101 protein-coding genes and 5 pseudogenes (2 of these 106 cut by a window edge) are annotated in these 115,343 nt (G+C 41.0%); 34 read left to right on the top strand and 72 right to left on the bottom strand.

Features of this window, described 5'->3' with window-relative positions; translation table 11 throughout:
* Nucleotides 1–336, bottom strand: the start of a protein-coding gene (locus WJM94_RS11575; protein ID WP_444494363.1) for a TonB-dependent hemoglobin/transferrin/lactoferrin family receptor. The gene continues 1,836 nt to the left of window position 1, outside the view; the window shows 336 of its 2,172 coding nt (coding positions 1–336); it begins with the start codon at nucleotides 334–336; its stop codon lies off the left edge, out of view.
* Between the two features lie 234 nt (nucleotides 337–570).
* Here WJM94_RS11575 and WJM94_RS11570 point away from each other — a divergent pair, with 234 nt between their 5' ends.
* Nucleotides 571–1,458: a LysR family transcriptional regulator gene (locus WJM94_RS11570; RefSeq protein ID WP_444494362.1), complete on the top strand. Its 888-nt coding sequence runs from the start codon at nucleotides 571–573 to the stop codon at nucleotides 1,456–1,458.
* A 93-nt stretch (nucleotides 1,459–1,551) separates the two neighbouring features.
* Here WJM94_RS11570 and WJM94_RS11565 read toward each other — a convergent pair whose 3' ends face one another.
* Entirely contained in the window at nucleotides 1,552–4,185 is a 2,634-nt protein-coding gene (locus WJM94_RS11565; protein WP_444494361.1) for a bifunctional acetate--CoA ligase family protein/GNAT family N-acetyltransferase, read from the bottom strand.
* Between the two features lie 244 nt (nucleotides 4,186–4,429).
* Here WJM94_RS11565 and WJM94_RS11560 point away from each other — a divergent pair, with 244 nt between their 5' ends.
* The 5 genes and pseudogenes from WJM94_RS11560 to WJM94_RS11540 form a co-directional block, all read left to right on the top strand.
* Nucleotides 4,430–4,999, top strand: a complete 570-nt coding sequence (locus WJM94_RS11560) for an SPOR domain-containing protein (protein WP_444494360.1) — start codon at nucleotides 4,430–4,432, stop codon at nucleotides 4,997–4,999.
* A 149-nt stretch (nucleotides 5,000–5,148) separates the two neighbouring features.
* Complete coding sequence (locus tag WJM94_RS11555; RefSeq protein WP_444494359.1) at nucleotides 5,149–6,138, top strand: D-alanine--D-alanine ligase; 990 nt, start codon at nucleotides 5,149–5,151, stop codon at nucleotides 6,136–6,138.
* Nucleotides 6,139–6,252: 114 nt separating this feature from the next.
* Nucleotides 6,253–6,633 carry a DUF3319 domain-containing protein gene (locus WJM94_RS11550; RefSeq protein WP_444494358.1) on the top strand — a complete coding sequence of 127 codons (381 nt, stop codon included), beginning with the start codon at nucleotides 6,253–6,255 and terminating at the stop codon, nucleotides 6,631–6,633.
* 4 nt (nucleotides 6,634–6,637) lie between these two features.
* Nucleotides 6,638–6,949 (top strand): stress response translation initiation inhibitor YciH, encoded by a 312-nt coding sequence (gene yciH / locus WJM94_RS11545; RefSeq protein WP_444494357.1) that lies wholly within the window; start codon nucleotides 6,638–6,640, stop codon nucleotides 6,947–6,949.
* A gap of 396 nt (nucleotides 6,950–7,345) precedes the next feature.
* Nucleotides 7,346–8,233, top strand: a pseudogene (locus WJM94_RS11540) (ISNCY family transposase); the annotation flags it as partial.
* A 451-nt stretch (nucleotides 8,234–8,684) separates the two neighbouring features.
* On the opposite strand, the gene WJM94_RS11535 reads toward WJM94_RS11540, so the two are convergent.
* On the bottom strand, nucleotides 8,685–8,981 hold the full coding sequence (locus tag WJM94_RS11535) for a hypothetical protein (protein ID WP_444494356.1): 297 nt from the start codon (nucleotides 8,979–8,981) through the stop codon (nucleotides 8,685–8,687).
* A gap of 526 nt (nucleotides 8,982–9,507) precedes the next feature.
* Between WJM94_RS11535 and WJM94_RS11530 the strand changes: the two genes are divergently transcribed.
* Nucleotides 9,508–9,729 (top strand): hypothetical protein, encoded by a 222-nt coding sequence (locus WJM94_RS11530; protein ID WP_444494355.1) that lies wholly within the window; start codon nucleotides 9,508–9,510, stop codon nucleotides 9,727–9,729.
* Nucleotides 9,730–9,808: 79 nt separating this feature from the next.
* Here WJM94_RS11530 and WJM94_RS11525 read toward each other — a convergent pair whose 3' ends face one another.
* From WJM94_RS11525 to WJM94_RS11480, 10 genes are all read right to left on the bottom strand, one after another.
* Nucleotides 9,809–10,201, bottom strand: coding sequence for a universal stress protein (locus tag WJM94_RS11525; RefSeq protein ID WP_444494354.1), 393 nt, complete (start codon nucleotides 10,199–10,201; stop codon nucleotides 9,809–9,811).
* 776 nt (nucleotides 10,202–10,977) lie between these two features.
* On the bottom strand, nucleotides 10,978–11,136 hold the full coding sequence (locus WJM94_RS11520; protein WP_444494353.1) for a YoaH family protein: 159 nt from the start codon (nucleotides 11,134–11,136) through the stop codon (nucleotides 10,978–10,980).
* A 42-nt stretch (nucleotides 11,137–11,178) separates the two neighbouring features.
* On the bottom strand, nucleotides 11,179–12,300 hold the full coding sequence (locus WJM94_RS11515) for a conjugal transfer protein TraF (protein WP_444494352.1): 1,122 nt from the start codon (nucleotides 12,298–12,300) through the stop codon (nucleotides 11,179–11,181).
* Nucleotides 12,301–12,359: 59 nt separating this feature from the next.
* On the bottom strand, nucleotides 12,360–13,241 hold the full coding sequence (locus WJM94_RS11510; RefSeq protein WP_444494351.1) for a DUF2861 family protein: 882 nt from the start codon (nucleotides 13,239–13,241) through the stop codon (nucleotides 12,360–12,362).
* Nucleotides 13,241–13,903, bottom strand: coding sequence for a response regulator transcription factor VxrB (vxrB, locus tag WJM94_RS11505; RefSeq protein ID WP_444494350.1), 663 nt, complete (start codon nucleotides 13,901–13,903; stop codon nucleotides 13,241–13,243). Before vxrB ends, WJM94_RS11510 begins: the two co-directional genes overlap by 1 nt.
* Nucleotides 13,878–15,332, bottom strand: coding sequence for a sensor histidine kinase VxrA (gene vxrA, locus WJM94_RS11500; protein WP_444494349.1), 1,455 nt, complete (start codon nucleotides 15,330–15,332; stop codon nucleotides 13,878–13,880). Before vxrA ends, vxrB begins: the two co-directional genes overlap by 26 nt.
* Nucleotides 15,333–15,488: 156 nt before the next feature.
* The gene (gene pntB / locus WJM94_RS11495; protein WP_444494348.1) at nucleotides 15,489–16,865 is read right to left on the bottom strand and encodes a Re/Si-specific NAD(P)(+) transhydrogenase subunit beta; all 1,377 of its coding nucleotides are present in this window, start codon (nucleotides 16,863–16,865) and stop codon (nucleotides 15,489–15,491) included.
* A 9-nt stretch (nucleotides 16,866–16,874) separates the two neighbouring features.
* Entirely contained in the window at nucleotides 16,875–18,431 is a 1,557-nt protein-coding gene (locus WJM94_RS11490; RefSeq protein ID WP_444494347.1) for a Re/Si-specific NAD(P)(+) transhydrogenase subunit alpha, read from the bottom strand.
* A gap of 433 nt (nucleotides 18,432–18,864) precedes the next feature.
* Nucleotides 18,865–19,146, bottom strand: coding sequence for an HlyU family transcriptional regulator (locus WJM94_RS11485; RefSeq protein ID WP_444494346.1), 282 nt, complete (start codon nucleotides 19,144–19,146; stop codon nucleotides 18,865–18,867).
* Nucleotides 19,147–19,196: 50 nt separating this feature from the next.
* Nucleotides 19,197–19,565 (bottom strand): late competence development ComFB family protein, encoded by a 369-nt coding sequence (locus tag WJM94_RS11480; RefSeq protein ID WP_444494345.1) that lies wholly within the window; start codon nucleotides 19,563–19,565, stop codon nucleotides 19,197–19,199.
* Between the two features lie 255 nt (nucleotides 19,566–19,820).
* On the opposite strand from WJM94_RS11480, the gene WJM94_RS11475 reads away from it, so the two are divergent.
* Nucleotides 19,821–21,062, top strand: coding sequence for a GGDEF domain-containing protein (locus tag WJM94_RS11475; RefSeq protein ID WP_444494344.1), 1,242 nt, complete (start codon nucleotides 19,821–19,823; stop codon nucleotides 21,060–21,062).
* 53 nt (nucleotides 21,063–21,115) lie between these two features.
* Here WJM94_RS11475 and WJM94_RS11470 read toward each other — a convergent pair whose 3' ends face one another.
* Complete coding sequence (locus tag WJM94_RS11470; protein ID WP_444494343.1) at nucleotides 21,116–22,075, bottom strand: diguanylate cyclase; 960 nt, start codon at nucleotides 22,073–22,075, stop codon at nucleotides 21,116–21,118.
* 184 nt (nucleotides 22,076–22,259) lie between these two features.
* On the opposite strand from WJM94_RS11470, the gene WJM94_RS11465 reads away from it, so the two are divergent.
* Entirely contained in the window at nucleotides 22,260–22,697 is a 438-nt protein-coding gene (locus WJM94_RS11465) for a DUF3069 domain-containing protein (protein WP_444494342.1), read from the top strand.
* A 74-nt stretch (nucleotides 22,698–22,771) separates the two neighbouring features.
* Here the strand turns inward: WJM94_RS11465 and modC are convergent, their stop codons facing one another.
* Genes modC through WJM94_RS11445 form a run of 4 tightly spaced genes read right to left on the bottom strand, consistent with a single transcriptional unit; the run spans nucleotide 22,772 to nucleotide 26,886 of the window.
* The gene (modC, locus tag WJM94_RS11460; RefSeq protein ID WP_444494341.1) at nucleotides 22,772–23,887 is read right to left on the bottom strand and encodes a molybdenum ABC transporter ATP-binding protein ModC; all 1,116 of its coding nucleotides are present in this window, start codon (nucleotides 23,885–23,887) and stop codon (nucleotides 22,772–22,774) included.
* Nucleotides 23,887–24,573 carry a molybdate ABC transporter permease subunit gene (gene modB, locus WJM94_RS11455; protein ID WP_444494340.1) on the bottom strand — a complete coding sequence of 229 codons (687 nt, stop codon included), beginning with the start codon at nucleotides 24,571–24,573 and terminating at the stop codon, nucleotides 23,887–23,889. Before modB ends, modC begins: the two co-directional genes overlap by 1 nt.
* Before the next feature lie 48 nt (nucleotides 24,574–24,621).
* The gene (modA, locus tag WJM94_RS11450) at nucleotides 24,622–25,374 is read right to left on the bottom strand and encodes a molybdate ABC transporter substrate-binding protein (RefSeq protein WP_444494339.1); all 753 of its coding nucleotides are present in this window, start codon (nucleotides 25,372–25,374) and stop codon (nucleotides 24,622–24,624) included.
* A gap of 60 nt (nucleotides 25,375–25,434) precedes the next feature.
* Nucleotides 25,435–26,886 carry a cobyric acid synthase gene (locus tag WJM94_RS11445; protein ID WP_444494338.1) on the bottom strand — a complete coding sequence of 484 codons (1,452 nt, stop codon included), beginning with the start codon at nucleotides 26,884–26,886 and terminating at the stop codon, nucleotides 25,435–25,437.
* A gap of 248 nt (nucleotides 26,887–27,134) precedes the next feature.
* Between WJM94_RS11445 and WJM94_RS11440 the strand changes: the two genes are divergently transcribed.
* Nucleotides 27,135–27,662 (top strand): hypothetical protein, encoded by a 528-nt coding sequence (locus tag WJM94_RS11440; protein ID WP_444494337.1) that lies wholly within the window; start codon nucleotides 27,135–27,137, stop codon nucleotides 27,660–27,662.
* Between the two features lie 68 nt (nucleotides 27,663–27,730).
* Here the strand turns inward: WJM94_RS11440 and WJM94_RS11435 are convergent, their stop codons facing one another.
* The 3 genes from WJM94_RS11435 to WJM94_RS11425 form a co-directional block, all read right to left on the bottom strand.
* Nucleotides 27,731–28,405 carry an ATP-dependent zinc protease family protein gene (locus WJM94_RS11435; protein ID WP_444494336.1) on the bottom strand — a complete coding sequence of 225 codons (675 nt, stop codon included), beginning with the start codon at nucleotides 28,403–28,405 and terminating at the stop codon, nucleotides 27,731–27,733.
* Nucleotides 28,406–28,417: 12 nt separating this feature from the next.
* The gene (locus WJM94_RS11430) at nucleotides 28,418–29,605 is read right to left on the bottom strand and encodes an amino acid aminotransferase (protein WP_444494335.1); all 1,188 of its coding nucleotides are present in this window, start codon (nucleotides 29,603–29,605) and stop codon (nucleotides 28,418–28,420) included.
* Between the two features lie 154 nt (nucleotides 29,606–29,759).
* On the bottom strand, nucleotides 29,760–30,617 hold the full coding sequence (locus tag WJM94_RS11425) for an AraC family transcriptional regulator (protein WP_444494334.1): 858 nt from the start codon (nucleotides 30,615–30,617) through the stop codon (nucleotides 29,760–29,762).
* A gap of 158 nt (nucleotides 30,618–30,775) precedes the next feature.
* On the opposite strand from WJM94_RS11425, the gene WJM94_RS11420 reads away from it, so the two are divergent.
* Nucleotides 30,776–32,161 carry an MATE family efflux transporter gene (locus WJM94_RS11420; protein WP_444494333.1) on the top strand — a complete coding sequence of 462 codons (1,386 nt, stop codon included), beginning with the start codon at nucleotides 30,776–30,778 and terminating at the stop codon, nucleotides 32,159–32,161.
* Between the two features lie 99 nt (nucleotides 32,162–32,260).
* On the opposite strand, the gene nrdG is transcribed toward WJM94_RS11420, so the two are convergent.
* Nucleotides 32,261–32,722, bottom strand: a complete 462-nt coding sequence (gene nrdG, locus WJM94_RS11415; protein WP_444494332.1) for an anaerobic ribonucleoside-triphosphate reductase-activating protein — start codon at nucleotides 32,720–32,722, stop codon at nucleotides 32,261–32,263.
* Between the two features lie 80 nt (nucleotides 32,723–32,802).
* Complete coding sequence (gene nrdD / locus WJM94_RS11410; protein WP_444494331.1) at nucleotides 32,803–34,923, bottom strand: anaerobic ribonucleoside-triphosphate reductase; 2,121 nt, start codon at nucleotides 34,921–34,923, stop codon at nucleotides 32,803–32,805.
* A gap of 309 nt (nucleotides 34,924–35,232) precedes the next feature.
* On the opposite strand from nrdD, the gene WJM94_RS11405 reads away from it, so the two are divergent.
* Nucleotides 35,233–36,105 carry an endonuclease/exonuclease/phosphatase family protein gene (locus tag WJM94_RS11405; protein WP_444494330.1) on the top strand — a complete coding sequence of 291 codons (873 nt, stop codon included), beginning with the start codon at nucleotides 35,233–35,235 and terminating at the stop codon, nucleotides 36,103–36,105.
* Between the two features lie 233 nt (nucleotides 36,106–36,338).
* Here WJM94_RS11405 and WJM94_RS11400 read toward each other — a convergent pair whose 3' ends face one another.
* From WJM94_RS11400 to WJM94_RS11380, 5 genes are all read right to left on the bottom strand, one after another.
* Entirely contained in the window at nucleotides 36,339–37,394 is a 1,056-nt protein-coding gene (locus WJM94_RS11400) for an efflux RND transporter periplasmic adaptor subunit (protein WP_444494329.1), read from the bottom strand.
* Entirely contained in the window at nucleotides 37,391–40,699 is a 3,309-nt protein-coding gene (locus WJM94_RS11395) for an efflux RND transporter permease subunit (RefSeq protein WP_444494328.1), read from the bottom strand. The genes WJM94_RS11400 and WJM94_RS11395 overlap by 4 nt, the downstream gene beginning before the upstream one ends.
* A gap of 30 nt (nucleotides 40,700–40,729) precedes the next feature.
* Complete coding sequence (locus tag WJM94_RS11390) at nucleotides 40,730–41,185, bottom strand: DUF6691 family protein (protein ID WP_444494327.1); 456 nt, start codon at nucleotides 41,183–41,185, stop codon at nucleotides 40,730–40,732.
* A 10-nt stretch (nucleotides 41,186–41,195) separates the two neighbouring features.
* Nucleotides 41,196–41,615, bottom strand: a complete 420-nt coding sequence (locus WJM94_RS11385; protein WP_444494326.1) for a YeeE/YedE family protein — start codon at nucleotides 41,613–41,615, stop codon at nucleotides 41,196–41,198.
* Nucleotides 41,616–41,705: 90 nt separating this feature from the next.
* Nucleotides 41,706–42,017 carry a metalloregulator ArsR/SmtB family transcription factor gene (locus WJM94_RS11380; RefSeq protein WP_444494325.1) on the bottom strand — a complete coding sequence of 104 codons (312 nt, stop codon included), beginning with the start codon at nucleotides 42,015–42,017 and terminating at the stop codon, nucleotides 41,706–41,708.
* Nucleotides 42,018–42,195: 178 nt separating this feature from the next.
* On the opposite strand from WJM94_RS11380, the gene WJM94_RS11375 reads away from it, so the two are divergent.
* The 6 genes and pseudogenes from WJM94_RS11375 to WJM94_RS11350 all read left to right on the top strand — a co-directional run bounded on the left by WJM94_RS11375 (nucleotide 42,196) and on the right by WJM94_RS11350 (nucleotide 47,511).
* Nucleotides 42,196–42,381, top strand: coding sequence for a YgaP family membrane protein (locus tag WJM94_RS11375; protein WP_444494324.1), 186 nt, complete (start codon nucleotides 42,196–42,198; stop codon nucleotides 42,379–42,381).
* 63 nt (nucleotides 42,382–42,444) lie between these two features.
* Nucleotides 42,445–42,573, top strand: coding sequence for a hypothetical protein (locus WJM94_RS11370; RefSeq protein ID WP_046875441.1), 129 nt, complete (start codon nucleotides 42,445–42,447; stop codon nucleotides 42,571–42,573).
* Nucleotides 42,574–42,695: 122 nt separating this feature from the next.
* On the top strand, nucleotides 42,696–44,399 hold the full coding sequence (locus WJM94_RS11365; protein WP_065298609.1) for an FAD-dependent oxidoreductase: 1,704 nt from the start codon (nucleotides 42,696–42,698) through the stop codon (nucleotides 44,397–44,399).
* A 171-nt stretch (nucleotides 44,400–44,570) separates the two neighbouring features.
* Nucleotides 44,571–45,881, top strand: a complete 1,311-nt coding sequence (locus WJM94_RS11360) for a type II toxin-antitoxin system HipA family toxin (RefSeq protein WP_444494323.1) — start codon at nucleotides 44,571–44,573, stop codon at nucleotides 45,879–45,881.
* 412 nt (nucleotides 45,882–46,293) lie between these two features.
* Nucleotides 46,294–46,794: pseudogene (locus tag WJM94_RS11355) on the top strand (IS110 family transposase); the annotation flags it as partial.
* 336 nt (nucleotides 46,795–47,130) lie between these two features.
* Nucleotides 47,131–47,511, top strand: a complete 381-nt coding sequence (locus WJM94_RS11350) for a DUF2799 domain-containing protein (protein WP_444494322.1) — start codon at nucleotides 47,131–47,133, stop codon at nucleotides 47,509–47,511.
* A gap of 115 nt (nucleotides 47,512–47,626) precedes the next feature.
* Here WJM94_RS11350 and WJM94_RS11345 read toward each other — a convergent pair whose 3' ends face one another.
* Entirely contained in the window at nucleotides 47,627–48,298 is a 672-nt protein-coding gene (locus tag WJM94_RS11345; RefSeq protein ID WP_444494321.1) for a hypothetical protein, read from the bottom strand.
* Nucleotides 48,299–48,333: 35 nt separating this feature from the next.
* Entirely contained in the window at nucleotides 48,334–48,939 is a 606-nt protein-coding gene (locus WJM94_RS11340; RefSeq protein WP_444494320.1) for an HD domain-containing protein, read from the bottom strand.
* A gap of 254 nt (nucleotides 48,940–49,193) precedes the next feature.
* Between WJM94_RS11340 and WJM94_RS11335 the strand changes: the two genes are divergently transcribed.
* A complete protein-coding gene (locus WJM94_RS11335; protein ID WP_444494319.1) occupies nucleotides 49,194–50,081 on the top strand; it encodes a bile acid:sodium symporter family protein in 888 nt (295 codons plus the stop codon).
* Nucleotides 50,082–50,153: 72 nt separating this feature from the next.
* On the opposite strand, the gene WJM94_RS11330 is transcribed toward WJM94_RS11335, so the two are convergent.
* The 18 genes and pseudogenes from WJM94_RS11330 to WJM94_RS11245 all read right to left on the bottom strand — a co-directional run bounded on the left by WJM94_RS11330 (nucleotide 50,154) and on the right by WJM94_RS11245 (nucleotide 67,165).
* Nucleotides 50,154–50,321, bottom strand: a complete 168-nt coding sequence (locus tag WJM94_RS11330) for a hypothetical protein (RefSeq protein ID WP_444494318.1) — start codon at nucleotides 50,319–50,321, stop codon at nucleotides 50,154–50,156.
* Between the two features lie 79 nt (nucleotides 50,322–50,400).
* Entirely contained in the window at nucleotides 50,401–50,703 is a 303-nt protein-coding gene (locus tag WJM94_RS11325; protein ID WP_444494317.1) for a hypothetical protein, read from the bottom strand.
* Nucleotides 50,704–51,081: 378 nt separating this feature from the next.
* A pseudogene (locus WJM94_RS11320) lies at nucleotides 51,082–51,678 on the bottom strand (tyrosine-type recombinase/integrase).
* A 220-nt stretch (nucleotides 51,679–51,898) separates the two neighbouring features.
* Complete coding sequence (locus WJM94_RS11315; RefSeq protein WP_444494316.1) at nucleotides 51,899–52,528, bottom strand: DUF3299 domain-containing protein; 630 nt, start codon at nucleotides 52,526–52,528, stop codon at nucleotides 51,899–51,901.
* Nucleotides 52,529–52,620: 92 nt separating this feature from the next.
* Nucleotides 52,621–53,007 (bottom strand): hypothetical protein, encoded by a 387-nt coding sequence (locus tag WJM94_RS11310; protein WP_444494315.1) that lies wholly within the window; start codon nucleotides 53,005–53,007, stop codon nucleotides 52,621–52,623.
* 25 nt (nucleotides 53,008–53,032) lie between these two features.
* Nucleotides 53,033–54,373 carry an amidohydrolase family protein gene (locus WJM94_RS11305; protein ID WP_444494314.1) on the bottom strand — a complete coding sequence of 447 codons (1,341 nt, stop codon included), beginning with the start codon at nucleotides 54,371–54,373 and terminating at the stop codon, nucleotides 53,033–53,035.
* Between the two features lie 48 nt (nucleotides 54,374–54,421).
* Complete coding sequence (locus tag WJM94_RS11300) at nucleotides 54,422–55,756, bottom strand: amidohydrolase family protein (RefSeq protein ID WP_444494313.1); 1,335 nt, start codon at nucleotides 55,754–55,756, stop codon at nucleotides 54,422–54,424.
* A gap of 205 nt (nucleotides 55,757–55,961) precedes the next feature.
* Nucleotides 55,962–56,525, bottom strand: a complete 564-nt coding sequence (locus WJM94_RS11295; RefSeq protein ID WP_444494312.1) for a YSC84-related protein — start codon at nucleotides 56,523–56,525, stop codon at nucleotides 55,962–55,964.
* A gap of 111 nt (nucleotides 56,526–56,636) precedes the next feature.
* A complete protein-coding gene (locus tag WJM94_RS11290) occupies nucleotides 56,637–57,095 on the bottom strand; it encodes an acyloxyacyl hydrolase (protein WP_444494311.1) in 459 nt (152 codons plus the stop codon).
* Between the two features lie 144 nt (nucleotides 57,096–57,239).
* A complete protein-coding gene (locus tag WJM94_RS11285) occupies nucleotides 57,240–59,654 on the bottom strand; it encodes a mechanosensitive ion channel domain-containing protein (protein WP_444494523.1) in 2,415 nt (804 codons plus the stop codon).
* A 180-nt stretch (nucleotides 59,655–59,834) separates the two neighbouring features.
* Nucleotides 59,835–60,689: a phospholipase A gene (locus tag WJM94_RS11280; RefSeq protein ID WP_444494310.1), complete on the bottom strand. Its 855-nt coding sequence runs from the start codon at nucleotides 60,687–60,689 to the stop codon at nucleotides 59,835–59,837.
* A gap of 67 nt (nucleotides 60,690–60,756) precedes the next feature.
* Nucleotides 60,757–61,629: a hypothetical protein gene (locus WJM94_RS11275; protein WP_444494309.1), complete on the bottom strand. Its 873-nt coding sequence runs from the start codon at nucleotides 61,627–61,629 to the stop codon at nucleotides 60,757–60,759.
* 55 nt (nucleotides 61,630–61,684) lie between these two features.
* Nucleotides 61,685–62,284 carry an ABC-type transport auxiliary lipoprotein family protein gene (locus tag WJM94_RS11270; RefSeq protein ID WP_444494308.1) on the bottom strand — a complete coding sequence of 200 codons (600 nt, stop codon included), beginning with the start codon at nucleotides 62,282–62,284 and terminating at the stop codon, nucleotides 61,685–61,687.
* A 5-nt stretch (nucleotides 62,285–62,289) separates the two neighbouring features.
* On the bottom strand, nucleotides 62,290–63,267 hold the full coding sequence (locus WJM94_RS11265; protein WP_444494307.1) for an MlaD family protein: 978 nt from the start codon (nucleotides 63,265–63,267) through the stop codon (nucleotides 62,290–62,292).
* The gene (locus WJM94_RS11260; RefSeq protein WP_444494306.1) at nucleotides 63,260–64,066 is read right to left on the bottom strand and encodes an ABC transporter ATP-binding protein; all 807 of its coding nucleotides are present in this window, start codon (nucleotides 64,064–64,066) and stop codon (nucleotides 63,260–63,262) included. Before WJM94_RS11260 ends, WJM94_RS11265 begins: the two co-directional genes overlap by 8 nt.
* A gap of 9 nt (nucleotides 64,067–64,075) precedes the next feature.
* Complete coding sequence (locus tag WJM94_RS11255) at nucleotides 64,076–65,149, bottom strand: ABC transporter permease (protein WP_444494305.1); 1,074 nt, start codon at nucleotides 65,147–65,149, stop codon at nucleotides 64,076–64,078.
* An 81-nt stretch (nucleotides 65,150–65,230) separates the two neighbouring features.
* Nucleotides 65,231–66,739: a CoA transferase gene (locus WJM94_RS11250; protein WP_444494304.1), complete on the bottom strand. Its 1,509-nt coding sequence runs from the start codon at nucleotides 66,737–66,739 to the stop codon at nucleotides 65,231–65,233.
* Nucleotides 66,740–66,766: 27 nt separating this feature from the next.
* Complete coding sequence (locus WJM94_RS11245) at nucleotides 66,767–67,165, bottom strand: hypothetical protein (protein ID WP_444494303.1); 399 nt, start codon at nucleotides 67,163–67,165, stop codon at nucleotides 66,767–66,769.
* A gap of 801 nt (nucleotides 67,166–67,966) precedes the next feature.
* On the opposite strand from WJM94_RS11245, the gene WJM94_RS11240 reads away from it, so the two are divergent.
* Nucleotides 67,967–69,349, top strand: a complete 1,383-nt coding sequence (locus WJM94_RS11240; protein ID WP_444494302.1) for a carbohydrate porin — start codon at nucleotides 67,967–67,969, stop codon at nucleotides 69,347–69,349.
* Between the two features lie 415 nt (nucleotides 69,350–69,764).
* Nucleotides 69,765–69,974: a hypothetical protein gene (locus WJM94_RS11235; RefSeq protein ID WP_444494301.1), complete on the top strand. Its 210-nt coding sequence runs from the start codon at nucleotides 69,765–69,767 to the stop codon at nucleotides 69,972–69,974.
* A gap of 287 nt (nucleotides 69,975–70,261) precedes the next feature.
* Here the strand turns inward: WJM94_RS11235 and WJM94_RS11230 are convergent, their stop codons facing one another.
* Nucleotides 70,262–70,879, bottom strand: coding sequence for a nucleotidyltransferase domain-containing protein (locus WJM94_RS11230; RefSeq protein ID WP_239958595.1), 618 nt, complete (start codon nucleotides 70,877–70,879; stop codon nucleotides 70,262–70,264).
* A gap of 241 nt (nucleotides 70,880–71,120) precedes the next feature.
* On the opposite strand from WJM94_RS11230, the gene WJM94_RS11225 reads away from it, so the two are divergent.
* The 3 genes from WJM94_RS11225 to WJM94_RS11215 all read left to right on the top strand — a co-directional run bounded on the left by WJM94_RS11225 (nucleotide 71,121) and on the right by WJM94_RS11215 (nucleotide 73,238).
* Nucleotides 71,121–71,603, top strand: a complete 483-nt coding sequence (locus tag WJM94_RS11225; RefSeq protein WP_444494300.1) for a tetratricopeptide repeat protein — start codon at nucleotides 71,121–71,123, stop codon at nucleotides 71,601–71,603.
* Nucleotides 71,604–71,621: 18 nt separating this feature from the next.
* Entirely contained in the window at nucleotides 71,622–72,590 is a 969-nt protein-coding gene (locus tag WJM94_RS11220) for a PhzF family phenazine biosynthesis protein (RefSeq protein WP_444494299.1), read from the top strand.
* A gap of 267 nt (nucleotides 72,591–72,857) precedes the next feature.
* A complete protein-coding gene (locus WJM94_RS11215; RefSeq protein WP_444494298.1) occupies nucleotides 72,858–73,238 on the top strand; it encodes a hypothetical protein in 381 nt (126 codons plus the stop codon).
* A 600-nt stretch (nucleotides 73,239–73,838) separates the two neighbouring features.
* Here the strand turns inward: WJM94_RS11215 and WJM94_RS11210 are convergent.
* From WJM94_RS11210 to WJM94_RS11190, 5 genes and pseudogenes are all read right to left on the bottom strand, one after another.
* Complete coding sequence (locus tag WJM94_RS11210; protein WP_444494297.1) at nucleotides 73,839–75,725, bottom strand: methyl-accepting chemotaxis protein; 1,887 nt, start codon at nucleotides 75,723–75,725, stop codon at nucleotides 73,839–73,841.
* Between the two features lie 484 nt (nucleotides 75,726–76,209).
* Nucleotides 76,210–76,909 (bottom strand): annotated as a pseudogene (locus WJM94_RS11205) (helix-turn-helix transcriptional regulator).
* Nucleotides 76,910–77,101: 192 nt separating this feature from the next.
* Nucleotides 77,102–77,314: a hypothetical protein gene (locus WJM94_RS11200; RefSeq protein ID WP_258519085.1), complete on the bottom strand. Its 213-nt coding sequence runs from the start codon at nucleotides 77,312–77,314 to the stop codon at nucleotides 77,102–77,104.
* Between the two features lie 508 nt (nucleotides 77,315–77,822).
* A complete protein-coding gene (locus WJM94_RS11195) occupies nucleotides 77,823–78,095 on the bottom strand; it encodes a hypothetical protein (RefSeq protein ID WP_444494296.1) in 273 nt (90 codons plus the stop codon).
* A gap of 19 nt (nucleotides 78,096–78,114) precedes the next feature.
* On the bottom strand, nucleotides 78,115–78,498 hold the full coding sequence (locus WJM94_RS11190; RefSeq protein WP_444494295.1) for a hypothetical protein: 384 nt from the start codon (nucleotides 78,496–78,498) through the stop codon (nucleotides 78,115–78,117).
* A gap of 185 nt (nucleotides 78,499–78,683) precedes the next feature.
* Between WJM94_RS11190 and WJM94_RS11185 the strand changes: the two genes are divergently transcribed.
* The 5 genes from WJM94_RS11185 to WJM94_RS11165 all read left to right on the top strand — a co-directional run bounded on the left by WJM94_RS11185 (nucleotide 78,684) and on the right by WJM94_RS11165 (nucleotide 85,564).
* Nucleotides 78,684–79,127 (top strand): hypothetical protein, encoded by a 444-nt coding sequence (locus tag WJM94_RS11185; RefSeq protein WP_010430784.1) that lies wholly within the window; start codon nucleotides 78,684–78,686, stop codon nucleotides 79,125–79,127.
* A 922-nt stretch (nucleotides 79,128–80,049) separates the two neighbouring features.
* Complete coding sequence (locus WJM94_RS11180) at nucleotides 80,050–82,467, top strand: DEAD/DEAH box helicase family protein (RefSeq protein ID WP_444494294.1); 2,418 nt, start codon at nucleotides 80,050–80,052, stop codon at nucleotides 82,465–82,467.
* A gap of 38 nt (nucleotides 82,468–82,505) precedes the next feature.
* The gene (locus WJM94_RS11175) at nucleotides 82,506–83,009 is read left to right on the top strand and encodes a hypothetical protein (protein ID WP_258519140.1); all 504 of its coding nucleotides are present in this window, start codon (nucleotides 82,506–82,508) and stop codon (nucleotides 83,007–83,009) included.
* Between the two features lie 159 nt (nucleotides 83,010–83,168).
* Nucleotides 83,169–83,588 (top strand): hypothetical protein, encoded by a 420-nt coding sequence (locus WJM94_RS11170; RefSeq protein ID WP_258519141.1) that lies wholly within the window; start codon nucleotides 83,169–83,171, stop codon nucleotides 83,586–83,588.
* A gap of 530 nt (nucleotides 83,589–84,118) precedes the next feature.
* The gene (locus tag WJM94_RS11165) at nucleotides 84,119–85,564 is read left to right on the top strand and encodes a putative bifunctional diguanylate cyclase/phosphodiesterase (RefSeq protein ID WP_444494522.1); all 1,446 of its coding nucleotides are present in this window, start codon (nucleotides 84,119–84,121) and stop codon (nucleotides 85,562–85,564) included.
* 238 nt (nucleotides 85,565–85,802) lie between these two features.
* On the opposite strand, the gene WJM94_RS11160 is transcribed toward WJM94_RS11165, so the two are convergent.
* The 5 genes from WJM94_RS11160 to WJM94_RS11140 all read right to left on the bottom strand — a co-directional run bounded on the left by WJM94_RS11160 (nucleotide 85,803) and on the right by WJM94_RS11140 (nucleotide 90,166).
* A complete protein-coding gene (locus WJM94_RS11160; protein ID WP_444494293.1) occupies nucleotides 85,803–86,801 on the bottom strand; it encodes a DUF2326 domain-containing protein in 999 nt (332 codons plus the stop codon).
* Nucleotides 86,770–87,525 (bottom strand): hypothetical protein, encoded by a 756-nt coding sequence (locus tag WJM94_RS11155; protein WP_444494292.1) that lies wholly within the window; start codon nucleotides 87,523–87,525, stop codon nucleotides 86,770–86,772. The genes WJM94_RS11160 and WJM94_RS11155 overlap by 32 nt, the downstream gene beginning before the upstream one ends.
* Entirely contained in the window at nucleotides 87,516–87,749 is a 234-nt protein-coding gene (locus WJM94_RS11150; RefSeq protein WP_268669533.1) for an ABC-three component system middle component 6, read from the bottom strand. The genes WJM94_RS11155 and WJM94_RS11150 overlap by 10 nt, the downstream gene beginning before the upstream one ends.
* On the bottom strand, nucleotides 87,742–88,734 hold the full coding sequence (locus WJM94_RS11145) for an ABC-three component system protein (protein ID WP_268669532.1): 993 nt from the start codon (nucleotides 88,732–88,734) through the stop codon (nucleotides 87,742–87,744). The genes WJM94_RS11150 and WJM94_RS11145 overlap by 8 nt, the downstream gene beginning before the upstream one ends.
* Before the next feature lie 664 nt (nucleotides 88,735–89,398).
* A complete protein-coding gene (locus WJM94_RS11140) occupies nucleotides 89,399–90,166 on the bottom strand; it encodes a DUF1883 domain-containing protein (RefSeq protein WP_268669531.1) in 768 nt (255 codons plus the stop codon).
* A gap of 493 nt (nucleotides 90,167–90,659) precedes the next feature.
* Here WJM94_RS11140 and WJM94_RS11135 point away from each other — a divergent pair, with 493 nt between their 5' ends.
* Complete coding sequence (locus tag WJM94_RS11135; RefSeq protein ID WP_444494291.1) at nucleotides 90,660–91,151, top strand: hypothetical protein; 492 nt, start codon at nucleotides 90,660–90,662, stop codon at nucleotides 91,149–91,151.
* Nucleotides 91,152–91,258: 107 nt separating this feature from the next.
* Here WJM94_RS11135 and WJM94_RS11130 read toward each other — a convergent pair whose 3' ends face one another.
* The 5 genes from WJM94_RS11130 to WJM94_RS11110 form a co-directional block, all read right to left on the bottom strand.
* Entirely contained in the window at nucleotides 91,259–92,215 is a 957-nt protein-coding gene (locus tag WJM94_RS11130; RefSeq protein ID WP_444494290.1) for a sensor domain-containing diguanylate cyclase, read from the bottom strand.
* A gap of 326 nt (nucleotides 92,216–92,541) precedes the next feature.
* The gene (locus WJM94_RS11125; protein ID WP_444494289.1) at nucleotides 92,542–93,420 is read right to left on the bottom strand and encodes a universal stress protein; all 879 of its coding nucleotides are present in this window, start codon (nucleotides 93,418–93,420) and stop codon (nucleotides 92,542–92,544) included.
* Nucleotides 93,421–93,946: 526 nt separating this feature from the next.
* The gene (locus WJM94_RS11120) at nucleotides 93,947–94,450 is read right to left on the bottom strand and encodes a DUF1281 family ferredoxin-like fold protein (protein WP_444494288.1); all 504 of its coding nucleotides are present in this window, start codon (nucleotides 94,448–94,450) and stop codon (nucleotides 93,947–93,949) included.
* A 15-nt stretch (nucleotides 94,451–94,465) separates the two neighbouring features.
* The gene (locus WJM94_RS11115) at nucleotides 94,466–95,110 is read right to left on the bottom strand and encodes a hypothetical protein (RefSeq protein ID WP_444494287.1); all 645 of its coding nucleotides are present in this window, start codon (nucleotides 95,108–95,110) and stop codon (nucleotides 94,466–94,468) included.
* An 832-nt stretch (nucleotides 95,111–95,942) separates the two neighbouring features.
* Entirely contained in the window at nucleotides 95,943–96,767 is an 825-nt protein-coding gene (locus WJM94_RS11110) for a hypothetical protein (protein ID WP_444494286.1), read from the bottom strand.
* A gap of 1,131 nt (nucleotides 96,768–97,898) precedes the next feature.
* Between WJM94_RS11110 and WJM94_RS11105 the strand changes: the two genes are divergently transcribed.
* Nucleotides 97,899–99,701: a DUF4209 domain-containing protein gene (locus tag WJM94_RS11105; protein ID WP_444494285.1), complete on the top strand. Its 1,803-nt coding sequence runs from the start codon at nucleotides 97,899–97,901 to the stop codon at nucleotides 99,699–99,701.
* A 345-nt stretch (nucleotides 99,702–100,046) separates the two neighbouring features.
* On the opposite strand, the gene WJM94_RS11100 is transcribed toward WJM94_RS11105, so the two are convergent.
* From WJM94_RS11100 to WJM94_RS11070, 7 genes are all read right to left on the bottom strand, one after another.
* Nucleotides 100,047–102,215: an SEC-C metal-binding domain-containing protein gene (locus WJM94_RS11100; protein WP_444494284.1), complete on the bottom strand. Its 2,169-nt coding sequence runs from the start codon at nucleotides 102,213–102,215 to the stop codon at nucleotides 100,047–100,049.
* 682 nt (nucleotides 102,216–102,897) lie between these two features.
* Complete coding sequence (locus WJM94_RS11095; protein WP_444494283.1) at nucleotides 102,898–103,269, bottom strand: HVO_A0114 family putative DNA-binding protein; 372 nt, start codon at nucleotides 103,267–103,269, stop codon at nucleotides 102,898–102,900.
* A gap of 122 nt (nucleotides 103,270–103,391) precedes the next feature.
* Nucleotides 103,392–103,586 carry a hypothetical protein gene (locus WJM94_RS11090; RefSeq protein ID WP_444494282.1) on the bottom strand — a complete coding sequence of 65 codons (195 nt, stop codon included), beginning with the start codon at nucleotides 103,584–103,586 and terminating at the stop codon, nucleotides 103,392–103,394.
* 175 nt (nucleotides 103,587–103,761) lie between these two features.
* A complete protein-coding gene (locus WJM94_RS11085) occupies nucleotides 103,762–104,520 on the bottom strand; it encodes a hypothetical protein (protein WP_444494281.1) in 759 nt (252 codons plus the stop codon).
* A gap of 293 nt (nucleotides 104,521–104,813) precedes the next feature.
* A complete protein-coding gene (locus WJM94_RS11080; protein WP_444494280.1) occupies nucleotides 104,814–106,217 on the bottom strand; it encodes a relaxase/mobilization nuclease domain-containing protein in 1,404 nt (467 codons plus the stop codon).
* Nucleotides 106,207–106,752: a chromosome partitioning protein ParA gene (locus WJM94_RS11075; RefSeq protein WP_444494279.1), complete on the bottom strand. Its 546-nt coding sequence runs from the start codon at nucleotides 106,750–106,752 to the stop codon at nucleotides 106,207–106,209. The genes WJM94_RS11080 and WJM94_RS11075 overlap by 11 nt, the downstream gene beginning before the upstream one ends.
* Nucleotides 106,753–107,622: 870 nt before the next feature.
* A complete protein-coding gene (locus WJM94_RS11070) occupies nucleotides 107,623–109,260 on the bottom strand; it encodes a recombinase family protein (RefSeq protein ID WP_444494278.1) in 1,638 nt (545 codons plus the stop codon).
* 48 nt (nucleotides 109,261–109,308) lie between these two features.
* Here WJM94_RS11070 and WJM94_RS11065 point away from each other — a divergent pair.
* Nucleotides 109,309–110,901: pseudogene (locus WJM94_RS11065) on the top strand (FAD-dependent oxidoreductase); the annotation flags it as partial.
* A 114-nt stretch (nucleotides 110,902–111,015) separates the two neighbouring features.
* Here WJM94_RS11065 and WJM94_RS11060 read toward each other — a convergent pair.
* Entirely contained in the window at nucleotides 111,016–113,340 is a 2,325-nt protein-coding gene (locus WJM94_RS11060; protein ID WP_444494277.1) for an FdhF/YdeP family oxidoreductase, read from the bottom strand.
* Nucleotides 113,341–113,971: 631 nt separating this feature from the next.
* Between WJM94_RS11060 and WJM94_RS11055 the strand changes: the two genes are divergently transcribed.
* Entirely contained in the window at nucleotides 113,972–114,856 is an 885-nt protein-coding gene (locus WJM94_RS11055; protein ID WP_444494276.1) for a LysR family transcriptional regulator, read from the top strand.
* A gap of 41 nt (nucleotides 114,857–114,897) precedes the next feature.
* A protein-coding gene (gene fdhD, locus WJM94_RS11050) for a formate dehydrogenase accessory sulfurtransferase FdhD (RefSeq protein ID WP_444494275.1) crosses the window boundary here: on the top strand, nucleotides 114,898–115,343 show its 5' portion. It continues 385 nt past the right edge of the window; 446 of the gene's 831 nt are visible here — the first part of the coding sequence; it begins with the start codon at nucleotides 114,898–114,900; its stop codon lies beyond the right edge, outside the window.

The following is a 115,343-nucleotide window of genomic DNA, read 5'->3' as shown; positions in this document are numbered from 1 at the left end:
TGGGTTAAAAGGAGTAGCTTGCTGAACGCCATCAACAACTATTTTTACACGATCGCCTTCCATACCGCGTATATTAAATCCTGAGATTCCAAAACGGTCAGAGGTTGTCGCTTCTACACCTGGGGTATACTGAACGGCATCGTAAAGGTTTTTGGAAAGAGAACGGTCGATGTCTTTTGAAGAAATAGACTCAACAGAAGATGAAACGTCAGTAATGTTTTGTTCGGTACGGGTGGCAGAAACAACAACTTCTTTGAATTGCGAAATATCTTGAGCCTGAGCGGAGTTAGTGAAGGCTAGTACAATTGATGCTGATAATAATGATTTTTTATACATTTACTTTCAATACCTTAAATCCATGATAGGTAATAACAACACTCGGATATTACTTTACCTTAATGATAATTACTATCATTACCATTAATATTTGTAATTTTTAATCTCACATCTAGTTGCAATTAAAGGATTGGTAGTCTTTATTAATCAATGTGTTATATTGTTTATCCTTGTTTTTTGATAAATCTATCCAAATACCATCAATGTGACTACAGTCACATAAAGGGAGTTAATGTGCATAGCCCGATCACTTTAGAGGCACTTCATATACTGGATGCTATCGACCGAAGAGGAAGTTTTGCTGCTGCAGCGAATGAATTAGACAGAGCACCTTCGTCACTCAGTTATCAAATTCAAAAGCTCGAACAAGATTTAGATATCATTATTTTTGACCGTTCTGGCCACAAAGCTCATTTTACTGAAGCAGGTAAACTTATCCTTGAACGAGGAAGAGATATCCTGAAAGCCAGCGAGAAGTTGGTAAACGATGCAACAGTACTAGCTAACGGATGGGAGCTAGATATTACTATTGCATTCGATGGGATTATTCCAGTTTCAAATTTTTTCCCTATGGTTGATGCTCTATCTGAGGTCAGCTCTACCAGAGTCAGACTACAGGAAGAGATATTAGCGGGCAGTTGGGAAGCATTGAACACCGGTCGTGCCGATCTTTTAATTTGCCCGTCTTTGGATACGCTTCCTCAAGAAGTTAAGTCAGAAAAAATCGGTAAAATGACCATGTATTGGGTAGCGGCTGCAAATCACTACGTGCATAAGCGTAGTGGGGAGTTTGATGATGCTGCGCGCGAAAAATACCGGATCATTGCGATTGCAGATACTGCACGAGAGCAGCCAGCACTATCTATCAATATAATTCAGAAACAACCAAGATTAACGGTTACCAATTTTACCGCTAAAGTTGATGCACTAACTGCAGGATTAGGGATTGGCACACTTCCAAGTCAAATCGCCCAACCTATGATTGACAGTGGCGTGTTAAAGAGAATAGAGGGTACAGAGCCTATACCTATGGAGATCATTCTAGCTTGGCGAAGAAACACCATGGGAGAGGCTAAATCCTGGTGTATTCAGTACTTAAAGAAAAATTGGGCATTAAAGTGACATTGTCACTTTAAGGGTGCGAATACCTATTTATTCGCACTCTTTTTAATCGTTGGTGCCTGCTTTTAAGGCTTCAGTCTTGCTTTGCTGCTTCTAGTTCAGATGTAAAACCATATCCGCAGTGCCATCCTCGAACTGCACATCAATTTTAAAACCAAGGCTCTGGGCAAGCATTAACATTCCGCGGTTAGTAGGCATCGTCATGCCTGAGATTTGTTTAGTTCCTTTTACTTTGCAATAGCTAATAATTTTTTGCATAAGTACTTTACCTAACCCTTTACCTTTAAGGTCTGAACGGATAAGGATCGCAAACTCGGCATCACTATTATCTGGTGTGATCAGTGCACGAGCCACACCTATAATTGATGGGCCGTTGCTATCAAAAGCAACCGCTACAAATGCCATTTCTCGGTCATAATCTATTTGTGTAAAGTTAGCCAGAGCTTCATGGTTGAACTCTCCGACTTCAGAGAAAAATCGTTTATAGAGATCTTCTCTTGACACACTATTTATGAATTGAGCATGAAGAGGTTCATCTTCGGGCAAGATAGGGCGAAGTAATACGGGCTGACCATCGCGTAAAGTTATGGTTTCGACAAACTCAGCAGGGAAAGGGCGAATAGCCAGACGTTTCTGTGCATCGCCTTCGTATTTCGTTAACGTAACATCAGCATCAATGATAGTTAGATCACTGCCAGACACTAGAACTGGATGGATATCCAGTCTTTGTATTTCAGGTAACTCAACGGCCATTTGCGAGATACGAACTAAGAATTTTGAAAGCTCGGTAATATCGAGGGCATCTTTATGCTTCTGTAAGCGAATTTTTCCTGATTTTAGTGCGAAGACAACCAAATAACGTGCGAGCGTCATATTTAAAGGAGGCAAGGCTGCTACGGCGTCTTGAGCAATGTTCCATTCAGAACCGCCTTGTCCGAGCAAAATTACCGGCCCAAACACTTTGTCAACCGCAATACTGATCCGTATCTCTTCTGCGCTACCAAGCTTTGCCATGCCTTGCACTAACAGGCCATGGATGTTTGCAGATGGATAACTGAGTTTCACTGAATCCAAAATAGAATTAGAGGCTACAGAGACTTCATTACTGTTTCGTAAGTTCAACGCAACCCCATGTACGTCCGACTTATGTGGGATGTCGGGAGAGCGAAGTTTTACCGCTACCGGGTAGCCGATATTCTCCGCCATATGTACCGCTTCTATAGGATCAGACGCAATCCAGGTTGGTAGCACATTAAAACCAAAGAACTTAAATAGTGGGCTAGTTTGATGTGTATCTAGTGATACTGTATATTTATCCAGTAGTCGTTCATTTACCCATTCAATCGCAGAGTTAACGCTACCCGAGTGTAATGGTTCTGCTGTTGTCGGCGTCTCCATTAATTGCTTTTGGTTTCTTCTGTATTCCACAAGGTGCATGTATGCAACTACAGAACTTTCAGGCGTCCGATAAGTAGGAATCCCTGCCTGTGTAAATGCCAAACGAGCTTCGCGAGACGTTTGTTCACCCGACCAGTTAGTAAGAATGTTGAAATGTTTGTGCCTTGGGTGTGATTTTATCGCCTCAATCACGGCGTGAGCCGTTTCTAAAGGATCGGAAACGGCAGACGGACTATGCATAATCAAAATTGCGTCTGCACAGTCGTTATTCATCAGCGCATTCACGGTGTCGACATAGCGTTTTTTTGTCGCGTCCCCGGCAAGGTCTATAGGGTTAGATTCCCGCCAATTTAAAGGCAGCGCTGATCTTAATTGTTCAACTGACGCTTCATCAAGCGTCGCTAAATTACCGCCGCGCTCAAATAGTGTATCCACCGCCATCACAGCTGGACCGCCACCATTAGTGATTATGGCCAAACGCTCACCACGCAATGGCACAGAATGGGTCAGGGTCTCTACTGCAGCGAAAAGCTCATGGGTGTTACTTACACGCAACATACCAGTACGGCGAATCGCGGTGTCATAAATTATGTCTAAAGGGTCTCCGTCTTGCTGATCAATCGTATTCATTGCCTTAGAACGGCCGGCTTTTAAGACGAGAATTCGACGATTTCGAGAAGCGGCTCGGGCTGCAGACAGGAAGCGGCGAGCATCCCGAATTGAATCGACATAGAGCAAAATGGCCTCTGTATGTCCATCCATACTTAAGTGATCTAACAGATCTGCGAAATCGATATCCTGACCACGTCCGATCGAAATAAATGAAGAAAAACCAATGTTTTTGTCGTTTGCCCAATCGAGCACTGTGGTACAAACCGCAGCTGACTGGGAAATAAAAGCTATCTTGCCAGGTTTGGCCGCGACTGGAGAGAATGTGCAGTTAAAGTTATGCCATGGGAGAATTATCCCCAAACTATTCGGTCCTAAAACCCGAATATTGAGAGACGATACATCAATAACTCGAGCATCGTCGGAGATAACGATTGCAAATTGCGTCCCGCGCTCATCTAACTCTTTTAACAATTGTTCGTTACGAGAAGCATTGGTACAAAGAATTGCAATATCAGGGGTATAGGGCAGGGAAGCAATGTCTGGATAAGCGATAACCCCCAATACACTTTTATATTTTGGCGTCACTGGCATAATCGCTCCACCAAAACCACTTTGAAGCAGATTACGCATGACCACATGCCCAGCGCGTAGTTCTCTTTGTGATGCGCCTACTACCGCAACTGAATCAGGTTTAAATAGCTTATGTAGTTTATTCATTCAGATTCCTTGCCTTTAACGCGATACTGGCCAGAGCTTTATTGTACGGATATCAATAATCATAAACGAATAACTCTTAGATAAAACACGCACACAATGAACATTGAAGAAAATCTGTACCAAGCTTGCGTAGTTTGTGTCACTCATCACATCAAATAGGGAGATTATTGTATTTGATGCTTGATAATCGAGTCTGCTATCGGCATGATTTATCTTAATATTTATTCAGAGCGTTTGTTAATTCATGAAAAAGACCGCAATCATCGGCTTAACCCTTATTCTTTCCGCTTGTGCATCTGAAACTTACATTACAGATGTGAGCTCAGAGAGTTATCAGGAGGAGTTCACTCCAGACGTAATATCAAAACCTATTATGACATCAGAGAATGCAGTAGTTGAGAAAGACGTCACACAAAAAGTGGTTAAAATGACGGCTAAACCTGAAGAGAAAAGAGTCGTAAAACTTTCTCCAAAAGAGCAGGTAAAACCAGTTAAGATCATTCCGCCAAGTAATGAACAATCGGGCATTCAACGTTTTGGATACACAATCCAGGTTGTAGCGGTCGGTAGTGAATCAAAAGTAACTCAGTTTGCAAATAAATTACCGCAGAACGAGCAACCAATCTGGAAGAATTACAAGATGGTTAATGGAACTAAGTGGTACTCGATCTTATACGGAGATTACGCAACAAGTGCGGAGGCTCAGCAGGCTATCTCAACACTTCCAACCCAGTTCCGCGAATTAAAGCCTTTTGTTAAAAGTATTGATGCGATTAAAAACTCAGCTTACCCAACACTTAGCAAGCTAAACTGATCAAACGAAATAGGGGGCGTTTTGCTCCCTTTTTTATTTGTTTAAATCGTACCCGAACGAAACACCTCACAGTAAAATAACTGTACGTTACTCCTCAAAGGGTTATCATAACGACTAGTATCTTTTGTAGGTCACGGAAAGATTGATTCATGATTAAAAATATTCTTCTATTATGCGGTGGTGGTTCTTCAGAGCATGAGATTTCATTGCTGTCTGCTAATTTTGTTGAACAACAATTAAACCTGATTGAGAACATCAACGTAACGCGCGTAGAAATCAAAAACGAAGGTTGGATGACCAACCAAGGCGAACTGGTTTATTTAGACCTTAATACCAAACGCTTATGTTCTGACAACTCTAATCAGGCAATCGACTTCATCGTACCATGCATTCATGGTTTTCCTGGAGAAACGGGAGATATTCAATCACTGTTTGAAATTGCAGGCATTCCTTATCTAGGTTGTGGGCCAGAAGCTAGCAGCAACAGCTTCAACAAAATCACATCAAAGCTTTGGTACGATGCGTTAGGTATCCCGAACACTCCATATTTATTCTTAACTAAAAATGATGAGCAAGCCCATATCAAAGCAAAGCAAGCTTTTGATAAGTGGGGCAAAGTATTCGTAAAAGCAGCTAGACAAGGTTCATCTGTAGGTTGTTACAGCGTCACTCAAAAGGAAGCCATTTCGGATGCGGTTAATGCAGCATTTGGATACTCAGAACAAGTTTTAGTAGAAAAGTCCGTTAGGCCTAGAGAGCTAGAAGTTGCTGCTTATGAAATGAATGGTCAATTGTATATCACCAAACCAGGCGAAGTGATCGCACCTGATGGTACGTTTTACTCATACGATGAAAAGTACAGCAGCACTAGCCATTCACTGACGGAAATAGAAGCAAAGAACCTGACGCAAGATCAAATCGACACGATTAAGCAAGAGTCAGAGACAGTGTTTAAACAGATGAACCTTCGTCATCTGTCTCGTATCGACTTTTTCCTGACTGAAGATGGTGAAATCTACTTAAACGAAGTTAATACGTTCCCAGGTATGACACCAATATCTATGTTCCCGAAGATGCTTCAAAACAATGGTCATAAATTCCACGAGTTTCTTGAAGACTGTATCAATAGTGCAATGTAATTAACGTCACTTAGAAACACACTATATTAAGACGTACCTTTACGGAGCATCTAGCAGAGCAACGCTCATTAAAAAAATGGTTTTAGCAACGAACTAAAAAGACGGGTCATTGGCATGGCAGTTACAACTTATCGAGGTTTTAACCTAAAATCTGGCTTGGATGGCAAACTTTGGAAAGTGAAAATCAAAAACCACGTTTTACAAGGCAATCTAACGGCAGTAAAAAAAAGTATTGATTGGTGGTGTGATACTGCGTCGATTATAGATCCGAAAGAGTTCGCATCTCTTAATCAAAAAAAACTAAGCTCTGCAGAAGCACAATCAGAAAGTTTTAACGGCTATACTTTGAAAAACGATACTGGCGAGCCAAATGCGTGGTACTGCATGTTCAATGGTAAATTGATTAAAGGCGGTAAAGTTGCCATTCAGCGTCATATCGAAGCTTTTTTAGTTGCGAAACAAAAAGCGTTGCAAGCCCAACAACAAAAGAAATGACAACATGACATTAGTATATTCTACAGAAACTGGCCGTATTAAACCGGAAGAAGAGAAAGTCACTCGTCCTAAAGGTGACGGCATCGTGCGTATTCAGCGCGAAACAAAAGGCCGTAAAGGCAAAGGCGTTTGTATCGTCACAGGTCTAGATCTCGATGATGCGCCACTTAAATTACTTGCCGCAGAACTCAAAAAAGTTTGTGGGTGTGGTGGATCTGTCAAGGATGGCAACATCGAAATTCAAGGTGACGCTCGTGATAAAATCAAAGCACATCTTGAAAAGAAAGGCATGACCGTAAAGCTCGCTGGCGGATAAACAGAAAAAAGCGTCAATTAAGACGCTTTTTTTCTATCTGCGTTTTTGTAAGTAGAAGACGACTCTCGTTTAGTATGGGCTGTTAGAAAGCTAATTGAAGATTGAGCAATCGTAGATTGATAGATCGATATTAGCTATTTTATGGTAAATAGCCGTTATGTTTAATAGAACCAAATGCCATACAGATTTATTCCTCGTAATTTTAAATCTGAGAGGGATAGGAGGCTTAACTGGATAAGATCTTACGTAGCGTCATAATGCATTTAACATAACACATATAATACGCACTAAAAATGTAAGAGCTATTTAGAATTGTCCGGTATGAGCTATTTTAAAATGTCCTCTTATACTTATGGAAATCCATTCGTTTGAGGACATCAACCGATGCTGATTGCTATGAGTGAACGTGATATTCAGCGATTTAAAGTGCTTAATGATCTACGTGACCATCGATTAAGCCAAATGGATGCCGCTGACATCCTACATCTTTCAACAAGACAAGTTCGTAGGCTCTTGTCTCTGTTAAATGAACAAGGTGCCTCTGCATTAGCACACTCAGCCAGAGGTCGTCCCAGTAACCGATGTTATTCAAGTCAATTTAAGGCGACAGTCCTAGAGATCATTCGAGATCACTACAGTGATTTTTCTCCTACATTTGCCTTAGAAAAATTGACTGAACATCATAATCTCGCCGTCTGTAAAGAAACTCTCCGTCAATGGATGATTGCTGATGGTCTTTGGGTGCCACATTCTCAGCGTAAGCCTCGTGTTTATCAGCCTCGTTATCGCCGTGACTGCTTTGGTGAGCTCATCCAAATTGATGGCTCTCATCATGACTGGTTTGAAGGACGCAGCGACAAGTGTTGCCTGCTGGTTTTCATCGATGATGCGACCGGTCGCCTGATGAACCTGCGTTTTAGCGAGACCGAATCCGCCTTCGACTATATGGTTGCAACACGAGAATACCTCAACGAACATGGTAAACCGGTGGCATTCTATAGTGATAAGCACTCGATATTTCGGGTCAACCAGGAAAAACACAAGCAAGTTGGTCAAACCCAATATGGACGTATATTACGCGAACTGGGTATAGAACTGATTTGCGCCAACAGCTCGCAGGCCAAAGGCCGTGTCGAGCGAGCCAATCAAACGTTACAGGATCGCTTAGTGAAAGAAATGCGTCTGCAAGGTATTGATAATATGGAGCAAGCGAATGCCTGGCTTCCCTACTTCATCGCTGATTTTAACCGACGCTTTGCCAAACTGGCACACTATCCAAAAGACAGTTACGAATCATCAACCCGGTATTAATCAACCCTGAGGCCTTCAAAGCCAGTATCAATAAACGTTGACTCTCCTACTCGTTCAATTTATCTAACCGGACATTTCTACTTTGCTGACAATAGGACATTTTAAAGTGGGAATAACAAAAAAGGGATAATCTGGGCTAGGATTTAACAATTGCTAACTATTTGATTAGTCGTTTCATAAGTGTCTGATAACTCGGCTGTAAATTTATATTCTGTGATTTTTTCCGTTCAAGTTACTTGTACTATCCGTGGCGCTTGTTTAGAACACTCTACGAAAAACACCGAAATGCCCGACCACCACAAAATGATGCGTTCGGTTTGGGCTAAAACAATAAGAAAAATAATTTCAGTCAGTTATCCAAAAACGACTTCAACACCCGTACCCTGAGGACCAGCACCTATACCTCGCTTCTACACTTACAATGCTATTGGTGGGCAGTAACGTGCTTAGTTTCGAATGTAGTCCAAGTATCGTTTTTCAAAAGCGTCACGAACGCAGTTTCATCATCGCTGTATTCTTTTACTACTGTAGAGTTAACCAAATCTTTTTCAGTCGGCTCATTGTAGAAATGGCAATGCCTCTGATTTTCGGGCACTCCCCATTTTGCGCAGTTTGTGCGGCAATAATGACAGCCATCTGAAGCAGTGCGCTCCGGATGGCTATAAGAAGTAAAACTGGTAATCGACAACATTACAGCTAGCACTAACATTGTATATTTCACTGAATATACTCCATCTAATTGATTATATTTTTGTAGTACTAAGTATTTACCAATATGGGACCGAGCACATAAAAATACACCAAAGTTGTGAGCCATGTTGACTATAAATCTAATCTTTAGCTTCTAATACGAGTACCGTTTCTTATATATCTTGTAGTCCTTGGTGATGGCAATTTGATACTTTAAATTCATCGCCATAAGCGCAAACATCACGATGGATTCAGAAATGAGGCGTTTTCCATCCAAGGCCCCTACTTGCTTGCTCGGTCTCCAACTGTCCGACAATCCTATAAAACCCAATGGTCGTGAGAAATACCAATTGTTCCGCGTCTCATAGTTAAACGACGCTATATTCGGCGGGGTTAAGCGTCTTCTTCATACAAAGAGAACAAATGTGTAACAGTTGGCGTCTATCCTTTATCTCAATAAGGTCGATAGTATTGCAATAATCCACCATTAAATTGATTTCATATCAAATAGACGCTATGGTCAGTAGATACCCCCAAACAATATAAGGATAAAAGCGATGAATAAACTGTTAGCTTCTGCATTACAAATTAAACAGCGGACAATGGTTACAGGCTTTTTCGCTCGAAATGGATTCAAGATTGCGATGACCGATTTTGATGACGTGACGTTTGAGCGAGGAGGTGTTCAAGTTAACGTACATTTCGATATGGACTCCAATGCTGAATCAGCGTCTATCTGGTCCAAAAACTCCAACAATCTACTGCGTTCTTCGCGCTAACTTCCCCCCAAAGCGATATATCAGAAGAGCACAACAAACTTAAAAGCCGGGCTTATCAAGCTCGGCTTTATAGACTTTGCTACTCATCATGAAGGTAGACAACCAATAAGTCAGCTTCTACAGCGTTAGCGACTTTCGGAACTGAAGAAAAAAACCGGCTAAGTAGATTATGATGATGGCCGCACACTACTAAATCTATATCGTCCTTTTTGACTATTCCTTGCAATTTTGTATGGAGATCCCCCAATACGACCGCAATATCAGCAACTGGATATTCACACTCGTCTGCAAGAACTTGTAGCTCTGCATGTAACTTATGCTCTTCTCTAGGCTCCAATATCACTCTGTCGACATCGACGTATACGAAGGAAAGCTTACTGTTTGATTCTCGTGCCTGGCCGATCGCTTTATCTATGACAGCTTTACTAGTTTGAGATAAATCGACAGCGACTAATATATGCTTGTAGCTCATTACTTTTTCTCCGGCTTGTAACCCATAGACGTCCCCTAAGTCTAGTTCAGCTATATCAACACGATATATACGAAACCCTAGAATTCGCAATTATCGTAATAGCGTCACACAAACCTATGTATATTTCACGGCCAGTCAATGTTACAGCGTAACCACAATTCTATTATTGATTAACTCAGATTTTATCGTCAGACAGTAGGTACATATGTAGACGCTTTGTCATACCTTGTTGCTATACCATCAAAATTTTAGAAACCACTTACTACAATTCAAAATCTATCGCTACAAAGTAAAGATCTTTTATTTAACTCATAAGAGCATGTGCAAGTGCTCACTGTTCTCAAATCTACCTATCTACAATGACTGGAATTTAAAATAGTTTAGTTACAACGTAGCATATGTAAATTTTCAGCATAATCCACTACATTAGATTAACACCAAAACCATGAATGTAATTAAGTTACATAAAGAGTCTCCAGCAACCCGACAATCAGTATTTAAATCCATAATAACCAATTGTTTATTAAGAAATTAATCCATTTAATTTAAAGATTTACCTTAATAGCGGTCATGGAAAAACATTAGGTTAACTGATGTTAGTAAAATTTTACCTTACGAATTGCAGGTTGTTACCACACTACTTTAAGTGCTGTATCTCTGAGGTGGAGTGACATCGTCACCTAATTTTAGATATGAAAGGTATGTGAAGGAGGGGCTGAACAATCGATTTGACGAGGCATAAAAAAACAGGGCCTATGCCCTGCTTCTTACTATCTTTAGTTTTGTTTCTGTTTTTCGGCGTACTTGGCTCGAATCTGTCCAGCAACAATTTTTATCGCTTCAGCAGTACTTGTCCCTTTAGACATTAACTCTTGAATCTGTTCTACGGCTTGCTGTTGTTCTTCGTGTGATAGAGGGGGTAAATCGTCAAACATAAAAAAGCTCCTCATTATGAGGAGCAGACTATAACGATTCGTTTAATAGGTCGCAAGGAAATTAATCGAAGCCCCCATGGCATTTTCATTTGTATAGCGAGCAGCAATATCTAGCTCTATCAAGTTTAGTGGAGACAGTCCTATACCAGCGGTTAAAGTCCCCTCGTCATTACTTCGCGCTAGATTTTTCATGTAGCCAGCTCGAAGAGCCAGTTGGCGCAAAATATCAAACTCCAGGCCAGCTCGGATCATTTGAGTATTGTCATCAAATGATGAAAAACGTTTTTCTTCATTCAGGTCGTAATCAATACTCACGGAAAAGTAATCCGCTACGATGCCAGCCCCAACGGTGTAAACTGGACGCATACTATATTGATAAGCTTGAATAGGATTTCCGTTGTACTGGATAGCCTTAGTTTCAACATCCCTTCCTATTAAGTTTTTAGCCGATATGCCTAAACGGTAAGGTCCGTAGAACCAAAGAGCACCTGCGTCCAAGTTAAACATAGTTTCCGCGGTTTCGTTTTCACGTAAATCAGTCGCATCAAAGTTATTAAAGCTCGTTGCGTAAGAGTAAGTGTAAATACGTTGAAGCTTAGGTGTGATACCGAATGATAGATGTTGGTTCAAGTAGTTTGTGTATTTAGCTAATGAAATACCAGCTTCTACAACGCCAATACTTACGCCTTGTACATAACTATCATTTAACGGATTGAACCCAGTCGTATCTATCTTTGGCTGGACAAAAGACTCTGTATAAAGCTTTCCGTACACCGTAGCAGATAGAAATTTGTTAGGGATACCTACAGCGACAACACCACCAAGATCAAAGTCTACTTTCTGATTTCTAATAGCATCCATCGCAATTTCGATTTCATTTACATCAGTAAGTTTACTGATTCGATCAATCTCATCAATTAAGTCATCTTGATCGTCGAAACTGAAACCGAAACTTGGAACAATCATACCTGCGTCATCATTTCGACGATAGATTGCCGCTAGTGCTGGGTTAAAGAACGGAGCGGTGAGGTAACTGGCTGATACAGTACCCACACCACCCATCGCATCACTACGAGCTTCGATTGTATAAGTAGCAGCAGATGAAACATTAGAAAATAGAGATGCGGCAATGGTGGTGGCTAAAAATTTGAACTGAATTTTCATATTACATTTGTGATTTCATTCTTCCTGAACTTATATCGGCACAAATGTAATTTCTTTAACTATTCTTCTTGCGAAAGGTCGTAAGTACGGCTGATAGTTTGCGACTGCTCAACTATAATGTCACCCTGCCAACGGCGACTATTAATGCTTACGGCTAGTACATATCTGTCATTAGGAACATCGGCAAGCTCTAGCGAGTCGGGATAGTTTGACTCATAAGTCTTTTTCCACATTTGCTCATACTGACCATCAATGTAGTCAAAAAGCCCTACTTCAAGTTGAGGTAATGGACAGTGCGGATTTCTTAATGCGCTCTTTTCAACTTTCCAGTTCTCTTTTGACGTCCAACGTACGTATTGGCTTGAATCACTATCGCCCAAAATAACCCACGTTCTGTATTCCTGTTTATCTTTAGCAACTACCGATAAATGATACAACCCCGATTCCAGCTTACCTGTGAGATTGTAACGCTTAAGAAAACCTCGCTCATTCGCTATTTCGGCGCCCTCTGGTATTTCTTCGATACCAAAAGAACTGTCAGCTGAAATAGAAGTATCCACCCAACGCTTAAAAGAGATCTCTTCTATATCTTTAGTAGCTCGGAGCTTGATAACAAGTCTAAAAGTATCTCTTCCCGGGCTTTGGATAGTTTGGCGAATAACGTTCACTCCACTTATCCATTCAGGTAAAGTCACGCCTGTTAGAGACTTGCCACAATCTTTCGTAAGTGATTGACCAAGTAATTCATTCAGGTGAGTGGTCAATTCTCTACTTGGTTCAGTCTGCCACAGTTCCACTAAGGTGTTGAACATTGATGAAAGATCATCTTCAAGAAGGTGTTGATGAGCCTGTGTTAAAGGTGTATTAGTTTGAAACCAATCCATTGCTTGGACTGGTTTCACTAATCCTAATGACAAAACTACTGACAGTAGTATTTTCATTATGCTTTCATTTTGTAGCCGACACCACGAAGTGTCTCTATTTCCAAGCCAGGAAGCTTCTGACGGAGTTGGAGCACATGAGTGTCAACAGTACGAGTTGTCGGGAAATGATTGTAACCCCAAACATGGTCAAGCAGTTCATCACGTGTAAATACTCGACCTAAGTTTGATGCTAAAAACAGCAACAAATCGAACTCTGTACGCGTTAATGTAATCAAGTCACCTTTAAAAACGACTTCACGGGTTGCACGATCAATCTCTAGATCTTTTGTGACAACTTTATCAGCGCCACCCTGTTCTCCTGCATCCGGTGAACGCAGTTGAGCACGAATTCGAGCAAAGAGTTCGGCTTCCGCAAAAGGTTTAGTTAGATAATCATTTGCACCTGAATCAAGTCCAGCCACTTTATCTTTTACAGTAACAAGTGCCGTCAACAAGATAACTGGCACGTCTTTGATCTTTTTCCATTCCGGGAGATATTGTACTGAGTCGCCATCAGGCAACTGGCGATCCAGTATGACTAAATCGGCTTTTTTCCATTGCGGTTCAACGTCGGCAATACGCTCCACATGTAAACACTCATATCCTGCTTGTTCCAGGCTTACTAACAGGCCGTCAGCCAAGTTTTTATCGTCCTCAACGAGAAGCAGTGTCTGTTTCACAAGGTATCTCCAATATAAAGGTTGTAGGTGGTCCAATAAGGGACATTTTTCCGCCCATGCGGCCTACCATAGATTCAACGATTGTCAGTCCAAGTCCTAATCCGCTCTTACTTACGAACGGTTTTTTCAAATTAGTCCAGTCTTTGGCGGTCAAACCACCGGCATCACGGACTTGGAAAACGATTTTTTCTTCACTGGTTTGAACATTAAGTTCAACTGGTGGAACACCATACTTAAGAGCATTACGAAGCAGGTTGTCAATGCAGGTCCCAAGCCAATACACATTAACTTTAGCAGCCACATCTTCGTTTATGTTTATAAGTACAGCATTATCAAACTCTTCTTCAATCTTATATTCTAACCATTCAGCAACGGATGGCACCCAATCGGTTGCAAGCATTTGGTTATCAGATTGCAAATAATCTTTACTAGCCTCCGCTAATTGACGCAAACGACGAGTATCTTCGCATAGTCTACGAAATTCATCATATACACTCTCTGGTAAGTGTTCGAATTCTCGACGAAAACCTTCAACCGTTAATGACAGAGACGCAATTGGTGTTCTTAACTCGTGAGTGAGTATTTGTAATACCAACATACGACTACGTAGCTCTTCACGTTTACTGTTCCATCGGTATACTGCCCAGCCAATCACAAGGAGAATATTCGCGATGACCAAGATGATCATACTGATGCGAAGAATTTGTGAATGATCTTCTACATCCCAGCAAATGTTACCTCGTTTAACAAAGCAGCTTTTGTTTTCTGCCGCTAAGGTATAAGACAGACCTGCACTAGCGACATTTTCTTGCCATATCTCTTTCTCAAATAAGAAATAACGGTCACCACGACGAAGCCAGAACTCATTGCCTTCAATGAACATGCTCGCACCAGAAATCAACGCATTTATGGCGTCGTCATTCATATTTTGCAAGCTTTCAAGTAATTCATCACCCTCTTCATTATCACGCTCTTTAATATGCATGTACTGAGCCAGCTTGGATTTTAACTCTGGATATTTATCTACATAGCGCGCGGCATAAGTACCACCACCCGGATGAATAAGCCCACTACGAGAGAACCAACGCGGCGTGAGATCTGTTCCTTTACAGATGGCACGAGTGAAGACGAGTGGCTCTGTAATCAAGGGGCTGAGTGGCAGTTTACCACGGCAAGTCTTCGCCAAACTATATAGCTGTTGTATGTCTTTCAGCGGATAGTCTGCCGTTTGCGGAAGAAGTGAATCAGGCGCAAGTAACTTTGTCGGATAATTTGATTGCAGAATACGAATATCATACGACTTCAGAGCTACCTCATAGTTAAATAGCTCAGTAAACGTATCTATTCTTTCTGGTAATGAATCGGCTGATGCTGTTGCCGAAAAAATCGGCAAGATCGATGCAAAACCGAGCAAAATCTTGTTAATCAAACTGTTACCGTTACTTATTACATTAGGCCAAACTATACAACAAACCAGATTCAATTGACATCTGCTAACTTCAGGATTTGCATTACTATAACATTGATGCGGAATAAAAAAGGGCCAGCAATTGCTGGCCCTCGATAGTTTTAAAACAATAAATTGTTACAATGCTTTAAAAATGTTCTCAACGCTTTCTTTAGCATCACCAAATAGCATTGATGTGTTTTCTTTAAAGAACAACGGGTTTTGAACGCCAGCGTAACCTGTATTCATTGAACGCTTGAATACAACAACGTTTTTAGCGTTCCAAACTTCCAGTACAGGCATGCCTGCGATTGGACTGTTTGGATCTTCAAGAGCTGCTGGGTTTACTGTGTCGTTCGCACCAATAACAAGTACTGTATCGGTCTCTGGGAAGTCATCATTGATTTCATCCATTTCAAGCACGATATCATATGGTACTTTTGCTTCTGCCAACAGTACGTTCATGTGACCTGGTAAACGTCCCGCCACCGGGTGAATACCAAAGCGTACTTCGATACCTTGTGAACGCAGTGCGTCAGTGATTTCATGCACAGGGTATTGAGCTTGTGCTACCGCCATGCCGTATCCCGGAGTGATAATCACTGATTTTGAGTTTTTCAGCATTTCAGCAACTTCTTCAGCATTAGTTTCACGGTGTTCACCCTGCTCTTCATCGCCTGAAATGATGATCTCTTGACCAAAGCCACCAGCGATAACACTGATGAAAGATCGGTTCATTGCTTTACACATGATGTAAGACAGTATCGCACCTGACGAACCAACCAAAGCACCTGTTACGATAAGTAGATCGTTTGCAAGCATAAAACCTGCTGCCGCTGCTGCCCAACCAGAGTATGAGTTCAGCATCGAAACCACTACTGGCATATCCGCACCACCGATTGATGCCACTAAATGGTAACCAAACGCGAATGCAATCAAGGTCATTACGATCAAGGCGAACATGCTGCCGTCAGCTTTAACGAAGTAAATCATTAGAAGCGCTGAAACAACAACCGCTGCCAGGTTCATTTTATGCTTATGTGGAAGGTTAAGCGGTGAAGAAGAAATCACACCACGTAACTTACCGAATGCGACAATAGAACCGGTGAACGTTACTGCACCGATAAACACACCCAGAAATACTTCAACAAGGTGGATTACGTGCTCAGCGTGAGTTGCAGCTTCAGGAGCATCCAAGTAACTGTTATAACCTACCAGAACAGCAGCCAAACCTACAAAGCTGTGAAGAATCGCTACCAACTCTGGCATTTCTGTCATTTCTACTTTCTTCGCGTAGAAAATACCGATTGCACCACCTATTGCCATCGCAATAATGATCCAAACGAATCCTTGCGAATCAGGGCTAAAGATCGTTGCGATCAAGGCAATCGCCATACCAGCGATACCGTAGTAGTTACCGTTACGTGCAGACTCTTGCTTAGAAAGTCCCGCCAAACTCATGATGAAAAATAATGCAGCAACAATGTAAGCTGCTTGTACTAATCCTGCAGACATTGTGACTCCTTATTTATCTTTACGGAACATTTCAAGCATACGCTTGGTGACGGTGAAACCACCGAAGATGTTGATACTCGCAATCAACACAGCAATAAACGACAGGAAGGAAACAACGCCATTACCTTGCCCAATCTGAAGTAACGCACCCACAACAATAATGCCTGAGATTGCGTTAGTAACCGACATCAGTGGAGTATGTAGAGCATGAGTCACGTTCCAAACAACGTAGTAACCCACCACACACGCCAACACGAATACCGTAAAATGCGATAAGAACGCAGCCGGAGCAACCGATGCAACCCATGCGAAGGCACCAACAGCTGCTACCAAACCAACCAATTTTTTCGTCGGTGAAGTTGGCTCTACGACTTTTGGTTCTCTCTTAGCTACAGGTTCTTGCTTAGCTTGAGGTTGAGCTGAAACCTGAATTGGTGGCGCAGGCCAAGTGATTTCACCTTCTTTAACGACAGTCACACCACGTAGTACAACGTCTTCGAAGTCGATATCAATGTTGCCGTCTTTCTCTTTACAAAGCAGTTTCAGAAGGTTTACAAGGTTTGTTGCGTAAAGCTGAGAAGATTGAGTTGGCAAGCGGCCTACCATGTCGGTGTAACCAACAATTTTAACGCCGTTGTCTGTCATGAAGACCTGATCTTTCACTGTGTATTCACAGTTACCGCCATTCGCCGCCGCCAAGTCAACAATCACGCTACCTGCTTTCATGCTGTCGACCATTTCTTTGGTGATAAGCTTCGGTGCAGGTTTTCCAGGGATCAATGCCGTTGTAATGATGATATCAACGTCTTTGGCTTGCTCAGCATACAGCTCAGCGGCTTTTTTGTTGAATTCATCAGACATTTCTTTCGCGTAGCCGTCGCCTGAACCTGAGTTTTCCTGGAAGTCGACTGTTAGGAACTCAGCGCCCATTGACTCAACTTGCTCTTTAACCTCAGGACGTACGTCGAATGCACGTACAATCGCACCAAGGCTACCTGCCGCACCGATAGCAGCCAGACCAGCTACACCAGCACCAGCAACCAGAACTTTTGCAGGTGGAACTTTACCTGCAGCAGTAATTTGACCAGTAAAGAAACGGCCAAATTCATGAGCAGCTTCAACGACCGCACGGTAACCCGCAATGTTTGCCATTGAAGAAAGCGCATCCAATGCTTGAGCTCGAGAGATACGAGGAACGGAATCCATCGCCAGAACGTTAATATTCTTGCTAGAAAGCTGTTCCATTAGTTCTGGATTTTGAGCTGGCCAGATAAAGCTAACAAGTGTCGCACCATCTTGCAGTAACGCAATCTCGTCGATGTCTTTTTCTTCATCTACGATTGGCGCATTCACTTTTAGGATGACATCAGATTTCCAGACTTCATCACTAGAAACGATTTTCGCACCTGACGCTTCATAAGCGGCATCATCGAAACTCGCTAGCCCCCCCGCCTGAGATTCGATAGCGACATCGAATCCCAACTTAATTAGCTGCTCAACCGAACTTGGCGATGCAGCCACTCGCGATTCACCCGCGAGTATCTCTCTAGGTACACCGATTTGCAAAACGCATACTCCTTGTATACATATCAATTAATGAGCCCAAAAAAGAGCTAAGCTCTACTCTATATCTTTTTTATTTCTATCTGTTTACTACACAAGATAATTGCAAATAAAACAACGATGTTTGGGTTCATCTATTTGCACTGTATTACCTTGACTTACAGGCCTGTTATATTCTGTTTGTATCTAACGCGACTCTTGACTTCAAGTGTTTTGTTATAGAAATACGAAATTTCATTACATATAGCACTAAGTAATCAAAAATTCTCTCTTTGACCATGACAAATGAGGGAAATACATATCGCAAATCAGAGGTCTAACCAGATAATTACTAATTCCTTAATTAACAGTTGTTTAAGCCTTAAAAAGAAAGAGCCATCAGCATATATACTAATGGCTCTCATTAAGATGATTCGTATCAAGTTACAGCGATTTGTTAATCGAAGATTCTGTCACCCATTTGATCGATAAACATTTGGGATTTTTTCAGCATCAATTCGTTGGCATCTGCTTGCGTACCTAGTAAGTCTGAACGAATAAAACGATGGGTTTTTATCTCCCCATCTAGTTTTTTTTCAATGCGACCAGCAATTCGAAATTGTCCACCTTCAGCAATACTTTCCTGATAAATCAAGAAACCTTTGTACTCCACTGGATCTACAGTTTTTACTTCGACAGTTTTTTCGCTGCCACCAAACAAACGTGAAAAGAATCCCACTGTGCCTCCTTGGACCAACTTTTATTCCTGAATAAAGAGTTGAATGTTCATTATCTGATATTTACGTTAAGAATCGGCTTTTCATACCAATCCAGTTCTTTGTCTCCATCATAACGGGTGTATGAGAAAATAACAGGCACTTCATCACTACGATTTCTTCGTCTGTCTTCCTGAATCATCGCCGCCGCATTTTCCACCGCGATTTCAGCGTTTCGTTTGTACTGTGTGATTTTATCTTCCGGAAGTGATAATAGGAGGTCGATATCGTGTCGAATATATAACGGTTTAAGCTGAATCAGTGACAAACAAGCGATGTCAGCTAACTGATCATTGTCAAATTGTTTGGCGTATTTGTTGTTACTAAGAACTTGACCGACCAAGGTTTCCATATAGTTATGTACTTCAGAACTGATCTTCATTGATGACGCCTCTTTTATGATTGTATACAATCATCGTAATCCACATTGGATAACAACCCATTGATAGCTCTGAGGTAATACTAGTCCAGATCAACAACAAAGAAGCAGCTTTAACACTTAACTAACCACATGAGTGTACTTATTGTTGAAAATTGTTAAGATACTGAAAGCATATAACCTACAATGTTAATATCAACATGGTGCGTATCGTGACCTATTTATGTAATCAACTATTTTTGCAGGCAATTTTTTAGAATGTCCTTATCCTTAATGTCATCGTCAGGGTTTAAATTCATATTCCCCATAGCGCTATTGGGTTTAGTAATCTCTGGCATGAATAGTATCATTCAGATGACCCAGTCAAACTGGGGAATTGCTGCAAATCTACCCTACGTATTGTTAGGGTGTGCGCTGCTGCTCTGCTACTCGTTCAAACAAGGACGAGAGTCAATGATATGTGTCGCTATGCTTCTAGCCTATTATATTATTCAACAGCGACTACAAGTCCCGCTTCAAAGTGGTACTGCACTTATTGAATTGACGATGTTGGCAACACTCCTGCCAATTTCGTTTCTTGCTGTATTCCTCTTCAGCAAAGATGGCGCCAACTCAAAAGCAATGTTTGTTTACATTTTTATGCTGATAATCTTTTTGCTTTGGTCTTACGTTACGCTCAAGTACCACATTAAGGGCAGGTTCGAAGACTGGACAAGTGGCATATTGTTTATCGTCCCTAGCATTTCAAAACTGCCTTTTATTCTTGTCCTATATAGTATTGGTATTGTCTGCTGCCTGGGTATCCTGGTGCTCAGGACTAACAAGACCATCCATGCTATGACCTATTCCGCTATGGCGCTCTCCTCTGCGACATTCATTTTCTTCGACGTACAATACATTTCAAGTACCATGTTTAGTCTGGCAGGGTTACTTATGATTGTTTACTCTGCTACTGCAAGCCATCAACTCGCTTTCACAGACAGCTTAACCCTTATTCCTAGCAGAAGAGCGCTCGACTTAGATCTTAAGCATATAGATGGGAAGTTCACCATCGCCATGTTAGATGTCGACCATTTCAAAAAGTTTAACGATACATATGGGCATGATACCGGAGACAATGTCCTCAAATTAGTCGCAACTCTTTTAAAGAAAACCCGCGGAGGAGCAAAAGTTTATCGCTTTGGGGGTGAAGAGTTCATGATCGTGTTTAAAGGCAGATACGCTGAAGAGTGCCTCAAGCAGTTAGAAGAAGTACATAAATCAATAGCAAATTATAATGTCATCTTACGTGATGTAGCCTCTCGTCCAGATGACAATAGACAAGGAGAGATGAAGCGTGGCGATGGCCAGGTAAAGAGAAAGTCGGTATCAGTAACGGTTAGTCTTGGTGTGGCAGACAGTCGAAATGGTCTGGAACCAGAAGAGGTTATCACACGGGCTGACGAAGCATTGTATAAAGCGAAAAATGCAGGGCGCAATTGTATAAAATTCAATAAATAACCAACCACAAACGTGACAGTGTAATATCTATAATTTTAATTTATATTATTGATTTAATTCATGTTAATTAAAGTATATCTATCTCGACCCGAAGATTTCGAAACATAAAGCGCACTATCCACGGTCGCATACAATTCTACAATACTCTCCTTTCCTGTTGGTTCGAAAACAAACACTCCTTGTGACACCGTCACCCTATCGGAAATGTTCGAGTATTCATGTGGATAGTCGAGTAAAGACATGGCATTTTGAATGCGTTCCGCTTCTTTGACTGCTTCCGAGCCGTCGGTGCTAGTAAGCAGGACAACAAACTCTTCCCCACCGTAACGACCGACATACTCACCAGATCGGCAAAAAGTCGCTTTAAGCTGATTTGCGATAGCCTGTAAACAACGGTCACCTTCAATGTGACCATAGTTATCATTAAACGGCTTAAAAAAATCAACATCTAACAGAATCATTGCCATTGGCAGATGACGACGCCCGTGCCATGCCACCATGGACTCGAGTTTTTGATCAATATATCTACGGTTATACAGCTTGGTTAACCCATCTTCATTTGCCTGTTGGGTTAATAGCAGATTCGCTTTTTCTAACTGCGCTGTTGCTTGCTTTAGTTCACGTCTCATATGGGCGATACGCTGCATTGCAATAAGCTTAGAATTTAGTACTAACTTATCGACTGGTTTGATCAAGTAGTCATCTCCACCCGCTTCTATTGCTCTCGCAATAATCTCAGGCTCTTCATGACTACTTAGAAAAATGATAGGAATCCAGTCTGGGAAGGTTTCTCTGATAGTTAACGAAATTTCAAAGCCGTTCATTTCAGGCATAGAGATATCAAGTAATACTAACTCTGGGTCAAAGCTTTCATAGATACTCAAAGCTTCCTCACCACTACCCGCCGTTTTTACGATATGTCCAAGCTGTTTTAGACGGATAGCAAGCTGCATTCTGTCTAGCTGAACATCGTCAACCAGAAGAATACGCATCGAGGTTCCGTTGGTTAGCATATCGTGTTCCAATTTTTAATCATCTCTTCATTAACCATATATCATATTCCTCAACATGGTGCATTGAACTAATAATTAAGTGCTATATTTTTGATTAATTGTCGCGTAATCAAATAACAGTAATGGTAGATATTTGAATCATTTGATATTACTATTCCCGCCTTTTTGTAACGAGAGACACACCATGTCAGAAGCAACTAACACCGAAAACAAAAAAATCGATCTAGAAACCATTTCTCCAGAACTGCGTAAAGTTATCGAATTTGACGAAGTTCCAGAGCAAATGTTCGAAATGGTTACCTCTATCCATGAAGTGTCTGAAGAAGCGGTTCGCTCGTCTTGGGACGAGATGCCTGCTAGCGCACAAAACATCCTGGATAACTTTGAACAATTCCATGCTCTAGTATCGGTAGGCCAGGCATTTGCTGGTATTAACGTAATGGAAGAATTCCCGACTCTTAAACTGCCAGAAAACATGACAGATGAAGATAAAGAAGAGTACCGTGCTCAACTGCTTGATAACGTGCTTCACAACTGTGTGAAAGACATGGTTAAGCAACTGAAAAAAGCGCGCCGTGACCCTCTTCTAAAGCGTGAATTCAAAGAAGTATTCGCGAAATAACGTTGAGCTTTATTAACGAAAAGGCCGCAATTTGCGGCCTTTTTAACGTTCAGTTTTAGAAATCGTAATGAATATCAATGCTCTGAGTGAGGAGCAAATGCTACATCTCGCTGAGTAACACTCACCCCTTTTACTTGTGCATATACCTTGTCACCTACTTTTAGATCGAGATCGTCCAATGCCCACGGCGTGATTTTTGCCCATAAGTGACAATTCTCATCTAACTGCAATGACACCGTGATGCTCTGCTTACTCTCGCCGACATTATATTCTTCTATAGAATGGACAATAGCCGGCAGTACATTTCGGATCGAAGTGGCTATCGGACGTTCTAACGCTATAGACACGTCATTCGCACGAACCTGAAGCCTGATAGGTGTATTTGGTTCTGCATCGATCTTTTGCACCCAAAGAGAAGCATTTGGCCCAAGCTTTACCGAAGTAAGCGCATATTGATGGTGATGATTTTCGATCTTGCCTTCAAATAGGCTACTGTGCTCTGAGAAAGACTGCCATGGTCTCATGACCTGTGACGCCCAGACCTCTTCGAGCTTTCCACAAGTCACCACTCGGCCTTGTTCGACGATCGCTAAATTCTGAGCAAGTCTGATGATCTCTTGCAGGCTATGCGTTACATACACGATAGGAATGTTAACCTTATCAGAGAGATCTTCAAGAAATGGCATCACTTCTCTCTTTCTGGGTATGTCTAATGATGCTAACGGTTCATCCATTAATAACAAATTCGGTTTAGACAAAAGTGCACGCGCTATAGCAACGCGCTGTTTCTCTCCACCAGAAAGTGAGGCAGGAAAACGTTTCAGTAACGGCTTAATGGAAAGAAGATCTGTGACAGCGTCAAAGTAACTGTCATCTTTCTCTTCTACTCCATACATCAAATTTCCCTGCACTGAGTAATGTGGAAATAAACGCGAGTCCTGAAAAACATAGCCAATTTTACGTTTATGCGTCGGGAGATTTATTCCCTGCTCACTATCAAATAGAACATGCTCACCTATTTGTACTTTTCCTTGTACTGGAGTGACCAATCCACTTATTACGTTGATTAACGTTGTCTTGCCTGCGCCTGAACGTCCGAATAACGCACTTATTCCGTTACAAGGTAACTCTAACTTGATATCAAAGTCAGTCTCGCCAAGTGATTGCTTAAATTGAACTTTAATACTCATCACTTAGCACCTAATCGACGCGAGGCTCTGCGATTCAGCCACTCAGACAGCATCAGAGTCGATAACGCCAGTGCAATTGAAATGATACAAAGGCGAGCCGCTTCCATCTCAGCACCAGGTGTTTCGATAAAGTTGTACATTGCGAGTGGTATTGTTTGTGTTTCTCCGGGTATATTCGCAACAAAGCTAATCGTTGCGCCAAATTCGCCCAAACTGCGTGCAAACGACAGCATTGTGCCTGTAATTATGCCGGGAATAGTGAGCGGCAACGTTATAGTGAGGAAGACTTTTAACGGTGAAGCACCAAGTGTCGCGGCAGCATGCTCAAGTTTCGGATCCACGGTTTCCAAACTCAATCGAACAGAGCGAACCATGAGTGGTAGCGCCACTACGATACAAGCGACAACCGCACCTTTCCAGTTAAAGCTAAATACCAACCCTAAATGCTCATATAACCAACTTCCCAAGAAGCCCTGACGTCCCAAACTCACCAACAGTAAATAGCCAATCACAACCGGAGGTAACACCAACGGTAAATGAATCAAACTATCCAGAATCGTCTTACCAAAGAACTCCTTGCGAGACAGTAACCAAGCAAGCAAAACTCCCAATGGTATAAGCCAAAGCACTGCATACGAGCCGACTTTCAGACTTAACATTAAGGCTTGGTATTCTAGTTCTGTCACTCTGTATCCTTACTACTGAAAACCGTATTGCTATTGAAAAACCTATTACTACTGAAAACCATAGTGCGTAAAGACGGCCTTAGCTTCATCCGATTTCAAGTAATCAAAGAATTGTTTAGATTCGAACGAATCATTTACCATTGCGGCAGGATAAACGATAGCGGTATGTGTATCGCTAGAAAATTCTCCGACGACTTTTACTTTATCTGTCAATTTTGCATCGGTTTTATAAACCACGCCTAACGGAGCTTCCCCACGTTCAACTAACGCCAACGCAAGACGCACATTTTTCGCAGGTGCCACTTTATCTTGAATGTCATTCCATACACCCAGTGTAGTGAGAGATTCTTGAGCGTACATCCCAACAGGTACAGAAGTCGGATTCCCCAGTGCGAGACGACCACCGTTCAAGGCCATCTCCCAGGCTTTTCCATTTGAGAAATCAAAAGTGACAGCACTCGAAGATGTCGGCGCTATCAGAGCCAAGCTATTACGCACCAGCTCAGTGACATTGTCACTTTTAACTATTCCTTCACCCACCAAATAGTCCATCCACTTAGTATTTGCTGAGATAAATATATCCGCAGGAGCGCCGTTCATGATTTGGCGAGCTATTGACGATGAGGCTCCGTAAACAGGAGTGACTTTCACATCGTATTTTTCTTTAAAATCTTGAGCGATATCATCAATTGCATTTGTCATAGAAGACGCTGCATATACTTTTAGGTCATTTGTTGCATTTACTGTAAATGAAATACTTAGCAGTACCGTAAGGCAAACATGTCTCTTCCATGCATTCATGGGGTTACTCCATTTCGAGGCGAGCTGAACATTAATTAAAATATGTGGTAGATAACGCAATTACCGAAACAGAAAGTCGAGATTCATATGTTGTTCTATCGTATCGGCGATGCGATTAATGCCACGTTCTTTAATCTCTTCGAAGTTCTGTTGTGTAACTTGTGAACCATTCACCCACTCAGTGATGAGGTTCAGGACATCCACTTCATCAAAGAACCCATGTAAATAAGTACCCATGATCTGACCACATTCACTCATCGCGCCATCATAACCACCATGGTTAAGTTGAAGTGGTTGTTCTCCTGACACTTCACTTCTGCCGACATGAATCTCATAGCCCTTCGCTTTGGCAAATTTGCCATTGATAGTCACTACTGCTTCTGTCTTGGTTAGTTGCTTACTACCGGTAAGAACGGTGTGTACATTGAGTAACCCAAGGCCTTCACTCGTGCCAGGTTTACTTTCAACGCCATCAGGGTCATCAATGGCTTTACCCAACATCTGATATCCCCCACAGATTCCTAACACCTTTCCGCCCAGTCGAATATGACGCAGAATGTCTTTATCCCAACCCTGGCTTCTCAGATAGTCTAAATCGTCACGTACAGACTTTGTTCCAGGAAGAATAATCAAATCCGCTTTATCGATTTTTTCGCCTTTTCCAACATATCGTAAATTGATATCAGGGTTCAGGCGCAATACGTCGAAGTCGGTATGATTGCTGATACGAGTTAACACTGGGACCACAACATTCAACTTTACTTCGGAACTTAGCTCCTGCTGATCCGTAATCGCATCTTCTGCCTCGAGATTAAATCCGTGCAAGTAAGGTAATACGCCCAACACAGGCTTACCTGTTTTTTCCTCTAACCAATCAAGCCCCGATTGCAACAAACGGATATCCCCGCGAAATCGGTTAATCACAAAACCTTTCACGCGCGCTTGTTCAGATTCAGACAGTAGCGCTAACGTGCCATACAGGTGCGCAAATACGCCGCCTCGGTCAATATCAGCAATAATAATCACCGGAACGTCCGCTGCTTCGGCGAAACCCATGTTGGCGATGTCACCCTCTCTTAGGTTAATTTCAGCTGGGCTGCCTGCTCCCTCAATCATTATCGAATCGAACTCTTGACGAAGTCGCGAGAAAGAATCAAGAACGGTATTCATTGCCACTTTTTTATAATCATGAAACCCTGCGGCATCCATGTCGGACAAGGCTTTTCCTTGTAGAATGATTTGCGCACCAGTATCACTGTTCGGTTTTATTAGGACAGGATTCATATGCACACTTGAGTCAATATTACAGGCTTGTGCCTGTACTTCTTGCGCCCGGCCAATCTCGCCCCCGTCTTTCGTAACGGCGCTATTCAGTGCCATGTTTTGAGGTTTAAATGGGGCAACTTTGATCCCTCTCCTCGCTAATACACGGCACAATCCTGCCACTAGTACACTTTTTCCGGCATCCGAGGTGGTGCCCTGAACCATTAAAGAGGGAATCGCTGATTTCATGAATATTAATATGAGATAGAAGTAGATGAGCAATCATAACGTTATCGTCATCGGTTTCTCAAGTAAATGAGTCAATATCAAAGTGAATAGCTACTATTCGGTAGTTTTTCTAATCACTACAGCAGGATATGAACGATTGAAGTGATATCCCACAACGCCAAATTCACTAATAATGACATTTTCATTATTTATGGTCTGTTTATTGCTACAGCCCTTTTTTATTTTTAAATATCTTGCTCGGAGTCACCATGCTAGGTAAAGCGCTAAAGGTCACTGCCTTTGGTTTGTGCGCAATGTTGCCACTTTCCTCATATGCCAATAATTTTAACTACAATTCAGTGGAAATCCGTATGGGTACCAGCCCAGGAACCTTCGGTGGCGAGTTCACAACATACTTTACTGACAACTCACACTTTATCGGTCGTGCAGATAGTGAATTCAGTGGTGACTGGGATGCAGCAGGTGGTATTGGCTTCAACGGTCCAGCGGGTCAATTTGCTGATATTTACGGTCAAATGCTAGTTCACAACGTTAAAGAAAATGGCAGCGGCGAGGAATGGCGCACAGAAGTAAATATCGGAACTCGTATTTGGTTTATGCAAAACGTTGAGCTCCATGCTCGCCTCGGTCAATTGATGGGCAGTGACGATTCTCATACCATTTATAACCTTGGTGCCCGATTCCATTCCACGCCACAACTGTCGCTTGGCGCTGATTTAAAAAACAATGGCATCTATGGGCAACAACTGGTGATGTCTGCGCGATTTGGATTTTAGGCTATCTGCATCACTTGAATACGAAAATGGCCTCCAATCAGGAGGCCATTTCTTTATTAGGATTAACGCTACTTTTTACTTGGCTTGTCTTGAACGTATTTCTTAGAAACATCCACAACGGCAATGTCTCTGAAAAAGCTACGACCTAGCAGCATAGGAAACGTCATATGCCCACGCTCGGCTAGAGTAAACTCCGTCTTCTCTTTGTAATCGCCAACTTGAATATAAGCCATTACAACAGCACGTTTATTTACGTCATCAGAAGAAGACTGTTTCACCTTAGCCCAACGCTCTACAGGTAATTTAAACTCGTTACTCGCCTTATCGCCGAGATCGATTTTGAACTGTACCCAATCTTTGCCATCACGTTCAAATGGAACAATATCAATGGCGCTGATTGACGAAGTTGTCGCTCCGGTATCTACACGTGCTTTAAACGTTTCATCGATACCCGGAACATAAACCCACTCTTCCGAACCAAGGATAAGCATGCCATCCGGCGTTTTTTGTACCTTTACCGGCTTCTGCGGTTTTGGCTCAGGTTTCTTTACTGGCTCTGGTTCCGGCTTAGGTTTCACTTCTGGCTCAGGCTTAATCTCAGGTGTTATTTCTGGTTCTACCTTGACAGGTTCTTCTACTTTTGGCATTTCTGGCTCAACAGGCTGTGTCGTCGTTTGAGTTGACGTACAAGCAATTAAACTACCACTCATCATAAGCGGTAGAATCAGTTTCCAGTTTTTCATCCACACTCCGAATTAAAGTTGAGAGACTTTCTTGATCGCGTCGGCTACGTAAGGAATATGAGTTTCAGTTAGACCCGCGATATTAATTCGGCCATCACCGACACCATAAATGCCATAGTCTTCACGCAGTTGCGCCATTTGGTTTTGAGTAAAGCCTAGCACAGTAAACATACCTTTGTGACTCTCAATGAAGTCAAATTGATCTGTATTATGGTTGTTTCTCAATTCGTTACATAAATTTTGACGAAGATTAACCAAACGCTGCTGCATTTCGCTCAGTTCCTGCTTCCAAATCACTGTCAGATTGGCATCCTGAAGAATTGTTTTTACCAGCGCAGCACCGTGATCTGGTGGCATTGTGTAAGTAGAACGCGCTAATGTTAACAATTTACCTTTAGCGTTAGTTACATCTTTAGTATTTTTACCGACTACAATTGCGGCCCCGGTACGTTCACGATACAAACCAAAATTCTTAGAGCATGACGTTGTAATCAGCATCTCTTCAACGTTGTCTGCCATATAGCGAAGACCTTTAGCATCCTCCTCCAGACCATCACCAAAACCTTGGTAGGCAATATCAACAAAAGGCGTGAAACCATTTTTCTGAGACAACTCAGTGATCGCTTGCCAAGCTGCATAGTCGATATCAGCCCCCGTAGGGTTATGGCAACAACCGTGGAGCAACACCACATCTGAAGGACCTGCTTTAGAAAGATCGTCCAGCATTTTAGCGGTATCTACTTGCTTCGTTTCTGGTGAAAAGTAGTGATAAAACTTAACCTTGAGGCCTGCAGCTTCCATCACAGGTTTATGGTTTACATAACTTGGATTAGAAATCCAAACTGTGGTGTCCGGTTGAGCGACTTTCATTAAGTCACCCAACATGCGCAATGCACCACTCGCTCCTGGTGTTTGAATTGCCGCAACGCGATCCATCGCAGACGTTCCCGTCAACAACAGATCAATCATGCTTTGGTTAAACTCTTCACAACCAGCAAGCCCAACGTAAGCTTTAGTCTTTTGATTTTCAACAACAATATCTTGCGCCATCTGAATCGCTTTCATGATTGGCGTTTCACCTGCGCTGTTTTTGTACACGCCAATACCAAGGTCAACCTTGTTTGGACGTTCATCGTTACGGTATGCAACGGATAAAGATAAAATAGGATCTAATACGGGAGTCGGTAGATTAGAAAACATGAAAGTCACAACCCTTTGAAATTCAAGTATGGGCTTCAAGTTAACATTTTCATGTAAATTGACGAAACGATTTTTCACTTATTTCGTCAATTAGAGGACAAAATTCTGTATGTAATGAATCCCTGTGCATCCTATTGGTTATAAAGAGTACAAATCACTGCTCTGTTTCTATTTCAAGACGCCCGTTTCGTCTGAACTCTCTAGGCGTCATTCCAGACCAGGATCGAAACCGCGTGCTAAAGTTAGCACTGGTTGGATAACCGACAATCTCACCAATTTGCTGAATCGGCCACTCGCTAGAACGTAGCAATCGTGCGGCATACTCCATTCTCATACGCGTTAAATGTGCCATCGGACTTCGTCCAAATTGCTGCTGAGTAACTCGATAGAAATGCGGTTCTGAACAAGGATATAGTGCCGCTAATTGCTCAACATTCCACTCTTTATGTAGTTGTCTTTGGACAAGATCAAATACACGGCGCAACTTCAATAGATTACGGCAAACAGATTCGGACTTCGGCATGTTTAGAATCAATTCGAGTTGAGCGACGCTGTGAGCGCCTACCTTACAACCATAGTCAATCGGTAAGTTAATACTACGTAAAAGCGTTTGAATACACGCATACATGACTTCTGGTGCAGATGTGAGTTGGTAACTAACTTCATCACCTACCATTGACCAGTTTGTATGTTGTGAAAGAAAAACCCACGCTATCTGCCATGTTTCGTCGTCCATGCCAAATCCGTTTTCAACACCTGCGGGGACGATGACCAAAGAGCCTGGTTCTAGTTCATAGCGGCATGCTTTGCTTTCTAGCCAACCTTTTCCACGCACGGTATAGAGCAGCATGTGTTTTTTTTGGTTTTTCCTGTACACCGAAAAGAAATCTCGGCATGTTGCGATACCGCATTGAACGATTCCCCGTTCTTCTAACGCCAAAACACGTGTGTGGTCGATCATTTCCTGATACGTTTTTTCGGAAATGGAGTAACACTCTTGTTTTTCTTCCATATTTCGATGTCTCACACTGTATTTATTGCGTCTTGGCAACATCAGATTTAACGGCTCAAACGAATTGAGAGTTTTGCAAAAGATTTGGATGCCTTTGAAAAATACAACGCGAAATCATGGGGATAAACTACTCGCATTATTCTTAATGGAGAAATGCGATGCTCTTAACAAGTGAGTACATCAACAAAGCATTTTGGAAGCGGCTTATTTCAATCGCCCTCCCTGTTTCGCTTCAATCCACGCTGTTTGCTTTACTCGGCGTTGTCGATATTTTTATGGTGAGTCAATTGGGTGAATCCGCAACTGCAGCCGTCGGTGTTGGTAACCGTATCTTTTTCTTCAACCTTGCAGTGATCCTAGGACTTAGTGGTGCGGTAACGGTGTTGTCTTCCCAGTACTATGGGTCTGGCAACATTGACGGAATACGCAGGACGCTGGCTCAGTCTTGGTTTTTTTCAATCATTGTAACTGTCCCGTTTATCATTATTTATCTGATTTTTGATCATGAAATCGTTTCGTTCATGTCCGAGAATCCTGAGTACGTTGCCTATGCCCGCGACTACCTAGTGGTTACCGGAATAAGCCTGATTGGTACGGCTATTGTTGTGCCTATAGAGTCGGTACTTCGTTCGGTTGGTGAAGCAAAACTGGCAACAAATGTCAGCATTTTTGCCATCATAATCAATATTATTTTTAACTCAGTCTTAATATTTGGTTTATGGGGATTTCCACAATGGGGGGTATTTGGTGCCGCCGTAGGAACGTTCATCTCCCGCTTTATGCAAACTGCGGTATTGGTCTATTTCTTTTGCAAACGATACGCTCACTTCCTGCCAACAAAGTTCGATTGGGCTCAAGGTGCGCTCAAACCGTATCGCAAGAAGTATTTAAAAATATCGCTGCCAATGCTCATCCATGATTCACTTTGGACTGGCGGATTAATCGTCTACAGCATCTTATATGGTCAACTTGGGGTGTCGGAGCTGGCGATTATCTCATTCCTTTCACCTATCGAAGGGGTATTAATATCGACCTTTATGGGTTTTGCTGTCGCTGCATCTGTTCTACTGGGCAATGACATCGGTTCAAAACAGTACGACAGAGTTGAAAAAACCGCGTGGTGGTATGTTTTAACCAGTTCTGTGTTAGCGATAACCTTGTCCCTGCTGGTTTGGTTTTGTTCCCCTTTGATATACAAATTATTGGAACTCACTCCTCTTTCCAATACAGAAATGGCACTCAACGTTTGTCTTGTCATGGCACTTGGTATGATACTACGCGTGTTTAATATGGTTGGTATTGGTGGGGTGTTGAAAAGCGGAGCAGACATAAGATACAGCATTTTCATCGACACATTTGGGCAATGGGCAATAGGTATACCACTTACCTACTACACAGGTATGGTATTAGGCTTGCCATTGCATTACGTACTGATGGCTTTGCTTGTTGAAGAATTTGTGAAAGGTTTACTCACCACTCAGCGTATTCAGTCCAAACGATGGATAAACAATATGGTTGACGATGACCTAACCGTGGCAGCGTAACCATAAATGACCTAGACAATGACGAACTCACACCAAAAGGGCACATTCGCGATGTACGATTGCGCCCTTTTCATTTTTACGGTTAGCTGAATATTCGGCTTAAAAACGGTGAATGATCTGGTTAGAACTGCCACGCCATTCCAAATTGAGATCTTTTTTGTCTTGCTCAAACTTTCCGTCGATCAACACATCGATGTATTCAGTGATCTCTCTTTGCGCCGGATTCAGTTCACCTAGGGTGTACCCTGTCCAAACCCAAATATCTTTGCCCGGACACTCCTCTCTTACACGTTTAACCAACTTGAGAATATGTGGCACGTTTGCTGGATGGAGTGGATCGCCTCCTGACAGAGATAAACCTCGGCGTTTGATTCGCGGGTCGTTAAGATCGGCAATGATCTTATCTTCCGCCCCTTGCGTGAAGAACACACCAGAATCCAAACGTTGCGTCGATTGATTGTAACAACCTCGGCATTGATGCACGCAACCGGAAACAAATAGCGTGCAGCGGGTACCAGGGCCGTTTACAACGTCAATTGGATAGTATTGGTGATAATTCATCGTCGTGTCTCATTGCGTTTGTGACAAAAGAAAATCAACCCGCAACAGGTTGATTTTCAATGTGCAGTTTCGAGTATTGATTAAAGATGTTTCACTCGGCGTTTAACTTCTTCTTGTTTTCCGAAATTAAACGGGCGTGCATCTGGACTACCCAAGTAACCACAAACGCGGCGCGTCACCGATACTTTTGTTGAATCATGATTGCCACAACTTGGGCAGGTAAAGCCCTTACTGGTACATTCAAATTCACCGTTGTAGCCACACTCGTAACACTCATCGATTGGCGTATTGGTACCGTAGTAAGGCACTCGGGAATAACTGTAATCCCATACGTTTTCCAACGCCTCAACGTTTCGCTGCATGTTCGGGAATTCCCCGTAGCAGATAAAACCACCGCTCGAGATTTCTGGGTATGGCATTTCAAAATCAATCTTGTCGTACGGATTTACCTTCTTCTCTACATCTAAGTGGAAGCTGTTTGTGTAGTAACCTTTATCTGTAACGCCTTCGATCACACCAAATTCTTTGGTATCAATACGGCAGAAACGGCTACATAAATTTTCACTTGGTGTCGCGTATAAGCTGAAACCATAACCCGTATCTTCAGTCCACTGATTTACCGAATCTTTAAGATGCTTGATAATCTCAACGGCTTTTTCACGTAAAATTGAATCGTCATACACATGTACTTCTGTGCCAAACAGTGCATTTATTGTTTCATGCAGACCGATGTAGCCAAGTGAAATGGATGCACGGCCATTCTTAAATATTTCAGCAATAGGATCATCCGCTTTCAGACGCACACCACAAGCACCTTCCATGTACAGAATAGGAGCAACCCGTGCTTTCACATTTTCCAGACGTGAGATTCGTGTTTCTAACGCTCTGCGGGCCAGACGTAAGCGGTCATCTAATAGCTGGTAGAATTTCTGCTCGCTACCTTTTGCACGAATAGCGATACGTGGCAGGTTCAAGCTGACTACACCAAGGTTATTACGACCTTCATGAACAAGCTCACCATCTTCTTCATATGTTCCCAAGAAGCTTCGGCATCCCATTGGCGTTTTGAATGAACCGGTTACTTCTACAACTTTGTCGTAGTTGAGAATATCTGGATACATACGCTTAGACGCACATTCGAGTGCCAGTTGTTTGATGTCGTAGTTGGGATCTTCAGATTTATGGTTCAGGCCGTCTTTAATACCGAATACCAGTTTCGGGAATACTGCCGTTTTACGGTTTTTTCCAAGTCCGGCAATACGGTTCTTCAGAATCGATTTCTGAATCAGGCGTGATGCCCAACTTGTCCCTAAGCCAAAACCAAAAGTCACGAATGGCGTTTGACCATTTGCAGTGTGTAGCGTATTTACTTCGTACTCCAGCGATTGGAACGCGTCGTAACACTCTTTCTCTGTGCGCGCTTTTGCAAACTCTTCTGGCTCAGAGATGTCCCACTCTTTCGCGATTTTTAAATGCTTCTCGTAGCTTGTCATTACGTAAGGCGCTAACACTTCGTCAATGCGATTGATCGTTGTGCCACCGTAAATATGGCTTGCAACCTGTGCGATGATTTGTGCCGTTACTGCCGTTGCTGTAGAAATCGATTTTGGCGTATCAATTTCAGCATTACCCATTTTAAAACCGTGTGTCAGCATGCCTTTTAGATCAATCAGCATACAGTTAAACATCGGGAAGAATGGTGCGTAATCTAAGTCATGGTAGTGAATGTCACCAACTTCATGCGCTTGTACAACATCGCGAGGAAGAATGTGAGTTTTCGCGTAGTGTTTCGCTACGATACCGGCAAGCAAGTCACGCTGAGTTGGAATAACTTTGCCGTCTTTGTTCGCATTTTCATTAATAAGGTCAAGATTGCTTTCTTCTATCAAACCTTCAATTTCACGTGTTAGAAAGCTTTGTTTCTCACGGGCAATATCGCGATCGTGGCGGTACTCGATGTAAGATCGTGCGAGAGATTTGTAAGGACCTTGCATGAGTTCATTCTCAACCAGATCCTGAATCTCATGAATATGAACTTCATCGTAATCTTTTAGCTGTAATTCGACAGCAAGAGCAACATTTAGAGCATAAATGGCGACATCTTTATTTTTGTGTTCCGCGGCTGCTTCTACTGCTGCCTGGATACGATCCCTGTTGAACGGAGCTCTTGAGCCGTCACGCTTGATTACGATTGGTTTCACTTTCTTCTCCTTCCCCCAGCATACTCACAGACTTATCCACAAATACACTATATGGGGTTATTTTTTATTCTTTAGACACAATATATTGTGGCGTATTTAACGAAAAGCACCAGCCTAAAACATTGATTTTGATCAACAAAAATGGGGTGAAGGATAAGAAGAAATCGATCTTATTACTGCGGCACTTAATTGAAAAGTAATCCATGAAAATTTCAAAATTTGGACGTAATCCACTTGCATTTTTTAGAGGACTTGTAGAATAAAGGTTGAAAAGGTAATCATAAAAAAAAGGGAGTGAAACCAGCCACTATGCGATCACTTTTTGCAACAACCTTGTTAGTATTTTGTTCCGCCTCATTTGCTCAAAACTCAATCAACTTAACCAGTTGGAATATTGAATGGCTAGCCATTAACGGCGGAAAAGTATCCAGAACAGAGAAAGATTTTGATAAACTCAGTCACTATGTGGATAACTTCCAACCCGACGTATTGGCATTCCAAGAAGTAGATAGTGAAGCCGCAATTAAGAAAGTAGTTGGAAGCGACTATCGCATTTATTTCTCCGATAGAGCTGAGCGGAAAAATAAACACCTGCAGTTTTCAGACACAAACCAGTACACAGGCTTCGCAGTTCGTAAAGGACTGAACGTGTCTGACCCATCAGACTTTTCTATTACGCAAGGCAATAGCAAGTTGCGTTTCGCGAGCTATATTGTGTTAAAACCCGATGAGAAAAGTGAAACTCACCTACTTTCAGTCCACCTAAAAGCAGGATGCAGCGGAGCATTTCAGAACAATCGTGAATGTAAGACTCTCAAACAGCAAGGTCAAGCATTGGCAAGATGGATACAAGCGCGTGAAAAGAATCATCAGCAATATGCGGTGTTAGGCGATTTCAACCATAACTTGGCCTATCAGGGAGATTGGCTATGGTCGACAATGACAGCAAACACAAACGCCAAACTCGTTACGCAAAACACCAGAGCAGAGTGCAAGGTTCGTTCTAACCGCAATCCAAACAAAACGCACCAGTTCAAATCCGTTATCGACCATATCATTGTGAGCGGCGAATTAGATGTTAAGCCAGCCAAGCAAAGCGTATTTACATCGCAAGACGTTTTGGATTACCAATTAAGTGACCACTGTCCTGTGAGTACGGTGATAAGGCTTCCTAATAATTGACATACACTATTTTCACCCACCTGAGTCATTCCAGCGAGCCCTCGCGAGACTAGGAATCTAAGATCAGCGTGCTGAAAAATATTAGAAATCGTTTTAGTAAAAACATGCTCGGAAAGTAGATCCTGAATCTCGCTCCTTCGTCGCTGTTCAGGAAGACGGGTTGATTAGAATATGCCGCTCGCGGTTAATCGAGCGGCATTGAATGGAATCCTGTACGCTTAATCCATACCAAATTAAAGCTCTCTGGGGTTTAGGATCACAACATCGCCCTGTTTCAGCCCTGTCCTTACTCGATCCATATCACCCAACTGAATTAATCGCGTTTCTACTTCACCATCTTCTTGCAACACCTTCACGTAGTCCAGTTGTCCCACTTGATACACCGCCTCTTTGGGAATTCGCAGAACCACGTCGTCTGTTAAGGTTAGAGAAACTTTGGCAAATGTTCCCGGGTAAACTGCGGTTGGTGATTTAAATTGCAATTTGACGGTATAACTTCGGGAGTTAGCATCTGCAGAAGGTGTCACTTCTTTGATAGTCGCAGAAGCGTTCACATCATATGAAGGAAACGCCACGTCCACCTGCTTATCGTAGCTGACATAAGGCATTACTGATTCGGCGAAATTAACCTCTATTTCTAGTGACTCTGGGTTGTACATTGACAGTAAAAGAGCGCCGGGTGTCGCTGTGTCCCCCTTATTGATCGGTTTCTGCGTAATTAATCCGTCAAAAGGCGCTGTGATAATACTGTAACCAAACGTTGTCTCTGCTTCTGACACCGCTGCTTGGGAACGATTGAAGTTTGCTTGCGCGGTTTGCAAGGTACTTTCGGCTTGGTCGTATTGCGACTGTGGAATCAATTTTCTGTTCAATAACGCTTTAACCCGCGCGAATTCTTTTCGTGCCGCATTGAGCTGAGCTTGTGCAGAAGACAGCGCTTGCTCGCTCTGACGAACACGAGCATCAAGATCATCACTTTCCAATCGTGCTAAAACGTCTCCCTGCTTTACTTGATCGCCAACTTTAACCAGAACCTCTACAACTGAAGCCGTTAGTCGAGCCGCAATATCGGCTTGCTGATCAGCGACCACTACCCCCGGGAATTCACGCACAACAGGCTCGCTGGTGAGTATCATCTTATGGGTTTCTACCGAGTTAACATCAATTACGTTAGTTTTAGCTGAATGTTCAGTCGGCAGTTTTTCCGAAAAAAAACCAGCCATATAGAGAAAAAGAAGCGCAAGTACGATACATAAAATGACGCCCAACCATTTGTTATCTAATTTCATTGCTCTTCCTCCATCTGAGGTAATCCGTGTCCTTTCGTGTTCTGGTATGCAAGGTTATACACCACCGGAACCACAAGCAGAGTGAATATCGTTGACGCGGTAATACCAAATATAATTGCCCACGCAAGACCGTTAAATATTGGATCCAGTGTGATAACGACGTTACCTAAGAGCGTAGTGCCTGCCGTCAGTAGTATCGGCCTCATGCGAACAACGCCAGATTCAATTAATGCATCATGCAAACTGCTGCCAGTTTCAAGCGATTGCTGAATAAATTCAATAAGAACCAATGAATTACGAACAACAATGCCAGCCAGAGCGATCATCCCAATCATAGCAGTTGCAGTAAACAACGCAGGGTTTGGGTAGTTTCCAATGTCACTACTTAAAACATTCAATATCCAGAACCCCGGCATGATACCGATGACGGTAAGCGGGATGGCTAACATGATGATTCCGGAAACCGCTGGCAAACCAGTCTGAATCAACATTACAACGAATACACCCAACAACGCAGCACCGTAAGCGATACCGAGATCGCGGAATACATCCACAGTAATTTTCCACTCGCCTTCCCCACTCCAGACAACATTAATATTCTCTGGGACACTCCAAGCTACGCCAGCGCCATTGCTTAAATAAGTGCGGTCTTGCCAGTGAACGTGAGCGTCACTCGCATGATCGGTATCTTGATCGGCAATAACATCAGCAATGATTTCGCCGGGTACACGACCTACTACTTCGGCATACACGTAAACCACCGGCTTGAGGTTTTTATGGAATATTGGTTTATCCGCTGCGCGTTTAACAAACTTACCAATTTCTGATAGCTGGACGAGTGGTTGCGGAGCATCAACGACCGCACCACTTACTTCCACTTTTGCTATCCCCGGTCTTCCACGAACATACAATTGTTCCAATCGATTCAAATCATCTCTGTCTTCTCGACGAAGCTGAACTTCTATCGGCAGCGGATTCAGTTCCCGTCGGTCAGCAATGTGTCCGAGGACTTTGGCATTAGCCGCCGTGATTAAGGTGTTGTTAACCTCCGCAACAGATACGCCCGATAACGCCGCTTTTTCCTGATCAACTATAAATTGCCAAGTTTCTAAATCGCCTTGAACACTGGTATCCACTTCCGATACCAACTGCTCTTTGCGCAGACGATCCGCCACTTTCTGAGCCTGAACCATTAATTCGTCATAAGAGGTTGTCTCGTCACCGTAAACTTCCGCGGTAATCGTCGCAATAACCGGCGGTCCAGGTGGGACTTCTACCAATTGGATATCGGCGTCAAAACTCTCCGCTAACTGTTCTAAATCACTGCGTAGTCGGGTTACGATTGCGTGAGATTGCATGGAACGGTTATTTTTTGGGGCTAGTACAATGCGCAGTTCTCCTTGATACGGTTCGCTGCGCATAAAGTAGTGACGCACCATACCATTAAAGTCCATTGGTGACGCAGTGCCAGCAAAACCAGACACACTGGTGACTTCAGGAACCGTCATCAGGTAATCAGAAAAACTGGATAACGCATTGGACGTGTCTACAAAGCTCGATGATTCTGGCATGTTTAACACCAGTTGGAATTCGTTCTTGTTGTCATAAGGCAACAGCTTGAGTGGCACCAAACGTAACGCGGGCAACAATGCGGCTAAGGCGAACAAGATGGCCACCAGTCCGAGGAAAGCCCAGGCCTTTTTGCGGCTTTCCAATAACGGTATCAACACACCTCGGTACAAACGATACATGGTTGATGACTGGATATCGTAATGACCACTTTCTTCAGCACCTGTGAGGATTTTTTTCGCCAGCCAAGGCGTGATCATAAAGGCCACGACGGTACTGAACATCACACTTATCGGTACGTTGAAAGCCAGAGGTGCCATGTAAGGCCCCATCATCCCGGTAATGAAGAACATTGGTGTAAACACAATGACAATCGCCACTGTAGACATTAATAGTGCGCTGCGAATTTCAGCCATTGCCAGAACAATGGCATTTGTACGGGTTAAGTCTTTGCGTTTTAAGAAGCGTTCTATGTTATCGATACTTGCTATTGGATCATCGACGATCAAACCCAGCGCTAAGATCAATGCAAACAGGGTCACACGATTAATCGAGTAACCAAAAAGCAAGTCCATGCCAAGTGCCGCACCGTAGCTGATCGGAATCGCAATCCCGACAACCAGCGCGCTTCGCCAGTCGAGGAACAGTCCTACAAACACCACAACGGTCAGAATTGAAACACCAAGACTGGAAACCAGATTGTTCACTTTGGCGTTCGCGGTTTCGCCATAGTCACGAATGATGGCAACCTTAACCTGAGGTGGGAACTGCTCTGATTGAAGCTGAGCTAATTTGTCATTAACGGCCTGAGCAACATGAACCGCATTGGAGCCTTTTTGCTTCGCGACTGAAATGAAGACGGCAGGGAGAGCCTGATCACTGTTTTTGTCTCTATACCATGTATCAGACGCAGCCTCGCCTGCTCCATCATATATTCGCGCGACATCTTTTAGATAGACCGGTTTACCATTCAACACCGCAATCACAAGGTCGCCCACATCTTGAGCACTGGTAAGATACTGGCCGGATTCTAAAGTAAAGTTACGACCGTTAACCCGGACATTTTTGCCCTGAGTTTTGGCGTTACTGTATTGGATTGCTTGTTCAAGATCGTCGATGGTGACTTTAAAGTTAGCCATAGCGACGGTATCGAGTTCGATTTGAATTTTTCTCGGTTGACCACCAATTACTTCGACTTGGTTGGTCGCATCAAGAGATTTAATACCTAAGGTCGCTTGATCAGCTATTCTTCTCAGTTGGTGACGGTCAAGGATCGATGGATCCGTCGAGTAAATCGCGGCAACCACAATAGGCACGTCATCAATTTCGACCGGTTTGACTAACCAGCTGGATACAGAAGGTGGGACTTTGTCTAAATTGGAGTAGAGTTTGTTGTAAAGCTTAACTAATGCGTCTTCACGGTTTTCACCGACGTAAAAGCGAACGATGACTTGCGCAGCGCCTTCCATCGACGAAGAATAAACGTATTCAACGCCATCAATCTGGCTGACTAATTTTTCTAACGGTTCTGTGATTTGGTTTTCGACTTGTGACGCGCTCAGCCCCGGAGCAGATACGAGAACATCGGCCATCGGTACCACAATTTGCGGGTCTTCTTCTTTCGGAGTTAACCATAACGCTGCGGCACCGACCATAAAGGCCAACAAGATCATGATCGGAGGGAAAAAGCTGTTCATCACAGACTGAACAAAGCTTCGCTTTTGATTTGCGGGCATCCTTTTCCCTCCAGTTTTTGATCACATAAATTATGCTTTGGCTGTTTTCATTTTCTCTTCACGAGAGTTGATCAACAGTTTCGTAAATATCGAGCCTGCTAACATCGCAACAAAGAACAGAACAATACTTACATTACCTAAAGCCAGACTTGCCACTGCAGGGCCAGGACAGATTCCTGCCAATCCCCAACCTAAACCGAAGATGGCAGCACCAGACAACAATCGAGCATCTATTTTAGTGTTAGTCGGTGTACACATTTCTGCACCGCTAACTGATTGTTTTCTCGGCTTGATAATTAAAAAATAGCTTGGCATAAACACAGCCAGTGCGCCGCCCATCACAAAAGCTAAACTTGGGTCCCAGTTTCCAGAAATATCTAAAAATCCAATGACTTTGTCGGGATCGATCATGCCAGAAACCGACATCCCCAACCCAAATAAAATACCGCTCACAAGCGCAGCAATACGAAAAACAGTGTTGTTCATGGAATCTCTCTTAAACTAGGTGAAGTCGAACAAAAACGGTTAAGCCAGCAACAGCCATAAAAACACATGTTGCAACGATAGAGCGCTTAGACAAACGCCCGATGCCACAAATGCCATGACCGCTGGTACATCCGTTACCTAGTCTGGTTCCGATACCAACAAGTACACCAGCAGCTAGCACCAAACCAACAGACAGATTTGCTGTACTAGGTACTGCTACGCCGAGCAACAAAACACTAACAAGGCCACCTACAATCATGCCGACTGCAAATAGAAGTCGCCATGAATAGTCACCTTTCTTAGGCGACATAATGCCATTCATAATTCCACTTATTCCGGCAATTTTGCCGTTTACCAATAATAAAATAGTGGCTGAGATTCCCAATAAAATGCCACCAAACAACGATTCCCATGGAATAACGTCTAACATTATTTACCTCTATAGTTTTCTAGCCAGTTGGCCCTTGTTAGTTAATTTTTTTGATTTATTTAAGCGATAAGCACGGATTAGGGCAAGTTGTTACTCGCCACAAAAAACACCATGAAGTGCTTTAATTAATGACTCAACTCTCGGTTCAGACAACGAGTAAAATACCTGTTGTGATGACTTACGAGCACTGATTAATTTGTGCTTGCGCAACACCGTTAAATGTTGCGAAAAGGCTGATTGGCTCAGAAAAGAGTGTTTTTGTAACTCCCCAACCCCAACTTCACCTTGAGTAAGCTGACACAAGACCATCAACCTTTCTGGATGCGCCATAACTTTAAGTAGATCTGCGGCTTCAATTGCGTTGCCTTTCATCGCCGCTACGTCCATTGCTGTATAGCTCATGACTCACCTCTACATAAAAAACTAAATTAGATATTACTAAAAAACAGTATTTAGTCAACACTAAATTAGCAAAGATGAATTTAGTTAAATTAACATTAGACATTTCTAATTTAGGTGTTTATAGTGAGAATAATTGAAGGACGGCTGTTTCAGTTAGATAGTTCTAAGGAGAAGAGTTATGTCGTTAGAAAATGCTGTACGAGTTTTTGCTGGCATCATGGTTTTAGTTTCGGTCTTGCTCACTGTATACGTTCACAGTAACTTCATTTGGTTCACTGTGTTTATTGGCGTTAATCTGATTCAAAGTGCTTATACCGGAATTTGCCCTGCCGCTTATTTTTTAAAGAAATTTGGTTTTAGATAACCTGCATATTTCGAGCTGGCCCTACAATAAGGAGTCAGCTCATCTCAAAACTTGGAGTTAATAATGACTAAAATTTTGATCGTCGGTGGTGTCGCTGGTGGCGCATCTGCAGCAGCGCGTGCTCGTCGTCTGAGTGAAGACGCAGAAATTATCATGTTTGAGCGTGGCCCATTTGTTTCTTTAGTCAACTAGATGATTGACGACATTTAAGTTGATTTTACATTGCTCTCAGCATCATCTTAAAAACAAACAAAAATTCACTTTTTTTGAGTGTATTGTCGTTTGTTTTTAACTCGCTAAGTTGGAGTGTCTATATGACCAAAATTCTCATTGTCGGTGGTGTGGCTGGCGGTGCATCAGCAGCAGCCCGCGCTCGTCGTTTAAGTGAAGATGCAGAAATTATTATGTTCGAACGAGGTAGTTTCGTGTCTTTTGCTAACTGTGGCCTTCCCTATCACATCGGTGGCGACATCAAAGATCGCAGTAAATTATTGCTACAAACACCAGAAAGCTTTTTAGCGCGTTTCAACGTTGATGTTCGTGTAATGAATGAAGTGGTTTCGATAAGCCGTCAAGACAAAACAGTGACAGTAAAAAATCTTCTTGATGGCTCAGAATACGAAGAGACATACGACTTCCTATTACTTAGCCCAGGTGCAGGCCCTATCGTTCCACCAATCCCTGGTCTGGATAATCCGTTGACTCATTCACTACGTAATATCCCTGATATGGATCGCATCATTAAAACGATCCAGATGAACAAGCCAGAGCACGCCACGGTTGTAGGCGGCGGTTTCATTGGTTTAGAAGTAATGGAAGCCTTCCACCAACTGGGGATTAAAACCACTTTGCTTGAAATGGCAGAGCAAGTCATGACACCTGTTGACCGTGAAATGGCAGGTTTCGCTCACGCAGAAATCCGTGAAAAAGGGATCGACCTGAAGCTTGGGGTGGCGCTTGAATCTGTTCAGTTCTTACCTAACGAGCATATTGCAAGTATCGAGGCTGGTGAAAGCGAAAAGCACCAACACTTAGAAGGTGAACTGGAACTCACTCTGAATAACGGTGAAAAACTCACCACCGATATTTTGATTATGGCAATTGGTGTTCGCCCTGAGACCAAATTGGCAAAAGAAGCTGGCTTAGAAATCGGTGCTCTAGGTGGTATTTATACCAATGAATACATGCAAACTAGCGATCCTTCAATTTACGCTGTTGGTGATGCAGTTGAAGAAAAAGATTTTGTCACTGGCGAGCAGACACTTGTTCCTCTAGCTGGACCAGCAAACCGTCAAGGTCGTATGGCTGCTGATAACATGCTAGGTCGCAAAGAAACTTACCAAGGTACACAAGGTACTGCGATTTGTAAGATCTTCGACCTTGCTGTGGCTTCAACAGGTAAAAATGAGAAACAATTGAAACATGCTGGCGTTGAATACGAAAAAGTTTACGTCCATACCGCAAGCCATGCGAGTTACTATCCTGGTGCAGAAGTCGTTTCATTTAAAATGTTGTTCGATCCAAAATCGGGTAAGATTTTCGGTGCTCAAGCTGTCGGTAAAGACGGTATCGATAAACGCATCGACGTTATGGCCGTGGCTCAACGCGCAGGTATGACGGTAGAGCAACTTCAACATTTAGAATTGACTTACGCGCCACCTTACGGCAGTGCAAAAGATGTGATCAACCAAGCTGCGTTTGTCGCAAACAACATCATCAAAGGTGACGCAACTGCGATTCATTATGATGAAATCGATAAATTGTCTGAAAACCAGGTCCTTCTTGATGTACGTAATCCAGGTGAACTTGAGTCGGTAGGATATCTTGAAGGTGCAATCAACATTCCTGTTGACCAATTACGTCATCGTATGAACGAACTACCAAAAGACAAAGAGATTGTGATTTACTGTCAAGTTGGGTTACGTGGTAACGTTGCTTATCGTCAGTTAGTTAACAATGGTTACAAAGCTCGTAATCTTATAGGCGGTTATCGAACTTATCTTCATTCAAAAATCTAATTACTATTAACACAATTGACAGCCAGCACTTTGATTGCTGGCTGTCGTATAACCTACCGTATCCCTTAATAGTCAGTCCACTGTGCTATAAAATCAGCACTAGCTATTTTGTTAACTAATTATAAGATTTAGGTACTCCTATCCGCCTTCAATTTTCTTCAGAAGAAACAGATGACCAGTTTACTAATACACATCAACAACACCAAAGTTGGCCATCTAACCAAGATTACCAATAGTCAAATGCAGTTTTGTTACGATAAGAAATGGTTAGATCAGCCGCATGCCTACCCGATTTCGCTGTCTCTTCCACTTCAACATCAACCGCATAAAGGTGACCCTGTCGCAAATTATTTTGATAATCTGTTACCCGACCTAACTTCAACACGTAAGAACATACAGCGTCGCTATAGCACCGACTCAACAAACACCTTGGACTTATTGCATGCAATCGGCCGCGATTGCGTTGGCTCACTCTCATTGCTGCCAGAAAATGAAGTACAGAATGGTCTTGCTTCAACGCGGCTAGAGCCACTTTCAGTTCGTAATTTACACAATATATTTACGGCTCATGAGTATCAGGTCCCTCTTGGCATGATCGATAAGCACGACTTCCGCATCACAATATCTGGGGCGCAAGAGAAAACTGCTCTACTTAATATTAAAGATGAATGGTTTTTACCCAGTTTGGATTACCCAAGCACTCACATTCTCAAATTCCCAATTGGCTTTATTCAGCAGCCAACGGCTACACTTGATATGACAGATAGTGTTGAGAATGAGTATTTTTGTATAAAACTGGCAGAAGCAATGGACTTCCAAGTTCCAAAGATTGAGATACTAGAAGTCGAAGGAATGAAAACTCTAGCCATTGAACGCTTCGATAGACACTGGTCGAAAGATGAAAACGCACTTATTCGATTGTCTCAAGAGGACATGTGCCAAGTATTCTCGCTTCCCTCCCGATTGAAATATCAGAGTGATAGTGGCGTTGGTATTAAAGAAATCATGCAACTACTGAGTGGTTCTAGATGCGCAGACAAAGACTGCGACGATTTTATGCGCTTTCAAGTATTTCAATGGTTGGTCGGTGCAACCGACGGGCATGCAAAGAACTTTTCAATTTTTATCGAGGCCGACAGTACGTATCGATTAACACCTTTCTACGACATTATGTCAGCCTTCCCCGCATCAAATGGCAAAGGTATTAACACGCGTAAACTAAAGTTAGCTATGTCTCTCAAATCCACTTCAAGTGGCAATAAGTGGCATTTAGAAAAAATCTACCCGCGTCACTTTATTGCAACAGCAGAAACCGTTGGTTTCTGCACAATTCGAATGCAAGAGATACTTGACGAGTTTGTTGACTCCTTTCCGAATGCTATTGAGCAAGTAATTAACCAGCTACCCAACGGCTTTCCTGCTCATATCATAGATTCCATTGTCAGCAACTCGCTTAGAATCCATAGCAAAATAAAGCTCTAGCAGATCAAAAAGCTATTGGATAGCCACTGAGTTTGCGGCAATTCGAGATTAGAAACGCATGCTCGTATGTTTTGCAACGAGATTAACTGGGCGGCTAAAGTAGGTTTTCTAGAACTCTCCGCCGAGATCAATTTTGTAATCACCGATGATCTCCTCCAGTTCCTGCTTAAGTGCAGGCGTTACGATTGATAGGTTCTGGCTGTTTTCTTCAACATCTTTATGCATTAAGGTTAGAAATTCGCGCTTATACTGAGTTTCTAATACATCATAGTGGGCTTTTTATGATTGATGTTTCATAACACAATCCTCGGGTGAATACGGCTTAGGTAAAGCATTATGCGTAAGTCCCTAGAAAATTACGATTAGAAAGAATCGTTTGTTGATCTCAAGTTTACTATGAGCAAGTCGAACTGCTCGCCAGAAATTGCTAGATTTTTTGTCTTTCCATGAGCCTGTAATTATAGCCATGGAGTCATGTGGCGGATCTCATTGGCTAGTTAGGAAGTGCGCTGAATTTGGTCATGCTACCAAGCTAATTCCCCCTCAATATGTGAAGCCATACGTTAAAACCAATAAAAATGATTTCATCGATGCTGACGCTATTGCAGAGGCAGCTTCGCGACCAACAATGAGGTTCTCTTCAGCAAAGACCGAATCAGCTCAAGTGGTCTCTGTCATTCGAAAAATACGCAGCGGATATATTAGAGAGCACACCGCTTGTATGAACAGAATCGGCTCTACCCTTCTAGAGTTCGGGATAAGTTTGCCAAAGGGACACGCTAGCATGAAAGGCTTATTCCAGTGACTAGTGGATAAGAATCAACACCTTCCACCTCTAATCATCTTTGAATTGAGTGAGTTACATGAACACTATCAGAACCTTAATGAACGTATAAACTCACAAGCAGAAAAGGGGGCATAATTCCACCACTACCTCCATGGTTATTTGATTGATATTTAGTTTCCAAATGGTACAGAAAAGCTCGACGAGCTAGATCCAGCAAACCTACTCTGTAATAGGCAGCGCTCTCGATATAGTGAACCCAACACAGCCAGACTAATCTGGTTTTTTAACTAAGCATTAAATACCTCATGTGGCCTCATTCCGCCGAGATTCCAGGCATAACATAGCTGATGTCCCCTTCTTCCACTAGCAATAGACACGTTGCCTACCAATTATCATATGCAGCTCTATACTCACTATTGGTAGTTACACAATTGTCATTAACTTCGAATAAGAGAGGCTAAAGTGAAATTTCCACTCTTAATCATGTTGAGCCTTACCTTAATTGGTTGCTCAACAGGTTCAGAACAGTCGATGCTTGCGCAATCTGGCGAGTGGCATTCTGTTGGTGTCATAGATGGCCAACAAGGTCATTACCAACGAGCCAAAGTAGAACTTACCGCACTGAACAACATTGGTAATGAAGGCTTTCAGCAATACAAGCAAGGATACTCGCAGGGGATATCTGACTATTGTTCACCGGAAAACGCCTATAAACATGGCGACGCTGGCGTTCGATACAGCGGGCAATGCGCAAACACTGAGTTTGAAGATTTAACTGTAGAAAAATGGCAGAGCGCCTACACGGATTATGTATCCATTGAGGCGATGTTATTTGAGTTTTGATCTTATCCACCCTAGCTCTTACAGCAACGGCAAACAGCGAAAACAAAAGGCGTAGCAAGCACGTGTTTGTTACGCCTTTCAACTATCTTAACCATTTAGGCTCGTGTCAAAGCCGTTAACTGAACGGAATATAGAAACCGATAATATACGCATCATCACCTTGACCTAGTGGTTCACTATCTGAAGTGATCGTTGTAGCCACATAAGGATGAATGCCACTAAAACCCGTGTATTTGAATTCCAACTCCAACTCTTGCCAGGACTCCGAAAGCGGACCCTCTAATGGATTCATATTTGTGAACGTCGCGGTTAAATAACCGACATCTGTCATTGGGAAGCCTGCAAGGACATCGGTTCGAATCAGATCAAAGCCATCATCACCTAGCTGGTAATCATAACGGAACTGACCTGCTAATTTGATCCCCTTAAAACCCGCATAAGCCCACCCCAAGCCTGATTTTAATGCGTCGTCCTTATCAACGACATAGTCGTATTTCATGACCGGACCAGCATAGAATTTGCCGACCACTGGGATCATGTAGGTGAAGCCTGGATGGATGTGAGTAACCGTATTGCCAAACCACGTTGTGCCATTCAACTCTAAAGTGGTCCCGAGGAGGCCCACCCCCTGCATTCCCCAACTGCTATGGAGTTCCGCAAAGTGTCGCTCAAAGTCACTGCCCCGCTTCTCAGCTTTAAATTCCATAAGGTGATTAGCGGCCAATGCTGGGGCATTCAGCGCAATCCCTAAGCCCAAGATGCTTGTAATTTTATGTATTTTTCTCATTGATAGACTTCCCGTTCTACTGCACTTACTGGCGATTATTTTTGAGCTTCCAGGTGTTCTGCCCCTTCCTTGTAGAGCGAACGAACCGGTTTAGCGAAAACCTTACGGATCATCGGCTCAAAAAATTCCAAAGGTAACGTGTCTAAATTCGGGTCAAAGGCTGGTGCATCGTATTTACTGACAAACTCGATAGTTCGCTGATAGCAAGGATGGTCGCTATAGGCCTTGTGCATGTCGCGGTCCATATTCAGGTGATGGAAGAAGTAATACCCCTGAAATATGCCATGGTGCTTAATCATCCAGTGATTTTCTTCACTGACGAAAGGCTCAAGAATTGCAGCAGCAATGTCCGAATGATTATACGAACCTAACGTATCACCAATGTCGTGCAGAAGCGCACAAACGACGTATTCATCATCCTTCCCGTCACGGTGCGCCAAGGTTCCACTTTGCAAACTATGAGTGAGCCGGTCTACCTGAAATCCACCGAAATCACCATCAAGTAACAACAAGTGTTGAATGATTCGGTCAGGCAGTTGCTCTGCATAGTCCACAAATTGGTTAGCGATTATCTGCCAGTCCTGGGATGTTCCATTTTCCATGTGCGTGAAGCTAGCGATTGGTCGGTTAGTTGGCTTCATATGTTGCTCCCTTGTTAAATTATTACTAATAGAAGCATGATTAAAGTGCGTTGAATGTTAAAAATTTTACATTCAATAAAACAGTACTTTAGTAAGGTTGTGTTGTGTGATGTTAAGAAGTTGTTAACATATCGCTAGAGCTGTTTGGTCTTAAGAACTCTATGACTGACAGCAAATCGAACATCGACAAACACCGGAGTAATGCCAAGAATCGGCATCTTTGGTCAATTCCATAAACTTTGCAGGAGGCAATTGTGGAATCAAATCAAATCATCTCTATAGGCCTACCGATTTCACTCATCATCATCATGATAGGGATCGGGATGACGTTAACTTTGAATGACTTTCGTCAGGTTACCCAAAAGCCAAGAGGCCTAATACTCGGAAGCATTGCGCAGATAGTGGGTATGCCTATTATCGGCATCGTCTTGGCACTTGTTTTTAATTTATCGCCGGAAATGGCAGTGGGCCTTGTTGTTATTGCTGCCTGCCCTGGTGGAACAGCATCGAATCTGTTTGTACTTCTGGCAAGAGGAAATGTCGCCCTTTCTATAATGCTCACGGTTATAGCCAGCCTGATAACCATCGTGACATTGCCACTAGCTACAACTTATGCCATGTCACTATTTAGCACAACCTCTGTGCAAATTGAACTCCCTGTTGGGAAAATGATAGCCATGATGGCAGGTGTGGTTTTGGTACCGGTCATTTTGGGTATGCTGATTAGACATTTTTGGGCTCAATGGGCGATCAAAGCTGAGCAAGGTGTTAGTAAGCTTGGCGGATTAACTTTACTGGCATTGATCACTGCGATACTTTATGACATTGGGGATAACCTTTTCCAGCTACTGTTGCAGGCCGGGGCGGCATCAATTTCACTCAATATCATAGGCGCACTACTAGGTATTCTAACGGCAAAATATTGTCGTTTATCACTAAGAGATGGCCTTACGATTGGTGTCGAGCTAGGTGTCAAAAATAGCACTTTAGCTCTTATGGTCAGCGTGACCATACTTGGTTCAGAAACCATGTCTATCCCAATCATCGTTTACAGCATCAGTATGTATCTGTGTGCATTCACACTAACTGTATTAGGACGACGTAACGAATCGAAGTCAGTCACCTCCCCTGAAGTAGCCTAAACAAAAAAATACTGGGTGACTTTCCCACAAAAACCCAACTGTAACGTTGGGTTTTGTGATACCCCACCTAGCTCAAACGTGTGCATACACTACGCAACGACATTTTTCTCGCGGCATTAGATCGATATCTAACTCAGACCTCAAGGCATTACAGTCTTCGATTTCTCCCCACACTTTCACCCTATTGAGCGCCTTAGCTAACGCAAAATCACGAACCGCCTTGTCGGACAATTCCTTCATTGAGGCTTTCTGAAGTGCCAACATGTCTCAAAGCGGGATACGTCCATAAACTATTCTGGGCTTACCTCTCGGAACCACTCTATAAGTTGGTCGAAGGTCCAGCAGTTCTCATTACAAAGTATTTTTCAAACTCATCATCCGAGAGATGGGTCATATTACATCGAATGCTTTGTCGGTATTCCTCCACCGTAGCCCAGCGAATATTACCCGTCTCGCCGTTGAACAAAAGCGTGCTAAGGTTACGACTACCCTGCCCGTTTAGCTGGTAGGAATAGCCTAGCCACTTACCCTTAATACGATGAATCGCTCTTAAGGTAATCACATCTATATATGGCGTATAGAATTGCACGAATAACTTTGTACCACGACTCGTAGTGACCATAGCAAAATTCAAATCACTTCCCACCAAATTAACAATCTGAATTCGTTTGCCAATTTAGCTCAGCGAATCTTGAACCATGTCAATCTTGTGTTCCTTGCTAAATATCCCAGTCATATCCTAAAGCTCGTAAGGTTTTTGTTTGTGTAATCAACGAACGTTACGGCCAAGTAAGACACTTCCCCAGAATGTTGCGTTACAAAAAAGAGCCATTGATCTTCTCTCTACATGTGTGAAAGACACATAGTTTTAGAAAGGCTGTCTTCTATATTCCTAAAGATTAATTTTTGTAAGGCAAACGTAAAGTTACAGGTTGTCAATGAGCTTCAACTCTGAGAAGGAAAGGGGCACAGGCTTTTTAGAAGAGAAGAAAAGCCTGTATCAGCGCTTATTAGCAGTCTGTTTTCTTAGAGCGTCCTCTAGCTCAACGCCAAGGTACCGAATAGTGTTCTCTAGCTTCGAAAGCCCAAGTAAGATCTGTACCGCCCTGATGTTTTTTGTTTTGGCGTAGATCAAAGTAGCTTTGGTGCGGCGCATGGAATGAGTACCATAATAGTCCGCATTCAATCCAAGTTTTACAGCCCAATTCCTGATAATTGATCGATAGTATGATTAGCTAATAGGTTGCTCTTTGCGGCGGCCACTCGTAAATAAAAAACTACTGCCTCTAGGGATGCTGAAAAGATCCGTCGGCTAATGCTTTGTTGCGTTCTTGGAGTAATCTCATAGTGTACGTCGGTGCCCGTTTTCTGCTGAATGCATTGAACCCTTTCATAGATAACTCCTTGTGAAGAAACATCGTATACGTGGAGCTTTAGCAAATCACATGCTCTTAACTTGCTATCAATAGCGAGGTTCAGTAACGCAAGCTGCATTAGGTTTTTTATCAATCTCCAATCTAGTTCTGATTCGCCAGATTTCTTCAAACTTAAATGGCCTTTTGATGCCACTGCATTTTCCAGAAGATAACTTTCTCATGATGACCTGCTCTCAATGTTGTTGGTCAACATGAAGTTTGGCAGTCACATTTAGTAGGGGTCAGGAGCAGCTGAAACATCGGTGGACATTTATGAGTTACCGCTTTTTCTTAAATTAGCATTTCACAGATTAGCAGACGTAATAAAAAGGTCACATGTCAACGGACTAATTTGCGAGTGGGTCGTACGCTGCGGTAAAGCTGTTATACTCACGATACTTTTCATTGATAATCGGTGACCTGGTAAGCGTCAATACGGTAACCAAATGTCACGTCTCCAGCCCCGTCGGAAAGATACAGTTGTGATTGCCCTGCTCCGACCAACATGTTACCTTCCACCCAAACAGGTGGATACATGCCATCAGCCTCATAGCCATCTTTAAATTCAACGTAGACCATTTGATTTGGCGGTGGTGGCGGGACATGGATACATGCACCCACCGTCGGCACGAGTAAAAATTGAGTGACTTTGTTATCACTATAATCCAAAGGCAGTAAATAACCTGGAATACGAACATTATGTTTATCTAGTGTTACGTCAAGCCTCTCTGAAGCAGCACGTCGTTTCTTGGCTATCTGATCTCGCTGCGCGAGCAACCCATCCACATCGATATTTTGTGATGAAAGTGAAATCATCGATTCACTAAGCATTTCTTCAGACTCTTTGGACAGTTTCTCCCCACTCGCCAATTGCGCTCGATACCCCGCAATAACCGATAAATCATACAATTGCCCAGAAGACAAACGTCGAAACGGATCGTCAAACTCCTTTGCGGGAGGGATCAAATCTTTCCAAGACAGTTCCCTAACCGTGTCAGCTGCATATGAGGAATTCGCTCCGAGAGCACCCATAAAAAATACACAAATCAACCTGAATATCACTTGAAACAGCCCCCATAGTTTCATTCATGTTTAGCAAAAACATCACTTTACGTTTTAGTGTTCTAGCGCCTACTATACCAACCAAACAACGCGATAAGATTCAAAAGTGAACCCAACCCATTAATAGTAACGGCAATGACAAACGCGAATAAACTCGCATAGTATTCAAGCCCAGAATCCATATAACGCATGATATTACCGATTACGCCACCACCACCGAAAAGTACCAACGCAAAGACCATAGCTATACGATAGAGGCGTTCAAAACCGAAGTGCGGTAATGCCAGTGTAAACAAATAAGCAACAAAGAGCGCAATAGAGGGGCCGATAGCGGCCGCACTCAATGCCTCCCCTGTCTCCTCTAAGTGCCAATAGCTGAGTCCAAGGTAAGTGAGTGAGGCACACGCAAATAGTCCCTGGTAGACAATCAGCCTGCGTAACTTCAACATAGCTATCGACCTCCAGACGCGAACTTTATCGAATGTCCTTGTATACTTTCCCGCCCTTCATGATCAATGCCAGATTAGCATCATGATCACGAAGGATGGAGATGTCTTCCAGAGGGTTACCATTAATTAGCAACAAATCGGCATGCGCTCCTTCTTTTATTACACCAATTTCCCCCGGATACGGGCTACGAGGTCCTGAAAGTTGAAGAAGCTCTCCAGATAATGAGGTTGCCTGACGCAACACTTCTGCTGGAGTAAACCAAGCCGTCCGCTCAACAAACTCACGAGCCTGATCTGCACAGGCTGAATCACTGACTACCACATCAGTACCAAAGGCAATTTTTAGATTATACTTCTTGGCCAGCGTAAACATATTGTCCAAACCTGCTTCAACCATCTTACCCTTTGCTAAACGTACTGGCCCCAAGTCAGGACTAAAGGTTTTGTAAACGACGACTTGCGGACTTAACCACACGCCTTTCTCAGCCATAAGCTTCGCGGTATCTTCATCAATCAGGTTGCCATGTTCAATGGACTTCACCCCTGCTTTGACTGCGGCCATCACACCTTCAGGGGTGTAGGTGTGAGCGGCAACATAGGTCCCATAAGCGGTAGCGACTTCAACGGCTGCACTGATTTCGTCGTGTGTGAATTGAGTGGCATCAATTGGATCAAATTCGGTACCCACGCCACCCGCCAAATGCATTTTGAGCTGAGACGCGCCTTTTTTAAGATTTTCTCTTGCCGCGGTCAGAACCTGATCTCGGCCATTGACGATCCGACTGTAGCTTACGCGCTCTAAGTAATTCTCTGGACCACCAAACTCACGTGGTTCCATGAATCGCGGACTGGCATCACCATGTCCACCAAATTGAGAGAGAACACGCAAGCTTGGCCAAATGCGAGGCCCAGAGATTTCATCTCTATCTGAAGCAAGCTTTGCCCCCCAAGATGCGCCACCTACGTCACGTAAACTGGTAAAACCGCGCATTAGGGCCTCTTGAGCAGCAATAGATGCAGATATACCAACGTAGTCCAAATCAGGGGCAAATGCCCCCCCTAAATCCGCGACTGAGGTTCGACACATCCCCAAATGATAGTGGACATCGATAAACCCCGGAGTCATAACCCTCCCCCCTGCATCGATGACCTGAGCGCCTTCCTTAGGGTCAATATCTGTCCCGACCTTTATTATCTTGCCCTCTTTAATCAACACATCGTAACCATCGAGGAGTTTGCTGGATTGACCATCGAAGATACGAGCATTGGTAATTAATGTCAGTGTCGCTTCAGCGGCGAGTAAAGTTGGAACCACACATAAACTCAACACGATTCCAGCCAACACCGTATTCATTGAACGTTGCATAAGCCTCTTACTCCTATATCGCGGATTAGATTCTCGCTAAATGAAACATTACATGCTGTTTTTAAATACCTTTCCGTCTTTCATGATCAAGTCGAAGTTAGCTTCAGCATCAGCAACAATGTCAATATTTTCTAGCGGATTTCCATCTACTAATATCAGGTCGGCATAAGCCCCTTCTTTGATGACGCCCAGTGCCCCTTGTTGGTATGGAACGCGAGGACCAGCCAAAGAAATTAACTCCGCGTTATCGGAAGTCACCATCTTCATGATTTCGTAAGGTGTGAACCAACGTTTCATTTTAGCGACAAACTTGCCTTGCTTTGCGGCCGTAACCGGATCGAACAACATATCGGTACCCCATGCCATTTTGACTCCAATTTTTTTCGCCAAGCCAATAACTTTGTCGGTACCATCGGTTACCTGAATCCATTTCTGTGTGCTGAAAGGGTCATTAAATGTGAAGGCATCTTCATCGTTGATCAGTGGTTGTACTGACAGCCACGCCCCTTTTTCTTTCATCATCTTGAGTGTTTCTTCACTCAACAAATTGCCATGCTCAATCGATTTGACCCCAGCTTTGAGGGCGGTTTGTGTGGCTTTGTCGGTAAAAATATGGGCAGCAACATAGGTATTCCAAGTTTCTGCGACCTCTACAATGGCACGCATCTCTTCGTATGTGTATTCCTGCACATCGAGTGGATCATAGACGGATGAGACACCACCACCACCGGCAATTTTAATTTGGCTAGCGCCCATACGGAGTATTTCCCGCGTGCGCTTAGTGACCTCGGGGACCCCATCAGCGATCAACATTAATCCATTTCGATTCCAATACTCCAATGCATCACCATTGTTTGTTGGTACCGCCTGTTTAGCACGATAATCGAAATGCCCGGAAGTTTGACTCATTGGAGGGCCGGAAGGAAAAATACGTGGGCCAACGAGTTCACCCGAATCGATCATTTTTTTGGTGGAAAATGGATTACCACCCACATCCCGAACCGTTGTAAAGCCACGTAGAAGAGTTGCTTCTGCGCCAATAGCACCGCGAATGGCGATTTCAAGAATGTCGCCTGTGATCACCGTCGCTTGGGGAGCACAGCAATATGAGGTATGCCAGTGTGCGTCGATCATGCCTGGTATCATCGTGCGACCACCGCCATCAATGATTTTCCCTCCGGCCACAGCTAATGGCTCTTTGGAAACCTGCGTAATCATATTGCCAGTCACGACCACATTTGCATTCTGAATTAATTTCTCGTTAACACCATCAAAGACATTAACGTTGGTAAAAAGCGTGACGTTATTCTCATCCTGAGCAAAAGGAGAGGAACTAGCCAATGCAACCAGTCCCGAGACCATATAGGCATAAAGCTTTTTCATAAGAGTAGTTTCCTTAATACTAATACCGGATTTATTTACAAGTAAACAACTGCATAGATAAGTAATAGTCCACATTGGCGAAAAGGGTTAGCTTAAAGAAGTGAGGCTTGAGGTAGGTCACGATGATATGAAAAACGAGAACAGATTTATATAAATCCCACCGCTAAAAGATGCGGTGGGAGAAACGGCAACAGCAGGCTTTTATCTAGTAAGGTTGATAACCAAATTTCTGGCCACCGATTGACAGGTCGAGCATGAAGCCGCCGTTGGCATATTGATATACCGCTATCCCATCAACAAAATCTCCGTGCTGATTCGTGTTGTCGGTGCTAGCCGTATTGCCAACCGTTGAGGAAGAAGCCTGTGCGCTAAAATCTAACGCTACCGCAGACGCATCGGCAGAAAGAGCAAATTTTCCGCTGGTAAACTCATTGAACGCCCTTTCGTCAACGAAGAACATTACTTGATCAAAAGTTTTGCCTCCTAGTGTTGCGCCAAAAGACACCTGCGTTAAAGTGGCTCTGCCGACTTTGGTACCACCTTTAAACACCTCTCCCTCCCCAAACGCACCAGAAAGCGCAATCCCCCCCTCTGACACGCTAGGAAAAACCGCATAACCATAGGACTCTTCAAATAACTTCTTCAGATTTTCAGCTTGTGAGAATTTACTTATCGTCAATTGGGTTTCGGAAGCCAGCGACGGGGTTGCATTGGCAACGTTGACCTGAGAATAAAAAATTAACATGACTATCATCAACAGCTTTTTCATATTGCACTCTCTCTTTGTAGAACAGATATAAAACAACCAGTAATCCAGTATATGCCAAATTCGAATTTTAGGATGGTTTTAAGATATTTTTGCTAACAGGAGGTGAACTATCTAAAGATCTAACTGCAGGTTGAGCTGTAAGATGTTATAACCCGCATTTGCTGGATAAATACCTCCATTGGAGTAATGGAGGTAAAGTAGTGATAAATAGACCTGCTCCCATTTTAACCCAGCTCCAATTCGGTCTTCAAATTGGAAATGCCCACCCATATTACGGTCGATGATTTCTTTTTCACTGATATAGCTCGCGCCGATCCCAAACTCAACTCTCGGTTTAGCTTGATATATGCTTTGATGAAACTCGTAATAAAACACTGGTGATAAGGCGTAGATAGTAAGGTCATGGTTCTCAGATAAGAATAAATGGTTGTATGAAACATCCAGATACGCTGAAAGCACCCCAGTATCACTGCCCCACCACGCAGAATCGAAGTAATGTTGAATACCTACACGAACCAACACCTCTTCATCCAGCGAGTAGCCAATCCCTGCACTAACACTACTGACCATCGTTTGTCCAGGTACCAGCGGCGATACTAAGTAACTAATTAACAGCACAAATACTCTATATAGTTTGGATTTCATAGGCAATTAATTATTATGATTTTTATAATTAATTGTAGGTAGAAAAATCAGTCACAACAAATAATTAGCCTATTTCATATGAACATCCAGTTGAGGGTAAGAAATCTCAACATTATTGTCTTTAAATAATCGATTGATACTTTTATTGAGCAAATGAATGGTTGGTAATCGGTCGTCAATCGAATTTATGTGTACACGCAGTTCAAACTCCAGGCAACTATCACCAAATGTGAGAAAATAAACCGTTGGCGGTGGTACTTTCAGGATCACAGGCACCCTATTGGCGGATTGATAAAGCAACGTTTCAACCAAATCGATATCGGAATCATAAGCTACGCCGACGGGTATAACAATTCTAGTAACTGAATCGGTCAATGACCAATTTACAAGCTTATCTGTTATGAATACTTTATTGGGAACCACTATTTCCTTATTATCCCAGTCAATGATCGTCGTTGAACGCGTTTTAATTTTGCTCACCGTTCCGGATAACTCATTAATAGTGACCGTATCCCCAATTCGGATAGGTCGCTCAAATAATAAGATAAGCCCTGAAATAAAGTTAGCGAAGATTTCTTGCAACCCAAAACCCAAACCTACACCAATTGCCGCAACTAACCACTGCAAACGCTCCCACTCCAACCCTATGGTAGTAAAAGCAATTGAGACACCAATTAACGTGAGGGCATATCGAACCAATGTTGTGATTGTATAGCCGGTTCCCGGTGGTAAAGATATTCGACGTAGGATAAGCAACTCGAGAATACCGGGTAAGTTACGGATACTCACAAAGGTAATAATCAGCGTTAATAGAGTAAATAAGACGGCCTTTAAAGTAATATCCACCAACTGAGTGCTTCCACCGACGGATTGGTTTATCTGCCATAAAACCACCTCGTCCATCCAGTTGGTTAACTCGAGCTGACTAGACCAAATCGTAGAGAGCAAGGTAAATAGTACTATCAGACAGAGACCTTTTAGCACCGTCATAGACTGTTCATTAATGGCTTCTTTGTTTAGACCTTGGCCTTCCATTTCAATGAAGGTGGATTCATCCATGACACCACTGCTCTCCCGCGCTATTTTTTCTTCTCGACGGGCGACAAACCGCTGATAACTTAATTGCCGCTGCTCTAATATCAACCAACGTACACCCAGCTGAAACAATAAAAACACCCCAGTCAAACACAATATATTAAGCTGTTGGAGTAAGAACACTTTCCAAGAAGCCACATATAAACCGACGACGCCCATAATAACAATAAGTAAAAATGAACCTGACAGGGCGTAAAATAGGGTTAGGTAACCCAGGCCACTTCGGAAGAACACTGGGAAATTCATTCTTACTTTTTTAGATTTCAAAGTGTATGTGCAAGCCACAAAAAGCAATAGCACGATCAACAAAAATACGATTCTGAGGATCTCTGCTTTACTTCCATCAGACACTAATCTAAACAAGAGGAAAACGAGCATTAATATGAATAGTGGGTATATGATTAAACGTGTTTTTTTGTGCATAGTAAGGCACGTTTCTTCTTCCCAGCCGAAGTGTAATTCGAGCATCCCTTGCTTACGACTTAAATGGTAAACAAAATCGAACGCCCATAATAAGCCTAAACTCGAAAGGAATATGGTATCAAACGAAGTATAGAACTCTTTGCCAATCAAATTATTCAAAAGCCATACACAATTTAAATAAAAAACAGGAAGAATAAGAGATGCCAAAAATGTCATGGCTAACACAGTGACGGTGTTCGAGAATCCGTCCTTTAAAGGGTTACCAATGATCTTGGCTTGATGAATAGAAATAATATTTAACTTAAGCCTCGACCACCACTTTACCAATAGCAACATTAGGGTGAATAAGATAAAGTAGAAGGTGAGAATGTGAGATTTATTATCACCAATATTGTTGATAATTTTCCCCATTGGATCGTCAGTACCAAATAAGAGGGTGCTGTCAAGATGGCTTAAATTTGCCCAGATGGGCGCATTGGTGTAGGTCCAAACCTGTTGTTCTTGAAGTAACGTTCGTGATTCTTGGATCAATATCGAGTAATCATTGGTTAACTTTATCAAAGACGACAGTTCTTGAGAAAGCGCTTCATACAAGACAGCTAATTCTGTCAAGTTCTCCCATCCATCCTCCGACTTGTTAATCATCATTAGAGATTTCTTTACCTCATGATGCTTTACTCTAACAAAGGATTGATAAGCGTTGACTATTTCAGAATTCGTTTCTTCGGGTAAATCTCGTAATTTGTTATAAATATAATCGCTAAACGTTGTCGTTTTCCTTAACCATTCTAGATTATCTTTGATGACCTCTAAATCTTCTTCAAGTAGCTGCTGGCTGGCCCTTATCAATTCATATTCGCGACTGACCTCTTTGATTCTCTCCCTAACGTTTTCTATTTCCAACGTGATGTCATCTTGACTGGTATACACCCTTTCGATATCAACGATATTTTCCACTATGGACATCCGTTCAATAAAACGACTGGAGTATATAGAATGCCCTTGATTTTGAAACGGACGAGTCAGGCTATCTGAGTAATAAATAGCGATAAAAAGCAGAATAAAAAATGATGAGATATAAAAGGTCATCCTACGTGTAATGGTCAAAATATACCTCATCAAACCGTCATTAATGCTGAATACTATTTAAAACATATCTGTTAACGCTACACCGATCCCTATCCTCTGCTGGCTATGATTGTAATCGATAAGGCTTTCACCATAGCCGTTAGAATACTGAATGTACCCTTTCAAGTGATCGATAAAAGGAAAAGTCATCCCAACTTCTGCATAACCGTGATGTTCTGAAAAATTGTTTCTTCCCAGAAACTTAAACGCGAGTCCCTCCCATTTATAGATTGCTCCAACCTCAAAATGCCCCATATAGTCGAGTAGATCTGGATTATCATCATCTTTGGCTGACTCTGACAATCTCACCCACGGTTTGATTCTGAATGCAAAATTGCCTTTTTCAGCGATTAATCGGCTATGCACATAGTTCCAACTTCTTGATAGCTCGCCGCTTTGTCCATTTGAACTGTGTTTGATACCCGCACCCAGATAAAAATCATAGCCGTAAAACTTACTCGCCAACGGTGTTAAATAAAATATTTCTGGTTGATAGTTGGTTTCTCTAAATGGCCTTGATATGTCCCCTGCATAAGATTGCCACCAAGACCTTAAAGTAAAAGCAAAGAAAAGGCGGTCATCCGTAAAGAAGAGATCTTTCGGACTTAACGGGACTTTAAAACTTAACTGATATTTGGACTCCACGTCCTTCAATTTACCGTACCAATCGGTTTCACTGTAAGCCTCTTGGTTGATATCGTCACTGTATAAAACGGGTAAGATATAGTTCATCTCGTGTGGGGTGATAACGAAAGGGTTAAACATCGTGTCACGCTCTTGACTAAAACGTTCAGCGATCCCCCCTTCGGCTTGCCCCGACCCCATCTCTTCCGCTAAACAGGACGTTGAGTAAAGGGCCAGACATATGGCCATCGTATCCCTTAGTCGCATCATAGAATCCTTTTGTAGGTAGATTTGGTAACGCTCACTTCCATTCCACCTACTGGCCGAAAAAGAAGCCTAACCTGAACATCAACCGGTGATCGAAAACCTTGTATTCATCCGAATAGAAAAGAGGACCAGACGCCGTCATAGACATGATAACTGAATGATTTGCTAGCATTTTACCTACAGTCACGTCATAGGGAATGAAATAGTCTCCACTCTCTTTTTGAGTGTATTTTCCATCTTCGAAATTGTACCTCCACTCATTTTCTCCCCATAAAGTAAACACTTCAAAATACTCCCATGGCAACGTAAAGTTGATGGTCGGTCTGAAACTTAGCTCACTGATTTCATCAAAATTGAGTGTCCCTTGTCTTAACTTCTCTTCGGGAGCAGTGAGGTATTTTATCAACGGAATAATCGCAGAGCCTTCATGTTCGCTTCCAAATGGGTGAATAGGGATCGACATGCCGAAAGTTGGTGCCCATGTTTCCTTTTGCCTTCCGTTTGTCGCAGAGCCTAAGTTAGCCGACATACCTAACCCCCATGCGTACTTGCCAGCAATACGTAGATCCTTTGATGAAATATAGATAGCCTGAGCGTAAATGCTTCCCAAATCAAAATTCCCACTCTCTCCCGGAGTGGACGAAGATGACGATAAAAATGGTACATCCATGCGTACATACATAACACCGCTCTCTCCAAGAGAAACCGGGGCATCAGCTCTAAATACGATGGTATCTGCATCATTTTTATTAAAGTTATTATGATAGGAATCGAACGGTAAACTGTCGTGCTGATACCGTATATCGAATCGCGTTAATGGTTGGGTCGCATCCTGTCCTGTGTTTGGCGCGGCAAAAGCATGGGTTAATGAAAGTAACATTAACGCACATGCGCTAAATGATATTTTGGTTACGTTTTGCATTTAAACTCTCCTTGTTAATAAAACTGACCATTCAGTCATTAACGCTGGTTTAAAGTCATGATTTGCTGATCTCCAGCGATAGGTTTTCAAGAATCTGACTTAATGCTCTTCCTAATCCCTTAGCTAGCTCATCGGGTGTTCGTTCAGCGAGTACTACCTCGCTTGAAATTTTCTTGTCAAAAATGACTAAAGGCCGTATTTCCTTCTTGTCGATCAAGATGAACTGTATTTCCATAACTGCAGATGGAGTCACCTCATTTCTGAAGTCTCCAAACAGTTTGGTGATCACCGCTTTTAACACGTAATCTGATGAAACATTCGCGTTATAAGGGAGTGTGCTCGAAACCACACCGGAGCGTGTAAGCCAAGTCGAAAGCTGATTCTCCACAATTGCCGCTGGGGCGGTGATGTAACGGTTGTAATAGTCACTTTCAAAATTCACGTCAGATAATCGGTAAACCATCTGAGTATCATTGAACGGTTCATCTACCTGCACACTGTCAATCAATACCGTGTCATACCGTTTACTCAAGGTTTCAACGGGTTGATTCGCTACAATGGCGAAGTTCTTTGGCGCTTCTACCGGTTTCTTGATACTACATCCCGTCATCATAAATAGACTTAGTAGCATCATGAGATACGTTTTACTTGTCATAACATCTACTCTTTATTGATTTTTAACTTTTCAGGCTCTGTGCTAAATATGATACTTGATGGTTGATTTTTCAGCGTTCCCGAGAAGTTTTTCAAATTCTCAGCCGTCGCTCTCAAATCTTTAATCATATAGTTAATGTCATATTGATTATCATCCATCATCACATCTAGCCTTTGCGCGACTCGGTCCATGTCTTGTATTAATTGGGATATCTCTCCTTTATCGCCCAACGACTTGTCAAGCTTTGACGTCACGTTTGAAATCGAAGTGATGGAATTTCTAACGTCTGAGCTTGCCACTAAGTCATCAATATCTTTGACTAATTTATTTACATTAACGACTAAACTCGTCAGCTCTTGCGACATATTGCTGACATCCATTGCTTTAAGGCTTTTGTCTATATTGACAACTAGTGCGTTTAAGTTTTCGCTCAGACGTTGGATGTTTGCCTCATCTAACGTTTCAATGAGTTTGTTCACACCTGACACAATTTTACCCGCAGAACTTCTGGTGGAAGGGATATAGGGCACTTCAGGAGTCCAATCAAAGGAAAGATTCTCAGTTGAGGAAACATAGTCAAAAGAGAGAAATTGCTGCCCTGTAATGCCTGCTAGTTGAGTTTGCGCTCGCAAGCCTCTGTCAACATATACCTCTATGTTGCGATTCCACTCCTTAATCGCTCGCTTCGGTCCGGTTATCTCACTACGTACCACAACATAAGACTTTCTTGATTCCCTCTCTACACTGTTTTCATAGAGTGTATCGGACAGTTCAATCGCCACGACTTCGCCAACAGGGATCCCTCGATAACGGACTGGGGAGCCTACAGCAAGGCCCGAGACGGAACTATCGAAATAAGTCTCAACCATAAGTTTGGGCTTGAACATCGATTGCCCACCTAAGATGAACAAAATGATGAACAAACATATCAGCGTCGAAACTACAAATAACCCCAAACGAAAATTACTTTTTGAATCATCCATCGCTATGCTCACTTACTCTGTGTTCAACATCTGATTGACGGTTAAAGAACTGACGAACTCGTGGATCTTTGCTCTCATCGCGTAATGAATTAGGACAGCCTTCAGCAATAATACTTTTGGAGACCGGGTCTAACATTATTGCCCTATCAGCAATGGCAAATATGCTCTGCAACTCATGCGTCACAATAACAAACGTGTACCCTAAGTTGTCTCTTAAGTTTCTTATGGTTTGGTCTAAGTTGGCGGCCGTTATCGGATCGAGTCCCGCTGAAGGCTCATCCAAAATGAGTATATTTGCGCCTATGGCCATGGCCCTCGCAATACCAGCTCGCTTAAGCATACCCCCTGATAACTGACTCGGCATCAGATTCTGTGCATGCCCCATTTCTAATAGTTCAAGTAAGGTGAGAGAGATCTTATTTTTCTCTTCAAGTCCGAGGTCGGTGAACTCATCTAAAGGAAAGCGGACGTTTTCTAATATGTTAAGCGAACCAAACAATGCACCACTTTGATACATCACGCCCAATTCACGTTGAATATCAGATTTATCATGCTTGGCTGCGTTAACAATACTCTTTCCGTTTATTGTTATGTCTCCGGACATCGGCTCATACAAACCGATAATGTGCTTCATCAAGCTTGATTTACCACAGCCAGAACCGCCTAAAATCACCAGTATTTCTCGTTTATTAACGCTAAATGATGCGTTTTCTAAAAGAATTTTGTTGCCATAGCCCATTTTTAAATGAGTCACAGCAATCGCTTCATCTGAAACTTGGCTACTTTTCTTTGCTTTCATTCGCACCTCTCAACTCATGAGTACGGCAAAAAATCCGTCAAGAACAACAATCCAAATGATGCTGCTCACCACTGCACTAGTAGCAGACATGCCAACTGAAGTGGCTCCAGCGCCTGTAGATAGGCCACGTTCACATCCAATAACAGCGATAATAAAACCAAAAACCGCCGCTTTGATGAGTCCATAGGTTAAATCCCACACCGAAAGTGCTTTTAAAATTTCGTTGTAATATTGAACAAACCCGATATCGAATTTTAGGAGTACCAGAGCACCACCAAATACACCAATAACGTTCGCTAAAACGGTCAACAACGGAAGCACGATAACGGAAGCATAGATGCGTGGTATCACCAAAAACTCGACCGGGCTTATACCAAATGTCCGTAGAGCATTAACTTCTTCATTCACCTTCTGGGTACCTATCTCTGCGGCAAACGCAGCCCCGGTACGACCAGAAAAAACAATCGCTGTCATTAGTGGGCCTAACTCGCGGAACATCGATATACCGATGCCATCGGCAACAAACAGAACCGCACCAAACTGACTTGCGATCAAACCTATTTCAAAGGCAATAATAACGCCCATTAAAAAGCCAATTAACAATATGATAGGAACCGCGTCAGCACCTGCGCGTGTTGATAAACTTGACACAGTTGCCCAATTGAGCCTCTTTCGCCCTGTAAAACCAACCCTCAGCACATGCACGCAATCTTTTAGAAATCTAACGACCGAGCTAACGTAAATTAAAACATCTTTTGTTGCTTTACCGACAGTTTCAAAAAAGTCATCTGGTTGTCTATCAGTATTCACATTGCTTTCTGAACTATGAGACGGAACGAGGTCAGCGAGTTTCGGGTCCAATCCACTGATAGTTATGCCCGCCTCAGGTTGTCTTGGTCGGCTTTGTAAGTCGGATATAAAGGCGATACCTGAAATGTCTATAAATTTTAGTTTGCTGGCATTAACGACAACTGGTCTATTTGGATTTGCTTTTAATAGAGCGTTAGTTTCACTCCACAGTGCGCCAACGGTAGATGAGGTGATACGCTCCCCTAGCTCAATCTCGAGCGGTTTTTCACTCATAGGCCCCTCGACCATCAAAACAGAAATGAGGTGATGCTAGCCCAGTCACCACTAACATCACCAAGGTGTGATACAAAGCATTTATTCTTTGAGCATCAAATCTTCATGCCCGAAACCCGGCCTAAACCCAAACAGACCACGTTTTACGATTTTCGAAGGTTCATGGGTAACCGTGCCGTCGCCGATGTAATCGCCTGTCCATGTTGTTGTCACCGGGTCGTGTGCCCCCATGATAGATGGGCCAGTAAAGCAATAGCCTGGCGTTCTAGATAAAGTTACGTAAGGCTTGATTCGCGTAAAAACAGCGCCAAACTCACTGGCTTGATCGACTAGGTATTCGTGCATATCATCCATTGAGATTGGAACCGCTTCTTCTTCTTCGTAAGTGAGAGACAATAGTTCCATAGCAGAGCGAGCAAGCATAGCTTCATAGTACCAACCGCCACCTTCCTTCTCACGCTTAATCAGTCCCGCAACAACCGCTATAGCCGCGAGGAATCCAGTACCAAAATCCAATGGTAAAGCACCAACCAAATGATACTGGTCTCGGTCTTGAGAGGCGATATCGACCATGCCAGTGCAAGTCTGAGCCAGCTGTTCCCAACCTTTGCGTTTTTTCCAAGGCCCTGTCGGGCCATACGACGACACCTGTACAATAACTAGGTTTGGATTAAGTTTCAGAAGCGCTTCCTTATCAAAACCTAAACGTTCTAAAGACTCAGGACCATACCCCCAAACCAAGGCGTCCGCACCCTTGATGAGTTCTGCAAATTTGTCCTTATGCGGTTCGTGTTTAAGATCGAGTTGGATTTGTTTTTTACCGTAACTTTCTTCAAAAATCACAGGATAAAGGAATGGAAAAGCAGGATGACGAATGGATATCACCTCTGCTCCGTATTCAGAAAGTTGTCTTGTAGACCAAGGGCCTGCAACCACATGGGTTACATCGATAACTTTCAAACCATCCAGTGGCCGATGGACAGCCTTTGGTAGAGGTTTAGCCGGCGCATCTCCCCATTTTTCAGAATAAACCACCGGATGTTCAGCCATCGCTTTACCTTGAGGGTGCGCTTGCCACTCATCTTTGGTCATCAGCGGAGCAACACACAGCCCCTGCTCTTCAAAATCAGCTTCAATTTGAGCCATGTCATGCTTGGCAATATTCTTGGTCAAACTTTCATAATTGTTTGCGCAATCAAAGTAATTCAAAATGCCGTCACGCAGATGAGGATAGGCGCCATTCAAACACATCCATTTACCGTCTCTCGACTGTTGAATGCTGTTGACAGGGACCTCAATTTCACCGCCTAAAATGATAGTGCCATTTAGAAAATGGTATAAAGGGTCGTTCAAACTGAACGTGGCTTGCCGTCTATCGACTGTTGCTTTCTGTTTAGGTAAACCTCTAAGCTCGCCGATTTCCATTAAGCTGGCACCAAGCGCAGAAATAATACCGGTGGCGTAATCAGAAGTAGCAAGTTTCTCCTTGAGGTAAGTCGGCGTCTGCACTACTTCGATAGCATCTGAAGGTGTCGTAAGCCCCAGCGCACTTGCAATACTTTCGTACATCTTCTCTTGGTTCTTGTTCATACCGTTTACTCTCCATTAGTTAATCGGTTACTTTTTCTCTTCAATATGCGGTGGGTAATCAACAACGTAACGCTCTACTTGACCTTTCTCGTCTAACCAAAGAATGTTGATCAACGGAGACACTTTTATCGTTTCTGAGCTTCCGTCTTTTGGGGCTATCGTGGCACTGCCATGCATGACGAATGTGTTATCACCTATTTGGTAAACATCATGCACGTAGTGAACCGTATCGTAGGGGCTGTCTAATTTGACGAAGTACTCTTTGGCGTCTTCTATACCTTCAACGACCTCACGCCCAAACTGCATCACAACCGAATCACGTAGCACGTAAAAGCCGGAATTTTCGGAAAAATCCAACTCATCTATAGACTTAAACAGACTCGTTAGCCAATCGGGTGTCTCTATTCTTTTCATTTCTTTTTTCATAGTATGCTCCAATACTTAAACCACAGCCTCACGTACCAAACCCACTATGGTACCAAACCCACTATGGATAAGGTGCCTGCAGTTCAGTTCCTACATTAAATTCATTTAACAATTAATCACTTAAGTATTATTCAAGTACATGTTGGGATATATTCAACAAAATAAACGTTCAAACTCGCCATCTAATCTATTTCAAAGGCGGATTCACCACTCAATAGAAGTTTAAACCATGTGAAAAATCGTAGTTCAAATTTCATTGCTTTGAAGATATTTTGTTTTTTAAAACAGTATCCTTGACCAACTTCACGTTATTTAAATTGGGTTAAATGAAAACAAGTAGTGTAAATTACCTTATGTTTTAAAACGTATTAACCTTGTAATGCGTCAAACCTAAAAAATCCGAAAAAAAAATAGAGAACAAGCCTGACAATTGAATATAAGTCCTTATTTCAATTCATAAAAAATAAAACGCCATCAGTTTAAATCAATATAACCGTTATGTTTTTCAACAAAAAATCTAGATTTTTACTGTAATTATCACTGATTGAGTAGTTAAGGCCACTTCTTGCTTCATTTTCATGATATAAAAATACAACAAACCTCAATAATCCTATGATTTTTTGGTTAAATTTAGTAATTCAACACTTTCGTGGCTGCTAGTCATCGGTTCAAAACTATTATTTTTTACCCGGCCGTATAGCCCAAACATGGCCATTAATATTTTACTATCGATATTTGACAGCGTTATAAAGCTGACTAAAGCTCTAATTATTATAGTAATGTAAGTAAAAGGAAGATGCTTTGAAAACGAACTACTTCATTTCGACAATTGTACTGTCCGGTGCTATCAATATGGCCTTCGCTGAGACACCTACAGAGTCCAGTGATTACATTTCCTTCGTAGAGTCAGTCCCACCAATGTACGGACTATTAATGCGTGGTAATAACTATTATGGCAACGTCTTAGATCCTAATGAGTCGGGGCGATCTATTTATGATAGACAGTTTCTCGCAGGGAACTTTGGCGGCTACAGGGATATATGGTTAGACCATGGGGTGCTTGTTGGAGGGGGGCTGACACAGACTCTCTCCGGCGCAGCCTCTGGTGATGGCGACAGCAGTAAATATGTTGGTTCCGCAGATGTGTATCTCGGTTTAGATACAGGAAGAGCTAAACTTTGGTCAGGCGGTCTGATTTTTGCTCATATCGAAGGGTCATGGGGTAATTCCATCAGTGGTACAGGTTCGGTACTGCCTTCGAACTTTGATGCCGTGATGCCTGGTACACAACCGGGTGATGTCGCGTTATCAGAGTTTTACTTAATGCAGGGCTTGCCAGCAGGTTGGGCATTTACGATCGGTAAAATCAACTGGACGTCCGTCATGGAAACGAACATGTTCGCCAATGACGAGCGGAATCAATTCATGCATACCGGTTTAGTTAATAACGCAATCCTAGGCTCATTTGTTCCTTATACCAGTTTGGGTATGGGATTATTCCGTCAACACAGTGAAGAGGTTGCGTACGGTTTCATTTATACCTCAAACAGTACAAATGCAACTTCAGCAGGCTTTGATGACCTTGATATTGATGAAATGACGGGTGGTGGACAATTCTCTTGGTCTCCTAAGTGGGACGGGAAACCCGGAAGTTATCTCATGATGGCTGGTTACACCAATAAAGACACCACTAATTTCCACATTTCTGAACAACATGAGTTCGAAGAGATTGCTGGTATCATACCCGTAGATAAGAAGACCGGTAATTGGGCTGTTGCTGTTAATATGTCTCAATATTTATGGGTTGATAACAGTGCATCCAGAGCAGATATGCAGCCTGTCGGCTTTGGTATTTTTGCACGCTGGGGCACTGCACCAAAAGACCGTTCTGCCATAGACCAATTTTACAGTTTAGGTATTGCCGGTACTGGAGGACTGTTTGCACGACACGACGACAGCTGGGGTATTGGATGGGCTAACTCGCATTTTTCCAAAGACTTACGTATAGACTTGAAGCGACTGGGTATCAATATAGATAGATCTGAAAATGCGTATGAAGCCTATTATAATGTTGCCCTGACTCCTGCAGTTAAACTTACCTTTGACGCTCAGCTGCTTCAATCGAGCGTAAAATCAGTTGATGACCCACTAGTTCTTGGGTCACGTCTTCAAATTGATTTTTAAGTCAAACATATGCATTTGAGTTTATAAAATTTTGCTAAGCTCGTAGCCCTTTACCACAAGTTTAGGGCTATACATAACGCGTGGTGTTGGCCTTCATTTAGTGGCCTACGACTGTAAATTAAAAAACGTAACGAACAAAACTGAATGAGAGTGCCCGTTCTATATCGGCCGGTGCTCAGAGTTACGTAGAATAGTATGACTACAGGTATTACGTTAAAGCAAACCGAGCAACTGCCAGTGTTTCTACAAGAGGTTTTTAAGTGTATTGACGCTAAAGACTTTGAAGGCGTAAAACGTTTTTACTCTGAGAAATTTACACTGTATTTTGCCCATTACGTGCTCAAAGGGGTTGATCAAGGGATAGGATTTGTGGGCCAATTTGATCACCTCCTTCCTAAGTATCAACATGTAATGAATGACATTTTTGATTTTTGTTTCGGACAATTTAATCACATTCGATGACATTTTGAGAGTGTGGTTAGAAGATGGAACACAAATCGATACACCGTTCTGGGACAAAATTATCCTGGATGAATCTGGTAAGATAGAGACAATGTACGCGACTTTCAGTATCGCTGCAGTGCCAGAAAGGTTCTGGAGAGACCTAGCCCCTAAAGACATATAGCTTAAAAAATTAATTCACCTCGGAGGAGTCAGCCCAGAGGCGTTTGAATCAGCCTAAAAATGAGGCTGAAAATTGTCAAGGATACTGGGGGATAGTCCAATTTTATCTTTAACGGTTCGCCTTAGCCATTATTCGTATAACTCTACAGCAAAACATTCTAATCTAGGCTTAACCCTACAACGTGAAAGCAAGCTCTACGCCGTGGGAACTCTCCATCTTGACCACTTACTTGAGCTTTATTGTATAGGTTAACGCCATTACTAGACGTACAGCCCAAGTATTGACCATTAAACTCTGATGACAATCGCCGCTAATCTTCTTAATACATCGAGATTGTTAGGCTCATGATACATCTGAACAAATAAATCATACGTCGATTTATCTTGACTCTTCAGATAATTGAAGCTTTTCTTTGAACCAAGAAACCACAAACCTCGCACTTCAAAATAAAGGCTTAATAACTCGTATTGCAGCCATGTTCGACGATAGTTGCCGTCCAAATCTTCTGCGCTTGCTCGAAGTAACATTTTCTCTACCCATTCTCTCAAATGCGCTACGTCATCTTCAGATAAAGGCTTTCTCCCCACTTCTAAACATTGCTTTACTCTTGAGAGATACTCGACACCAAGTCCGCGCTCATCGTAAAGTACAACACCATCACCGAATCTAAGGGCTTCTTCTGGCACCGAGTCTAAGTAAGCCGTCGGATACACAACCGCATCTAAAAAGACACCGTGAAACATTCTCGCATCTTTGCACTCTTGCGTATCATCACAGAAGCAAGCAACATCTATATCGCTAGACTCGTTCGCTTCATTTCGTGCATATGATCCGTATAGGATAATGGTGTGTGGGTTATACTTGTTTTTTAGCTCTTCACAAATCCGAGCCTGCAATTCGTCCATTCCTGCTCCTTAATCGCCATAAATCATAAACCTAAAAATTATGGTCTTATTGAAGAATCATCTTCATTTCATCGTCGCTAATAAATCAATTTACTCATTTCTATGATGAATTTGTGATGGTTCACCTGATTTGACACCGTCGATGCTCACACTAATCTTATGTGCTGTTTTTTTACAAGCTTTAAACTTTAAAACATAGTAAAAAGCGGCCACTTAATGACTGGAAGGAAACGAGAAATCTATGAATGAGCATATTAAACGGGCTATCGAGTTAAGGAATAACGGTGATTTTGAGGGAAGCCGAAAATTATTGACACGCCTTCTTAGCAACGAAGATATCGCACCTCAAGCGCACCTTCATATCGCATGGTCTTATGATAATCAAGGGCTTGAGTCAGAAGCGGTTCAGCATTATAACGCCGCACTAGCTGGTGACCTCGATGAGCACGACCATTTTGAGGCTCTGTTTGGACTGGCTAGTACGTACAGAAGTCTCGGTAACTATCATGATGCCGCCGCTTTGTTTGAAAAAACACGTGCTCTTTTCCCAAATGCAAAGGAGGTGATGCCATTTTATGCAATGTGTTTGTATAACCTTGGACAGCATAAAAAAGCGGTTGAGCTGTTGTTGAACCTTCTGGTTGACACAACAAGCTCAGAAGAAATTTTAACGTACAAACGAGCTATCAAGCTTTACGCGCAAGACTTAGATCGAACTTGGTAATTTTAAGGAAATGAAGCTGTGACCATTGATACGACACATGCGGTTGATCATGTTATTAACGTCTACCTGGTTAATTCGTTTACCAAAGATGACTCTGGAGGGAATCCTGCTGGCGTTGTTTTAGGCCCACCCTCCCTCAGTACAGAACAAAAAACATATATCGCGCAACGGGTTGGTTTTTCCGAAACGGCCTTTGTATACGCCAATAATGAAACTGATTTCAAAGTGGAATTTTTTACTGCTGAAGGAGAAGTGGACTTTTGTGGTCATGCAACTTTGGCTGCATTTTTCGTCTTGGCTTCGCAGGGGTTCATTGAGCAAGGTGGTTACACACAACAAACAAAAGCAGGTATTCTCCATGTAGCCATCGATGATGGATCTATTATAATGGATCAAACCAAACCTCAGTTTCGTCGCGCTCCTAGCGTTGAGAAAATCGCGGATGCTCTTGGTATTCAAAGCGAAGCTATTACGAATACGGGATTGCCCATTGAAATCATCTCGACAGGTCTACCAGATGTCTTCGTTCCTTTAGTAGATGGGTGTTTAGATAGCCTAACGCCTAATTTTGCTGCGATATCTAAGCTAAGCCAAGAGTTCAATACTATCGGCTTCCACGTATTTGAACTCTGTAATGAGAAGTCAACCGTTGCTCAATGCCGAAATTTTGCACCGCTGTATGGCATAAATGAGGAGTCTGCTACAGGCAGTGCGAGTGGGGCTTTAGGTTGTTATCTTGTTAAGCATGGTATCACTGATAGCTTAACGTTCTCTTTAGAGCAAGGACGCGCAATGGGGGCCTTATCTTTGATTCAAGTTACCATTGATTACGAACAAGATATCATTCGTCGGGTTAGAGTCGGAGGTCAAGCCTCGTTGGAAGGAATGAAGGAGGTGCCGATAAGTTTATCTCACATTGAAGACCTACGACTATGCGAAGCTTGGCGTCGTTATTTTTCGGTGCGCCCCATGCCATCAAAGGCGTAATACTTAAGTCTTATTCCCCCTAACACTAGGCTGTACTGGAATGGCAGTAAAACAGAGTTAATTACTGCATTCGGTTATTCTCGACTAGAACAGCAGTCAGTTTTAAGATTATTCCTAGTGATATGAATATGCTCAGTCAACCATGGTATATCGGGCCATTTGGAGATCCTCCTTCGGTCTAATGGCCGTTATTATGTTGCGAAGGAAGACACGCAGATTATCGTAACAAGCACTGACGATCCTATTTTAAGTGAAAATAACGGTTCCGTGGAGGTCGAATCGGAGACCAACGTCTTAACATTTTCTGGTGCTTCTACGGTCGATGTTTCCTCAACTACCCATCAACATATCTCACGGTACGGCGGTTATTCTACTGAAGAGTTTGGGGCTGAACTTGGACTCAGTATTGTGACTGATGGCAGTGGCGATATAGTCTCCGTCGTTGGAGAAGAGGCTGATGGCTTTGTGAACTCATACTATAACTACTTAGTGTTTTATAATGCTTACGGCATTCATGGCTCAGATATGGAAATTGATAGTACCTTAGCCGTAAAACTCCCGTCAGAAACCCCAGTCCTAACGGGGAGTACCTATCGACTGACCTTCACTAACGCTGCAATGTTAAGCAATACAGCCTTTGAGTTATAACACTCTGACTTTACCACTAAGCTGGAGTTTAACTCTGAAACCTCCGCCACTCTGACTGGCTCTATCACAACGATTGATTTACCTTCATTTGGTGCACTCTAGAGACGACGAAAGAATCAGTAAGCCTCACAGCGAACTCTTCAGTAGCCTCAAATGGTGCAGCGACGATAACCGTTACTGATAATGACGGGACGTTCACGATGACTGGGTATTTTAATGAGTCAGCCAGTCTGGGAATTTTTACCACTACTTCAGCTAATGCTGACTCCGACCCAGATGGTCTAGGATTGGCTATTTTAGTAGAAATTGACTAGAGCTGGTTAATTTTCTTAAAGCACCTTAGTTCACCTGAGGAGCTTTACGCGTTGGGGTACTTCCGTTTCAAGCAAGACTCACAGACACATTTATGGTTGAGTCCATATTAAACGACTAGATATTAACTTCAGGTATGGAAAAGTCCGTTAGTTAGGAGTCCTGTTTTACTGGTTCATACCATGTTCTTTTACGGGTTTGTTCATACGCATCAGGAGCAACACCTCCGTTAAAAAATCGGCGAGGCTCTATGCCTCGCCGTTTTTAATTTTTTAATACTGACTATCACTACGAGAGTTTAAACGTTGCCACCTTGTTCGTTAGTTCTTGTGCTTGTAGTTTCAGCTTGGTTGACTCTTGCGAGCTTTCTTGGGTACTGATGACAAGCTCATCGGCCACATCTTTAATAGAGGTGATGTTTTGCGTGATCTCACCTGTTACGTGTGTCTGCTCTTCCGCTGCTGTTGCAATTTGTGTTGCCATATCACTGATCAACGAAACCGCTTCATGAATTTCACTCAACGCATTCGTTGCTTGGTCTGCGTCTGATACCGACGTGTTTGCCAAGTTAGAGCTGCTATCCATTAAACTCACCGCTCGTGTTGTAGTTTGCTGAAGCGTATCAATCGTCGCTTTGATCTCTTCGGTGGACGCATGAGTGCGCTGCGACAGTACTCTAACTTCATCCGCTACCACGGCAAAACCGCGACCTTGCTCACCAGCGCGTGCTGCTTCGATTGCCGCGTTAAGAGCCAGTAGGTTTGTTTGCTCTGCAATGCCTTGAATGGTCGAAAGGACGGTAGAAATCTCTTGCGCGTGGCGGTCCAACTCACTGATAACGGAACTTGCTTCGCCAAGCTCCGTCGCAAGACTGTTGATAGAACCCATAGTGCGTTGAACCAAAGACTGACCGTTGTTCGTACTCACGGTTGAATCCTGCGCCGCGTTGGCAGTTTGTTCAGCATGAGAGGCGATTTCACGGGTAGCACTCGCTAACTCTGTTACCGCTGTTGCGACCATTGTGATCTCCTGCTGCTGCTGATGGATCTCAGAAACGGCGTTGTTCGAACGATGCGTGTTATTGTCTGACTGCTCATTAATGAGGTGTGCTTGCTCACGAATATGACCAATCAATTTTTGCAGACTACCCACAAATGTATTGAAGTTATTCGCCAGGCGCCCTACTTCATCACTACTCTCCACCTCAATACGCTGAGTAAGATCACCGCTACCATTGGCGATCTGCTCCAGCGCTTGAGAAACGTTGTTTAACGGTCTAAACAGGATGCTACACAGCAGGTTGAACAGCAGAGTACAAATAACAACCACGATTGCTGTTGCGAACACTTGGCTCCATACCGCATCAAATAGCGGAGCAACCAAAGAACCATAGTTGAGAATGGTTACTGTTGTTAGTGCTGTTCCATCAATTTTTTGAGCGTACAGAACATACTCTTCACCTGCGATTGAAATAGACTCATCATTACCACTGCGTGAAGCGCTTTGTATGGTCTTGAATTCCAACCCTAGCTGACTAACGGGTTGGTTAAGAAGCTTAGTGTCTTTATGGGTAAAAATATTGCCCTTCTCATTAGCAATGAACATGTAGCCGTCACCTGGAAGGATCACTTTGTCCATGTTGTTAAGAATATCGGTGATCTCTACATCCGCACCCAGCACCACTTGCTGACCATGTAGATTGAGCGCCTTACCCAGTGAAACTACGTTTGCGCCAGTAGCAGCGGCAACTGTTGGGTTATCCATAAAGACTTTGTTTGGGTCTGCGACAGCATTGATGTACCAACCCCAATTACGCGGATCATTATTCCCTGGCGGTAGTACAACGCCATTCGCATTTACTTGACTACCGTCTGGATATGCCAAGAATACGTTGTCGAAAGCAGCCGAGTGACTAATTTGTTTTAGGTGCGTAACGATTGCGGCTTTATCTACCTCTTGAGACAGAGAAGTCAACGCACGCTCTTTTGATAGTAACCAGTCAGCCACGTATTGATTATAAGATGCTGTTGTACTCTCAAGGCGCTGCTCAACCTCTTCATCCATGCGACTTAGCGAAGCGTTAAATGAAAGTGCTTCTACCAGTAATCCCCCGACTATAATGGCAGTACTCGCTGAAATCGCGAGTTTGTTTTTAAGTGACAGTTTCTTAAACATTGGAAACCTTTTTATAGTGTCATGTTCAGTTCCAATTGGAACAAGCGAAAAGAAGCGTAAATATAATTTCAAAGCGTGAATTAAATAATGAGCGAAGTCTAGTTTTTTAAAGTTATACCGCTCAAATATTCATGAAAAAGTCACCAACTCCAATCCAATTCCCAATATTTATGTCGTTATGAAATCGTATGAACCTACCGTTGCTCTGGCTTATTGAACCCAGTAGCATATTTAGATTGAGCATTAATTTTACCCAACGGTTCGACAGTCAAAGATTGCGTTAGCCAGCCAATAGGCATACTGACTCGCTGTGGTGATAGGCGATAAAAGCTTTGGCTCACACTCAAATGCTTGCGCACAAAAACTCATGCTGAGTTGAACGTTCTCTACATATAAAACAATGGAGTCAATGGATAACATAGTTATAAGCCTTCACTTTTTGAATTGATGAAATAAATGTAACGGAAGGCAGTGACAATTTTTGTCAGTAGAGAAAACGCTTGTGATCAATTTCCTCCAGAGTTTCCCACTCTGAAAGTAAAGCCTGACGAGAACGCTCATATTTAGCTTCAAGCGGCAAGAAAGACTGAACTCTATCAAGACGGAAGTTACGGTACTCGTTTCGTGTTTCGCACCATGCAACTAAAATATTGTGTTGCTCAAACATACCTATGAGAATTGGCCACACAATCTTTTTGTTTATAGTTCCTTTTGCATCTTCGTAAAATATTTCGGCTTTATGCCCTTTCTGTATCGTTTTTTAGATCAGTTAGCTTAATTAAAAGTTATGGTGCTTTGAAGGCTGAAGCAATTCTAACGATACTCTCAGTATGCTTAGCTTCATGCTCTGAAGGCAAAACTGATGAAATCTTAGCAAGTGCATTAATAGCAGCTTCACTAAATTCTCCGTTTGCCTGCTTTGCTACCCATTCAGCTCCTAATCTTAGGGCTTCAAGCTCTTCTACGCTGAACATCATCGGGGGTAAATCAAAGCTCTGTTTTAAAACAAACCCAAGCCCAGCGTCCCCTTCGACATCTGCCTCTTGTGCTTGCAAAGTTGCAATATCTCGATAGATAGTTCTCACACAGACATTAAACCGATTAGCTAATTCCTCAGCAGAGACTGGATATCTATAGCGTCGAAGTAGTTGGTGTAATTCTAGTAGGCGTTGACTGCGTGACATAATAAATCCATAAAAATATTGAGTACATATAATGTTCCAAAATGTATCAGCCGAACTGCTCAATAAAAGCTTTTGATAAATAGCGGCGTTCTCCAGCAGACATCATTAAACTGGTTCTGGATAGTCCAAAGACAACGTGAAACAAGCCAAAAATACTCTACGCGCCTGAAAATATCCCACTGGGGGTCAGTGTTACTCTCTAAAGCGTTTAACATTTGGCTTTAGTGGAGCAAAAACTAAATATAATGCCCAAGCTAACCAAGAGATGAAAACCATCGCTATTAGCCAACCTAGTTTTTCTTTCCCATGTGTTCTAGTTGATTTTAAAACTAATATCATCGGAATTAGCCAAACGAGTAGCATAAACAAGAGCAAGACAAACACGACCTCCAATTGTATATTCATGTAGGCCTTCCTTTTTGAATTAAATTATCGCAAAACTGAACATGTCAGCGCAATCAGATTACAACATTCCAGAAACATTTAGCAACAATGGCGACAAAATACAATTTTGGTATGTTATTAGCTCACCTCCACGAGAGCCATCGTAAATTGAGCCTTAACAATATCACCAGGGCAATTACCGTACTTTACTGGAAGTCGCTCAAGAGAACAGGCAATAAACAGATTGACCGTGACCTAGTCATAGTGGGACGGTAATTGCAGAGCAGTTGGAACTAAAATTATACCAATCAACTAGCAGCTTAGACTTGGCTGCTATACGATTCGCTGTGTCTATGTGAGAATCCCGATGCTTTAACTCGATGGTTTTTGTTACTGTCATATGAATTTGCGATTTGATACATTCGCGATAATTTTGATTTTTAACGTTTTCTGATTTTTCGCATACTCCACGCTCAATAATAGGCACCCAGTCCTGCTTATAAGCAGGACAACATCAATTGCTAATAGGCTAAAGAAGCTTATAGTTAACGGCCTTGTGAAAGTGACCTATATTCTGTTGTGTGGTTTCTAGCTTTAAGCCACAATAAGGACAATGAACTATGTTAAACGCGGTTTGCCAAAGCAATTCACCGACTTCATTAATTTCATGGCTTAGTTCAAGGTCCATCTCTTTTGCTGTCTCAGAAATAAACAAAAACCATTTCTTATCCGCTGTGTAATGATCTGTGCGATACACTTGAACTTCTTGCGGCATATGCTCGCATTGATGCTGTTTATTCATCCCCTCTCCTTACTTCATTTTAAAAAAAGCAAAAACTTTCAGTGTCTTTTACTTGTTGGATTCTCTTTGATTTATAGCGATTACAACCAAAGAGACCAGGAACCCGAGACTCTTTATCAGTTTGTTTTGGGAAAGTTGATTGATACTCGCTGGTTCTAGCGTTACGTTGACCAAAAGACCTGTGGCCAGAAAAACAGTTGCTGGGGTTTGATGATCTTGATTTAAAAATCCGACGTTGATCTTCTACAGTTAAACTGTTTGCTTTTAGTAAAGCTTCGCTATCTGAAATTATAAGTCTCTCTCCTCTTAAATCCTCAACGAGATTTAAATCATCATTTAAAGGTTTTTTAATAACTTTCAAATTAGGATTGTTATACACGTATTTACATCTTTTTAAATTCATAACTTTTAAACTCCAGGTAGTGTTTTAATATGGTTTTAATAAACCACATTAAAAACCCATTGTAAATATAAAATTAAAAATATAAATCAAGAAAAATTTTTAATTATTAAAAACTAACACACTTTTTTAGTTTCGTTTAAAATTAGGTTTCTATCCATTGCAAATTTAATAGGAATAAAAACCTAATGACACTTACTGAAAAGCAAGAAGCAGCAATAGAAATATTTAGTAATCGCAATAATATCAGAGGGTTGCAGCTATCTCTTATCGAACTAGAAGCTATCTGTGATAGAGTTGGATATATCATAGAAGAACTAAAATCTGCTGAAGAGATTAAAAAAGTTGAGACGGCCATACAAGCGTTGAAAGCCATTGGTATTGAGATCCCTGAAGAACTCTCCCACAAGCAAAAGAGTTTGTCTGGCTCGAAATCTTCTGCCACCACTCAGCGTAAGAGAGCGCCACTCGTCAAATTTAAAGTAGGAGACGAGATTTTTAAAGAAAGGTCTCAAGGTAAAGCGTCACGCGAGCTGGCGGCAGCAATAGAAAAGTACAATAGTGACAATGGCACCAGTCTTACTAAGAAAGATTTTAAAACGGATGAAGTTATTGAGGGTAGTAACCTTTAGCCTAAGGTTAAATACCATTAATACTCCATCGGCGTTGACTAGCACAACTCTTTTAAACGAATTTAGTTGACCACGAGTTCATTGTTGGAACAATTACTATCTGTTTATTGGCAAGTAACCATCCAATTGAACTTCTCGCTCGAAGAGCGAGTATATCGACAAGAGTATGGTGGCTTTGAGGTGGGATATCAATTGAACGCTTGATGTTGAGTGTCCACTTCTCCATTTATATTATTATATATACTTAAGAGAAGTGGACACATTCGCGGTTTACCTTGTAACAGTGAATTGACGTTCAATGGAGTCACTAATACGTTTAGCATGCTAACGCATGCAGTATTCGATGTTGAGGTTCCGCTTAAGACTCTTTAGTTATGACTTGTCACTCAGTGTCCACTTCCCCATTTATATTATTATATATACTTAAGAGAAGTGGACACATTCGTGGTTTACCTTGTAACGGTGAATTGACGTTCAATGGAATCACCAATACGTTTAGCATGCTAACGCATGCAGCATTCGGTGTTGAGATGTTACGTTAGACTCTCAGGTTAGAACTGTTGACTCAGTGCCCACACATTCATTTATTTTACATACTAAATGAGAAGTCGATCCATTTTTATAACCCCATAGCACTTAAGTAACCTCTCCCTCTTGAAGCGAACTTAGCTACAGATTCAGTCTTATTAATCATGAGATGGATATTTAAAAATAAATATCTTAAACACATCTAAATTACTTTCATTTTCTATTTAAATTTAAATACTCTGAGATATTATAAATTAAATATAAAAACCAAACCACTTAAACAATTGAAATATAAACCATAAATCAATATCGATAAAAAATTAAAAAAATTGATTGATCTTATCATTATTTATTAATTAGAATTTTATAAAACTAATTAAATGAGAATAAAACAGTGGAATATTTTTATAAAAATATTAGTGGCGCAACGGAATTTAAAAACATCAAACTACATGTCACTAAGAATGAAAATGATATTATAACAAGTACTAGTACCCGTGATGATTTAGCCATGAAACTTCCGAGTGAAGTACTCTCTACTATCCCTGTTTACCAAAACTGGGTCAGTTCGATAGCGATTTATGCGTCTACTAGCGTACAAGATATGATTGATGCTATAGCCGCTTCCATTCATTTTAAAAAGGAATTGTTAATTTCAGGCCATTCCATCGATTCACTTAACATGATACCTTTGCTTCAAGAGGTGTACCTTATTTCTCATGCATGCCGATTAACCGATAATAATAGTGAGTTAATAGAACATGCTCTAAAACAACTCAAACAGGCAGTTCACAGCGCATTTGTATCGATTGAATCCGCAATATTCTTCGCTTCAACACTCTTCAACATCAGTAGTCATGACATTGTCCGTCAGTTAACGTCCATCAATGAACAAGAGGTGGAAGCAATCAAACTCTCCCTGGATTTTTCAAGCGCTAAGCAAGTTTCCTGTTTAAACCAAATCGAGTTAGCGTTAAACCGCGTTAATGTTATCTCTGCTGAAACTGGTGTTGGAAAAACCACCTACGTCATTGACCATTATCTTCGCCAACGACTTAAGACCAATCCAAACTTAAAAATTGCTACCATTTCCCATAAGGATGCCATCAATAGTAACATGAATAATAAGATTTCAAAGCTTTTACCACATGCGAAGCAAGCAAGCCACAATACCCAATCGCTAGAGAAGCTTGAGAATGCACAGCTCATCGTTTCAACGACTAACTCGCTGCCCAAGATGCTTCAGTATGTACTCCGCTGCGATTTAGTTATCTTCGATGAAAGTGAAAAAGGATTTATATCCATTGATGGCAGTCATTACAATAGTGATTTACTGAAAGCAAAGTCCTTTGATGCAATAAGAACGGTCATTACTGATGCTAAACATGTCATCATGATGGATGCAGACAGCACAAACTGCATCACAGGCCAACTGATTGCATCTACAGGAATTAAAGATTATCAGCTGTATAAAGTAGAAGGCGGAAGATACTCCGACATCAATATCACAATCACGAATAGAGACGAAGTACTGAACGAAATCGGGGGTGGACACAATCCTTATAAAGTGATGGCTTTCGATAAGAAAGAGGCGTTGTACCAATATTTGTTTTCGATGGGTTTTCAATCTTCGGGTAAAGGCTGCGCTGAAAAAGCGCTAGAAGCTGGATACCTCGTGATTACGGCTGATACCCGTAACAAAGATGCCGTGAAGAAATTTTTAGCCAACCCAAACGATTCGTGCTTCTTGTACAAAAAAATCTTGTACTCACCTTATATTGATTCAGCAGTCAGTATCGAGGCGAATTACACCGACAAGGTTTTGGTGGTATCACATAGCATACTCATGCCCAAAGAACTGATACAAATGGGACGCAGGTTTCGCCAAGCCAAAGAAATTATTTTCGCTGTACAGAAAGACCATGTGACTTGCTATCAGAACAAAAACATGAATACCAATGGTGAGCCACTCAACAAGTCCTTTTCTTTTGAGTATATGCAGTACCTTATCCATCATATTTCCACACATACGCGTCACAATATGCCGTTATCTCTACAACGTACGGCTGAAGGTTTAGGTTTTCGAGTTAAAATCAAAGAGTGTTCTGCAGCACAACGTTACCGTGAATCCTTGTTGCAAAAGCAAATTACAGAAGCTTACAAAGCCTCTGTCAACGAATCTATCTACAAGGCACCCGAGCACGTTAGTGACCTGAATGAAGCAAATCAAGTCATCCATTCAGGCCAAGCGAATAACTTACAACTCTGTGCAGCAGAAAAAAGAGTGATTTCTGAAAGGCTGCGCATCCCAATTGATTCTCTAACCAACGAGGCGATTTCATTTTCTAGAGACCAAGCCTCTTTACTCGAACATTTACAGAAATATATGGAATGGCGCACGAAGAAAACACCATGTAACGACCTTTATGAACTGATGGATACTATTTTTAAAACGTTAGAAATTTCTATTGATAATATCAACCAGAATCAATCGATATCTAAGTCAAGTTATTATCATGCTTATGATATCATCAACCAGATATTAAATAACAATTCTAAACTCTGTAAAAAACTAAGTAACATGAAAACAATGTTAAAACCCATCACTTCCGAATCACAGTCTAAAAGTTATCGAACACGAGCGATAAATGACTTTCTGTATAAACTTGGTTTTGATTGCCAGAGAGATTATAAAACAAACAATAAATATAGGAGGTATAACATCAGTCTAAACACAAATGCGTATCCATCTGTACTTTATGTTTATCATCGTGATGTTACTTCACTTGATTCACTGCAAACTAATATGTAATCATTCAGATCAGTTTAAATCATTGTGACTTTTAATCTATGAAAATGATTTTCGAAATGCAGTATCGACGTACTGAAAAGTTTATCTATAAACGTGAAGAGATCTGCTCAATTTTTAGAAGTAATGATATCGAGCAGATCATCGCAAAGCATGACTACATCATCAACATCGATTATGAACGATTTGTTTACTTACGTTCGACGCTGCCTCCTGAGTTTTTTGACCAACTGGCCTTATCCTTACGTGAAGGTGAGCTGTGTTACATCTCGTTCGAAGATGCCCTATCAAGGTGGAGTGTGATCTCTCAGGTGCCAATGGTTTTGATTCTGGCAACAACAGGTACATCAGGCTTTTATAAAACGAGGTTTGGAAGCATTGAGTTTGTCCACGTTCCCCACAGCAAAGACACCATCTTGGCAAATACCAGCGAACCTTACGATACGCTTAGGCTTGCTAAAAAGATTTTTGCTTTTGAAGATTTAAAACGGATTGATAGAAACATGCATCTTATCGATTATGAAGAACTCGATGCGGATGATTAAATAATTAAAATGCTATCATTTTTCTTTTTTGCAAAAAATCCATTGACTTTTAAAACCGTCGATTATAATTTAATTGCAGACACGTTAAACACCCCGACGTGTCATAAAATAAATCTACAATAAACGAGTTCGGTGGGGTAAGTTTATTGAGGATTTATCATGGAAAGCATTAAAACCAATCAAACACAGTTTAGCTCTCATTTCTATTCATTCAATCATGCAGGCTCAAATACGCCAAACCTCCGTTTAAACGGAAGAAATTTACATGTGAATACCCCACTCGATCTTTGTCTTGCGTTCGCTCAGTCTATGAACCTTGTACTTTTATCGCATCAAAAACTGAGTGATGGTTTCGCAATCAAAGCAACTTTTTCAAAAATGTTCGTAAGTCAAATTGAAAGCGATGACGATATTCTAAATGTAGTTTTTGCTGTACATAAGTCTAGCTTAAAGACGGTTAACGAAGACGTACCGTTAATGCTTTATCTTTTTGATGATGGCGTTAACGATTCCAAAGAGAATGCGTTTTGGTGTTCTTTTTCGCTTCACGACTGGCTACATCACGTGCAAGTAAATTGACGCTCATAAAGTTCAGGCTTTCTCTCTACGTTAATCTTTCCCCAGATTGACTAATGCCAGCGTGAAAACGCTGGCTGTGTTTCTCTAGTAGATTAATAAAGACATGAGTAAAGCCCCATTATCCGCAATACCTCTCATATCGTCAGATACTGGATAACTCCCCTAGTAAATATCAATTTGTCTGAGCGCACGATAAATATGTCAAGCCGTGATGATTCATCTTGTATGGTAGCGGCCAAGAGCAGACTATAACCAGTGGCAGTATGACTTACTATCGCTACTTACCATTGCAAAGCACCGACACGTTAGACCTCAACCAATGTTATACGCCCCTCCTAAGAGCTAACATCATGAAAAACTTACTCTTTACATTGATAAACATTGTCCTTCATGGTAAGAGTTTATCAATAATGGTTATTTGTCATTTTACGCAATAACTACTGACTTGATACCACCGTGATAGATATGAAAAAAACTCACACTCTTCCGAAAAATTAGTTCTTCACTACTTTGTATTTGCCTCACTCTGGATTTTATTCTCCGATAAAGCGATAGAACTGTTACCTGGAAGTCTAGGTGTGTATTCGTTAGTTCAATCACTAAAGGGAATACTATTTATCGTTGTAACCTCTCTATTGCTGTGGGTGCTAATAAAACGGAACAACCGAGAGCTTCAGCAGGCGTATGATGTCGATTATGTGACTGGTCTTCATAGCCCTCTCGTCTTTTTTCGCTATTTAGAGCAAAAAATCAGTGGTGTGAGTGAACCTGAGCATTATGTACTCTTTCTTCTTGATATTGACAACTTCAAGCCTGTTGCCGATCAACTGGGCTTTGAAAAAAGCAGTCTGTTTTTAAAAGACATCGCACAAACTATCGACTCTCAGAGCGTCTTCCCACTTTTATCATCGCGTATTCACACTGATGGGTTCGCGTGTTTGATTCGCATGCGTGACAAAAACCAGATTGATACACATTTAGCTCGTGTTCAAAGGCAATTCAACGAACACTCACAACATCATGGTATTGATGTCACATGTTCTATCGGCGTTGCACTCTATCCCGTTGATGGAAGAAGTGTTAAACAGCTCATGTCTTCGGCCAAATATGCCCTAACCCAAGCGAAAAAGACAAAAAATACGATTCGCTACCACGATAAAAAACTCGCTGAGCAGGATTTCAAAAAACAAGAAATGATTAATGACCTTCGCAACGCAATACGAGAGGAGCAAATACAGATCGTTTTTCAACCTAAGTATGCGCTGAAAGACAAAAGGGTTACGGGAGTGGAAGTGCTCTCGCGATGGAAACATCATCAATACGGAGATATTTCACCAGCACTATTTATCAAGTTAGCTGAAGAAAACAATCTGTGTAGTGCTTTGACAGAACTGGTTATGAGGCAAGCATCAAAGCAACTTAAAGAAGCTCAGCTCCTAGGGTATAAAGTTCAGAGCGTATCAGTAAACATTTCTGCTACCGAGATAAATAGTGTAGAAGACATGGAGAAAATCGAAGCTTATCTAAGGCAAGATACTGAGTTTACTAGATATCTTTGTTTCGAGATTACAGAAACGGCCATGCTAAACAATATTGAACAATGTGCAAATCTAGTGAAAAAGTTTAAGCAATCTGGCGTAGCATTCTCGATTGACGACTTTGGGGTTGGCTATACCTCCTTCGAAATATTTAATAAGTTAGAAATAGATGAAATCAAGATAGATCAAAGCTTCATCAAAGACATCACGGTTAACTATCGTTCAAGAGCGATTACTTCAGGCATTATTGATATAGCGAAAGGATTCGGTATTCAAGTCGTTGCCGAGGGTATAGAAACGCCTCAACAGCTACGTATTCTAGATGAGTTAGAGTGCGGACAAGCTCAAGGTTTTTTTCTAAGTCGCCCTGTTCCTATCTCGAAGTTGAAAGAAAAACTCGTAAATATGGAGCAATCAGGCAACAGATCAAGTCTGTGACTGTTCTCAGCCAACAGTTTTAACTCAGTGCAGTAGCTATTTGGTTGAAGTATTCGAATTAAACAGGCAATGGTGTGACCTAATAGCAAAATTACAACTCGAAAACGCAGAGCTAACTTATGGACAAAACTGTTTTAGTACTACCGCTCGACTGGTGAGCGAATTAATTAGGAAATTTATCTGTGACACCCCAAGCAGGGACGACTGAAAGTCGTCCGATTGCTTTGCTTAATAAATTTTAATCTTTTTCGTATTGCATATCGATCTGAACACCAAGTAACTTAGATTCAGGAGAGTCATCTCTTAACTCTAGTCTTACCATGCCATATATTTCTTCAAATTCGTCGTCAGCAAGAACATCCTTTAGCGAAGTTAACTGATCTTCGTTAATAGTCGCTATATATTGTTTGTCAGATGCCATCGTTAATTTGTGGGCAAGCTGCAACAATACTGCTCTTTGTCTGGGATCTATATCACTGAACATCCTACTATCATGAAAAATGCTTTGAAAACGGTGAACTCTGGAATTAATTAAATTATTTAAGTCATAACAAAATATTTTAACTTCGTTAATTCCATCTGAAGCATCATTTTGAATTTTCGCACTGATTTTGAATCGTTCTTGGTTGTTGCCCTCATTATTTTGAATTGAAATGCCAGCAGGAACTTGAGGATAAAACTCTTTCGCCAACTCGCCGAATCCAAGATAGACAGGATGCTCTTGCTCTTTGTAAGCTTCTAAATATTCGATTGTATTTACTTCTTGACCTGATAATTCCTTTAGCGCCCCTGCCATTTCTTTTTTAGAATGTGACAAGATATTCTTGTAATCTTGTAGTTTGGAAAGCTTGTTCTTTAGTTTTGTTAATTGGGCATTGATCGCCACGAAAAAGTCCAATGCTCGACTTTTTGCCAGCAACTTCATTGTTTCATCAAAAGCCTTCTGCAATTCATCTTTTCTTTTTTCTTCTTCCAAACGTGTAGCAGATAACTTTTTTAGCTCTTTAGCTAATCGTTCACTTCGTTTGATATGAATATTTTTGTGAAATGCAGTGACATTTTCGAGTGTTTCTAGCGTGCCTTCTTTAAACAGATCAGTAATTTCACCATAAAGACTATAAACTTTCTCTAAGTCCATATCCTGATATAAGCTCATGCTGTGCCTAATATTTTTGATACTAGTTTTTAAGTAATAAAGCCTATTTTTAATTTGCGACAGTTTTTTCAGCCATATCATCTGCTTCTACTTGAATCGCCGCATAGTTTTCTGCCACATTATAGTTTTTAATGTCAGATTCTAGTTTCGTTATATCTTGTGTTAAGCGAGAAATCTCAAATTCAACATCCAAATCACCAGTGTAGTACTCCCTTATTACAGGATCTTTTTTGAACGATTTTTCGAACTTTTCTAGCTCTTGGTAACGCTTCCGCGTGTTTCGTTTTTCATAGACGTAATCAAGGTCCAATTCAAGCAAGAAGGCATTATTCACCAAGGATGAAAATGGCTGTTCTTTCGCAGTTACGAGGCTTGATACATAACTTCTCCGACCTGTACGATAGAAACGTGAAAAAACACTCCTAAAAGTAAGATATGGTGAGTCTTTAGGTATATCTACAAGCATCCGCTCCATTTCAGCATTAAAAGCTGCTTGTCCGAACTCCTTATTATTTAGGTAAATCTTGTTCTGAGTTTTTGCAGCACGCTTTGCGTTAAATGTTTTATCACCAATCTTGAAGTTAAGAGTAAACTCCCATTCCGACAAATACTGTTCAAATGCTGGGATTTTGTTGGAGCCAAGGCAAAAGTTTACGATCTGGAGCAACAAAGATTTCCCAACACCATTATATGTATTGTTTTTATCAGCTGATGTGCTTTTTCCAATAATTAGAGTTAACCCTTTGGGGTTAAAATAAACAGTATTAAAAGATGGCTTATTTGCTTCTAGAGAAATTAACTGCATTTGACTACTTTTCCTTGTTCATTCAACTCAACCGCTCCACATGCGAATAAGAAATCTAACGCTAAAATGATATGTTCAAAATCATGACTAATGAGTAAGTTGAGGTTCTTTAACTTGTCATAGATTTGTTCTGGGGTTTGTGGACGAGACAGTAAATTTAGAATATTCGCGCCTAGCCCCAAAATCGACTCAGATAATCGTATGTGTTTTTGAGGACTAAGCATTTTTAATCACCTTTGGATCATAATTTTGTGGTGGTTCCTCAAAAATGTCACATGCTTCAAAAAAGAAAGCCATAATAGCGATTACATTTCTTTCGTAATCACGCCTCTGCATATTAGACAAATTTTCTGGTAGCATTTCATCAACCATATTCTTAAAAACTATATCGGACTGGGATAAACCTATAGCCGTCGCAACTTCCGTATTATTCGTCTTTAAATAGTGTTGATACATTTTATGCAACGAGTCTCTAGACTGTTGGCGAGAAAATTTACTATTGGTTCTAAAGTAGTCTTCAACATAGCCTACTTGATAAGCCCCTACATTAAGATGCATCGCAGTTCTCTGGCCCAGTTTATTAAAGTGTATCTTGTTATAAAAATCAGGGGGTTCATTGGGTTCAGATGAAGAAAACCCTCTATAATTCGTAGATACATAACCTACAATTTCTGCAACAATTGAATTGTCGATAAATCCAATATCCTCTGATTTAGGATAATAACCACAAATTGAAGCGATACTGTCCTCTGGCAAATCCATGAAAATGTCTTCTAGCTCTGAAGCAAGAAATACATCACAAACTTCAAGGTTGTACTTACTCTTAAGGCTACTAAGTGTCGTGTAAATTTCTGGATAGGCACCATGATATTTATCATTAAACACAAAGTAGAAGTGTCTAATTTCATAGTTATGCTCATTACCCCAATATGCAATTAGACCATCTAGATCTTCTTCAAGCTTTGAAGTGGCGGAAGTAGGATTTCCAACCGGAGATTGAGGGGAATATACTTGGTAGTATTTTCCCTCCAATTGGATAAATCCATCATTTTTTCTGTCACCAATGCGCCCTTGTGGCTTTACTTTTTTAAAGTTCTTGTTTGACGCACGCATCACATCGCAAAACAAATCTTCGAATGCATTCCCATTTGATTCATGGACACGCAATTTAAATGCTTTACGCACATCTAACTTTTGTAGAACATCCATTGGAAGATTCCTTTCATTGCATTGACTTGTTAAATTTTAATTTATCTGAAACTTATTTTTCAGAGCTTTCAATATATGGAAACACTGTGCTTACATTCATGTACCGCAACGCCTTATACGGTTTTTAAAATTTCTACCAAAACGTTGGGTGGAGTGACCTGTTCCCAACTTATTAATCCACCTATGAGCTAGAACAGTAGTCAACTTGACACATAATGGAGCATTAAATAAATTGGGTCAAATTAGGATGATTTGAAATGTTACGAACAAGAGATCTAAGCGGAAATGGGGCAAGAATGTTTCAGCCAGTTTTTGCTTCTGACGCTAAATAGGAATTAAATTCATTTTTTACTTTGTTTACGTTCATCTTTCGATGCCAAACTATGTTGAGCAATTAGATTTGAACCATTAGATACATATTGTTTAGTCGCAGCTAAAGTCGGTGGCTGTTCACTGGAACTAAGTAATGCTTCCCTCCAGAACCTCGTACATATTAACTCGAACCTTCTTCACAATAGAGCTGCCATCTGAAACAGAGTATTGTCCAGCTCTAATCTTAGAACAGAATCCATTTGCTCTCTTAGTTCGCCTAACGCTTACATCATACGCGCCCACGTAATGGAACCTAAGGCGCATGTGGTGTACGTCGCAATACCTAGATTGGTTATGTCTTGGACTTTATTAACTCAGATATTTCCGTAGCGATCTCTTCGATAGTATGTGTTGCTGTGCTGCGGGCCACTTTATCTGCTATTGATGGGCTAAAATCCATTACTTGTTGTTTGGTAATGTTATGCCAGATTGGTAGAAGAATTTGTTCACCAGATACTGTTCGGGTAACAATTCCATCTAACTCATAGTTGGTCCAGCCCTTGCTGATAAAGGCTGGAGACAAAACAACTAGACCTACTCGACTGCTCGCTAGGCCCTTATCTATTTTTTGTCTGAGGCTATCGCCAATGCGAAGTGTCATTTCGTCAAACCATACATTTAATCCTTCATTGATGAGAGCGTTTGCAAGTGGACGAACGAATTCATCTTTATCTTCAGATGCATGGGATATAAATACATCGTGAACCTCTAAACCAGTCTCTGTTTTCGGTGGGATGTCTTTTCGAACAAGGCTTGGAACTTCGCTTAAAGGGCGTTCTTGTATATCTGGTAATGCGCCAGGCAGAACCCGAACAGACGCCCTTGTATTACCTCTGAGTCCTTGCATATCTACTGCAACATGCCAATGCCCAGAGGAAGGAATTTGCAACCGAACTGGTGATTTTTTTGCAAGCCCACCAGTGTAGCGATGACGCCTACCATTTTTGTAGCTATTGAAATTTGAGCTATCCATCAATCGGACGTTAGCACCACTTGTCAGGGTAATTTCTACAATTTCCCCGCGTTTCCTTTGACCAAGGTCGGTATGAATGAACTGCACTCTTTAAATACTCCTTATATACACTGGACATAACAGTGTTCTTTTAACGGACATTTCCTTTAAAACATTTTTAGGAAATACAGATACGGCCTTTGTAACACATTGCTCTCACACGTTTTTAGATTTCAATTCAAACAAATTGCTGAACATGTCTGTAAAAGCCCAAATACACAACTAGAATCATAATCTGCTATAAGGGGAACTAGGCCAAGAACTGACAAGAGAACGTGGTCAAAATGCTTCCGCTAGATGATTTTTGGGCATAAACGCTTCAGCTAGGTGAGACTGAGAAGAAGTCGAACAAAAACGACTAAGAACTTTTAATCAAGGAGACTATCCATGAATTAAACTAGTACGGTAGCATCACTTCGTTCAGTGTTTAATTTAGCTGTAGTAGATCAATACACGTGGTCTCCCAAATTTTACTAAACTAATAATGTAGAAAAAATTACCAGGTACGACTCTATCCAATTATAAAACAACAGGTAATCAGATGTCAGAAAGAAAGATAACTGCCAGTAGCACTAGTGCCATTTACCATGTATGTCCCTTAAACCCAACGGAAGAAATTATTGATTTTGCCGATCACGTAAAGGTATTGAGCCATGTTCTAGCTGACATGATTTACAATCATAAACCCAAGCTGATTGCAATCGAAGGGGACACTGGGACTGGAAAGTCGGGGTTGGCTTCCGTATTAGAGGCTGATGGTATAAATGTTGTGGTTATTAATTGCTCCCAAATGGTTGCCCCTACCAATCCAGAACCCGTAGATATTTCAGATCAGATAACTGACACAATCTGTACTTATGTGATTGACGATGTTAACAATATTAGCGTGAATAGTATAACTGCAATCAATCGACTGGTTGAAGCAGGTGGAACAGTAGTCATATTTTGCCAACATCGTGATGATTTGAGAGCACCAATTAACAATGCGGTTTGGTTAAAACTTGATAAAAATGGACTAAAAATACAGGATTAGAGGTGCGAAACAACATTAACTAATCTACAACATTACCATCTCTGCTTCGAATCCAACGTACCTAAATCGATATGATTGCCGCATTGTCGCTGCACTATCTTTTTAATTTAGCGCGTACGCTTTTCCTTATACATTTCATTATCAGCTTCTTCTATCCTTTTTTCTATCGATAGCGGGCTATCATAGCTGTAATGACTGACACCGCAGCTATATTCAATACGATAAGGTTTATTAATTTCTTGGTTTAATTTCACTATCTTATCGCTAAATCTGGCCAGAATGCGCGTTACTGAGTTTGATTCTGTATCCGTAAGAAATACCACAAATTCATCACCGCCCCATCGGCCTATGACATCACACTCTCTGAATGTTTCAAGAAGTGCCATTGCGAATTCTTTTAGTACATAGTCGCCTTCATGGTGACCATAGGTATCATTGATCGGCTTAAACTTGTTCAAATCGAACACGAGGATAGAGCTTTTGAGGTTTTTGCGCTTGCACATCTTTAAGGTATGGTCTGCCAATAACAAAAAGCCACGACGGTTTGAAATCATAGTAAGTTCATCTAAGGTTGCCATTTGAACCGACTGTATTTCTTGCTCAATCATTGCCCCCAAATCTTGCAGAAGTAAACGATCTTCTTCGTCCATCTCTCTTGGCACACTATCAATTAAACATAGAGTACCAATATTGATCCCTTGTCTCAGTTTAAGAGGATATCCTGCGTAAAAACGAATATTAGGATCGTCAGTCACCAGAGGATTGTCACAGAACCTTTTATCGTCAATCGCATTGGGAATGATAAATAGTCCGTCATTATTTATTGCATGCCCACAAAAAGAAATTGCTCTTGGAGTTTCAGTTACCTCCAAGCCTTGAGCGGACTTAAACCACTGACGGTTTTCATCTATAAGACTAACCAATGAGATTGGAACACCAAACATACGTTTGGCCATTCTAGTAACGCGATCGAAGCGTTCTTCATGCGTGGTATCTAATATCTCAAGCGCTCTTAATGCATGTAAGCGTTCTGCTTCGTTGTCAGGTATCTTTGGGGGTTGCATATGTTCTCCCTCAATGAGTCTATGGCTTACAAGGCCACTGCTTTTTGCGACATTAATATGTAGAAGTGTTATAACTATGCGACTCGATTGACTTTAATTAAAGGTGTAGAGTCGAATTTTTCAAGAGTGTTCTTATCATTTGCTTATTTATTCATCAGCGTTACTTGTCCCGATTTAGTTATACTTTGACAACAAGTTCACCTTTCCTAATATGATTAACTAGCTACTGATATTTGGCTCTAGCAACGATTGGGCAACGACATAATGGCGTTCAGTATTGCTGATGATAAACAAATTCACGCTCTACTGCGAACCGTGACATCCATTTAAGTCAAAAAGCGAGTTCCATTGACTAACAATAAATCACATGGGGGCTGTTTTAACAAAATATCCACAGTGCTACCAGACCAAAATCGAGATACGGCGCTGCGCTTACACGCGCCAATAACCAATACATTGGCTTTTAGTGTTCGTACTGCCTTAGGCAAGCTTACTTCAGGGTTTCCATCAAAGAGCCGTAGAGAAAAATGATTTAAGTGATGTTCATACAGAAATTCCTGTATGTGAAGTTTTTGCTCTTGCAGGATTTGTGACTTGTATTTTACTAGGTAGGGGGCAACATGACGACAATACACCAAAGTGACACGAGCACCCAAGTTATCCTGCCATCGCTTACCTCTCTCCACAATAGACAAATCAACCGATGCCTGTTTGTCTCCCTGATGTAATGGATCAATAGCGCAAACAACGTTAAGCGAAGCCGACCAAAAAGATTTCTGTAGCATAAGAACATCAACATCCAGTGTGGCCAATTTTTCTAACAATCTTTCATCTATCGGTTTGGCAATATGATCGACTAGCAGTAACTCCGCAGCGCCCTTCTCTAAATTAGAAGCAAGGGACTTTATCCAATGCGATCCCTCCAGTGGTGTAAATTCGATAGCGGGAATTTCAATCTCTTCGTTTGTACAATACTCTGATATTTTTCTGGCCACTTCTTCAGTCCAGTTTTGGAGTTCTACTATGCGGTCTTCAATATGCTTGGGATCAGAGCGTAAAAAGTTAGTAAAAACGTGTTCATCACTGCGCCGATAATCTTCTATAAAGATGACCACCTTACGACCCCTCGCCAAATTGACCACTTTGGATAAGATTTTTAACGAAGGAACTTTACATAGGTAAGCAAGAAAGAATACTTTGTCCATAAAATACCTTTTGCGAGAGTGAGTTCTTAATTAAGTCCAAACTTTGCGAGTTCTACTCAGAAAGTATAGGCCAGCATTAGAAAGCCGAGGTAAAACCCTGAGCTTACCGACACAAATTTGCGCACAAAAAATAGCAACTATGATACACATCTCCACTCGTTTGCCTGCCACTTAATATTGAATGACCGTAATTATCTTGGTACTGAGGTGTGTTCTTGAAAAGAAGATATTGTCATCACGATACGATATATTTACTTCATACTAATTCGGCTTTGATGTGATTAAACTGGCCGCAACTCATGAGAAATCGAATGTAATGAATCATAGCGTTGAAGGCAACACAGCCATACAAATGAGCAAAAGGGAGAAAGGCACATTTTATATCACAAATGATGGTGGGTTAATTTTTGGTGGTCAAGGAAAGGCTGGATTGCACAAGGTAAAACTTTGATCTAACTAAAGATGCAAGCAACGTCTAGATTTTAAGGGGGGTTGCTTGCATTCTAACGATTGAGCTGAAAAATTATTAAACACTCATTGCGATATCTAGCCAATACGAGTATTGCTCATCTGACTCAAATTCATTAGGTGACACATGACAGTCAATTTCCAGTCCATTCTGAAAGACTAGAAATCCACAATCACAACCAAAAGCATATTGGTCAGCAAATTTTACTTTAAAGCGGATTTCACGGTACTTCTCTGATAACGCGATGAATATTGGATATGGAATAATATTTAAAGTGATAAACTCCACTCTACCGTAAGCATAATAAGGTCTTTCCTCAACTTTGAATTTACTATGCAAAGCGTTCCAATGTGACTTCCAATGTTTATAATTCCAATCACTGTCTTCCTCAACATGACAAGAACTATTCTTTTCTTCCAACACCTTCAAATATTTAGGGCTAGGAATTAATTTATTAAAATCGAATTTATTATTTTCATTACTAATTGACTCAATAATAGCACTTGCATGATCAATATCTTCAGTTTTAAATTCGATAATATTTAACATATGATTAGGCATTATTTTCACTCCTATTTATGAATTATTTATGGTTTTAACTTGAAATCTTTTGTCTTCACAAATATTGAGTAAATCCACTGGGATCTTTAGCCTTAAAGTCGCGCCTTCGCTCAAGACGGTTGTCCATCGGTTTTTTGAGCCACCCGAAGTACAATAGCCCGATAGCAATGCAATTCCAGTTTCAATTCGAGCACCTGAATCACGACTAAATGCTTTACAAATAGGATACCCAAGAAACTCTATCGCTTTGCCATGCTCTTGTATTTCCTCGATAGCCTCAATTTCAATCGTAATGAGATCGCTATTGAAGGTTTGATCAAGTTCTTCAACTTCTTTTTCTACGATATTGGAAAATATCCAAGCGCCCTGAGATTTATCCCAAGTTCCACCCAGTTTACGGCATTTTTCAATCAATAGTGTGTTATATTCTGACCTTAAGGAACAAATGCCTAATTTAGTTTGTTCTTCTACATTTGCTGCTAACTTATAAATCAGATCAGTCCCATACTTTGAGCGAACTGAGATATCTATAACAGCAAGAAAATGCTCACCTAACTCTAAGTCTTTTGAGCACTCGTCGATCAAAATCTTACAAGATTTATTATTGCCCGTCGTCGCAGCAAAGTACTTTCTGTTCTTTTTAATTACATTGAAATTCATAATATTTACTCCATTTATTTACTAGTGATACCCTCCTCTCACCGCTAGGGTGACGAATATTTTTAATATTGTTTCATTTATTTAACTCAATCTTTACGCAAGTAGAGATAGAGAGTTTTCAGGTATATTAAAACCAATAAAAACTGCCCAGTCAACCACAATTTACATTAAAAACAATGACTTATATTTACTTTTGAGCTTGTTTATATCTAATAAGAAACATGAACTAGCGGGAGGAAACCTATTTACCCCCTATCGGGGGTAAAAGCCGACTTACCCTCTAGAGGGGGTAAATTGCACTATAAACTTTGGTTTGATTAAAACTATTCAATTATTGACCAATGCACTGTGTAAACAGTGCTCGTTCACGGGAAGCGGCTCTCGCCGCAGATTACAAATGACCGATTTGGTTGGCTGTGACTTAAGGCACTCTTAAAGGTCGTCAATCACGGGGAGTGAATTATTCGTTATGACTGATTAAAGGATAGCTTTGACCGAAACAATGATATGGAGCTTCGTGTTGTGGCCTGCGCACCATATGTATCACGGCGTAGCTCTTGAACTCTAGGATGAGAAAAGGATGAAACAACGGATTTGGGGACTGAGACTGTATGCCTAACAGCACAAGGGATATCGCCGAAGTAGGCAATGCGGCGTCAGATGATATCGCCGCAATTTACGACCCCGCAGGGTCGATTTACCGAAGAATAGGTGCTAGCTTTTAGCAGTATATGAATCCTGGTTTGATTCAATTGATGGTGAATGACTGTTGCTTTATTACTAGCACTGATAGTAACTAATTATATACTTCTAAACATGCTCTTTTAGAAAATTACCAATCATTATTTGGTTTATCCATGTGTTGGTAAATGTTTAGAGCATAATTCCAATCATTCCATTGCAATCGTTGACCATTTAAATTCATACACTCATCTAGAAATTCATTATAATCGTCGTTACTCGCGAAAAGTTTGAAGCGGTTAATTCGTAACTCTGCTCTTGCTCGATTATCAACAGCCACTAAAACAATTTGTTCTCCATTGACAGCTTTGTAGTTTTCTAAACGGATGTCATTGCCTACACCGCAACCCGCTACATGGAAATCATAATCCTCAACGTCAAGGCCCGTTCTCTCCTCAAGCAACGCTTCAAAAGTATACTCCTCAGCAAATCCTATCTCTGCTGCTTCTATAACTTTTTCAAAGAACTCTGTCATTGTTTCTTCAGTATATGAACTGAATACTGTAAGGTTATCATAGTCAGAAATTAGACAATTCTGGTGATCTAAATCTAGGGCCGAAACTTGGCAATCAGATGAGAATTCTCCATCGTATAATTGAACAAATAGGTCACCAGACCACTGATGCTCTTCACTCTGTATACTAGCTGTTACAATAGCGTTAAATCCGTATCCATAATCACAGGGAAAAGCCTCTTGAAAGTGCGTAATAATCTTAACTTTTTCTGTATCAATATCTTCTCTATCGTGACTTGAAGCCAATTTAACTGTGTCAGTAAAGTCGTTATTAGAGTTCGCTACAATTTCTCTTACGCTCACTTTCACATCATCAATGATGTGCTGAGCCTTTTTACTCTCTACTATAGATTTTTCTGAGTCATGTAGCTCACGGACAATCTTGTTTTTTTGTTTAACCATTTTTTTTCTCCATTTATATACTAGTAAAGTCCCCCCTTCACCTCTAAGGTGATGAATTATTTGATATTGTTTAATTTATTTAACTCAATCTTTATACAAATTGAGATAGAGAGTGTTCAATCTTATTAAAACGTATAAAAATCTTTTTGTCAAAAATTTATATCAATTAAAACAAAGACTTATTATTTACTTTTAAGGCTATTTATATCTAATAAAAACAAAGAATCGGTTTTACCCCTTATCGGGGGTAAACGACAGACTACCCTCTATAAGGGGTAAAGGTGGTTTGTTGACTATGAAGCAAACATTGGCTAATGCACTGCGAGAGCAGTGCTGATTCAAAGCGGCTAACGCCGCATAGAACAAATGATTGGTCTTTGTGGAGCAAAACTGATTGATTTAGTTCTATTGGATTACGCAACAAAGCTCCTCTTAAACATAAATCAATTACAGAAACTATTGTCCAATAATTTTAGATACGATTAAGCAATATGAGGGAGACGATCAAATCGCAATTAGGTAAAGTTTCAGATATAAATAACATATTTAAGTATGTTTTATCCATGTCAGGTTACAGTAATGGCTAGTCATGAGTTAATCAACTCCATAACTCACCCATAATGATAATAAACGACTTCACGAAATTCTCGCAAAACAACGACTGCCACTTGCTCGTCCATCACTTTCCATCACCGTCACTACTGGAAGTTATGTGTACAACATGAAAGGCGATGAGAAATTGACATCGAAACAATTACTCACTTTAGGTGACCTCGATATGTATCAAAAGAAAGGTGGTCGCCATCGTTAACGAACCATCCAAAAACTAGGAACTCTATGGGTAAACAATGAATGTGGACTAGGAACTACCTAGGTAAGTTAAGAGCTAACACATACGAACATTGACAGCTTCATCACACTTCGTACTTTGTTACTCAAAAACATCCAAGGATGTGTCAGCAAAACCCTGACAAATTTATGCCCCTTTCCCATTTAGAGTTATTAATCAGGTCTGTCACCATCATCACATTTGACCAAATTCTGTTAATGGATCAGTATGCCTAACATTGACTATCCATGTGATACATATGTATCTACTGATTCAGTGGTTATTTAGTTAGAGATCCTAGAATGTGCGATTACGATGATACACTTCAAATAGAACAATCCATCTTTCATAAATGCAGATTTGATGAGATAGATGAAGATTTACTAAAATATGGTTCGGGCTACCGATTAGCTTCTCTTATCACAAGAGCTGAGGAAGATGGGAATGAGCAATTAGCAAAACTATATAAAGTTCTTAGAAAAGCGTGTGAGTTACGATTGAAATCGGGCAATAGGCTAGAGCCTTATGAATGCTATGGGAAAGAGTCTATCTCAGGACTATTTACTAATAATGATTTTCAAATTCTTGATGAGGCACGAAAACATACCTCATGCAAAGCCTTTATTGCCAGACTTAGTGATTTAAGATGGCTACACCACAGACCTAAGTCGATCAGCGATGCACACACTGTAATAGAATTATATACGAGCTATGATATTTGTCAGGACAATTGGCTAGACAGCAGAAAGTATTACTATGAGAGAGCTATAAGGCTAGGTTTACAGCTTGGTAAGGGGTGCTCTGACAAATTAGATAATATAAAAATCAGTTTAGTTTCAGCGCTTGAACCTGATTACCTCAAAAGCAAGTTTATGAAACTTTGGATAGCTGAACTGTTGGAATTATTTTCCCAAGATGAAGATGAAATTAGAAAAATCGCGGAACGTTTCACATCTATAGCGCAAGAACTGAGCGAGCAAGATGACTATTATTCTGCTCGACTTTATTTAGAGCATGTATCAACTAAATATAGAAAAATTGAAGATGATGTAAACTGGCTTGAAACAAGGATTCGTATAGCAAGCTCTTGGGAAAGAGAGGCCTCTATCCGAGACCAAGCATTGGTCAAAATGACTTTTTTTGAAAATGCGATTCAATCCTATCGAATGATACCTAATGCAGATAGAAGCACATATGGTATTGATGAAATAATTAGTGACCTAAGGCTGAAGCTCCGTGATGCAGGAAAAGCAGCTGTAGATGAAATGACCACAATTTCCGTCAAAAGCCCTGATGTATCAGATATTATAGAGGCGTCTATAAAGCACGTTACAGGTAAAGAGACTCTAGATTTAGCTTTATTATATTTCTGCGGGCTTTATTCGGGTATATCAAAATCACAATCTATTGAGTCAGCTATTGAGACTTTAAAAGTAGGTGTTGTTTCTCATCTTTTTGGCATGGTGCAATTATCTGGCGATGGGCGAAAAATAGGTAAAGAAGCTCCGCTTATGCTGTCAGAACAAGGAATACCTGAGGATACGCCCAAAGCACAAGCTATTGATAATGCTATTATGGAAGCTGACTTCGTTGTAAAAACACAAATACTACCAAGCCTTGCAGCCATTCTAGAGGAGCATGATATAACTTTACATGGATTGGAAACTGTATGCTCCGTCTGTCCAATCATCCCAGAACAAAGAGCAAAATTGTTTGCTAAGGGATTGTATTTTGGTTTTGAATATGACTTTGCCTCTGCAATCCATCTACTTGTTCCTCAATGGGAGCATATAGTCAGAACTATTCTTAAAGAGAGTGATGTTCATACAACCATGCTTGATGCGGATGGCATAGACATGGAATGTGGATTGTCCACTTTATTGGAAAAAAAGGAAGCAGAAGAAATATTCGATGACAATTTACTGTTTGAGATGACAGCTTTTTTAACACATAAACGTGGTCCTAATCTCAGGAATGAACTAGCCCATGGTCTTCTAGACGATGACAGAGTATGCAGTTATTCCGCTATATATTGGTGGTGGAGATCTCTTAAACTAGTAGTATATTCTCTAGTTCATAGAGTTGATGATACAGAAGATTCGTAGTCACTTTTTTCAAATTTCCAATACCTAAAGTAATTTGTGGATTGCTAAGTTAGCAAAGTCACTGACACGCCTTTGTCCAGAACCTTCACAGTGGGCACATTCACAGTGGGCACTTTCTAAAGCAAAAGTGCCCCATTATTTAGTAGACCTCTTACTCATTCACATCCTGTTAATGGGCTTTCCCCTACTAAAATTTATCCATTCTTCTAGTGGTGTTCGTTTGTAAATCCCCGTGTTGTATCATGGGGGTATATTCCACGTAACCTCATGCCGTTAACGGGACTCAGATAAAAGAAAACCGCCCTTTAGGGCGGTTAGTTTAAAGCAAGTATATTTAGATGCCTTTTATCTACCGCAGCATCTCTTATACTTATTCCCACTACCACAGGGACACTTATCATTTCTGCCAATTTTAAATTTCATTTTCTTTTGAATATCTGACGGAGAGATTTTCTTTGTGTTATTTTTTATCTCTTTCGGTATTGCTTTTTCCATATCCTCATCATATGCCCATAGAAAATCTACTCCTCCCATGAATACTGGATATTTAGTAATAGCATCAAAAAGAACACCAAACCACTTATCAAATTTACATGAGTATTTCTTCATGTTCATGTGAGCCAACATTCGATTAGCTTCGTACTCTAAGTCGATTTTATTCTTACATAAATCCACATGTACCGTTACACCGTATTCGTCCATAAGCAACGAAAAGTCGTGTAGTTTGGAATCTTGAATACATTTGTACGAACAACCGTCTACTGCTTTATTGAAATCATTGATGGCCTTACTGGAAAATTTGAGCAATTCCAAACCAAAATTAATAACTCCCCTATCATCGCCTTTATCAATCACCGATATTAACCTTGAAAAAGGAGTGTTCACATGATAAGTGAGAATTCCCTCTGGTGTCTTTTTCCCTCCCCAGTAAGGTATTCTTCTAGACATTATTGCGTGATCTAAATCTCCACATATACTTTCATCTAAGCATGCGAATGTATAATCAGATGAAAGCCACAAATTATCCTTTAAATGATGAGATAAAAGTGTCAATTCAGAGCTTGCAACAAAATCATTAAAATAACCAGCTCGTCTATCTATATAGCTAATGAAGTAAAGTGGAGTGTTTAAGAATTCACTCATCACATCCAAGAAAAATATATCCATTACAAAAGGTTTCTTGATAAGTTCAAGGTCACTATCAAGAGTTAACATGTTCAGAGACTGAAATGTTAACGATGGGTAATGTTCTGATGTAATGGCAATAGGATAGAAACAATCAATATCTAAGTTGAGTTCAATTTTTTGATTATTTTCGTCCTTTAATATTACGTTTTTGGAGTGCAAAGCTTTAGCACACTTCACAGCTTGGTCATATGCATTTTGTACTGCTGCTACAAAATCCCGCTTAGCCGCATCCCCATCACCTTGTCTAGCTGGAAGAGTTAAAGCCTTTGACTTTGCTTGAAATATTAATGCTTTGTTTCCAAATAAAACTAAGACATCTATTTCGCTTATTCTAGTTTTTGAGTCTCTATATATTTCAATGTTGCTAAATACATTTTTTTCACCGAATACCTTCTTAAGGTATTTTATGGTCATTTTTTCTACATATTCACCACGATGTTTTTCTGCCTGTTTCAAATATTTCTTATCAGTATCACGAATCCAGAACATTGGAGATTCATATAGATTTTCTAATAAACTATAGCTGTTAAATATATAGTAATTATCATTAAAATTAATTATAGGTCGTAATTTCACATCGTTCAAATCAGTAACGTTATTGAAGTTACTGTTATTTGTTGAGCATGTAAAGCACTCTATAAATGAAGATAGTTCTGATTTTTCAAAATCAATCTTTTCACTTATAGCATCAATGTCTATTCTAAATATTTCAAGTAAGTCTTCATAGTTGGTTACTTTCTTGTAAAACCTACTTGCTTTTTCATTAATGTTTTCTTTTATTATGCTAACTAACTTAACTGCATTTCTAACTGTGAACCCCTTGTTTTTAAGAATCCACTCTTCATCCTGTACATATTTTTCTATAGACAGATCGTTATATTGAAAATCATAAGCACTGTCAGCAGAATAAAATGTAGATTCACGGATAGAAGCTGGTGAACTCATAAATCTTTCACCAAAACCTTTAGATGAATCCATATCTGAAAATAATGCTTCAATAGCACTAGGGTTAAAAGTCATGCTGTTATGAAGTTCTTCAAGAAGACTATCTGAATCATTTGCTAATTTATCTATTTCTTCTTGCGTTATGGCTAACTTCGTTAATGGTTTTTTAACCATTAAACCTAATAATGTATTGATTTCATTTTTACACAACTTATTTTTAGAAAACCAATGGCTAAAATTCTCAGCAATACTCCTCCCTGGAGAGGTCACAAGAAAGTTGTCCCTAAAACAAAGGGATGCAACTGCGTATATATATCCGTTTGATTTACAAATTTCTTCTAGTTGACTAAAGACATCTTGCTCTGCTCTCTGCTTTATCATTATCACACCTTTTTCCTAGCCTATGAGTACGAGATTATAGTTTCTTGAACTTCACTATATAGTGAAGGACCTCATGTTTAGTGGAGTGTCTTGTCTTGCAATTTTTAGTAGATAGGAAGTGGCCTTAAGCTCCAACTCGCTTTGAATCGCCAACAGAGCAACGCCTAACTGACAATATTTGACTTACAAAAAATTATTAATGAATTGCTAATATTCAATTTTTCGTAACGCATTTTTGTCCAGAGGTGTGTCAGAGCTGATCACGGCAAACTATGATCGCGGTAAACTCGCCTTTGTTTCACTGTACTTCAGCGGATATATGCCCTATTTCTTCACGCGGCTCTTTGACTAAATTTAACTAATAGATTTACTATGAATCAATACGTCTATTAATTCAGTGACGATTCTAAATAACAACTATACCTTTAAGCGAAATCTACCAACTCAAGCGAATTTTCTTATCGGTTCTGGACCCTACAGTGGCTGATTTTCGATCCTATAATTGCCCCTAGAGACAAGGATATCTTAAATGCAGAGATACGCAGCGCTCTTTAACGAACAACGGAGAATTAAGCGCAATCAAGTGGCTGGAGTTTTTCTTTAGAACTAAATTTGAAAAACCTATATCAATTGCGCTTTATCAGCAAAAAGCATTGACTACCTGATTTTAAAATTAAAGTAGCTATAGAAGCAGGGCTTCCACTTCTTTGCCCATGAGGATCTCAAAAGATGTATAAATAGCAGTAAGACGCTCTTCGTTTCCACGTATCTCAATACGAGCAAAACCTTTAGATGTAAGTCTCTCAATAGAAACCTCAAGCTCTTCGACACTACAATCCGTTATCTCTGCTAGCTTCCCTACACTATTTACTCTCTCACGAGAAATCATATACAAAAGCTTAATATTATCGTTAGTTAAAACCTGTGCCAGCTCCGTTAATGATGTAAACCATAAGTGAGGAAAATTTTCGATATGGTTTAATTTACCAGCTGAAACATTCAACATATACTTACGAACTAGTTCTTCATCGGCTATTCCAATTCGAGCTTTCATAGTCTATCCGTATCTAAAATATAATACTTCCCTTTAATGGAAAGGAAAGACAGTGATAATTATGAAAAATTACAGCAGATTTATCATACCTCAGTATCAAATTTATTTAAACCACGCTCTTATTATTCACTACTTTGATGAAGGGCGATAATCTTCAGGACATCAGCAGTAATATTAATTGCTTTAGTGCCAGATGGTATATCCATCTTATCTTGATATTGCACCCAAATTTCTCCATTTTTAGATATGCGGATCATTGCGAATGTGTCATTAAGAAAAGACTTATTAACACCAAGTTGTTCATGAATATCATCCATATGGAATCTTCCTACATTACTCTATAACATATCCCAATTATAGTAATCCTTTATTTAGCGTTAAACAAGAGTGTCTAATTAAAAATTAGGTTCAAAGTATAGCAAAGAGATTATATAAGAATAAAACCAGCTCTTTGAGCTGGCAGTTGTCAAAGTTATCTTTGAACCATAGTTATTAAAAGAAGAACTCTATCGACTTTCTTTGACTATTCATTTTTTTAGGCTTATCGCCTTGATCAAAGCAATCTATTTTATCCTTATGCTTTAAAAATCGTGTAGCATTAAGCTTGCTTGAAATTTTAACACTCGATAAATGGTTAATATTTTTTATTCGTTCGACCAGTGCTCTATCAAAAAACAACATATTATGAAAAAGCACGTCAGGCATAACATAAGCATCTAACACTTGTTTAATTCTATACATTGCCTGATACAAATCCTGTGCTTCAACTACAGTTAACAAACCTTCTAAAGCCAATTTTGTAACAATGTCTGCGACCTCATGTACTGGCTTTGAAACGTTTGCCGCTTGTTTCTTAATGCCTGCTCTATCAATATCGAAGTACCCTCGACATTCATTTATTTTTGCTTCATAATATAATCTATAATAAGATTTGTGCTTAGCTATAAACTTGTCGTAAGCTCCTTTAGTAACATTATACTCGCCTGACTTTACACATTCAGTTACATCGTTTTCTAGAAACTCTTCAAATGTATATTTTGGAATGTCATCAATACGTTTTTTAGCAACAATGACCACCTTATTCTTAGGACAGCCATTTCTTACTTCTTCATCACATCTTTTAATATTTAGTCGAAGATAAAGAGTCATTCCTTTCCTATGTCGATACGGAGTGTAGTTCTTACCATCATCAAGTATATTATTTCTTTTCTTATCAATCGCGACATTCATTGCATCTGCATAATTAGCCATAACTTAAACCGTACAATTTATTCTTATCTTTTAATACAAGATACCAGTTAACTTTATATAAGTAAACAAACTGTAATTTAAAAAAATATAATTGTAACAGGTTGATTCGTAAACTTTATCTATTACGAATCAACTAATATTCATTATTATTGACAGATAAATTTAATAAACTATTTATTAACTATGACGAATCATTGATTTTTAATAATGAGCGAGACGTTAAAAAATAATGACTAGTGAATTATATGTAGAAAGTAATATCATTACATTTAATGACAGCTATAAATATTAGGCTACTTATTTATACCTTTGTGATCCTGACTAATGATAGTTTCTAATAGTTTGTACACCGAACTCCGTTGTGGTTTATCATTCTTGTGTAAGATCTCAACATGAGCAGTAGCAATAAAAGTCTTATAGTCACTCTCAGAAATCTGTTTTGTGCTTAAATTTTCAAATACATTTACCATTGCTTTTCGCTTAGTGATGCCGCTAAATGCCTTATCAAGAGTATCCAAAAATAGCGCTTCAATAACTGTTTCAAAACCCATTTCGACATCTTTAAGCATCGAAATCATCTCAACGACATACACGACATCAGAAGCGCCTTTTAATCTTTTACGTGCTCTCAGGTTCCACTTCATATCATCTATTAATTGTTCCACTTCCCTACGATATCTAACATTCACAGAAAGCATCACAAGATAAGTCATCATATCTTGATCTTGCTTACTTTCATAAACTCTAAGCGCATTATCTGATTGTTCTTGAGCGTGCGCAGCCGCTCTTTCAAGTTCTTCTTCATAGTTACTCAGGTCCTTACATGCGTCATGTAGAATACCATTTGAAATAAGCTTTCCGAGTGTATATTTTCGATTTCCGCCTAGTTGAGAGGCAGACATTCGAACCCCGTCGAGATTAAATACGATCCCCACCGCAATCCCCTTCTTTGTTTGTAGTTCTACTTTGAGGCTTGAATGTGTTGACTCAACAGCAGTAACAAACTCTGCAAGATTAGAGCGTGGCTTTAACTTATTGATACCAGTTTTTACCAGTCGAGCGATTTGAGCCTTTTTGTTAAATGTTTTAGCGTCATTAATATTAGCAGCAGTATCGTAACCAATATCATTACTACTTACTAATTGTCGCAGACCAAACTCTATCTCTAGCTCCCTCATTACTTCTTGTGCTCGTATCTTGCTATAAGAGTCTTTGATGCGCTTTCTTGTCACTATATCGATGGTAGATGTGATTACATGTATATGTTCTTCGTCGGTGTCATTATGTTTGAAAGCAATATATCTACAATTTGCATAACCTAAATGGTTCATCAACTTTTTAGCTGTTTTACACCATTGTGGATTAGTTAAGCTTTCATTTGTATCGAGGCTAACTATCATGTGCTTAAACTGCTGTTTAACACTTGGGTTAAGTCTAATAGATTCTTGCATCTCTCTTATCGCAAGTGTCATATCTAACATCTCCCCTGGTTCGTTTTTAGCATTTAAAGGGATATGTATAATATTATTTGCATAAATAAATTCTGTTACTGCATCAGCGCTTTTAGTCGCTCCTGCACCATAATTTACTAAATATTTAGCCACTCGTTCATCGTCACCAGCAACATACTTTATGAGAGCATCTGCGGTCAGCTCAGTATGCTTACCGCCTTTTTGTGCAGGTTCCTTATAGATCATGACTTGAGCCTCTTAATTCTTTCAGTGCCTGAACAAGCTTGTCTTCACTTAAATGCTGTTTTGCTATTTCATAAGCCGCTTCTTGAGTAAAGCTATTCACTAGCAAGTGACGAGTGGCCTGAAACTCTCTTAATAGTCCCGCTAGTACTACAAGAGTACTTTCTATTTCTTCTCTTGTGAGAGCTTTACTATTCTCAATATCGGTGGCAATTGTTTTAATTTGATCACTGAGTTCTGAAGTTTCTGAGAAGAACTCTTTAGATGCCTCTAAAATGATGGGTTTGACTTTTACAGCATTATTGATGACGTCACGAGTAAATGCTGAAAGCTTTGAATAACCAGCTATGCATTGCTTTTTAACTAGCTCTTGATATTCTTTCTCAGTGAGATTTGTCTTTACTGATTTAATCTGCAAATCAGCAGGTTCTTTACGAGATTTGTATTTCTCTTTTTTTACTGTCTTAATGGCAGTTTCAATAGCTCTAAAATCTTTTGAACCTACATTTCTTAAAATGTCTAACATATCGTTGTTCATAATTATTACCTTTTATTGTATCTATACTCACCTCTCAAATAATTAGATATAGCTATTAAGATCTAAGACTAACAGCATATGATAAACCAGCGCTAACACCGAAGGGGGTTAGTGCAACCAACCAGAATGGGCGGAGTATTTGTCGGAGATTTTATTTGGGACAAATAAACGCGCAGACACAGCTTGCTTCAAAATTAGATAATTATATTATTAATTTAAACGATAAGATTTTCAATATTTATTTTCACACAAATAAAAGTTTAGTTAACATTTAAAATAAATTTATAAATAGTATATTCAAGAAACAATAAATAAAACCATAAAATTCAACATTATAAAAACAATACCTTAATTAAACATTTTTATTTACTTATCATGTAAGTAGATTTAATAGCTAATTACTTAAATATTAAGTAATCTTAGTGTGATTTATTTTTGTAGTGTAAGTATTCTGACAACAAGACTAATTAAAAATAAAATAGACTTTACTTACTAAAAATGAATATAAAATTAAGAAAAAATAGGTATAGTTCTATTCTTCATTGTAATATAATTAATAGCATTATTTATGTTAACTATAAATTTTATAACAAAATTATGCATATATATCTAGGATTTGTAGACTTGAAGTTATCTTTAGAGCGAAACCGAACGTCCTATGTAGAATTCAAACTTAACTCTACACCTTCCGTTCAAGGCGTTGAGGAGTGATCATCTATCCCAAACGTTAAGTGAGATTTCTGCTCTAGCGGTCATAAATTTATATAAAAATTAGAGCAGTAGATATACTGCTCATTTACTATGAGTGAAACAATGTACGGCAGGCTAAATCAGATAACAATCTTGTATCTTGTACGTATTCGAATGCTCTTACGATTCTGATGCAGTGGGTAGGTTAAATCTAAGTAATCCCTTACTTTCTGATTTACTAGATTTTTCTTCTATTCCAACTAAACCATTTTTTGAATAAGATTCGATGATATGATCTATGTCACGACTATTATCATCATATCCACACTTTATCGAAAAATTGTTTAAAGAACCTATGATTATTTCCATATTCTCTTTTGTGAAGTACACTATGACACGATTATCTTTCAAAAACTGATTAAATAAAACTCTATCTTTTTCAGCTGAGAAATCAAGATCCATGCTAGAAATTTTACCTGTAATCAATGACTTACTGTTCTTGATTTCATTTTCAATTTTTTCTCTTTCCATTCTTTTAACATTGTAATGATTTTCCCATTCGTCATCATCAGTATATTTTGCCATAAATGTACGTATCTTTGACATTTCCTTATTAAGGATATTAATTTTTTCTTCTAAATGAGATATATCAACACTTTGCGAAAAATCATATTTCAATGATTTAAGAACACTATAAACTTTATTTTGAGCTAAGTAGTAATTTATATTTTCGGATTTACATTTAGCGTTTTTTCTCTTCTTATTACACTTTAAATACTGACCTTTGGCTGGATTCTTAACCTTTCGGCTAGAGTATGCCATTATATATCCACACTTAGTAAATTTTACATAGCCGTTCTCATCTTCATTTCTAATTAAACAACCACACTTCCCAACACCGACAAAAACATTACGAAATATATCACTAGCACCTCCAGTATTTTCCCGCGTTCTTTTTTGAACTGCATAGTATGTTTTATCATCTATGATTCTAGGATAGTAATCTTTACCATCTAATTTTCCAATTACGTTTGGATTTCTTATATATGCATTGATAGAAGATTCAGATAGAGGACTATTTTTAGTTGTTTTTACTAGATTACCATTATCATCAAACTTGTATCGGTATATCTCCAATTCACCAAGACTCTTAATGATTTTTTGAGGTCCATAATTAAATTTAAGTTTTAAATCAAATATTTTCCTAACAATTTCAGCATTTTCTTCAATTATTGTATAAGATCTCAAGTCTAAGTTTCTAACTAACCAGAAAGGTGGTTTGGCGATAGACTTTTTTCCTGAACCTTCAAGCAATTTTCTACTAGCTTTTATTCTTGTACTTTTCTGACTAGACTCTTGGTATGCTAAGTGCATTCCGATCTCAAGTAGTAGTCTCGCTGATACACTAGATATACCTTCCATATTTTCTTCAAATACAAGATTCCATTTCGTGATAGCGACTTTAACACCAGCATCGAGAATGCTTTGAAATTTCTTCCTCACAAAGTCAACATTAGCGCGACTAAACCTGTCTATTAATTCAATGACAATAAGATCGCCTTTCGCAATCTTTCCACTTTCAATGTCTTTCATCAAAGTCCCGAGTTCGCCTCTTTTAAAATTGGCGGTTGTGTAAGCGCTTTTACCATGGTCTTCATAAACTAATCCCTTTGAGTATGCCGATTTACCATCGTCTAAGAGGCGTTTGTTGTATTCAGATATCCAATGCTCACAAACCTGTTCTTGCCTTTGTATGCCCAGTCCTTCCTCTGCCTGAATCTGCTTGCTAACACGTTGGTATAGATGATATTTCTTCATTTTTAACTAGTACATTTTAAACAATCATAAATGTAGTTTATCATACAATTGTCATTTGCTAACTGCGGCTTGCCTTATCACATTGGTGGCGATATCCAAGAACGCAGCAAACTCTTATTACAAACACCAGAAAGTTTCCTAGCACGCTTCAATGTCGATGTTCGTGTCATGAACGAAGTGGTATCAGTAAACCGTCAAAACAAAACGGTCACAATTAAGAATCTTCTGGATAATTCGGAATATGAAGAATCTTATGACTTCTTACTACTCAGCCCAGGTGCAGGCCCTATCGTTCCACCAATTCCTGGTATCGATAACCATCTCACTCACTCGCTACGCAATATCCCAGACATGGATCGAATCATTGAGACGATCCAAATGAACAAACCTGAACACGCGACTGTTGTGGGTGGCGGCTTCATTGGTTTAGAGATGATGGAAGCCTTCCATCAATTGGGCATCAAAACCACACTCATCGAGATGGCTGATCAGGTCATGACGCCTGTCGACCGAGAAATGGCAGGTTTTGCTCACGCAGAAATTCGTCAAAAAGGCATCGACCTTAAACTAGGTGTTGCTCTTGAATCCGTTCAGTTCGTACCTAACGAGCATGTGGCAAGCGTCGACGCTGGTGAAAGCGAAAACCACCAACACTTAGAAGGTGAATTGGAGTTAACGCTGAATAACGGTGAAAAACTCACGACCGATATTCTTATTATGGCAATTGGTGTTCGTCCGGAAACGAAATTGGCACAAGACGCTGGATTACAAATCGGAGCTCTAGGTGGCATCTACACCAATGAATACATGCAAACCAGTGATCCGTCGATTTATGCGGTTGGTGACGCGGTAGAAGAAAAAGATTTTGTTACAGGCGAGCAAACTTTGGTTCCTCTGGCGGGTCCAGCAAACCGTCAAGGCCGAATGGCAGCGGATAACATGTTAGGTCGTAGCGAAACGTATCAAGGTACACAAGGTACTGCAATTTGTAAGATCTTTGACCTTGCTGTCGCTTCAACTGGTAAGAACGAGAAACAGCTAAAACGTGCGGGTATTGAATACGAAAAAGTATACGTCCACACTGCAAGCCACGCGAGTTACTACCCTGGCGCAGAAATCGTTTCATTTAAAATGTTATTCGATCCAAAATCAGGCAAGATTTTAGGCGCTCAGGCCGTTGGTAAAGACGGTATCGATAAACGTATCGACGTCATGGCCGTTGCTCAGCGCGCAGGTATGACTGTTGAGCAGCTACAACACCTAGAATTGACTTACGCGCCACCGTACGGCAGTGCAAAAGATGTGATCAACCAAGCTGCGTTTGTCGCGAACAACATCATCAAAGGTGACGCCACTGCAATTCATTATGATGAAATGGATTCATTAACTGACGACCAAGTGTTACTCGACGTACGTAACCCTGGTGAGCTTGAAAGCGTCGGCTTTATTAAGGATGCGATTAACATTCCTGTCGACCAATTACGTCACCGTATGGATGAACTACCAAAAGACAAAGAGATTGTGATTTACTGTCAAGTTGGTCTGCGTGGTAACGTTGCGTACCGTCAGCTCGTCAACAATGGCTTTAAAGCACGTAACCTGATTGGTGGTTACCGCACATACAAGTTCGCTAAAGCGTAATTGAGAGAATGAATTAGCAGACGACTGTTAATAAATAAAAAATAAAACGGCTGATAGTCAGACACTATCAGCCGTTTTTTCTTATCCCGATTTTTATAGCGCGATGTCCGCTAACTATTCTGCTGCAACCAGAGCGATATTATCTGATGTTGATTTTTCCAACTTAATCGCAATGAACTTGGATGTTGGCGTAAATGTTCTGTCACCATAGCTGTCCAGTGGGACTAATGGGTTGGTTTCAGGGTAATACGCGGCTGCCTGACCCGCTGGTACATCATAAGACACCAGAGTGAAGCCACTTACACGGCGTTCTACCCCATCTTCCCACAGCGAAACCATGTCGACTTTATCACCCGGTTCAAACCCAAGTTTCTTAATGTCTGATTCGTTGATAAATAACACTTCGCGCATACCAAATACGCCGCGGTAACGGTCATTTAAACCGTAAAGCGTCGTGTTGTATTGGTCGTGTGAACGCATGGTCTGCAATATTAAATCAGGCATCTCACCCTTCTCTAACAGTGCCTCACTAAGCAACTGTTTTGGCAGTTCACTGTTGCTAAACTGTGCCTTTCCACTTTGCGTATTCCAACGGCGCTCTGCCGCTGGGTTGACCAAATGGAAGCCACCCGGATTTTTAATCTTTTGGTTAAAATCCGTAAAGCCAGGGATCGTGTCGGCAATAAGATCGCGGATACGATCATAATCTTCTATCGACCAATTCCAATCAATTGGATGAGCGCCTAACGTCGCATTCGCGATACCAGCAATGATTGCAGGCTCTGAACGTAGGGCTTGAGAACGAGGTTTCAGCTGACCATATGAAATGTGTACCATGCTGAATGTATCTTCTACGGTTACCCCTTGTGGACCATTCACTTGAGTGTCGATCTCAGTGCGGCCTAAACAAGGAAGAATCAGTGCATCTTTGCCCGTTACTAAGTGCGAACGATTCAGCTTAGTGGAAATATGTACGGTAAGATTACAGTTTCGCATCGCATTGTGAGTGCGTTCTGTATCAGGGGTCGCTTGAGCAAAGTTCCCGCCTAAACCGATAAACACTTTCGATTGCCCTTCTTCCATCGCTTTAATCGCCTGAATGGTGTTGTGTCCGACACCACGAGGTACTTCAAAGTTAAATCGGCGCTCAATGCTATCTAGCAATAGATCAGAAGGCTTCTCATCAATGCCCATTGTTCTGTCGCCTTGAACGTTACTATGGCCACGTACTGGAGAAAGTCCAGCGCCAGGCTTACCAACATTACCGCGTAACATTTGCACATTAGCAACTTCTTTAATCGTTGGTACAGAGTGGCGATGCTGAGTTAAGCCCATTGCCCAACACATGATCACACGCTCAGCGCGTAAATACATGCGAGCGACCGTTTCAATTTCACTCAGGTCTAAGCCAGATTGCTCCGCAATGTGTTCCCAGGATGTTGCATCCAGTTCAGCCAAATAATCATCAATACCTGTTGTGTGTTGTTGAATAAACTCACGATCAAATACTGCTTCGCCACCCGTTTCTAGCGCTTCGCGCTCCCATTGCAATAAGTATTTTGCAATACCACGGAACACCGCCATGTCCCCGCCAAGCGCCGGACGCAAATACGCGGAGTTAGTCGGTTTTGAACCATTGCTGAGCATTTCTATCGGCATTTGTGGGTTTTGGAAGCGCTCCAAACCACGCTCTTTTAGCGGGTTGAAACAAATCACTTGTGCACCGCGCTTAACCGCTTCACGCAGAGGCTCCAACATACGTGGATGGTTGGTTCCTGGGTTCTGACCTATAACGAAGATAGCATCAGCTTCTTCAAAATCGTCAAAGATAACCGTACCTTTACCTACGCCAATCGTGTCCTTCATACCAAGCGCACTAGCTTCATGGCACATGTTAGAACAATCAGGGAAATTATTTGTGCCGAAGGCTCGAACAAAAAGCTGATAAAGGAAAGCCGCTTCGTTACTGGCGCGACCTGACGTATAAAACTCAGCTTGGTGTGGGGATTCCAAGTCATTGAGGTGTTTTGCGACCAACTGGAATGCCTCGTCCCAAGAGACCGGAACGTAATGATCAGACTCGGCGTCATATCTCATTGGATGCGTGATACGACCTTGGTATTCGAGCCAGTAATCAGTTTGTGTAGATAGAGAGGATACGCTGTGGTTAGCAAAGAATTCCGGGTCCACTAAGCGATTAGTCGCTTCCCAGTTTACTGCCTTCGCACCATTTTCACAGAAGTTAACTTTACCACTGTCTGGAGATTCTCCCCATGCACATCCCGGACAGTCAAATCCGCCATTTTGGTTGGTTTTAAGCATAGTGCGGATATTTTTGACCGCATTTTCACTTCCCCACCAGCTTCTTGTCACTGCTTTGAGTGCTCCCCAACCGCCAGCTGGACCTTTATATTCTTTTATCTTCTCTTTGTGGTTCACGACTTTACTCCTCGCATACTAGGAACAACAGCAAACAGGTTGCCCTTAGAAACAAGCGCGTTATATAAATAATGCGGGAGTAATGAAGGGGCGTTTTCCAATCAAGACAAGTAAATGCTCTGATTCAACCTGAGTATTTACTTGTCCTGATTGATAACAGTTCTGATACCCGTCTACTGTTTTAAGACTTTCAGACACAATCTTTAATGTTGCGTTTTGATCTAAATCAAAGGTTAAGTCGTTATTTATTATGCGTCCAATTGATATCCCTGACCGGGCAATAGATAAAATCTATTACCACTGTATTAATTAGGTTCGCATCACATTTTCAATCAATTTTACTTATCAGACTATTCATTTTTTGAGGGTTAAAACCCGCTTGAGGTTAAGGACCTCAATAAATCCGGCATAAAACTTAATAGACAATCTCTATCACACTATAGATAGTTTAAATTTGACCACGGCAAGATTCAGGAATAGCCTTGACCCAGATCAATTTTGCATGCAGTTTTGCTCTTGACTTCATCGGAATACAACTCGTCAATTCGAATTTTTAGGTAATACAAAATACGAATTTGTTTCCTTTTACAGCGCTAACTGCTCGTATCTGTCACTCACGAGGCAAGGTTTAATGGATATAAAACAGCTGAAATATTTAATCGCGCTTGAACAAACTAAACACTTTGGTCAGGCAGCTGCATTATGTCACATTACTCAGCCAACTCTCTCGATGAGAATAAGAAGTTTAGAAGAAGAACTAGACTTAGAGTTAATCCAAAGAAGTCAAAGATTTGAAGGATTTACAGAAGCTGGCGAACGAATTTTAGCGTGGGCAAAAACGGTATTAGCCGCACACGATGGGTTGCAAGCGGAAGCCGCAAACTGCCGTGGACAATTAGTAGGTTCGCTCAGATTAGGTATGGTGCCTCTGGCTAGCCAAAATCCGATGCAACTCCTTAAGCCACTCGCTCAAGCGTTTCCGGAATTACGATTTCAAATCTTGTCGATGACAACAGAACAGATCATAGACCAGCTCAATCGAAACCAACTCGATTTAGGTATGTGCTATGTCGATCAAGTGAACACCACCTACTTCGATGTCATTGAATTGGATTCAACCAAATTAGGCGTACTGTTCGATGAGCGTCATTTTGATTTTGCAGAAAGCGAAGTGCTATGGGAATCACTGAATAATATTCCGCTCGGTTTGCTATCAAAAGGTATGCATTATCGTCACTCAATCGATATCAGTTTTATAAGTAAAGGCCTGGTTCCGCAGACAGTCATCGAAAGCAACTCTACATTTCATTTGGTACAGGCCGTTACCAGTGGTCTGTGTTGCGCCATCATGCCTCTGAACAGCGGTCTTGAAGAGTTGAATGACACACTAAGAATTATTCCGATAAAAGATGCCGTCGTTAACGCACCTCTGGGTTTATTAAAACGAAAACAAGAACCTTTCTCTGCGCTTACCGATCAGTGCTTTTCTCAAGCTAAAACCATATTTAATCAATAATCAACACTGGCCAGCTCTAGCAGGGCTTATGAGGTGAATTCATGAGATGTACCACGCAATCTTATTTTGAACTGTCGGATTTCAATCAGGCACCTCCTCAGCCGAGCGCATTCAACTATCGTGAAATGATTGATGGCCGTCCCTTACAACAGGCATCACTTGCCAGTGAATCTGCCCTTGCGATCAGTTACAACGGTATCAGTCAGGCAGTGATGATGGTTACTCCTGGTCACTTAGAAGATTTCGTCAAGGGTTTCAGTCTTAGTACTGGAATCATCAATGATTTTAGAGAAATCAAAGATATTGAAATTGGCGGAGATAAAGAATCTCACTATGCCGAAATAGAAATCAGCAACCGAGCGTTCTGGGCATTAAAAACTCAGCGTAGAAGCCTCGCAGGTACAACCGGTTGCGGAATTTGTGGCGTGGAAGCATTAGAACAGGCACTTCCTGATTTAGAACCATTAACTCCTTCTCTCCCTCCTCG

The organism is Vibrio sp. YIC-376 (assembly GCF_052353105.1).
In the GTDB taxonomy this organism is placed as follows: Bacteria; Pseudomonadota; Gammaproteobacteria; order Enterobacterales; family Vibrionaceae; genus Vibrio.
This window is presented reverse-complemented; position numbering and strand designations above follow the sequence as displayed.

Bases quoted from the DNA above. Each gene is read 5' to 3' on its own strand.
- WJM94_RS11285 (WP_444494523.1), bottom strand. From the start codon at position 59,654: ATGTCCATAGTGGAAAATATCGTTGATATCGAAAGGGTGTATACCAGT.
- WJM94_RS11245 (WP_444494303.1), bottom strand. From the start codon at position 67,165: ATGAAAAAAGAAATGAAAAGAATAGAGACACCCGATTGGCTAACGAGT.
- WJM94_RS11080 (WP_444494280.1), bottom strand. From the start codon at position 106,217: ATGATCTATAAGGAACCTGCACAAAAAGGCGGTAAGCATACTGAGCTG.
- pntB (WP_444494348.1), bottom strand. From the start codon at position 16,865: ATGTCTGCAGGATTAGTACAAGCAGCTTACATTGTTGCTGCATTATTT.
- WJM94_RS11300 (WP_444494313.1), bottom strand. From the start codon at position 55,756: ATGAAAAAGCTTTATGCCTATATGGTCTCGGGACTGGTTGCATTGGCT.
- WJM94_RS11145 (WP_268669532.1), bottom strand. From the start codon at position 88,734: ATGGATGTTCTACAAAAGTTAGATGTGCGTAAAGCATTTAAATTGCGT.
- WJM94_RS11295 (WP_444494312.1), bottom strand. From the start codon at position 56,525: ATGAAAAAGCTGTTGATGATAGTCATGTTAATTTTTTATTCTCAGGTC.
- WJM94_RS11470 (WP_444494343.1), bottom strand. From the start codon at position 22,075: ATGCTAACCAACGGAACCTCGATGCGTATTCTTCTGGTTGACGATGTT.
- WJM94_RS11170 (WP_258519141.1), top strand. From the start codon at position 83,169: ATGGAAAGCATTAAAACCAATCAAACACAGTTTAGCTCTCATTTCTAT.
- WJM94_RS11315 (WP_444494316.1), bottom strand. From the start codon at position 52,528: ATGGGTGCTCTCGGAGCGAATTCCTCATATGCAGCTGACACGGTTAGG.
- WJM94_RS11345 (WP_444494321.1), bottom strand. From the start codon at position 48,298: ATGAGAAAAATACATAAAATTACAAGCATCTTGGGCTTAGGGATTGCG.
- WJM94_RS11185 (WP_010430784.1), top strand. From the start codon at position 78,684: ATGACACTTACTGAAAAGCAAGAAGCAGCAATAGAAATATTTAGTAAT.
- WJM94_RS11425 (WP_444494334.1), bottom strand. From the start codon at position 30,617: ATGGAAGAAAAACAAGAGTGTTACTCCATTTCCGAAAAAACGTATCAG.
- WJM94_RS11135 (WP_444494291.1), top strand. From the start codon at position 90,660: ATGTCAGAAAGAAAGATAACTGCCAGTAGCACTAGTGCCATTTACCAT.
- WJM94_RS11255 (WP_444494305.1), bottom strand. From the start codon at position 65,149: ATGAGTGAAAAACCGCTCGAGATTGAGCTAGGGGAGCGTATCACCTCA.
- WJM94_RS11055 (WP_444494276.1), top strand. From the start codon at position 113,972: ATGGATATAAAACAGCTGAAATATTTAATCGCGCTTGAACAAACTAAA.
- WJM94_RS11520 (WP_444494353.1), bottom strand. From the start codon at position 11,136: ATGTTTGACGATTTACCCCCTCTATCACACGAAGAACAACAGCAAGCC.
- WJM94_RS11340 (WP_444494320.1), bottom strand. From the start codon at position 48,939: ATGAAGCCAACTAACCGACCAATCGCTAGCTTCACGCACATGGAAAAT.
- WJM94_RS11075 (WP_444494279.1), bottom strand. From the start codon at position 106,752: ATGAACAACGATATGTTAGACATTTTAAGAAATGTAGGTTCAAAAGAT.
- WJM94_RS11565 (WP_444494361.1), bottom strand. From the start codon at position 4,185: ATGAATAAACTACATAAGCTATTTAAACCTGATTCAGTTGCGGTAGTA.
- WJM94_RS11110 (WP_444494286.1), bottom strand. From the start codon at position 96,767: ATGGTTAAACAAAAAAACAAGATTGTCCGTGAGCTACATGACTCAGAA.
- WJM94_RS11270 (WP_444494308.1), bottom strand. From the start codon at position 62,284: ATGACAAGTAAAACGTATCTCATGATGCTACTAAGTCTATTTATGATG.
- WJM94_RS11260 (WP_444494306.1), bottom strand. From the start codon at position 64,066: ATGAAAGCAAAGAAAAGTAGCCAAGTTTCAGATGAAGCGATTGCTGTG.
- WJM94_RS11555 (WP_444494359.1), top strand. From the start codon at position 5,149: ATGATTAAAAATATTCTTCTATTATGCGGTGGTGGTTCTTCAGAGCAT.
- WJM94_RS11195 (WP_444494296.1), bottom strand. From the start codon at position 78,095: ATGAATAAACAGCATCAATGCGAGCATATGCCGCAAGAAGTTCAAGTG.
- WJM94_RS11125 (WP_444494289.1), bottom strand. From the start codon at position 93,420: ATGGACAAAGTATTCTTTCTTGCTTACCTATGTAAAGTTCCTTCGTTA.
- WJM94_RS11175 (WP_258519140.1), top strand. From the start codon at position 82,506: ATGAAAATGATTTTCGAAATGCAGTATCGACGTACTGAAAAGTTTATC.
- WJM94_RS11385 (WP_444494326.1), bottom strand. From the start codon at position 41,615: ATGTTAGACGTTATTCCATGGGAATCGTTGTTTGGTGGCATTTTATTG.
- WJM94_RS11210 (WP_444494297.1), bottom strand. From the start codon at position 75,725: ATGTTTAAGAAACTGTCACTTAAAAACAAACTCGCGATTTCAGCGAGT.
- nrdG (WP_444494332.1), bottom strand. From the start codon at position 32,722: ATGAATTATCACCAATACTATCCAATTGACGTTGTAAACGGCCCTGGT.
- WJM94_RS11515 (WP_444494352.1), bottom strand. From the start codon at position 12,300: ATGAAAATTCAGTTCAAATTTTTAGCCACCACCATTGCCGCATCTCTA.
- WJM94_RS11440 (WP_444494337.1), top strand. From the start codon at position 27,135: ATGCTAGGTAAAGCGCTAAAGGTCACTGCCTTTGGTTTGTGCGCAATG.
- WJM94_RS11330 (WP_444494318.1), bottom strand. From the start codon at position 50,321: ATGAAGGAATTGTCCGACAAGGCGGTTCGTGATTTTGCGTTAGCTAAG.
- WJM94_RS11200 (WP_258519085.1), bottom strand. From the start codon at position 77,314: ATGAATATACAATTGGAGGTCGTGTTTGTCTTGCTCTTGTTTATGCTA.
- WJM94_RS11525 (WP_444494354.1), bottom strand. From the start codon at position 10,201: ATGAGCTACAAGCATATATTAGTCGCTGTCGATTTATCTCAAACTAGT.
- WJM94_RS11420 (WP_444494333.1), top strand. From the start codon at position 30,776: ATGCTCTTAACAAGTGAGTACATCAACAAAGCATTTTGGAAGCGGCTT.
- WJM94_RS11280 (WP_444494310.1), bottom strand. From the start codon at position 60,689: ATGGCCATATGTCTGGCCCTTTACTCAACGTCCTGTTTAGCGGAAGAG.
- WJM94_RS11400 (WP_444494329.1), bottom strand. From the start codon at position 37,394: ATGAAATTAGATAACAAATGGTTGGGCGTCATTTTATGTATCGTACTT.
- WJM94_RS11445 (WP_444494338.1), bottom strand. From the start codon at position 26,886: ATGAAATCAGCGATTCCCTCTTTAATGGTTCAGGGCACCACCTCGGAT.
- WJM94_RS11435 (WP_444494336.1), bottom strand. From the start codon at position 28,405: ATGAAAAACTGGAAACTGATTCTACCGCTTATGATGAGTGGTAGTTTA.
- modC (WP_444494341.1), bottom strand. From the start codon at position 23,887: ATGAGTATTAAAGTTCAATTTAAGCAATCACTTGGCGAGACTGACTTT.
- WJM94_RS11310 (WP_444494315.1), bottom strand. From the start codon at position 53,007: ATGTTGAAGTTACGCAGGCTGATTGTCTACCAGGGACTATTTGCGTGT.
- WJM94_RS11120 (WP_444494288.1), bottom strand. From the start codon at position 94,450: ATGCCTAATCATATGTTAAATATTATCGAATTTAAAACTGAAGATATT.
- WJM94_RS11510 (WP_444494351.1), bottom strand. From the start codon at position 13,241: ATGAAAATACTACTGTCAGTAGTTTTGTCATTAGGATTAGTGAAACCA.
- WJM94_RS11480 (WP_444494345.1), bottom strand. From the start codon at position 19,565: ATGAAGATCAGTTCTGAAGTACATAACTATATGGAAACCTTGGTCGGT.
- WJM94_RS11225 (WP_444494300.1), top strand. From the start codon at position 71,121: ATGAATGAGCATATTAAACGGGCTATCGAGTTAAGGAATAACGGTGAT.
- WJM94_RS11475 (WP_444494344.1), top strand. From the start codon at position 19,821: ATGTCCTTATCCTTAATGTCATCGTCAGGGTTTAAATTCATATTCCCC.
- modA (WP_444494339.1), bottom strand. From the start codon at position 25,374: ATGAATGCATGGAAGAGACATGTTTGCCTTACGGTACTGCTAAGTATT.
- WJM94_RS11360 (WP_444494323.1), top strand. From the start codon at position 44,571: ATGACCAGTTTACTAATACACATCAACAACACCAAAGTTGGCCATCTA.
- WJM94_RS11250 (WP_444494304.1), bottom strand. From the start codon at position 66,739: ATGAACAAGAACCAAGAGAAGATGTACGAAAGTATTGCAAGTGCGCTG.
- WJM94_RS11290 (WP_444494311.1), bottom strand. From the start codon at position 57,095: ATGGTCAGTAGTGTTAGTGCAGGGATTGGCTACTCGCTGGATGAAGAG.
- WJM94_RS11190 (WP_444494295.1), bottom strand. From the start codon at position 78,498: ATGAATTTAAAAAGATGTAAATACGTGTATAACAATCCTAATTTGAAA.
- WJM94_RS11160 (WP_444494293.1), bottom strand. From the start codon at position 86,801: ATGATATGGCTGAAAAAACTGTCGCAAATTAAAAATAGGCTTTATTAC.
- WJM94_RS11405 (WP_444494330.1), top strand. From the start codon at position 35,233: ATGCGATCACTTTTTGCAACAACCTTGTTAGTATTTTGTTCCGCCTCA.
- WJM94_RS11370 (WP_046875441.1), top strand. From the start codon at position 42,445: ATGACTAAAATTTTGATCGTCGGTGGTGTCGCTGGTGGCGCATCTGCA.
- WJM94_RS11105 (WP_444494285.1), top strand. From the start codon at position 97,899: ATGTGCGATTACGATGATACACTTCAAATAGAACAATCCATCTTTCAT.
- WJM94_RS11095 (WP_444494283.1), bottom strand. From the start codon at position 103,269: ATGAAAGCTCGAATTGGAATAGCCGATGAAGAACTAGTTCGTAAGTAT.
- WJM94_RS11115 (WP_444494287.1), bottom strand. From the start codon at position 95,110: ATGAATTTCAATGTAATTAAAAAGAACAGAAAGTACTTTGCTGCGACG.
- WJM94_RS11305 (WP_444494314.1), bottom strand. From the start codon at position 54,373: ATGCAACGTTCAATGAATACGGTGTTGGCTGGAATCGTGTTGAGTTTA.
- WJM94_RS11530 (WP_444494355.1), top strand. From the start codon at position 9,508: ATGAATAAACTGTTAGCTTCTGCATTACAAATTAAACAGCGGACAATG.
- WJM94_RS11150 (WP_268669533.1), bottom strand. From the start codon at position 87,749: ATGCTTAGTCCTCAAAAACACATACGATTATCTGAGTCGATTTTGGGG.
- WJM94_RS11090 (WP_444494282.1), bottom strand. From the start codon at position 103,586: ATGGATGATATTCATGAACAACTTGGTGTTAATAAGTCTTTTCTTAAT.
- WJM94_RS11390 (WP_444494327.1), bottom strand. From the start codon at position 41,185: ATGAACAACACTGTTTTTCGTATTGCTGCGCTTGTGAGCGGTATTTTA.
- WJM94_RS11375 (WP_444494324.1), top strand. From the start codon at position 42,196: ATGTCGTTAGAAAATGCTGTACGAGTTTTTGCTGGCATCATGGTTTTA.
- WJM94_RS11235 (WP_444494301.1), top strand. From the start codon at position 69,765: ATGACATTTTTGATTTTTGTTTCGGACAATTTAATCACATTCGATGAC.
- WJM94_RS11265 (WP_444494307.1), bottom strand. From the start codon at position 63,267: ATGGATGATTCAAAAAGTAATTTTCGTTTGGGGTTATTTGTAGTTTCG.
- WJM94_RS11230 (WP_239958595.1), bottom strand. From the start codon at position 70,879: ATGGACGAATTGCAGGCTCGGATTTGTGAAGAGCTAAAAAACAAGTAT.
- yciH (WP_444494357.1), top strand. From the start codon at position 6,638: ATGACATTAGTATATTCTACAGAAACTGGCCGTATTAAACCGGAAGAA.
- WJM94_RS11100 (WP_444494284.1), bottom strand. From the start codon at position 102,215: ATGATAAAGCAGAGAGCAGAGCAAGATGTCTTTAGTCAACTAGAAGAA.
- WJM94_RS11465 (WP_444494342.1), top strand. From the start codon at position 22,260: ATGTCAGAAGCAACTAACACCGAAAACAAAAAAATCGATCTAGAAACC.
- WJM94_RS11325 (WP_444494317.1), bottom strand. From the start codon at position 50,703: ATGGTCACTACGAGTCGTGGTACAAAGTTATTCGTGCAATTCTATACG.
- WJM94_RS11380 (WP_444494325.1), bottom strand. From the start codon at position 42,017: ATGAGCTATACAGCAATGGACGTAGCGGCGATGAAAGGCAACGCAATT.
- WJM94_RS11130 (WP_444494290.1), bottom strand. From the start codon at position 92,215: ATGCAACCCCCAAAGATACCTGACAACGAAGCAGAACGCTTACATGCA.
- WJM94_RS11395 (WP_444494328.1), bottom strand. From the start codon at position 40,699: ATGCCCGCAAATCAAAAGCGAAGCTTTGTTCAGTCTGTGATGAACAGC.
- WJM94_RS11155 (WP_444494292.1), bottom strand. From the start codon at position 87,525: ATGCAGTTAATTTCTCTAGAAGCAAATAAGCCATCTTTTAATACTGTT.
- WJM94_RS11430 (WP_444494335.1), bottom strand. From the start codon at position 29,605: ATGTTTTCTAATCTACCGACTCCCGTATTAGATCCTATTTTATCTTTA.
- WJM94_RS11365 (WP_065298609.1), top strand. From the start codon at position 42,696: ATGACCAAAATTCTCATTGTCGGTGGTGTGGCTGGCGGTGCATCAGCA.
- WJM94_RS11070 (WP_444494278.1), bottom strand. From the start codon at position 109,260: ATGAAGAAATATCATCTATACCAACGTGTTAGCAAGCAGATTCAGGCA.
- WJM94_RS11550 (WP_444494358.1), top strand. From the start codon at position 6,253: ATGGCAGTTACAACTTATCGAGGTTTTAACCTAAAATCTGGCTTGGAT.
- WJM94_RS11560 (WP_444494360.1), top strand. From the start codon at position 4,430: ATGAAAAAGACCGCAATCATCGGCTTAACCCTTATTCTTTCCGCTTGT.
- WJM94_RS11275 (WP_444494309.1), bottom strand. From the start codon at position 61,629: ATGCAAAACGTAACCAAAATATCATTTAGCGCATGTGCGTTAATGTTA.
- WJM94_RS11085 (WP_444494281.1), bottom strand. From the start codon at position 104,520: ATGGCTAATTATGCAGATGCAATGAATGTCGCGATTGATAAGAAAAGA.